Source organism: Limnobacter olei (genome assembly GCF_029087225.1).
Lineage (GTDB): Bacteria > Pseudomonadota > Gammaproteobacteria > Burkholderiales > Burkholderiaceae_B > Limnobacter > Limnobacter olei.
This window is the reverse complement of record NZ_JARFJD010000002.1, coordinates 57672-172639: the sequence shown is the minus strand read 5'-3', so window position 1 is coordinate 172639 and position 114968 is coordinate 57672. Positions and strand designations below refer to the sequence as shown.

Here is a 114968-nt window from a genome sequence, read left to right as displayed (position 1 = left end):
GCATCGTGGCGGACCCGTTTGGTGCATCCATGTGCCTGATTCTGGCAGGTCTGTTCATTGCCCCCAAAATTTATCGCTTGAATTTGCTCACCTTGGGCGACTATTACCGTGTGCGATACAACCGGGCAGTCGAGATTTTCTGCAGTGCGTGCATCGTGGTGTCCTATCTGGGTTGGGTTGCAGCGCAAATCAGTGCACTGGGTTTGATCTTCAACGTGCTCACCGATGGTGCGGTTTCCCAAGAATGGGGCATGGTGATTGGCGCCAGTGTGGTGCTGATCTACACGCTCTTCGGTGGCATGTTGTCAGTGGCGATCCTCGACTTCATCCAGATGGTGGTCATTGCGGCTGGCTTGGTTTACATCATGTGGATCGTCGCCGATTTGGCCGGTGGTGTGGGTACCGTGGTTGATCATGCCGAGGCCGCGGGCAAATTGCAGTTCTTCCCCGAAGAGTTCAGTTATGTGCTGTGGGTGCCGTTCGTCGGCGCATTCCTGACCATGGCTTTTGGCTCCATTCCCCAGCAGGATATTTTCCAGCGCATCAGCTCCGCCAAAGACGAGAAAACTGCGGTGCGGGGTGCTGTACTGGGTGGCTCCATGTACTTCTTCTTCGCATTTATTCCGGTGTTTTTGGCCTACGGTGCGATCATGATCGACCCCGCCACATTTGAAGCCATGGTGTCCGAGGATTCCCAAATGGTGTTGCCCAACCTGGTGTTGATGCACACGCCTGTCTTTGCTCAAATCGTATTTTTCGGTGCTCTGATCTCTGCGATCATGAGTACGTCCAGCGCGACTTTGCTGGCACCCTCCGTGTCGTTCGCAGAAAATATTGTCAAGAACATCTATCCCAAAATGGATGACAAAGAGCTGTTGCTGACCATGCGTATTTCGGTTTTCGTGTTCACCATCATCGTCGTGGCGTTCGCCATTAACAGTGAATCCTCAATTTTCGAGATGGTGGAAAGCGCCTATGAAATTACCCTGGCTGCTGCATTTGTGCCATTGGTGTTTGGTCTGTACTGGTCAAAGGCTACCTCGCAGGGTGCAGTGGCATCGATTGTGGTGGGTGTGAGCAGTTGGTTGATCGCCAAAAACTTCTTCCCCAGTGAAATTTGGCCGCCCCAGCTGTTGGGCATGGTGTTGGGTTTGTTCACGATGATCATTGCTTCACTGTTGCCACAATGGATCGAACACAGGCCAGCGCTGCGTGACGGTGTTGTGCACCCACATTAAGCTAAAATAGCCGGATTACCTTTGTTGAAAGTGATCCGGCTGTGAAATACCTCACCATTGAAGACACCATTGGCAACACCCCTCTGGTGCAGTTGCAACGCTTGCCTGGCAAGGCCAACGCCGATCGTGGCAACGTGATTCTCGGTAAATTAGAGGGCAATAACCCGGCTGGTTCTGTCAAGGATCGCCCCGCGATCTCCATGATCAAGCGTGCTGAAGCGCGCGGAACCATCAAACCGGGCGATACGCTGATTGAGGCCACTTCGGGCAACACTGGCATTGCCTTGGCCATGGCAGCCGCCATTCGCGGTTACCGCATGGTGCTGATCATGCCTGAGCACCTGAGCATTGAACGTCGGCAAACCATGCGTGCCTTTGGCGCCGAAATCATTTTGACCCCGCAGAAAGGGGGCATGGAGTACGCACGAGACCTGGCCGAGCAAATGCGTGATCAGGGCAAGGGCGTGATTCTTGACCAGTTCGCCAACGAAGACAACCCACTTGCCCACTTTGAAACCACTGGCCCTGAAATTTGGCGCGATACAGCTGGCCAAGTGACTCACTTTGTAAGCGCCATGGGCACCACCGGTTCGATTATGGGTGTTTCGCGTTACCTGAAAAGCCAAAACCCCAATATTCAAATTATTGGGGCTGAACCCAGCGAGGGTTCGCAAATTCCGGGCATTCGCAAATGGCCGAAAGAATACTTGCCCAAAATTTATAAACCCGCCGGTGTAGACCGAGTGGTTCAAGTCACCCAGCTTGAAGCTGAGGAAATGGCACGAAAAATGGCAGCCGAAGAAGGTATCTTCTGTGGCATTTCAGCGGCTGGTGCGGCGCATATTGCCCTGAAAATTGCGGAAGAAGTTGAAAACGCAACCATTGTTTTTATCGTATGCGACCGTGGTGATCGTTACCTGTCCACAGGGGTGTTTCCTGCCTGACAAAGCACTCAATTCAGCATGTCCCTTCTCAGTTTCAATGCCTCGCTGAGTTCAAGCACGGCGTTGGCATAGAAAGAACTGCGGTTGTAACGGGTCACCACGTAGAAGTTTTGCCCGCCTGCCACGAATGCAGGCTCGGCTTCACCTCGCACCAGTTCAATCAGTGCCAGTTTTTCCTCGGGCAATGTTTCACCATTTAATTTCACGCCTTTTTGTTGCATCACCGCTGGCGTAAAGGTGGGCACAATGTCCGGTGCCAGCAGTTCTTGCAAATTGTCGGCATGTTCAATATCCACCAGTACCCGGGTGGCTTTCCCGCTTTCCCAACCATGCACTTTCAGAAAATTGGCCACGCTGAAAATTGCATCGCGGCGGCTGTGAAACAAGTCGACCACGCCGTCGGCGTCACCGTCCACTGCGAAAGCGGTCCATGAACTTGGCATGAACTGACCCAAGCCAATTGCGCCAGCATACGAACCTTTGACCTCAAGCGCGTCCAGGTGGGTTTTGTTGCAAAGGGCGATGAATGCCTCAAGTTCGCTTAAAAAAAACTCCGAGCGGTCACGTTGACCCTCGGGGTAGGCGAAAGCCAGTGTCGCCAGGGAGTCAAGCACCCGGTAATTGCCGATGTGTTGTCCGTAAATTGTTTCCACGCCAATAATGGCCACGATGACTTCTTGCGGAATACCGTATTTGGCCTCGGCTTCTTTCAAGGTGCCCAGGTTGGCATCCCAAAATTCCACACCTTTGCGAATGCGGTAGGGTTCTACAAAACGGCTTCGGTAAGTATCCCAGTTACGAACACTCTTGGTTTTGGGTGGTTTTACTGCCTTGACCACTTGTGGTAACAGCTCAGCCTGTTTCAACAGTTCCAGCGTCGTTGTTGCAGGTATTCCTTCTTTGGCTTGCAGGCGCTCTGCCAAGGCCGCGGCATTTTTGTGCTCGGCGAAGTTGACCTTCTGGGCATCTTGGGCTTGCACGGCTTGAGTGCACAGGGCTGTGCTGATTAGAATGGAGGCAAAGCTTGTTAAGATTCGTTGAGCAGTCACAAAAGGAGTCAGCATGTCCGGTATCGGTGTAGTCAAAAGAAGTAGTGGTCGACCCGGCGCATGTTTGTTTGAATTGGCAGGTCTGTAGTTCACTATAACCCAGCATTCCCGTGCTGTTTGGGCCTAAGCCATGACCACAGCCTATATTTCCCACAATGATTGCGCCCTGCACAACCCTGGCTTGGGCCATCCCGAGAGTATGGCCCGTTTGCGGGTGATTCGAGAAAAACTTCAGGCCTCTGAGTTGTGGCCACGTTTGGTGCATTGCGAAGCGCCCGAGGTGCCTTGGTCGGCTGTGACAGCAGTGCATACTCCCGCCTACGTAGAAAGCATCAAAGCCCGCTTCCCCTTGAAGCGGAACATAGACATCGATGGAGACACCACCTTGTCTGAGTTTTCGCTGGATGCGGCACGTCGCGCAGCAGGAGCCTGCGTTCACGCAGTTGATCTGGTCATGGCTCATGCCGTGAACAATGCCTTTTGCGCCGTTCGCCCGCCCGGTCACCATGCTTGTGTGGACCGTGCCATGGGATTTTGCGTATTCAACAACGTGGCGATTGCTGCGCAGCATGCGATTGATGCCTATCGGCTTGAGCGAGTGCTCATCGTGGACTTTGATGTACACCACGGCAATGGCACCGAGCATGCATTTGCCAATAACCCCAAGGTGTTGATGTGCAGTACTTTTCAATCGCCTTTATACCCCTTCAGTGGGGGGCTGGACGGTGCGCAAAATATGGTCAATTGCCCCATTCAACCAGGCGGTGGTCGCGAGGAAATCAAGCACGCCATTCAAACCCATTGGGTGGATGCGATCGATCGTTTCAAGCCGCAATTGGTGTTGGTCTCGGCCGGTTTTGATGCACACGAAAGTGACCCGCTGGCTGACATGACCCTGAGCACGGAGGACTACGGATGGATTACCCAGTTCTTGAAACGAGTGGCTGAAGAATATTGCGATGGCAAACTGGTCAGTACGCTGGAAGGGGGTTACGAACTGGAGGCTTTGGCCGATTCTGTCTATGCCCATGTGGAGGCGCTTGCATCGTGATTTTTTCAACCCCCGCGCCGTATTCCGAAAATCGATTGAGTGAAATGTTGGCGCGCAACGCCGAGTGGGCGGGGCAAATCACTGCGCAAGACCCAGAGTATTTCAAGCGACTTTCCGCGGGGCAAAGCCCAGCCTTTACCGTGATCAGCTGTTGCGATAGCCGGGCAGACCCCAATACTTTGCTGCAAAGCAATCTGGGTGAATTGTTTGTATACAAGAATGTGGCCAATCAGGCTGGTTTGAACGATCTGAGTTTGCAAACCGCCATCCAGTTTTCCATCGACAGCTTGAAAGTGAAGCACCTGCTGGTGTTCGGGCATCACAACTGTGGTGGCGTTCGTATTGCCTTGGGTTTGCATGCAGGCGGTGCACCTGGCGATTGGCTGGAAGGTGTGCGTGAGCTGGCCCATGATCATCAGTTGTTCAACCCGGCCTCGCCTGAGCAAGCCAACCAGAATGTCGACAAACTGTGTGAGCTGAATGTGATTCAGCAGGTGCGCTTGGCGGCCTTGAGCCCAGCGGTGAATGCCGCTTGGGGCCGGGGCGAACCGGTGGCTGTGGGTGGCTTGGTGTACAGCCTGTCAACCGGGCGGGTCATTGATCTGGATTGCACGATTCGAAGCCGGGCCGAGATCGATGAGCGCTGCTTTTCAGCCATGAAAGCGATCTGTGCAAAATACAATTGAAAGTATTTATGCAGTAACCCTTAATATCAATTGATCGGTTTTTTCTTGTTCCGAAAAATTATAAGTCCAATCGCGAGAAGGATTAGCGTTACCGATCCAGCGCCTATCAGCAGAGAACTAACTCCTAGGCCACCTGCCGCTGCGCCTGCTGCGCCGAAAACTCCTTCAAGTTTTTTTAATTCTTGATCTTCTTTCTTTGCGTCGGCTAGCTGTAGCTTTGTTTTCTGGATCAAGGAATTTAGCTTTTGGATTTCGTCTTTGATTTCAGTAGTGTGAGAAATTGACTGATCAGTTAATAAGGGAATTAACGCTTCGGTGTTGTCAACTGTCTTCTCAATCGCGTCGAGATGTTGGGAGAGTTGTTCTCCTCGTAGCTTGGTTGTGAGCCATAGTTGCTCAAATTTCTTTTGTTCTAGTTTAAGTCGTTGTTCATATAGGCTGGCTTGCGCTTCAATCCGTGCAAGTGAAATATTTATCCAAAGACCTCCGCCAATCGTTCCGACTCCTATTATTGCGGTAAGAGTGGCAATTAGTAGTTTTGGATAATGATCGATCAGACGTGTTAATTGATCCAACATGTTGGAGTCCCATCTCGGCGTTTATTTTGGTTTTTCTTGATCATAGCAACCACTTCGCCGATGGTGCGATTTTTATTAACACGGAGTCGGTGGCGTGCCGCGCGCTCATCTGCTTATGTGGGGGTCGTAACGTCCAACATGTGGATTATTGCTGCGAAGTAAGCGGAAAAAGTGATGGCTGCAACCAGATTTATGCTGATTTTCACTGAATGCTTGAGGTTGAGAAACTCTTTTGTGATTAAGCAAATCACAATTACCCCGCCAAGCCAAGGTGTGAGTTCGCTATTTAACCCGCGCAGTGGCACAGATGCAATTAGTCGCGATATTCCTTGAGTCTGAATTGATAGGTTTTGAAATAGACCGTCAGATACAGGAAAGCCAAATCCAGTAGATTGAACAGTTATCGCGATCGCGAACAAAAGAAGGAGCAAATTAACCGCAGAGATTAAAACCAGTCTCATTTTAAGGCGCATTCCAGAGTAGCCGCCCCGTTGTGATGCACGAGTTTTCCTCGTACCTTGACGTCTGAAAGTTGAAGGCCTTTCGATTGCACATCAAAACGCGTTAAAAGTGTTTCTGCTTTTCCGCTTGCATCGAGAAGACTTATCCTAATGTCGGCCTTGCCAGCACCGAACATGGCACCGATGACCTCGATTTCTATTGTTTTTCCAAGCATTCGTTCAGCACCACATATCCACGGGTGCTGTTTGGCATCAACAAAGGTCCATTCCGTAGACATCATCGCAAAAATTGCACTGGCAGAGCTGCTCTTCAAATTCATGGTGTCTTGGATTTTAAAAATTTGGGTTGGACCGTTATCACCCGGTCGAATTGATATGAATCCAATTGTTGCCAAATTGAGGCCCGTGCCGAAGAGAGGCACCGAGAGTCCAACGGAGTTTCCCTTAATTTTAATGAACATGTTGGTTAAAGTAATGGGGGAAACCGATTGTCAGGTTCAAGTGGAACGGTGTCAAAAGTGATCACTCGAAGTAGGTATTTGCTGCTGTTATAGTTTTTTTGATCACTCGACAGAAGGCAGCCTAGAGTGTAGACTCTATGAAAAATCGAACGATCGTGCGTTTTTTCTGAAAACGCTTCGTATAATCCAAATTACATATTCTCCAATTTCAAAAAGGGATGGCTTGCATGAAGATCCTGGTACCCGTTAAACGTGTGGTCGATTACAACGTAAAAGTGCGCTGCAAAAGCGACGGCTCTGGCGTAGATATTGCCAACGTGAAGATGTCGATGAATCCCTTCGACGAAATCGCTGTTGAAGAAGCCACCCGCCTGAAAGAAGCTGGCGTGGCCACTGAAGTGATTGCTGTCAGCTGTGGCGTTGCCCAATGTGTTGAAACCCTGCGTACAGCCGCCGCCATTGGTGCTGATCGCGGTATTTTGGTTGAAACCGATGTTGAGCTGCAACCCTTGGCTGTCGCCAAAATCCTGAAAGCAATTGTTGAGAAAGAAGGCATTGACCTGGTCATTATGGGCAAGCAGGCCATTGACGACGATTGCAACCAGACTGGTCAGATGTTGGCTGCTTTGGGCGATATGCCACAGGGCACATTCGCTTCCAAGGTCGTTGTTGAAGGTGGCAAGGTCAATGTGACCCGTGAGGTTGATGGTGGTCTGGAAACAGTCAGCCTGAGTCTGCCCGCTGTGGTGACCACAGACCTGCGCCTGAATGAGCCACGTTATGTGACTTTGCCCAACATCATGAAGGCCAAGAAAAAACAGATCGACACCATCAAGCCCGCTGACCTGGGCGTGAATGTTGATCCACGCATCAAAACCCTGAAAGTGAGTGATCCACCCGTGCGTTCGGCCGGTATCACCGTGCCCGATGTGGCGACGTTGATCGACAAGTTGAAGAACGAAGCCAAAGTGATCTAAATCAGGGACAAAAGGAGCACAAATCATGTCAGTACTCGTCATTGCAGAACACGACAATCAAAGTATCAAGCCCGCCACATTGAACACCATTGCTGCGGCCCAGAAAATTGGTGGCGACATCCATGTGCTGGTTTCCGGCAAGGGTTGTGGCGCTGCCGCTGAGCAGGCTGCCAAGGCTGCCGGTGTGGCCAAGGTATTGCTTGCAGATTCTGATTCACTGGGTGACCAGTTGGCAGAGAACTTGGCCGCGCAAATTCTGGCCGTGGCTGGTAACTATGGTCACATCTTGGCACCTTCAACCAGCGTGGGTAAAAACGTGTTACCGCGCGTTGCTGCCAAGCTGGATGTTGCACAAATTTCCGACATCATCAGCGTTGAAAGTGCAGACACTTTCACGCGTCCAATTTACGCAGGCAACGTGATCGCCACGGTACAGTCTTCCGACTCCACCAAGGTAATCACTGTGCGCACCACCGCATTCGACCCGGTTGCAGCAGAAGGTGGCTCCGCCGCTATTGAAAACCTCAGCGCTGCTGCCGATTCTGGCAAGTCCACCTTCGTAAGCCGCGAAGTGGCCAAGAGCGACCGTCCTGAGTTGACCGCCGCCAGCACCATTATTTCCGGTGGTCGTGGCATGGGTTCGGCTGAAAATTTCAGCGTGCTGAATCCCTTGGCAGACAAACTGAATGCTGCAATTGGCGCTTCACGCGCAGCGGTGGATGCAGGTTATGCACCCAACGACTGGCAGGTTGGCCAAACCGGCAAAATCGTGGCGCCCCAGTTGTATATGGCTTTTGGTATTTCTGGTGCCATTCAGCACTTGGCTGGCATGAAAGACAGCAAGGTGATCGTGGCCGTGAACAAAGATCCCGAAGCACCAATTTTCGGCGTGGCCGATTATGGTTTGGTGGGCGATTTGTTCGACGTGGTGCCTCAACTGACCGAGAAGTTGTAATCAAGAAACTGTAAACAACACAAAACGCAAAGCTGTATCAGGAGACGACAATGAGTTACAACGCCCCAGTCAAAGACATGATGTTTGTCTTGAAAGAATTGGCCGGCTTGGATCAAGTATCCCAGTTGCCCGGTTGTGAAGATGCAACCGAGGAAACTGTAGATGCTGTTCTGAATGAGAATGCGAAGTTCACCAGCGAAGTGGTAGCCCCTCTGAATTGGTCGGGCGACGTGGAAGCCGCCAACTGGAAGGACGGCGTTGTAACCACAGCCAAAGGCTTCAAAGAAGCATTCAAAGCCTTTGGTGAGCAGGGCTGGCAAGGCCTTCAGCACCCCACCGAATTCGGCGGTCAAGGCTTGCCCAAGCTGGTGGCAACACCGTGCATGGAAATGGTCAACGGCTCCAACCTCAGCTTTGCGCTGTGCCCCTTGCTAACCGATGGCGCCATTGAAGCGCTGTTGGTGGCGGGTAGCCAGCAACTGAAAGAAACTTACATTCCCAAAATGATTTCCGGCGAATGGACCGGCACCATGAACCTGACCGAGCCACAAGCCGGTTCAGACCTGGCGCTGGTGCGTTCTAAGGCCGTGCCGCAAGGCGACGGCACTTACCGCATTTCTGGCCAGAAAATTTACATCACCTACGGTGAACATGACATGGCCAAGAACATCGTGCACCTGGTGCTGGCCCGCACCCCCGATGCGCCCGAAGGCGTGAAGGGCATCAGCCTGTTCGTAGTGCCCAAATTCATGGTCAATGATGATGGCTCCTTGGGCAAGCGCAACGATGTGTATTGCGCATCCATCGAACACAAGCTGGGCATCAAGGCTTCCCCAACTGCTGTGCTGCTGTATGGCGACAACAAGGGCGAAGTGGGTCAAGGTGCAATCGGCTATCTGGTCGGTGAAGAAAATAAGGGTTTGCAGTACATGTTTGTGATGATGAACGCCGCCCGTTTCCAGGTGGGTGTTCAGGGTATCGGTTTGGCCGAGCGTGCCTATCAAAAAGCCGTGCAGTACGCCAACGACCGTGTGCAATCCCGCCCTGTTGATGGTTCTTCAAACGAAGCGGTTGCCATTATTCACCACCCCGATGTGAAGCGCATGTTGATGAGTATGCGTAGTCAGGTTGAAGCTGCGCGCGCCATGGCTTGCGTGGCAGGTGCAGCTTACGACGCAGCGCACTACCACCCGGATGAAGCTGCACGCAAACAGAACATGGCTGTGTATGAATTCATGGTGCCGCTGGTGAAAGGCTGGTCTACTGAAATGAGCATCGATGTCACCTCCACGGGTGTACAGGTGCATGGCGGCATGGGCTTTATCGAAGAAACAGGCGCGGCGCAGTACTACCGCGATGCAAAAATCCTGACCATTTACGAAGGCACCACAGCCATTCAGGCCAACGACCTGGTGGGTCGCAAAACCTCACGCGATGGTGGTGCAATGGTTAAAACCTTGTGCGCCGAGATTGCACGTACTGTGGTTCAGCTCAATGAGTCAGGTTCTGCTCATGCCAAGGCAGTGGCAGCTCGCCTGGACGCAGCTCGCGCTTCGTTCCTGGATGCGGCACAGTTTGTAGTCGACAACATGAAGAGCAATCCAAACGCAGTGTTTGCAGGTTCCGTGCCTTACTTGAAATTGGCTGGCACCACTGTGGCTGGCTGGCAAATGGCGCGTGCGCTGTTGGCTGCAGAAGCGAAAATCAAGGCTGGTGAAACAGACAGTTTCTACAGCGACAAGATTTTGACTTCTCGTTTCTTCGCTGACCATGTATTGAACACAGTGCCCGGTTTGCGCGACAGCATTGTGAATGGTTACCAGGGTGTTACAGAAATGGCTGTTTCCAATTTCTGATTGACCCTGGTTGTTCTGTCATTGAGAAGCCCCTCACATCGAGGGGCTTTTTGTTTATGCTGAATGCATGAATTATTCTCACCTCGCTGACCTGGTGTTGCTGATCCACTTTGCCATCGTGCTGTTCGTGGTGGGTGGTTTGCTGCTGATCGTATTGGGCAATGTCTTGCGTTGGTCTTGGGTGAACCACTGGTGGTTCAGGGTCATGCACTTGCTGGCAATTTCAGTGGTTGTTCTTGAAAGCTGGCTGGGCATTGAATGCCCGCTCACCACGCTTGAAAACTGGTTGCGACTGCGGGCAGGGCAGGGTGTTTATCAGGGCAGCTTCATTCAACACTGGGTGCATAGCGTGATGTTCTACCAAGCCCCGGGCTGGGTGTTTGCCTTGGCCTACACCCTGTTTGCCCTCGCTGTCGTGGCGGCTTGGTGGCGCTGGCCGCCGCAGCGAATTTGCCGTTAATACTTTGTTTTTGGGTCATGCATTGCCTTGGCAATCGCTTGAATCACAACATCGTGGTGTGTGGTTTGTTGGGCAATTTCCGTTGTCTTGGCGGCCTTGGCTTTCTCGCATTCGGTCATCGATTGATTCGCCGGGCTGTTTGCCAAAGCAAGGGTGGATGCTGTGCTTAAGGCGATTGCAAAGCAAGTTTGTGCGAATGTTTTCATGGCGGTCTCCAGTGGTTGAAGATTCGGTACGACCTCGTACCGAATCCAGTTCCACTGTGCGACCTTTCGGATGACAAACTTCCCACTGCATGATTACAGTTGTGTCATTCTGGTCTTACCAACCCCCAATGCTGGCGCCGGCTGCATCAAATCCACCGATCGCGCCGTCGGAGAACCAACCTGAAAAGTCCAGTAAATCCGCAGTTTCAGTCACAAGTACTGTGGGTAGTTCAGTGGCTTGGGCCAGGCCAATGCCAGCCAAAACAAGCAGCAAAATTAATGTTGTCCTGAGTGCTTTGTTTGCGGTTTCAAACAGGTTCCAGTTCAGGTCCAGGCCAGTGAGGTTTTCGGGCCATTCGTTCATGATTCACACTCCTTTTGAGATGGTGTGAAGTCATGGTATTGATGTACATTATGCAAATAAACTACCGGTATCGAATTACACCATTGCGCCATGAGCAACAATTTCAATGAACTTCAAGCGGCTGAAACCTTCCTGATGGTGGTGAACACTGGCAGTTTTGCGGCTGCGGCCAAGCTGAAAGGCGAGAACCCGTCCAGTATCAGCCGGGCCATTGCGCAGCTCGAGGCCCATTTAAATATCCGTCTGTTGAACCGCACCACTCGGCAAGTCAAAATTACCGAGGCGGGCGAAATTTATAAACTGTATGCCCAGCGCATGCTGGAAAGTCAGCAAGAGGCGCGTGATGCGATTACACAACTGCAAAGCGGGCAGCCGCACGGCACAGTCCGCGTTAGCCTTCCGGTAATCGTGGGAGAAAAAATACTGGCACCCCGCTTGCCTGAATTTCATGCCAAATACCCCGATGTGCAATTGCAAGTGGATTTGTCCAATCGCAACGCCATGATTGTAGAGGAGGGGTTAGACATTGCATTGCGTGTGGGCATATTGCAGGACTCCACGCTACGAGCCCGAAAAATAGCCACCATCTGGCGAAAGTTGTACGCAGCGCCCTCCTATCTGGAAAAACATGGCATTCCTGAAAGTCCCGCGGATTTATTCCGTCATCAATGCATCGCTTTCTCTCAGCGAGGCGATCAAAAGGAATGGGAGTTTTGGCCTAAAAATGGCGCGCAGCCCAGCCAAAAACATCGGGTTGAATCCTGGTTAACCTGTTCCAGCCCCATGATGGTGGTGCGTGCCATTCAGGCTGGCTTGGGTTTGGGCCGCAGTGCCGATTGGATGTTGCAAGGTGCGCTGGCCCGTGGCGAATTGGTCGAGCTTTTGACGGACTGGTATTGCGACAATCCTGCAACAGGTGGCTTGCCCATGTATCTGGTTTTTCCGCCGGGGTTGAGCAGTCAGCTTTCCCTGAAAACACGGGTGGTTGCAGATTTTCTGGAAGAAATTGTGAAAAATGACATTAGAAAGCAGGGGTAAACGTCAGTTTGCTGACAGCGCAGTGATCAGCCTTCGGCTACAGTAGGCGAACAATAAAAAATATTCTTGGAGACACAATGTTAGGCAATACCTACATCACAATTGGCCTGCCCGTTTCGCTGTTCATCATCATGATCGGTATGGGGTTAAGCCTCACTGTGGAAGATTTTCGACGAATCAAAGAGCAACCCAAAGGGGTTGTCGTGGGTACGGTGCTGCAACTGGTTGGCGTGCCCCTGCTGGGTTTTGCAATCGGTGGCTTGTATGGCGGCGGTGTCATGGCGGCGGGCCTCGTGCTATCGGCCGTCATGCCAGGCGGTACAACATCCAACGTCTTGACTTACATGGCCAAAGCCAATTTGGCGTTGTCAATTACGCTAACTGTGCTGGCCAGCCTGCTGACTGTACTCACCATTCCTTTTTACATGTCGTACGCCCTTCCCATGTTCATCGGGGCAAACACTGAGCTGCAACTTCCGTTTTTGCAAACTCTCATCACCATGATGGTGATTGTGATTATCCCTGTTTGTATCGGCATGTTCATACGGGCCAAGAAGCCCGAGTTGTCCAAGAAATTTGAGCCAGCGATCAACAAGTTCGCGGTGTTTGTGCTGGTCGCCATCATTGTATTGATCGGGGTGAGTGAGTCCGACAACATGCCCACTTGGTTTGCCCAGGCCTGGATGCCAGTGGTTACCTTGAACCTGGCGGCAATTGCCTTGGGTTTGTTGGGTGGCAAACTCAGCGGTTTGAATGCGCAAGACAGCCTCACTGTCTCGATAGAAATGTGTGTCAAGAACTCGACGCTGGGCTTAACAATTGCCCTGTCTTTGTTGGGCAACGCCGAAATAGCTGTTCCAGTCGTGGTTTATGGTTTGTTGATGTATGTCACCGTCGCTTTGCTTTGCTGGTATGGCCGACGAATCGCAGGCAGATCAAACGTCTAAAATCCTTAAAGTGCTTCAAAGTTCGCCCAAGGCCACACTTCGGTGTGGCCGAACCCGGCTGTTCCGGGTATAATTCTCGGCTAGCTGAATGATTCTTAGGCAAAAAGCCTGCGCGGGTGTTATTTGTCCCCGGGTGTTTTGTCGCATCTATTGGAGTTTCCCTTGTCGAAATTAGTCGCAAGCGCCCACCCGCGCGCCTTGCTCGCGCTCGCAGACGGCACAGTATTCGAGGGCATTTCTTTTGGCGCCCCCACCACGCAAGTGGGTGAAGTGGTGTTCAATACATCGCTCACGGGTTATCAAGAAATCGCCACCGACCCATCCTACTGCCGCCAAATTGTCACCCTCACTTACCCTCACATCGGCAACGTTGGCACCAACCCTCAGGACGAAGAATCCGCCGGGTTGCATTTGTCCGGCCTAGTCATCAAAGATCTGCCTGAACTGGTGTCCAACTTCCGTTCAACAATGCCTTTGGCCGATTACCTGAAAAAGCATGGTGTTCCAGGCATTGCAGGCATAGATACCCGCAAACTGACTCGAATTCTTCGTGAAAAGGGTGCCCAGAATGGCTGCCTTCTGACCGAAGGCAGTGGCGAAACCTTTAGCTCTGAGCGCGCCATTGAACTGGCCAAAGGTTTCCCCGGTTTGGCAGGCATGGACCTGGCCAAGGTGGTTTCCTGCACCGAAGCCCATGAATGGGTTGAAGGCGAATGGGCCTTGGGTGTAGCCGCTGAAGAGCCCCATTTTCAAACAGGTGAGCGCCCACATCATGTGGTGGCATTCGACTATGGTGCCAAGCGCAATATTTTGCGCATGCTGGCCCAGCGCGGCTGCCGCGTAACTGTGGTTCCCGCGCAAACCCCCGTTGAAAAAGTACTGGCCATGAACCCCGATGGCGTGTTCTTGAGCAATGGCCCAGGCGACCCCGAGCCCTGCGACTACGCAATTTCTGCCATCAAGCATATTCTGGACAACACCAAACTGCCCGTGTTTGGCATTTGTTTGGGCCACCAGCTTATGGCTTTGGCCAGCGGTGCCAAAACCATGAAAATGAAGTTTGGCCACCATGGGGCAAACCACCCGGTACAAGACCTGAAAACCAAGCGTGTGGCCATTACCAGCCAAAACCATGGTTTTGCGGTGGATGCCGATTCATTGCCAGGCAATCTGCGTGTTACGCATGTGTCCTTGTTCGATGGGTCCATTCAGGGTCTAGAGCGCACTGACCGTGCAGCCTTCTGCTTCCAGGGCCACCCGGAAGCCAGTCCAGGTCCGCACGATTTGGCAGAACTGTTCGACCGTTTTATTTCAGACATCAAGGCAGCCAAGGCGTAATACGCCCATGTGCAAACCTGTTTGAACCGTATTGAAATTTTTAAAATTAAAGGGAAGTTATGCCAAAGCGTAACGATCTAAAAACAATCCTGATCATCGGCGCCGGCCCCATTGTGATTGGTCAGGCCTGCGAATTCGACTACTCAGGTGCTCAAGCCTGTAAAGCGCTTCGCGAAGAAGGCTATAAAGTAGTGCTGGTCAACAGCAACCCAGCCACTATCATGACCGACCCTGAAATGGCCGATGTTACTTACATCGAACCCATCACCTGGCAGGTTGTTGAACGAATCATCGAGAAAGAACGCCCTGATGCCGTGTTGCCCACCATGGGTGGTCAAACTGCGCTGAACTGCGCGCTTGATTTGGCCAAGCATGGCGTGCTGGCCAAGTACAACGTGGAATTGATTGGCGCGAAAGAAGAAGCGATTGAGAAAGCTGAAGACCGCTTGAAGTTCAAGAACGCCATGACCAGTATCGGGTTGGATTCTGCAAAGAGCGGTGTAGCGCACTCCATGGAAGAAGCGCTTGAGGTGCAAGCCAGCATCGCCAAGCAAGTTGGCAGCAACGGCTTCCCGGTGATCATTCGCCCCAGCTTCACCTTGGGTGGCACGGGTGGTGGCATCGCCTACAACGCTGAAGAATTTGAAACCATTTGCCGCCGTGGTCTGGAAGCATCGCCCACGAACGAACTGCTGATCGAAGAAAGCCTGATTGGCTGGAAAGAATACGAGATGGAAGTGGTGCGCGACAGCGCGGACAACTGCATTATCGTGTGTTCCATCGAAAACCTGGACCCTATGGGCGTGCACACCGGCGACAGCATTACCGTGGCGCCTGCACAAACCCTGACCGACCGCGAATACCAGTTGATGCGCAATGCTTCCATTGCCATTCTGCGTGAAATTGGCGTGGATACCGGTGGTTCTAATGTTCAGTTCTCGATCAACCCGGCCAATGGCCGCATGATCGTGATCGAAATGAACCCGCGTGTATCGCGTTCATCGGCTTTGGCATCCAAAGCCACTGGCTTCCCGATTGCCAAAGTGGCAGCCAAGCTGTCTGTGGGTTACACCCTTGATGAATTGAAAAACGACATCACTGGTGGCTTGACCCCCGCGTCGTTCGAACCCTCGATCGACTACGTGGTCACCAAGATTCCACGTTTTGCATTCGAAAAATTCCCCACGGCTGATGACCGCCTGACCACCCAGATGAAATCAGTGGGTGAAGTGATGGCCATGGGCCGCACCTTCCAGGAAAGTTTCCAGAAAGCTTTGCGTGGTCTGGAAGTGGGTGTAGATGGTTTGAACCAGAAAACAACCGATCGCGAAGTGATCGAACGTGAATTGGGTGAACCCGGCCCAGAGCGTATTTTTTACGTGGGCGACGCTTTTGCCCAAGGCTTCAGCCTGGAAGAAGTGCACCAACTGACCAAGATTGACCGTTGGTTCCTCATTCAGATTCAAGACATCGTTGACACTGAACTGGAACTGGAAACAAAAACGCTGGCGGATCTTTCCGAGCCAGTTTTGCGCTTGCTCAAGCGCAAGGGTTTCTCTGATCGCCGCCTGGCTTACCTGCTGGATGTATCAGAAGCTGAAATTCGCAAGCTGCGCCACCAGCACAACGTGCGCCCCGTATACAAGCGTGTGGACACGTGCGCGGCCGAATTCAAAACCGGTACCGCTTACATGTATTCCACCTACGAAGAGGAATGCGAAGCGGCGCCCACCGACAAGAAAAAAATCATGGTGTTGGGTGGTGGTCCAAACCGCATCGGTCAGGGTATTGAGTTTGACTACTGCTGTGTGCATGCTGCCATGGCGCTGCGTGAAGATGGCTATGAAACCATCATGGTCAACTGCAACCCTGAAACAGTATCAACCGATTACGACACATCCGATCGTCTGTATTTCGAGCCGCTGACTCTGGAAGACGTGCTGGAAATTGTGGCCATTGAAAAACCGGTCGGCGTGATTGTTCAGTACGGTGGTCAAACCCCACTGAAACTGGCGAAATCCCTGGAAGCCAACGGTGTGCCCATTATTGGCACCAGCCCTGAAAGCATCGACATCGCTGAAGACCGCGAGCGTTTCCAGAAATTGCTCACCAAGCTGAACCTGCGCCAGCCGCCCAACCGCACTGCACGCACAGAAGGCGAAGCGATTGCCCACGCTCAGGAGATCGGCTATCCGCTGGTGGTTCGCCCAAGTTATGTACTGGGTGGCCGCGCCATGGAAATCGTGCACGAGCAAAAAGACCTCGAGCGCTACATGCGCGAGGCCGTAAAAGTGAGCAACGACAGCCCTGTGCTGCTCGACCGCTTCCTGAACGATGCGATTGAGGTGGACGTAGATGCCCTGTGTGATGGCCAAACCGTGATGATCGGCGGCGTGATGGAGCACATTGAGCAAGCGGGCGTGCACAGTGGCGACTCTGCTTGCTGCTTGCCCCCGTACAGCCTGTCGGCCGACATGGTCAATGAATTGAAGCGTCAATCCGAACTCATGGCCAAGGCCCTGAACGTAATTGGCTTGATGAACGTGCAGTTCGCGATTCAAAACGACACCGTGTACGTACTGGAAGTGAACCCACGTGCCTCACGCACGGTGCCGTATGTATCCAAGGCAACAGGCAAGCAGTTGGCCAAGATTGCCGCACGATGCATGGCCGGCCAAACCTTCGCAGCCCAGGGCGTGACTGAAATCCCTGTGCCGAAATACTTCTCGGTGAAAGAAGCTGTGTTCCCGTTCGTGAAGTTCCCGGGCGTTGACACCATTCTTGGCCCTGAAATGAAGTCAACGGGTGAAGTCATGGGCGTTGGCCGCACTTTCGGCGAGGCGTTTGTGAAGTCGCAGCTGGCTGCTTCGGTCAAGTTGCCTGAAGGTGGCACCGCTTTCATCAGCGTGAAAACCGAAGACAAGAAGCACACTGTGAAACTGGCCAAGGGCCTGGTTGATCTGGGCTTCAAGATTATTGCAACGCGAGGCACGGCAGCGGCCATTGCTGAAGGTGGCATTGAATGTACCGTGGTGAACAAGGTGCTTGAAGGCCGCCCGAACATTGTCGACATGCTGAAAAACGGAGAAGTGCAGCTGGTGGTGAACACGGTTGAAGAGCGCCGAAGCGCGATTAACGACAGCCGTTACATTAGAACCACTTCACTGAGTTCTCGTGTTACGATCTTTACAACCATGGCAGGTGCACTGGCTTCAGTCGAGGGCATGAAACACCTCGGCGCAATGGACGTTTACAGCGTTCAAAGCCTGCATGCGGAACTCTCCGCTTAATCTGCCTGTCTGAACCTTTAAGCCGTCTCATAGCAATGTTTGCTATCAGGCGGCTTTCCATTTGCAGGAACAACTGAATTTATGGCCACTATCCCATTGACCGTCAAGGGTGCTGAAAAGCTGAAACAAGAATTGCATCGCCTGAAAACCATTGATCGCCCAGCGGTGATCAATGCCATTTCCGAGGCGCGCGCGCAGGGCGATTTGTCGGAGAATGCCGAATACGATGCAGCCAAGGAAAAGCAGGGTTTTATCGAAGGGCGTATTAAGGAAATTGAAGGCAAGATGAGCAATGCTCAGATCATCGACCCCACGAACGTAGATGCGGAAGGCCGCGTGGTGTTTGGCGCGACTGTGAAGCTGGAGGACATTGAAGCCGGCGCCACAGTTGAATACCAAATTGTGGGCGACGATGAGGCCGACATCAAAGCTGGCCTGATTTCCATTTCCAGCCCGATTGCCCGTGCCTTGATTGGCAAGTACGAAGGTGATGTGGCCCATGTTCAGGCACCAGGCGGTTTGCGCGAATATGAAGTGCTGGAAGTAAAATACATTTGATGGTTTTTGTTAAAGGGGTGCAATAACAATGACTTGGCGCGGTTTTCGGGGTGCGGAACTGGCGTTCTGGGCAATTTGGCTCGGAGCTTTGTGGTTCATGGCCATTCTGGTTGCGCCGGGCTTGTTCAAATGGTTGCCACGCCCTGAAGCGGGTTTGGTGGCAGGCCGATTGTTTTACATGTTGGCTTTGTATTCCCTGGTGAGCAGCGCTGTGTTGTTGACCTTGTCAAATTTTGCTGGCGAATTGCGCGCAAGTTTGCGACTCAACGGTTTGATGGCCGTTGTTTTGGGGGTCAGCGTGGTTGAGCTTGCCTGGCTTCAGCCCCATATGAATACCTTGCGTGAAGCCATGGCGGGATTGCAAGGAGACGAGCTTGCCGCCATGCGTAGCCAGTTCGGCAATATGCACGCCATTTCAAGCGTGCTGTATTCCGTCAAGATGATTGGTGCGCTGGTGTGGGGCTTGAACCGGTTTGGTGTCACAAAAGACAATAAGCCGGCCTTGATTCCAAAGGTTTAAGTTAGTCTTTGGAAACAAACTGACGCTTGGTTTGGCGTGGACCTTTGGGTTTTGGGCGGCTTTTTGCTTTGGCTTTTTCGGAGTCTTCTGCTTTGGGGCGGAACAACACCAGCAACTTGCCAATGTGTTGAACCAAGGCGGCGCCAGTTTCATCGCAAATGGCTTGCGCATATTTAAGGCGGGCTTCCCGGTCGTCGCCAGCCACGCGTACCTTGATCAGACCATGTGCATTCAGGTTCATGTCGATTTCTTTGACCACATTGGGTGTTAAGCCCTTGTCGCCAATCAAAACTACCGGATCCAATGCATGGGCCTGGGCTTTAAGCGCCTTTTTCTCGGCGGGTGTCAGGGTTACAGCTGCGGTGTCCGTCATATTAATTTTTCACTCGGTTGGGTAATCGGTGGCTAAAAAGAAGAAACTCAATAAAAACTGGTTGCATGACCACATCAACGACCCTTACGTGAAAATGGCCACGAATGCGGGTTATCGCGCCCGTGCCGCCTTCAAACTGAAGGAAATCGCCGAGCCGGAAGGGTTGTTGAAGCCAGGCATCAAGGTGGTCGACCTGGGCAGCGCGCCGGGAAGTTGGTCGCAGGTGCTTCGGGAAGCCTTGGTTGGGCCCGGGGGTGTCATCAATGGCCGTATTATCGCACTGGATCTGCTTCCAATGGAACCAATTGCGGGTGTTGAGTTCATTCAAGGGGATTTTCGCGACGAAGCCGTGCTTGAAGACCTGAACCAGCGCTTGGGTGGCGAAAAGCTGGATCTGGTGGTTTCCGACATGGCGCCTAATCTTTCTGGTGTTGCTGCTGCCGATTCAGCCCGAATTGAGCATGTGTGCGAGCTGGCCATTGATTTTGCATTGAATCACCTAAAGCCCAATGGGGCGCTGATCGTGAAGATTTTTCATGGGTCTTCTTACAGCAACATTGTGCACCAGATGAAGCAGGTGTTTAAAAGCGTGTCGCCGCGCAAACCCAAGGCCTCACGAGACCGTTCTCGTGAAACCTTTTTGCTTTGCAAGGGTCTTAAATAGGTATTTTGCAGCATCATGATCCAGGCGATTGCGATTGTTAATGCACACCATGAAATAGTGTGATGGCGTATTTCATTCGCTTGGGTTTAAAATGGACAACCTGCCCCCATTTCCCTAGGGTGGTGGCAGAGTCCTCGAGGAGAAGTGGCATTGAATAATTCGTTTTCCAAAGCAGCAGTCTGGTTGGTTGTAGCGCTGGTGCTCTTTACTGTGTTCAAACAGTTTGAAGGGCAACAAACACGCTCCAACGAAATGACCTATTCCGAGTTCATGCAGGATGCGCAAAATGGACGCATCAAGAGCGTGATCGTTGAAGGGCGTGTGGTTCGCGCCCTGACTACCGATGACCGTGAGCGAGTGGTTTATTCGCCTGGCGACATCTGGATGGTCGGTGACCTGCTGAAGTACGGTGTGCAGGTGCGCGCCAAGCCCGAAGAAGAGCCATCGCTGTTGATGAGCCTGTTCGTGAGCTGGTTCCCCATGTTGCTGCTGATTGGTGTGTGGATCTTCTTCATGCGTCAAATGCAGGGCGGTGGCAAGGGTGGTGCATTCAGCTTTGGTAAAAGCCGCGCCAAATTGCTCGATGAGAACACAAACCCTGTTACCTTTGCGGACGTTGCAGGTTGCGATGAAGCCAAAGAAGACGTCCATGAGCTGGTTGAATTTCTGAAAGACCCCACCAAGTTCCAGAAGCTGGGTGGCCGAATTCCCCGTGGCGTGTTGATGGTGGGTTCACCAGGTACTGGTAAAACCTTGTTGGCCAAAGCCATTGCAGGTGAAGCCAAGGTGCCTTTCTTTGCAATTTCTGGTTCCGATTTCGTTGAAATGTTCGTGGGTGTGGGCGCGGCTCGTGTTCGCGACATGTTCGAACAAGCCAAAAAGCAAGCCCCCTGCATTATTTTCATTGACGAAATTGATGCAGTGGGTCGTCAGCGTGGTGCAGGTTTGGGTGGCGGTAACGACGAACGCGAACAAACCCTGAACCAGATGCTGGTTGAAATGGACGGTTTTGACACCAATCAGGGCATCATCGTGATTGCTGCGACCAACCGCCCCGATGTACTCGACCCAGCCTTGCTGCGTCCAGGCCGTTTTGACCGCCAAGTGGTTGTCAGCCTGCCCGATATCCGTGGCCGTGAACAAATTCTGAAAGTGCACATGCGCAAAATTCCAATGTCGCCCGACGTGGATGCATCTGTACTGGCCCGTGGTTGCCCCGGTTTCTCGGGCGCTGATTTGGCCAACCTGGTGAACGAAGCTGCTTTGTTTGCCGCACGCCGAAATGGCCGTGTGGTTGAAATGAACGACTTTGAAAAAGCCAAAGACAAGATCATCATGGGTGCCGAGCGCCGCAGCATGGTGATGCCCGAAGAGGAGCGCCGCAACACGGCCTACCACGAGTCGGGCCATGCTGTGGTTGCCAAATTGATGACAAAAACCGACCCAGTGCACAAGGTGACGATCATTCCGCGTGGCCGTGCCTTGGGTGTGACCATGCAGTTGCCGGAAGGCGACCGTTACAGCATGGACAAGGAACGCATGCTGTGTACCATCGCCGTGTTGTTTGGTGGTCGTATTGCTGAAGAAATTTTCATGAACCAGATGACGACTGGTGCATCGAATGACTTTGAGCGCGCAACAGCAATTGCCCGTGACATGGTGACCCGTTACGGCATGACCGAGGCTCTTGGCCCCATGGTGTATGCCGAGAACGAAGGTGAAGTGTTCCTGGGCCGTTCAGTGACCAAGACCACGCACATGAGCGAGCAGACCATGCAAATGGTGGATGCTGAAATTCGCAAGATCATTGATTCCCAGTACAAAGTGGCTTGGGATATTCTGGATCAGAACCGTGACAAGGTTCACACCATGGCCAAGGCTTTGCTGGAGTGGGAAACCATTGATGCGGATCAGATCAATGACATCATGGACGGCAAGGACCCGCGCCCGCCTTCAACTGGTGGTAGCACACCTCCCACGGGTGGCAGCCCAAGCTCCAGTGGTGGCGGTGGCGAGAAGGTTACTCCTTCGCCTCAGCCTGCACCCGCTGCGATGAGTGTGAAAGCAGATTAAACCCTGCGGGGTTTGTTAAAACTTGAAAGCCGTTGGTTTCGCGACCAACGGCTTTTTTGTTGCTTGCTTCGGAGTTGGGTTATGGCGAGGCTTGGGTGCTACGTCACCAAGCCTTAAGCAAGTCTTTTGATTGTGGCGCGGCGTTGGTGTGGTCGAGACTTGGGTACTGTGCCACCTTGCCTAAGCAAGGCTTCTGATCCGGCTTGACGCTTCTTGCTTGGGGCATGCGAAACGCTTAAGCGTTTTCGCATCGGTTCCTAGCGGAACCGCCCCGCGCTACGAAGCCGCCGGGAAGCCTTGCAAAGCCGGCAAGGCGGCACAGCGCCCAAGCCTCGCCCGAACCAACGCCAGCAGCGCCAACGCCCGAGCTAGTAGGCCAGTAAGCCAGTACGCTAACTCCGTCGCCAGCGCGCTCAGGTGGCGATGCCCTCGCAACGCCGATCAAGAAAACCTGCCCTTGGTGTTGATTCACCGTCCGTTCGGCTAGGCCGAAAGCGCAGCCCGCCCGCTGTTTAGCGGGTGCGCTTAGGACGGCGAATCAATAACAAGGGGGTATTCAGGTTTTCCGGCGAGAGAGGGTATGCACCTGAGCAAGCTTGGGCAAACGGGTGCGCACCTGAGCGGGCCAGGCAAACGGATAAGCTGTGAGCGCAGCAGGCGAACTAACCTGCTGCTATGCCGTAAAATACCAGCACAGCAACTCGCAAGGCAGCACATGGTTCGCACTTGGAAAGCAGGTCGTTTCGAGCTTACCTACACGCACGGCAAGCCTTTGATTATGGGCATCGTGAATGTCACGCCTGACTCATTTTCGGACGGTGGCAAGCACCATAAAACCAGCCTGGCCATTGAGCATGCCCGCAAGCTGGTGGAGCAGGGTGCACAAATTCTGGACATTGGTGGCGAGTCCACCCGGCCGGGTGCTCTGGGTGTTGACGCAAACGAAGAATGGGCGCGCGTCGCAGACGTTCTGAAAGAGTTGATGAACTGGAATGTACCGTTGTCGATTGACACCATGAAAGCCGAGGTCATGTCGCATGCCGTACATTTGGGTGTGGACATTCTCAATGATGTAAATGGTTTTAGGGATGCGGGCGCGGAAGCTGTGCTTGCACAATCGAATGCAGGTGCGGTAGTGATGCACATGCAAGGTGAGCCGCGCACCATGCAGAATTCGCCCCAGTACAACCATGTGGTCAGCGAGGTTGAGGCATTTCTGAACCAACGCATGGTGGCGCTTGAGCAAAAGGGTGTGCAGGCAAACCGAATCCTGGTAGACCCTGGCTTTGGTTTTGGCAAAACACTGCAACACAACATTGATTTGCTGAGGGCAACGCCTTTGTTTTCTACTTTGGGGGCTGGGGTGTTGGTGGGTGTGTCGCGCAAGCGAATGATTGCCGAGCTTACAGGGCAAGCTGACCCTGCTTTGCGCACGGCCGGCTCGGTGGCAGCAGCCACCTACGCGGCGCAACACGGGGCGGCCGTGCTTCGAGTGCACGATGTGCGTGAAACTGTGGAGGCCTTGAAAGTGGCCTTCGCCTTGAATCAATGATGCAGGTGGCAAGCGTGCCCAGATTGCCCACGATTTTCGTGAGCATTGCGGCATACCGCGAGCCCCACCTTTATTTGACCATTCATCAACTGTTTGCCAAAGCCGCTCACCCACAGCGAATTCATGTCGGTTTGGTCGACCAATCCGAGCACTTAAACCCTGAGTGGTTGACGCAGTTTCCTGTGCGCAAAAATATCAATTATGTGGGCTTGTCGCCCGTGGATTCTCGCGGTGTTAGCTGGGCGCGGTCCATCGCTTTTTCGCTGTACAACGAACAGGATTATTTGCTGCAAATTGATTCTCACACTTTGTTCGATCAAGGCTGGGATGAGTTATTGATTCAACAACTGCTGCGGCTTCAAGCGATTCACCCCAAGCCGTTGATTAGCACCTACCCGCCAGGTTTCCGGTTTGATGGGCAGGGTAGGGCGGTGGCGGATGAACCTGCAAAATCTGACGAGATATTTTTCATCGAACGCGACCCTGGCAGTGTTTTGACTGCCGAGCGCGCTGTGTTGCAGTTCCGGGTGGTGCGAAAGCGGGCTGAGCAGCCTGACACGACCCACTTGCCGGGTTTTCATGTGGGGGCGTGTTTTTTGTTCACCACGGGCGATTTTACCCAGCAGGTGCCGTACGACCCCTATCTGTATTTTCGGGGAGAAGAACAAAGCCTTTCCTTGCGCGCGCATGCCAAGGGTTATCAGGTATTTCACCCTCGGCACAATCTGATTCCGCTGTATCACTTGTACAAAGAGGTGGGCAAAGTGGTTGAGGGGCAGCATTGGCACCCCGACATGGAGGCCAAGCGCCACACAGCGTTTGGTTGGTTGCAACAACGGTCCAACGAGCGTACCCATGCCTTGTTCACGCCAGGCGCTGATTTGGGGGTGTATGGGATAGACAACCCGGCGCACCTTGAAAGCTTTTGTAAATTAAGCGGGATTGATTACCTTGGGCGCACTGCAGTTCCCGTAAAATCAGATCAATAAACACCATTCACCTATTGCAGACATTCCATGAGCAGACAATATTTCGGTACCGATGGCATTCGCGGCACAGTGGGGCAAAGCCCCATGGTTCCCGACTTTGTGTTGCGTTTGGGGCAAGCCGCTGGCACGGTGCTGGCCAAGCATGAAGGTGATGGAAGGCGCCCACGGGTACTGATTGGCAAAGACACTCGCGTGAGTGGCTATTTGCTGGAAAGCTGCCTTGAAGCGGGCTTCACTTCGGTGGGCGTTGATGTGGTAATGGTGGGCCCCATGCCTACTGCAGGTGTGGCTTACCTGGCACGCGCCTTGAACATGTCGGCAGGTGTGGTGATTAGTGCCTCCCACAACCCTTACCAAGACAATGGCATCAAGTTTTTCTCGGGAGAGGGCACCAAATTGCCCGATGCCTGGGAGATGGAAATTGAAGCGCAACTGGCGTTGAATGCACCTTGTAAATCGTCTGAAGAATTGGGCAAGGCCAAGCGCTTGAACGATGCGGCGGGCCGTTACATTGAATTTTGTAAAGGTACATTTCCCCGCGACAAACACCTGCGCGGATTAAAAATTGTGGTGGATTGTGCCAACGGCGCTGCCTACCAAATTGCGCCAGCCGTGTTCCGTGAACTGGGTGCCGATGTGGTGGTGTTGGCTGATCAGCCCGATGGTTTGAACATTAACCGAGGTGTGGGCGCCACTTACCCCGACTTTGTAGCCAGGGCTGTGTTTGAACACAAGGCTGATTACGGCTTTGCACTGGACGGCGATGCAGACCGCTTGATTTGCGTGGACGGCAGCGGCCGAATTTACAACGGCGATGAGTTGTTGTTTGCTCTCGTGGCCGAGCGTTTGCACATGCAAGGCAAGGTGGACGGCGTGGTGGGTACCTTGATGAGTAACCTGGGGCTTGAGTTGGCCTTGAAGCAGCGCAATGTGGGCTTTGAGCGCGCCAAGGTGGGAGACCGCTACGTGTTTGAAAAACTCCAAGCCAACGGCTGGCAGTTGGGTGGCGAAAGTTCAGGCCACCTGCTGGTTCTTGATCGGCATTCTACGGGTGACGGCATTGTGAGTGCGCTGCAAGTACTGCGTGCAGTGCGCAACCTGGGCATGCCTTTGGCCGATATTTTGAAGCCAGTGGCCATGCTGCCACAGGTGCTTAAAAACGCTCGCTTGCCTGTGGGCTACGACTGGGCCAATGATGTGAAAGTGCAAGGCGTATGCGAGGCTGTGAAGGCTGAGCTGGGCAGCAATGGTCGTTTGTTGATTCGCCCTTCCGGCACCGAACCTGTGTTGCGCGTGATGGTGGAAACGGCAGACAAAGGGACTGCCAATCGTTTGGTCGACTCTATTCTTGCGGCTTTGCCCAAGGCTTGAGCGCCGTGCTTAAGGCTGCTTGTCGGGTAGACGAATCCAGCTTTGTACTTTCAGGTCTTTGACAGAGTGTTGCAAATAGCGACCTTGGCGAACTTCGTATCGACCATATTGAAAGGTAACGCCAGCGGCCTGCAATTGGTTGGCATACTCCAGCGCTGAATCCAGATTGTTCTCGTGCGGCAGGTTAAGCGGGGAGTAGTTTTTCGGGTAACCCTCCAGGTAGTATCCCTTCGCGGTTTGAATTGATACGCTCTCACCTTTTAGTCGGTTTAAGTTCAAGCGAAGGTGAGTGTCGCTGGCACCGCCGCCGGTTTCGCAAGCCACAATGTCGTAGCCCATCAAAATCAGCTTTGCGATCAGCCTGTGAATCGTCTCGCTGTCGGACAATTTATTCGATTCAAATATGATTTGATGCGGCCATTGTTCGGGTTTCGCGTCGCTGAAAAAGTCGTTCAGTATGACGGCATCATGGCCTTCGGTGTCCACCTTGAGCATGAACACCCCGTCAACTTCATACTGTTTAAAAACGGTTTGCAGGCGAAGGCACGGTACTGCCTGCGTCACCAAAACTTGTTCTTGGGCCAAGCCTGTTTTCTGGAGTTGTTTGGTCACTGTGGGGTGAGGTGCGCCGATTGAATTACAGCCGCGAAGCCAGTTGGGCAGTTTGTGTTTTGCGAGAGTTTGAGGTGGTATGAAATAGACATTCACCGAGCCTTCAATATTCGAGATAGCCGCGTTGATTTTTTTACAGCCCGGGCGATTCGGAAGCCGATCAAGGTAAAGTGAGATGGGATCAATCGACAGGCCGTGTGCAGCAGGGCCGGCAGCCTGAATCAGGGTGTTGAAGTCGGAGGTGCCAATTTCAATGAAGTCCAGGAACATAATGTTTTCAGTCAGGGTTCAATAAAAATCATGCAAATAAAAGGTGGTGATCGATATTTGCTGAGCCGGTTTTTCAGTGTAATGAAGCTGCAAAGGCTTGTGCACTTGTTCGTATTGACTGTTTTTTTCATCCTTGCAAGGGATGCGTGGGCCAAGCCTCACCCCAAAGCACTATACACACACACGGCGTCGGAAGGTGTGTTCAGAGTTTTTTACACGACTGAGGGAAAGCATGCTGTTCCCGCAGATGACGTGGACGGCAATGCAATTCCTGATCGAGTGGACGATATTCTTGTGCAGCTAAAGGCCGCGGATTGGTTTTATCAAACCCAGCTGGGTTTGGTTCCGCCGTTGAAGCATTCAAGGTACACCCAAAGCGACGGAATCGAAGTGCATGTTCAGTATTTCGATCAGGGCACAGGCCTAGCCTTTGATGAACCCACCAAGCCCAACTGGTACGAAGGCCAGTCCTCCACTGCCTTGACGCTGAAAATCAAGATTGGTTCGCAGGTAGACCCTCGTTTGAGCACCACACCTGCACATGAACTGTTTCATGTGTATCAATACGCGTATTCGCCCTTCAAAACCAAGTGGTTCACCGAGGGTATGGCCAGGTGGCTGGAGGAGCCCTTTTCCCGTCAAACCCAGTTTGCTGTGCCTCCCTCGCCATCCTCTTGTCGGGAGTTGACAGGCATGGCTTACAACGCAAATGGGTTTTTTGCCAAGCTTGCAGAGCGACAGTTCAAAGGCTTTGATCAGGCAGCAATTGCCGATGAATATCGGCAGTTTGTATATTCAGATGGCAGCCCGGTGATCAGAATTCAATCGGTTTACAAGTTTCGCCCTGTTAAAACATGGCTGGAACGTGCAGCTGAATTGGGAGCGAGTGAATCACGCAGGCTTGGCCTTGTTGCGGGCAAATGGCCTGAGCCCCTTCAACGCAGCGCCCAATTTGACTTAACGCTGTGTGAGGCCTTGACGAAACCTTGAAATCAACATAAAATTCCGCTTCTTTGTCGGGGCATAGCGCAGTCTGGTAGCGCATCTGGTTTGGGACCAGAGGGTCGAGGGTTCGAATCCTTCTGCCCCGACCACCGAATTTAAAGGATGTTCTATCCTTGTCCAGTGGGTGCTTTCTACCCATTCGCGTGTGCGAGTTACAATGCAAATTCTGCCCGTAGCTCAGTTGGATAGAGCATCGGCCTTCTAAGCCGAGGGTCGGGGGTTCGAACCCCTCCGGGCAGGCCAAGAATTTAGTACCGGTTTACGGTGGCGGTGTTAGCTCAGTTGGTAGAGCAATGGATTGTGATTCCATGGGTCGTGGGTTCGAGCCCCATACATCGCCCCAAAAATACAAAGGACTTAGCGTGAATAATCCGCTAGGTCCTTTTTGTTTTGTATTTCTGGTAAAAACATTTACCACAACGGAATCTTCCAATGGCACAGGAGATAGGCCAAATTTGGCTGTCTGCTCATGGACGATGTTCGGCCAACTGTTCATCGGAATTTCACTTGCAGTATGGTGATGCCAAAGGAGAGTGTATGGAATCGCTTTGTGAGAATAAGCCACTGCGCTTGCTGTTTGTGGGTGCAGGGGGCGTGGGTGCCTACTATGCTGCCCGCATGATTATGGGCGGAAATTCCGTGGTGTTGACGGCGCGCGGGGGTCACCTTGAAGCGATGCAAATCCATGGGTTGCAGGTTGAGCATGATCAGTTTTCATTCAAACAGCCTGTGTGTGCAGTCGATCAAGCCGCCTTACAATGCCAGTACCGATGCGAAGATTTTGATGTACTAGTACTGTGTTTGAAATCGCAGGACACGGCGAGTTGGCTCGATTCAAACTCAGTTTGGCTGGCCGCTGGCGCTACGCCAGTTTTGTCTTTGCAAAATGGTGTCGAGAATGAAGCAGTACTGAGCAAGGTATTGGGCGTTGACCGAGTAGTTGGTGGTTTGGCTGTAAGAATTGGCGCACATATTGTTTCGCCAGGGTGTGTCGAGGCACAAGGCTTATGTCAAATTGTGTTGGGTGCATGGCCAAATTCGGTTGTAAATGTAGGCTTGCAAAGCGTAGTTAAAAGGTTAGCGGATGCATTCAATGCATCGGGAATTCCCACCCGGGCCGCCGTCGACATTCGACATGAGTTGTGGAAAAAACTGTTGGTGAACAATGGTGTTAATCCTTTGTCGGCTTTGACTCGAAAGGACACGGGCTTTTTAACGAAACACCCACATTACAGGCAAGCGGTTTATGCGGCAATGCAAGAGGTTGCAGCGGTTTCAAGCGCTGACGATGTGGTGTTGAGCCAGTCAGATGTGGATGAGATGTTCAAGTTGATCTGTGAGTTCGATCCGATTAAAACTTCGATGTTGGTCGACCTTGAAAAGGGTCGGCCTTTGGAGTTGGATGCGATCAGTGGCAGTGTGCTTCGACGTGCTGAACGCTTGGGAATCGATACACCCGTAACAGCATTGATTCATTCGATGCTCAGCAGCTGATTACTTTCCGAACCTTTCTTTGGGCAGCTTTTGAACCGCGATCAAGGATCGGTTGATGTGCTCCGCCAGAATTTGCGTGGCCAGTTCGCTGTTGCGGTTCAAAGTGGCGTTCAAAATTTCCTCGTGCTCGGAATGCACATCGCGTGGAATGGGCTTCTCCGAAAGAATCAGCCTGCGATAACGTTCTGACTGCATGTAGAGCAGGTGCTGAAACTGCTTAAGCCAACGTGAAGGGCAGGCGGAAATGAGCGTGTCGTGAAACAAGCGGTTCTTGCGTTCCCACTCGCTGCGGGTTTCAACGGTTTCTTCGCCCAAGCGTGACTCTGCTCGGCTCAGCATGTGAAATGCACCCATCACCTCGGCTTCCCATTCATCATCGCCTAGGGCGATGGCTTGGCGCAGGGCCTCTGTTTCAATCATGACGCGAGTGCGGGTAATGTCCTGAAAATCCTCAGGAGACATCGGGGCGACTGTAAAGCCACGGTGCCCTTGTGCTACCACCAGTCCGTCATTCAGCAGCAACTGCAGCGCTTCACGCAAAGTGCCCGCACCCACCTCGTAGTCGTCTTTGAGGTGTTCCACCCGCAGCTTGGTACCCGGCTTGTGCACGCCTTCAATGATGTCGTTGCGCAACTTGCGGTAAGCAGTTTCGGCCAGGGTCAAGCTTTCGCCGTTGGTGACGCTGCCCGGCAATGAGACCACTTCATTCATACACACCCCAAAAAATTCTTTCTGTTTCGCCATTGTAGACGAGTTGCGGTGTTAATCAATATTGTCGAAGAAAAATAATTTTCTCGAGAAAATATATTGACGTCGAGAAAAATAAGTTTTATCGTTTGTTCATGGTTTAATCGATTGGCAAGGAAGAATGCAATGAAAGAAGTCTTGAACTTCATCAACGGGGAATTCGTGGCAACGGGAAACACATTTCCAAAGCACTCGCCCTTGAACAACGCGGTGATTGCGCAGGTGCATGAAGCTGGCCGCGCGCAGGTGAATGATGCTGTAGCCGCAGCCAAGGCAGCATTGAAAGGCCCATGGGGCAGGATGCCCGTGGCCGACCGTGTGCAAATGTTGTACGCCGTAGCCGATGAAATCAATCGCCGCTTCGATGACTTTTTGCAGGCTGAGGTTGCCGACACTGGTAAACCGATGAGCCTGGCCAGTCACATTGATATTCCCCGCGGGGCGGCCAATTTCAAGGTATTCGCCGACACCATCAAGAATGTGCCCACAGAATGCTTTGAGATGGCCACTCCGGATGAACGTGGTGCGTTGAACTATTCAATTCGTCGCCCGGTTGGTGTAGTAGGCGTGATTTGTCCCTGGAACCTCCCGTTGTTGTTGATGACCTGGAAAGTGGGCCCTGCGCTGGCCTGTGGCAACACCGTGGTGGTGAAGCCCTCCGAGGAAACGCCGCAAACTGCTGCACTGTTGGGCGAGGTGATGAACAAGGTGGGCGTACCACCAGGCGTGTACAACGTGGTTCATGGCTTTGGTCCGGATTCCGCAGGTGAGTTCGTGACTACCCACCCCGATGTGAATGCAATTACTTTCACTGGCGAAACACGCACCGGCGCAGCCATCATGAAAGCGGCTGCGCAGGGCGCGCGCCCAGTCAGCCTTGAAATGGGTGGCAAGAATGCCGCCATCGTGTTCGCGGATTGTGACTTTGATGCCGCCATTGAAGGCACCATGCGCTCGGTGTTTGCCAACAGCGGGCAGGTGTGTTTGGGCACCGAACGCGTATATGTGGAACGCCCGATTTTCGACAAATTTGTGGCCGCCATGAAGAAGGGCGCGGAAAGCCTGAAGCCTGGACTGCCAGAGCACAACGACACAGGCATTGGCCCAGTGATTTCTCAAGAACACCGCGAGAAAGTGCTGGGCTTTTACCGCAAGGCGGTAGAGCAGGGTGCAACTGTGGTTACAGGTGGTAATGCGTTTGAGATGCCCGGCGAGTTGAACAACGGCGCCTGGGTGCAACCCACCATCTGGACCGGGCTGGACGACGACGCAGCGGTGTGTGTGGAGGAAATTTTTGGGCCCTGCTGCCATATTGCCCCCTTTGATTCCGAGGAAGAAGTGGTGGCCCGTGCGAATAACAATGTGTATGGCCTATCCACTGCGGTGTGGACCCAGAACCTGGCCAAAGCGCACAGAGTAGCCGCATCGATTGAAGTGGGTTTGGCTTGGGTAAACAGTTGGTTTCTGCGAGATTTGCGCACACCGTTTGGTGGTGCCAAGCAATCGGGTATTGGCCGCGAAGGGGGTGTGCACTCGCTGGAGTTTTACACCGAGCTGAAAAACATTTGCGTGAAGCTGTAAGGAGTCCACGATGAACGCACCCGCTTCACCAGAAATTGGATTGAGCATTGAGGCCAACGGCCTTCAAACGAATTATCACGATCAAGGCCAGGGCACCAACCTGATGTTGATTCATGGTTCGGGCCCCGGTGTTTCGGCTTGGGCGAACTGGCGCTTGGTGATACCCGGTTTTGCAAAACAATTCCGTGTGGTGGCCCCAGACATGGTGGGCTTCGGTTTCACTGAGCGCCGCCAAGGCTACCAATACAACCTGGACAACTGGGTGGCCCATGCGGTAGGCGTGATGGACGCACTGAACATGGAACAAACCGATTTGATTGGTAACTCGTTTGGTGGCGCTGTAGCGCTGGCGCTGGCGATTCGCCACCCCAGTCGTGTTCGTAAGCTGGTGTTGATGGGTAGTGTAGGCGTGCCATTCCCGATTACTGAGGGACTGGATGCAGTGTGGGGTTACCAGCCGTCATTCGAGAATATGCGTCGCATTATGGATTACTTCGCATACGACCGTGGCCTTGTGAACGATGAACTGGCTCAGTTGCGTTTTCAGGCCAGCATTCGCCCCGGTTTTCAGGAAAGCTTCTCAGCCATGTTCCCGGCACCACGACAGCGGTGGGTTGATGCCATGGCCAGTCATGAAAGTGATATTCGCGCACTGAAGAAAAGCACTTTGATTGTGCATGGCCGGGATGATCAGGTCATTCCGTTGAGTACTTCGCTGTGCCTGCACGAAATGATTGTGGATTCGCAACTGCATGTTTATGGCAAGTGCGGGCACTGGACCCAGATTGAACACGCTGCGCGCTTTGAGCGCTTGGTGACCGACTTCCTGCAAGAGGCTTAAAGCAAATGAACGCTACTCAAATTCGCGACTTGGGCGATGAACTTTACAACGCATTGACCCAACGGCACACCATTGCTCCGCTGACCAGCCGTGGTTTCGATATCACGATTGAAGACGCCTATCACATTCAACAGAGGATGATTGCGCGACGCTTGGACAATGGCGAGCACGTGATTGGTAAAAAAATTGGCGTGACCAGTGCCGCCGTGATGAACATGCTGAATGTGCACCAACCCGACTTTGGCTACCTGCTCAATGGCATGGTGTACAACGAAGGCGAGGCCATCGAGGCGGCCAGCCTGATTCAACCGCGTGCTGAAGGTGAAATCGCATTCTTGATGAAACGCGATTTGATGGGCCCCGGAGTAACCGCCGCCGATGTGCTGGCGGCAACAGAAGGCGTGATGGCCTGTTTCGAAATCGTGGATTCACGCATCGCTGATTGGAAAATCAAGATTCAAGACACCGTGGCCGACAACGCCTCTTGCGGTGCGATTGTGTTGGGTGACCGGGTTGTAGATCCTCGTAAAGTGGACCTGTTTACTTGCGGAATGGTACTGCAAAAAAATGGCGACATCGTGGGCACTGGCGCTGGCGCTGCTGCACTTGGGCACCCAGTGAATGCGATTGTTTGGCTGACCAATACGCTGGGCCGATTAGGCATTGGCTTGAAGGCAGGTGAAATTATTCTGTCAGGTTCTCTGGCAGCACTCATTCCCGTGAAGGCAGGCGATTCGCTGCACATGTCGATTGGTGGCATTGGCAACTGCTCTGTTCGCTTCGCGTAAGTTACAACGCAAAACGCAAAAGGAATTCGATGATGAAAAAGATCAAATGCGCACTGATTGGTCCCGGCAATATTGGAACCGATCTCTTAATGAAGCTGAAACGCAGCAGTGTGCTGGAGCCTGTGTGGATGGTGGGGATTGACCCCGAATCCGACGGCTTGAAACGTGCGCGTGAAATGGGTATTAAAACAACCGCTGAGGGTGTGGATGGTTTGCTGCCGCATGTGGAAGCAGATGGTGTGCAAATCGCATTCGATGCCACCAGTGCTTATGTGCATGCCGAGAACAGTCGAAAGCTGAATGAACTGGGTGTGTTAATGATCGACCTCACGCCCGCAGCGGTTGGACCTTTTTGTGTACCCCCGGTTAATTTGAAGGAGCATGTAGGCAAGCGTGAAATGAACGTGAACATGGTGACTTGCGGTGGCCAGGCGACCATACCCATGGTGTATGCCGTATCGCGTGTTCAACCAGTCAGCTACGGCGAAATTGTGGCCACGGTGTCGTCGAAATCCGTAGGCCCAGGCACCCGCAAAAACATTGATGAATTTACCCGCACCACAGCAGCTGCTGTTGAAAAGGTGGGCGGTGCCAAAAAGGGTAAAGCCATCATCATCATCAACCCGGCTGAACCGCCCCTGATCATGCGTGACACCGTGCATTGCTTGGTGGAGGGCACACCTGATCAGGAAGCAATTACCAAGTCGGTTCACGACATGATCAAGGAAGTGCAGAAATACGTACCCGGCTACACGCTGGTGAACGGCCCTGTGTTTGACGGCAACCGCGTGTCGGTGTTCATGCAGGTGGAAGGCTTGGGTGACTACCTGCCGAAGTACGCCGGCAACCTGGACATCATGACCGCCGCCGCCGCCCGCACTGCTGAAATGTTTGCCGAAGAAATTCTCAGCGGCAAGCTGACCCTTGAACCCACCGTGAACGCGTAAGGAGAATCACCATGAGCTTGAAAGGAATTGAAATCAAAGTGCATGACATGACGCTTCGCGATGGCATGCACCCCAAGCGCCACTTGATGAGCCTGGAACAAATGCTGAGCATTTCCAAAGGGCTGGATGAAGCCGGCGTGCCACTGATTGAAGTGACCCATGGCGATGGCTTGGGAGGATCGTCTGTGAATTATGGTTTTCCTGCACACAGCGATGAAGAGTATTTGAGCGCTGTGATTCCCGCGATGAAGCAGGCCAAGGTGTCGGCTTTGTTGTTGCCGGGCATTGGCACGGTGGATCATTTGAAAATGGCGAAAGACCTTGGCGTGCACACCATTCGTGTGGCCACCCATTGCACTGAAGCTGATGTGAGCGAGCAGCACATTACCTATGCCCGCAAGCTGGACATGGACACAGTCGGTTTTCTGATGATGGCCCACATGGCCGGTGCGGACAAACTGATTGAGCAAGCGAAGTTGATGGAGGGTTACGGTGCCAACTGCATTTATGTGACCGACTCCGCTGGTTACATGCTCCCGGAGGACGTGTACGAGAAAATCAGCGCGGTGCGCCAGGCATTGAAGCCAGAGACCGAGATTGGTTTTCATGGCCACCACAACCTGTCCATGGGTGTATCCAATTCCATTGAAGCCATTCGCGCGGGTGCGCGACGAATCGATGCAGCCGCAGCGGGTTTGGGAGCTGGCGCTGGTAACACCCCAATGGAAGTGTTGGTGGCGGTGTGTGAACGCATGGGCATCAAAACCGGTGTGGATGTATTCAAGATTTCCGATGTGGCTGAAGACCTGGTGGTGCCCATCATGGATCACCCCATTCGTATTGATCGCGACTCCATGACTTTGGGATATGCCGGCGTGTATTCCAGTTTCCTCTTGTTTGCCAAGCGTGCCGAGAAAAAGTATGGCATCAGCGCCCGTGAAATTCTGGTGGAGCTGGGCCGACGCGGCATGGTGGGTGGTCAGGAAGACATGATTGAAGACACCGCCATCACCATGGCCCGCGCAAGGAGTGCAGCATGAAGCTTGACAAGAAAACTATTTCTGCACTGGCAGAGCACCTGGAAAGCGCAGAACTGAATGCGCATGATGTAGTGAAAATTACCGATGATCACCCCGATATGGATTGGGACGATGCCTATGCCATTCAGGACGAAATACGCGCTCGCAAAGAACGCCGTGGTGTTCGAATTGTGGGCTTGAAAGCTGGTTTGACCTCGCATTCCAAAATGAAGCAAATGGGTGTGAACACACCGGTGTTCGGTTTTCTGGCTGATTATTTCAGCGTGCCCGAAGGTTCGGCTGTGAAGGTAAAGGAGCTGATCCATCCCAAGGTGGAACCTGAAATTGCATTTGTGACCAAGACCGATTTGCGTGGCCCCGGTTGCAACATTGCAACCGTGCTGGCGGCCACCGATTTTGTAATGCCCGCCATTGAAGTGATTGACTCGCGTTACCGGGATTTCAAATTCGATTTGAAAAGCGTGATTGCCGACAACACCTCGGCGTCGCGTTTCGTGGTGGGCGGCACCATGAAGCCAGTTGATGGCATGGACCTGAAAACCACTGGCATTGTGCTGGAGAAAAACGGTGTACCGGTTGCTTTCGGTGCCGGTGCTGCTGTGGTGGGTCACCCGGCAGCAGCCATTGCCATGTTGGCCAATGAACTGGCCAAGCGCGATCAGTATGTGCCGGCAGGGTCGCTGATTTTGTCGGGCGGCATTACCGAGGCCGTAGCCGTGGAAGCTGGCGACAACGTCACCTTGCATGTGCAGGGTTTGGGCCAGGTCGGCCTGCGTTTTGAGTGAGGGCGCACACCATGCCATTTGCACAAATCAATTTGATTGAAGGACGCACGGAAGAGCAAAAACGTGCAGTGATTGAGAAGGTGACCCAGGCCTTGGTTGAGGCTGTGGGTGCACCGATTGAAGCGGTGCGGGTTCAGATTATTGAAGTACCCAGCACCAATTGGGGCATTGCAGGCGTGTCTGCAAAAGACCGGGGGCGATAAGCCAGTGAGATAAACCGTTCGCATTCCAGCTGCACATAAAAACCACAGCAGCTTTTCATTTGCCAAACAGAGAAGGCAGGAGACATTGTGAATATTCAGTATTCAGGGGCGCCTTTGCGCCTAAAAAAATCAACAATTAGCTTGGCACTGCTTGCAGTGGTCAGTGCTGCGCTGTTGAGCGCTTGTGCTGACAGCGCGGTTCAATCCGGCAGTAATTCAGCGCCACCCCCAAAAACTGTTGAACGTTTTGAGGTTATTCAAACCTTGAGCGCTTCCGGCACAACCGTGTTGGGTGGTACGCAAACCGGTGTTGTGACTGTGTCTACCGACGCTGGTAATACGTGGACCCGCAAGCAGGTATCGGACACCGCTTCGTTCATTGATTCCACTTTTTGTCCCGATGGCAGCGCTGCCATGCTCGATGTGTACAACACGGTATGGACTTCATCAGGCGATTTTAAAGACTGGCTGCCTACCAAATTCGAAAAGCCCTCCAGCCCGGTGGCAATTGAGTGCCACAGCAGTGGTTTGTGGGTGGTTGGTTCTGGTTCCAACCTGATCAACTCCACCGATCAGGGCAAAAGCTGGCGCGTGGTCAGCTTCGATGAAGATGCACAGTTCACGGCACTGGCTTTCACCAGCGATACGCACGGCATCGCTTTTGGTGAGTTCGGCATGCTGGCGTTTACCGTTGATGGGGGCCAAACCTGGCAGCGCGGCGAACCGATCGCCGGTGATTTCTACACCTACGACGCGTTGTTCTCTGATCCCTCCACAGGCTATGCAAGTGGCCTGGCAGGTCAGGTATTGAAAACCACGGATGGCGGGGTGACTTGGGCGCGCCTGGTGAACACCACGGAGGCTCCGTTGTATCGCCTTTTCATGCACGCAGGGTTTCCACATGGTGTGGGTGCCAATGGCACGCTGGCGAAGCTAGAAGGTGATCAATGGGTGAACGTAGCCTATGACCGCCCCGTGTTGTCCTTCCTTGGCGCTGCTGTGTCAGGTAATCAATCTATTGTTGTGGGCGGCCCAGGCGGCTTGCTTCGCACGGTTCAAAGTTCCAATTCAAGTCAGGCGGACCCATCATGATCAAGTCTTTCGCCGATCGTTTGATCGCTCAAATTATTCGCGCTGAAGAGTGGCTGTTTGCCAACCCCAAAATCGTACTGGGCATGATCATGCTGGTGACTTTGGGTTTTGCGGCTGCCATTCCGCAACTGAAGGTGTACTCCGATTTCTCGGACTTGTTACCCCAAAACCATCCCTACATCAAAACTTACAACCAACTGAAGGAAAACTTCGGTGGCGCCAACATGGTGGTGATGGCGGTGGAGGTGAAAGAGGGCACGATTTTCAATAACGACACTTTAAGGCTGATTGAGAAAGCCACACAAGGTGTGGACAACTTGCCGAGCGTGAACCACAACTTGGTGAGCAGCTTGACACATCGTTCTTCCCGAAAAATTTATCTGGATGAAACCGGCGCCTTTCTTTCCGATACCTTCTACGACAGCAACAATGGCGAGTTAAGTGATGCCCAACTGAAGCAATTGCAGAAAGATGTAACAGCTAACCCCACCATTTATGGTTTGTTGGTGTCGCCTGACATGAAGGCCGCCCTGATCAAAGCGCAGCTCAACGAAGGCGATATTGATTACGAGAAAACATTCAGTGCGCTGATGCAACTGCGCAGCGAGTTGACGGACGACAAACACAATTTATACACCACGGGTAACCCTGTGCTCACCGGTTGGGTTTACACCTATCTGGATCAATTGGTGGCCATTATGGCCTACACCTTGGCCTTGCTCACGCTGTTGCTGATTGTTTATTTCCGGCGCTTCTACGGCATTGCATTGCCTTTGTTGGGAATCGCTTTGTCATCGATTTGGGGTTTGGGTTTCATGGCCATGGTGGGTATCAACCTTGAGCCATTGTCTTTGCCGATTCCTTTTCTGATCGCTGCGCGTGCCACTTCGCACGGTGTGCAGTTGGTGGTGCGCTACTACGAAGAACTGGCCATTGTAAAGAACGGAAAAAAGGCTGCACGCAATGCGCTCGAGGCTCTGTTCCGCCCAGGCTCGCTGGCGATTACTGTGGATGCCTTGGGTATTGCCGTGCTGGTGCTGGGTGCTGCACCGTTCAATTACAAGCTTGGTATCGCAGCCGGCTTCTGGGGCTTCTCGGTCATTTTCACAGTGCACTTCATGGTGCCACTGGCGTTGACCATTCTTCCCCAGCCCAAAAATACCAAAAACGAAAACCAGGGTATTCGTGATGCGCTGGGTAGTATCACCAGCAAAACCGTGGCGCGTTTCAATGGTGCACTCACTGTGTTGATCGCCACCGTGGCATTTTCAGCAGCGGGTTTGTATTACGTGAAAGACGTGCAAATGGGTGAATCTGAACCAGGCTCGCCTATTCTGAACCGTGATCACGACTACAACCTGGGCACCAAAGCGATAAATGATTTGTTCCCAGGTTCGGAGGAATTGCATGTGCTGGCGCGCACGGCAGAGAAGGGTGGTATCAAGCGCCCTGAAGTGATGGCAGCGATTGAAAAGTTTCAGGCACACATGCTAAGCGACCCTGAGCTTGGTGGCACCAAAGCCATCCCCGGCGTGGTTCGAGTGGTGAACCGATTGTTGCACAACGATGATCCCCGTTGGGCGCAGTTGCCCGACAACGAAGCTGAGGTGGGCGGATTGATGTTCGCCTACCAGGTGTCAAGCCCGATTCCCGGTGCGCTGAAAGAGTTTGTTACGCCCGACGAAAACGAAGCCAATATGGTTTTTTACTACAAAGACCACAAGGCCAGCACCATCAACCGCATTGTTGCTTTGGCTGAGGAAGGAAAGCGCATTGCTGAAGCCGAGGTACCTGGGCTGACCATTGAACTGGGTGGCGGAATTATTGGCGTGACAGCCGCAGCCAACCAGGCTTTGCACACCGACCACATGATTATTATTCCTGCCGTAATGATCATGGCCTTCACGCTGGTCATGGTGTATTACCGCTCGGTTCATGCCGGCTGGTTAATGATTATGCCAATGCTGTTTGCCACGCTAATGACCTACGCCTACATGGGTGCATTTGGTATCGGCATCAGCGTGAATACAGTGCCTGTCATTGCGGTGGGTGTAGGTGTCGGTATCGACTATGCCGTGTATTTCATGGACCGTATTCGTGAAGAAATGCACGTTGTCAAAAACATCAAACAAGCCGTGATCAATGCCGTGGCCTCCACAGGTTATGCCGTCAGCTTCACTGCCGCCACGCTGATCGCGGGTGTGGTGTTGTGGATTTTCATGTCCGATCTCCGATTCCAGTCTGACGCCGCTGTGCTGCTGAGTTTCATGCTGATTGTGAATGCCATCGCCGCCATGTTGATTGTGCCGGCTTGGTGTGTCGTATTCAAACCGAGGTTTGTGATGGGTGAAGTGCGACAAGAGAAAGCACAAGCCGCTGATTTGAAACTGGCGAAAGCCGCCTGAAAAATTATCAAGCAGTACAACAGCAACAAAGGAGAAGGGGCAATATGAAAAAGATGAGACAAAAACCCGTCTTGCGTTCTGCGGTGTTGGCAGCAGCGGTACTCGGCGCATGGCCGTGTGTTGCAACTGCGGCAACGTTTGAAGGTGAGGATTATGAGGTGGACATGTTCTACGAAAACCACTCGGTGTATCGCGGTGAAGACAACACTGGCGAATCGGTGGGCATGGCCAAATTCAGAAATACACTTATTGCGGAAGGTGAAAAGACAGGCAAGAACGGATGGCGTTACAACGGCACGTTCCGTGGTACCTACGATGGTGTGTATGACCTGAATAAAGACCAGTTTGGCAAATCGGCGGGTGGCCCGATTCAGCTGCAAAGTTCGATCGGCCCTGGTGGCAGCGTGCCCCACGGAGGTGGTGTGCCTTTGTTCAATGGCGCAACGTATCCCAATAGCCCCAACGAAGGTTTCCGTGTGCTGGGCGATCGTTGGCATGGACAAAACGGTGGTGTGGCCTTTGGTGTGCCGGTGCGTCCATGCGACTACGATTCACGTGGTTGCGTCGACTTTGGTGGTTACGGTGATTTGACGTTGAACGAGTTGCGTCACCCGGAGTTCAACAGCCGCCTCGACTTCATTCGTGAAGCGTATGCAACCAATAGCTTTGCATTGAAAGATGGAACGGAGCTTTTTGTTCGCGTGGGTAAGCAGCAGGTTGTGTGGGGACGCACCGATTTGTTCCGTGTTCTTGACGTGATCAATCCAGTTGATTTTTCCCGCAACAATATTTACGACGAACTGGAAGATATTCGCATCCCCATGTGGATAGCGCAGGCGGAATGGCGCCTTGGGCCTTCGGAAACCATGCAGGATCGCAACTTGCAGGTGGTTTGGAATTTCGATAAGTTTCGCCCCAATAATCTGGGTCAGTGCGGTCAACCCAACGTTATTTTGGATGCGGGCTGCCTGTTTCGCGGTTTGAAAAACCTGTGGGACAACGGTGGTACTGTAGCCAACTTTTTGCCCGATGCTGGGGGTATGCAGACCATTGCTGCCAACTTTGGCCCTGGTCAAATTGGCATTCGAAATGTGCATTTGCCCGACTGGAAACTGGACAACACCCAACTGGGTATCAAGTACGAAGGCATCACTGCCAACGGCACAGGCTTTTCTCTGAATGCACTGACTTATCGTTCGCAGTTACCATCGTTGCGTGGCATTACCAGTGGCGGTGCGAACGTAGGAACCGGTGCGCCTCAAGGCCCCGACAACACGCACTTGATCGCATTTGATTTCGTGTATCCGCGTGTGAATCTGGTGGGTGGTTCACTCGACTTCCAGATTGAAGCTGCTGCAGCTGCTGTGCGCGTAGAGGCTGCATTCACCGAAGGTGAAGAGTTTGCGAACACATTGAAACCCCAGTTGTATTCAGAGAACAATGTCTTCCGCGCAGTGGTGGGCGTGGACCGCCCAACATTCATTGACTGGATCAACCCACGAATTGCCACACTCATTTCTGGTCAGCTGTTTGTTCAGCATATTTTTGACCATGAAGTAGAGCAACGCCCGCTTGGCATTGCAGGAATGCCTGATTGGGAAACCAACGCAATTGGCACTTTGCTGGTGAAAGGTTTCTTGCAGAACGGCCGTGTCAGCCCAACGCTGATCATGGCACACGACTTCAAGGCAGAAGCTACCGCAATTGCGCCATCGGTTGAATGGCTTTACAGCGATAACCTTAAATTTGTGTTCGGTGCCAACTTCAAAGTGGGTGAGAACAACAAGTACCAGTTTGATGATTGCCGTTCTTGTAACCCATACCCAGGCGTAACTGGTCCACCCGGATCGACATCTGGGTCAGCAGGTTTGGGTGGATTTGAACCACTTGGCCGATTCCGCGCAGGCCCGATTGGCGCGGCATTCAAAGAAGACGATCTGTTTGTGCAGATGCGTTACAACTTCTAATCAGACAGGAGACACAACATGAAACTGAGAACCCTCGCAATTTCCATCGCCGCAGTGGGCACCTTGGGTACAGCCCAGGCAGCCACCGAGGCTGATTTGCAAAATTCATTCAATCCGTACAAAAGTGGTGTGCCCTCTGTGCCTGGTTTGCAACCCGGCACAGTGGTAAACAAATCGAATGTGGAACAGTTTAAAGAGGCGCTCGACCCTGGCATGTACATGACCGTGAAGAATGGTTGGTACGACATCAGGGTTGGAAAAACAACCAGCTTTGATGTGGACAAATTTTATGTGGAAGCTAGCCGCAAGAATATGGGCAAAACGAAGTTAGGTTCCAAGAATGGCGACTTGACTGGATTCGCAGGTGGTCGCCCATTCCTTGAGGAGCCTGATATGAAAGACCCGCGTGCAGGCGAGAAGCTGGCGTGGAATTACAAATACGGTATCAATTGGGGCGATGGCGCAGCCATTTATCCTTTCTACTGGAAGTTTCGTAACCTTCAAACCGGTCAGCTTGAGCGCACCATCAAGTACAACTTTCACTTTCTGAATTTCAAGCATCGTGTTCAACACTCGCCGACACCTGAGGTAACACCGAATCCTTCAGACTTTTTTCGTGCAATTTATGTGAAAGTACTTGAGCCTCAGGATTTGAAAGACACACAGTTGTTGATTCAACGTTATGACGATGATCAGAAGCTGGACGAAGCTAACTTGTACCTGGGTTTTCAGCGCCGAGTTCGTCGCCTGGCCACTGGGCAAACCACAGATTCATTCCTGGGTTCCGATCTGATGATTGAGGACTTTGAGGGCTATAACGGTCGGGTTTCTGACATGAACTGGAGTTTCAAAGGCACAAAGAACATTCTGATGCCGTTTTACAATCACACCGAGATGAAGTTGACAGACGAGTTCAAGGAAGCCGATGGCTTCAAGTTCATCAACTTCACTGGGCAAGGCCAGTGTTTCCCGGATATCACCTGGCAGTTGCGCAAGGTGTATGTGCTGGAAGCAAAGCCTGTGAATCCTTCGCACCCCATCGGCAAGCGTGTAATGCATGTAGATGCGCAAACATTCGCAGTGTCAAGAACGCTGGTGTATGACCGCAAGAATGAGTTGTGGAAAAGCTGGACAATTGGCAAGAGCCATCCTGATTTCCACCACCCCATTAACAAAGGCACAGGTGTGGCGATTGACGACAGTTTCAGCATGGTTGACGTTCAAAGCCAGCACTGCACTACAGGCCAGTTCAAAGGCCTGGTTGATCCCAAGTTGACTCCACCAGAAATGATGCGCGTGCAGTTCATGCGCGGTGGCAATTGATCTGTTCATCCGCTAGTGTCCGGTAGCGTCTCGCCGGAACTGATCCTCCTCCAGGAGGCTTTAAGGCAAATTTCTGATTTTCAGGAATTTGCCTTTTTTTATCACTCCAGCGGAATGCCTTCCTTCTTCAGCCGGTAAGCCAGTTGCGGGCGTGTAATACCCAACACCCGTGCAGCTTGAGACAGGTTACCTTTGGCCTGTTTCAATGCGGTTTGCATCAGCCGGCGTTCCAAGGTGTCTAGTCCCACATTCTTGGTCAAAATTTCGTTGCACAAGTCATCAATAGGGCGCGTTTCAACTGGTGCCAATTCGCCTTGCGCATTAAGCTGCGATTTTTCTTTGCAAGGCTCGATGCGGTCATCAAACAAGTAGCAGGCCTCCACATATCCCCCGTCGGGTGCCAGCACCACAGCGCGTTCAATCAGGTTTTCCAGTTCGCGAATATTGCCGGGCCATTCATAGCTCATCATCTCTTGCATGGCTTTGTCGGTCAGCCCTTGCAGTTTCTTGTTGTAGCTTGCGCAGTACTTGGTCATGAAGCGGTTGATCAGCGGCGAGATATCGGCCTGTCGTTCACGCAGTGGCGGTATTTTGATGGGGAAGGTATTCAGTCTGTAATACAAATCGATTCGGAACTTGTTTTCGCGAATGGCCTGCTGAAGTTCCACGTTTGTTGCTGCCACAATGCGCACATTTACTTTTTGTACGCGCTCAGATCCTAACCTTTCGAACTCGCCAGTTTGCAATACGCGTAGCAATTTCACCTGGGTTGACAAGGGCAGGTCGCCTACTTCATCAAGAAACAAGGTGCCGTGGTCGGCGCGTTCGAAGCGGCCTGCGCGCGGCGTGTGTGCACCCGTGTAAGCGCCTTTTTCCACACCAAACAACTCTGCTTCAATCAATTCATGCGGAATGGCCGCGCAGTTTACTGCGAGAAACGGACCTTTAGCGCGCGGGCTGTTGTCGTGTAACCAGCGAGCAAACATTTCCTTACCCACCCCTGTTTCGCCCAACAGCAGCACGGTGATGCTGCCTTGTGCCGCGCGCTGCAGCAATTCGAACGCATTCATGAAGGCAGGCGATACGCCTACCAAGTCATCATTGCTGCGGCGGCGAACCAGGGCTGTATCCAGCTTTTCTGCGCCCATGTGGTATTCAATCAATTCTTCAGCAAAGGCCTGTGCTTTGAAATACTCTTCATATTCTGGGTCGTTCCAGGCCTCTGCGCTTTGACCAATGATCAGGCACTGGGAATCGCCCTGGCTCATGCATTCCATTTCACGGAACAGCACCAGCCTGCCCATGAAGGCGCTGGTGTAGCCCGATGCGTAGCCAATCATGGTCCAGCAGGCTGGTTCATCGCCTTGTCCATAGTCGGCCACGTGGGCTTCATCTTCCCAGGAATTTTTCCACACAAACTCTCCGTAGAAGTGCTTGGTGGGCAGATTGATTTCCATGCTGAGTTTTTCAACCTGCACCATGCCTTCCAGCGTGTGCAACTGCGGGCCCAGCATGAAAGCTTCTTCAACGGAGCTGCCAGCGCGTCGGTGTTTTAAGGCCACTTGGCCATCACGAATACCCGAGGCAAAGCCAAGTCGAACCAGCAGACCGCGTGCGCGTTTCAGGCCCAGGGTTTCAAACAGTTCCTTGCGCAGCGCGCCTAGTGCGCGGGCATGCATCAGTAGCATGCGTTGCTCGTCCAGCCAGATGTGGCCGGATGGCAGATTGAATCTCAACAGGGATTGCAGGTCGGTCACAGTATTCATGTCTCCAATGTGCCTTTGGCTTTTTTCTTTTGATTATGCCTTGTTTTTCAGTCAAACAATGTAAAAAAGCCCAAGCGGGTCGACTACCCCGTTTGGGCTTTTCAAGGCCGCAAGAACGGCCCACCGTAAGCAGTCTGTTCCTTAGGTGAATACGCCCAAAAAGTTCTCGTTGAGCTTTCTGTCGTGGTAGAAAATCGCCCGGCCAAGGTCGTCGCTTGTCCAGGTAATTATTGGCTTGTCCGGGTAGTGGATGTAACCTCCCGCAAACACCTCGTTGCGGTTGCCCGAGGGGTCGAAGAAGTAAATCGTCTCACCACGGGTAATACCATGGCGTGTGGGCCCAAGGTCGAGTGACACTTTCTTTTTGGAAATGATGTCGGCTGCGCGAAGTACCTCGCCCCAGTTGTCCAGAATAAACGAGGCATGGTGGAACGCCCCTTTCATGGGCTGTCGAATGAAGGCCACATCGTGCGGTTTTGTTGAGCAGCTTAAAAACACACTGATGCGAAAGTCGTGGTTGTCCTCAGCCACCACTTGTTCAGTGATGTCGAAGCCAAGCACTTCCGTGAAAAGTTTCACCACGCCATCCAGATCATCGCCGTACAGCAGGCAATGGTCAAAGCGGGAGGGGCCCATGCCCTTCAGATCATCTGGCCAGGGGTCGGGGTTCACCAGAGGAAGGCAGTTACCCACTTTGTTTTTCTCGGCCAGCAATTCCATCGTGTGGCCAGTGGTTGTAGTGAAGCGGAAGCGCTCACCAGTCTCCAGATGCTCGCCAGCAGGTATCCAGCAGCAGTCGGTGGCAAGGCCACTTTCTTTAACCTTTTTGGACAAGTCTTTCAGGGTTTGAATGCTATCCACACGCCAGCCCATATAGTCCATACCCGCTGCGTCGGCCTCACGCAGCACCACACTGTGGTGATCGTGTTCATCCCACGCTTTCAGGTACACGCGACCTTGTTTGTCGCGCCCGGTTTCCAGCAGGCCCAGCACATCGGTGTAATGCTTAACGGCTGGTTCCAAATCCAGCACCCGAAGCGCCACGTGGCTTGGCCTTAATACGCCTGTCATTGCCATGTTGATCTCCTTATCCCTATGGTTTTATAGCTATGAGTGCATGGGTTGCTTGGCGAAATGCTTTGCAATGCACTTTTCCATTTTTCCGATTGCCGACAGTTCAAGGTCGGTCAGCGGAAAACATCTGCAGGCCAGCACCACGCCCTGGGCTTGTTCTTCAGCAGTAACATGCTGTCGACTCATTTTCAGGGTGCGATATTCGCCCGATTCAATCCGGACACGGCATACGCCGCATCCACCTCCACGGCACCCCACCGGGATGCCTTTGCGGTTCAGTTGCTCCATGCCTTTTAGCAGGTTGTCTTCTGAGCTGCATGTGTACTCTTCCTTGGTGTTCTGAATGGCCACGCGGTGCATGTGTGCGGCCCTCCGTTACACGTGTTTGAACAGCGGGCTTTTCTTTGCCAATCCCTCTGCATCGGCCGAGGTCAGGAACCGCTCGGTGTAAATGTCTCGTTCAAATAATTGCCCTTGCATCAGCGTGGCGATGCACGCTTCAATCATGGGCGGTGGTCCGCACATGTAAGCCTTGTGGCCCCGAAAATCATTGTTGAAGTGCGCCTTCAATGCCTCGTGAACAAAACCTTTCGCACCAGTCCAACTTGCGCTCACCTCTGTATCCGAGAGGGCAGGAATGTAGGTGAAGTTGGCGTGTTTGGCTGCAAGCTCCGTGAAGTAGTTGTGGTAGTAAAGCTCAGCCTCATTGCGTGCCCCTTGCACCAAAGTCATGGGCAATGTGCAACCCTCATTGAACAATTCTTCAATCATGGCTTTGGGGCTCGACAGACCTGAACCACCAGCCAGAAAGATCATGGGCAGGTTTGCCGATTTACGTGTGAAAAAGCGACCCAGCGGGGCGGTGAATTCCAATGTGTCACCCACCTTCAGTCTGTCATGCAGCCAGGTGGTGGCCGCACCGCCTGGTACTTTTCGAATGTGCAATTCAACCAGGTTTGTGCCTGGGGCATTGCCGATTGAAAACGCACGTTCGCCCTGCACGCCCGGTACTTTCAGCATGACGTACTGCCCGGCTTGAAAGTGAACTGGCTCATCGACTTCAAGCCAGATACCGCGAATGGTGGGGGTGAGCATGTCAGCTTTGACCACACGCCCGGAGAAATCCTGAAGTCCGATGAATTGCGCATCCGGATCTTCATCCACCTCAGCTTCAATCACAGTGTCGCATTCAACGGTTGCGCAGCACGCCAGAATCTTTCGTTCATCGCGTTCAAAGTCCATCAGCGCAAACGGTGAGGCTTCACCATGTTCGAATTCACCTTCTACCACTTGTACCTTGCAAGTGGCGCACAGGCCATGACCACAGGCGTGGGGTAGCCAAACACCCGCACGAAGGCAGGCGTCCAGCACGGTTTGCCCTTCCTCGATATCGATTGTTTGACCAATCGGTTCGATGGTGAGTTGATAGCTCATGGCAGGCTCCGTTGGTTCAGGTGCTGGAACCGGCAATGCCGGTCAGCCCTGGCGTGGTGAAGCGCAGCACTGACTTGTGGGTCAGACCGTTTTCATCCAGCGATTTTCCCAAGTCAGGGGTGAAGTTTTCACGCCCGTGTTTCCACTGAACGGTACTCCAATCAATTTTTGCAAAGTCCGGGTGACTTCCATACAGCGACGGCAGTACCTCATTCACCAATGCCCCGAAGGGCATGGCGGGTGGCAGTGGCAAGGCCATGGGTGCGCAAAACATTAGGTGGTGTTCCCAGTTCACGAACAACAAGCGGTTGCCGTGAAAGTTCTCTTCAAGATCGCGTACCACGCCGGTGTAGCCCGGCTGCAATGAAACGAGTGCCATGTTGTTCTCCTCCTAGTTGTTGTCAGGCCGCCGGTGCGTCTTTGTGATCACGCCCTGTCCATTGCTCCCAGTTCATTTGGTCCTGACTGCCCATGTATTCACCGTTGTCCTGGCCGGGCACCAGGTTGTAGTACTTCAGTACATTGTCCAGTCCTTCGCCGCCGCAGTTACCCTGGAAAATCTGGTGCACAGGCAGCCAGCTTTGAACGTACTTCTCGGGCTCGTTATCGAAAATGTCTTTACAACCATCCGAGCAGAAGTGGTACTTCATGCCGTGGTAGGTTGTTTCCCGCAGGCAGGTGGTTGTGGGGTCATCGGGTTCCGTGAAAATTGTCGGCACCTGGCACAACTGGCACAGCATCGGCAGGCCAGGGTTGCTCCAGCGCTTACCTTCTTTCTGCAGGGCATCCCAGTGCTCAAAACGTGGGCGATAGTGCTTGTCGAAAGTGTCGGGGTACTTCTCGCTCAACCACTTCAGTTCGCTTTCTTCGGGTACCCAAGTGTGAAATGCAGCGGCATGGCTGAAGTTGTAGAAAGTAGCCCATACTTCATGGCTCAAACGGCTTTTCTCTTTGCTGGCTACTTCGTGGTACTTGGGCATGCGAATACCGTAGCGGCTCAAGTCTTCGAAAAGGGCGCCACCGTTTTTCTCGAAATAGGTTTCCCATGCTTCCTGCCAGCTCATCACGCGTTTGGGCAGCATGTAGTCCATCATCATCGACACCAAGGCCAGCAGGCGATAACCGCGCCAGAACCACTTGTCGATCCACTTTTGAACGATGTCTTTGTTGCCTGGGTCTTGTTCCAGCATGAACTTGACCACTTCAAGACCAAGAGTCATGTGGCGGGATTCATCTGATTGGGCGGAAAAGCCGAAAGTAACCGTGGCCATGTCGCCGTTGTAGGCAGCACCGCTCATGAATGGCATAAACAACAGGTTGGTCAGTACATACTCGAAGGAAAACGAGATGGCTGTAATGAATTCAAACGGGCCTGCAGACTGCGCATCTTCAAAATAGCTTTTGGGCACGCTGAGATACCAGACACGGTCGTGCATGTGGCGGAAGTCGTGCAAGCCATTGAAGAACTTGTTGTAGTGGCTGATGGTGTGTACCTGCGTTTGTGCATGGCGCAATTCATCAATTGCCTGCATCTGCGATGCGATTCGTGCACTAACTCCACGGAAAGAACGACCCACGTGGGCGTAACCACGGTGCGCTGCATATTCCAGTGGTGATACACCTGTGAGGAATAACTTCAATGTGTTGATGTAGCGAGCATCCGTCACATTGAACTGACCGTTGTTCTGTGCAAAGGCGTCAATGATGGCGTAGAGTTTCTTCTCTTTCTCGCCCTGGAATTTCCAGTACGCATCCATGGTCAGGCGGAAGGGGTCTTCCCACTTGTCCCAGTCATGGATCTTGATGCCTTCGAACTGGTCGTAAGGGAATACATCGTCCATGGCCTGGTAGGTGGTGTCCCAGCCAAGTCCGCGGGTCATCATGCCGTATTTCTCTTTCAGGCCAAGTTTTTTATTGCCTGTGTTTTTGGGTACTGCGCTCATGTCTCTACTCCTTCAAGTTGAAAGTTTTCTGAAGCTTGGTGGTTGTTATGCCGCCTGGCCCCAGTACAGTTCAAATTCATCCTCGGTTTCATTGATGCTGCCCGACAGGGAAATCAGGTTCAGGTGAATTTCCTGAAGATCCCAGTCACGCCCCATCAGGTCCGATACGCTTTGGCGCTTGACCACCAAACGGCCGGGCGACTCGATCTTGACCATCGCCGGGAACTCCTCGACCGTGGCTTGCGGGTTGTCTTCCCGAATGGCGGCTACGATATTGCGCGTGTCGTCGTTGGTTACAAATGCAATGAACACCGGCGTTTTCGTGCGTTCGGGGGTAGGCATGTTCATGCTGGGGCTCCAGGTGTTTTCAAACCGATCTTCTTGGCGCGCACCAGTAGCTCTTCCTTGATCTGCATGAAAATGCTGGCGGCCTCTTCTGCAAACAATGCGGTCATCAAAGGCTGCAAGGCGCGTGTGGTTTCAGTCATCCAGATGTCGAACCAGCGGCTCAGTATTTCCTTGTTCTCTGGTGATTCATCCACTGCGGTTTTGATGGTGGAGTCCACCCAACGCTGGGTTTCCACAAACCATTCCTGCATGAAGTTGGTACACATAGAGAAGGTTTGGCCGGCCATTGGGTTGAGGCGGGTCTCAAGATGCTTGTAAAACATCGGATAGACCAAGCCGTCCATCACAAAATTCTGGGCCAGAAAGACTTCAAACCAGTCTTTGGTGACAAACAGGTTTTCCATGCTTCGGCGCAATTCTTGCCATTCAGGGGTGTGCAGCCAGTGTTGTTTACCCACTTCCAGCGAGTCGCCAGTGTTGCCATCGAGTAGCAAACCCAGGCGGCTGACGTATTGCGCCAGGCCCAAGCGGTCCATGGTGTTGTACATGGTGGCTTGTGTAATTGCAGCGCCGTAACCGAAGCTGGTGCAGAAGCAGTTGTTCATGTTTGCGCCCCACTCGTAGTGGCGAAGCGGCAGCACGGCGAAGATCAGATGTTCTTTGTCTTTTTCCGAGAGGTTGAAAAACACACCACGCTTTTCTGCAAACTCAAACTGCTTTTCGGCTGCATCTTGTTGCTTGGCACGATTCATGGTGTACACGCCGTAGTAATACTGGCGTGGATCTTTGAAGCTGTACCAATCGGCCATTTTGATGGCTGTTCGGGCAGTGTCGTACAGTTCGTACTGTGGGTCCCAAATAGGGCGGTAGTGGAAGTTGGTGTCCGACTGCATGTCGAATGTGGCTTCCTGATAGCGCGATGCAGGTTTGTCTGCGCCTAGCCTACGGGCCACATGTGAGAACGTGTTGCGCAGTTGTTTGATGTTCGACGTTTTGATGTCGACTTGCATGATGTCTTCTCCTTTCCTCTATTTATTTGGCTTTTTATTCGCTGACACCGGCCTGGCCGAATTGCCATTTCAGTCTTTCGTAATCCAGCCAGGCACATTGTTCGGCGGTTAGCTCAACGGCCTTGTGCTGTTTGCAGAACTCTTGAAACTGCTCAAACTGCATGACCAGTTCCACGCAAAGTTCTGGATCGCCAATCGAAAACTCGAATTCGACAAAGCGATTGTTCAAGGTGCCCGTCACACGCACATAGCGCGGAATGGATGCCTCCAGAATTCCGTTCATCTCTGGTGGCGGGGTGTCGCTTTTTGATGTTTTGACTTCTTTGATCATTTGGAACCCTCTTGCTTGATTTCCCTAGTAGAGGGGGCAAGGGGTGTGCCAGGTGCTCTAAGTAATTGAAATTATTGGGTAGTAAAAAAATAGAGGGGGAATTCTAAGAAATTTACAGGTGTTGAAAAGATCAATTGCTGCGGTGCAAGTTGATCAAATGATGAAGTTGGACATGCAAATATTTACGCCCGGGCCGTTTATGTCGAGTCTTTTTGAGAATCGAGGTTTATCTGAATTGATTAACCTTTTTGGGGTTAGCTTAGACGCGAAGCAACCAGACTAGATTGGCCATAAGATCAGCAAACTTGGTCCAAAAGGCTGATGCCTGGTCCTCGTTTAGCTGTAGTTCTAGGCCCCATACATCGCCCCAAAATACGAAGGACTTAGCGTGAGTGATCCGCTAGGTCCTTTTTCATTTATGATTTTGTTTCGTGTAGTTTGCAGTACAGGCAGTCATCATGACGAAGCGAAATTCGATGAAGCAGGTCGTAAGCCCGGATCAATTGTCAAACCTGGATGAGTTGATCGTTGACAAACGTTATGACAAGCGCGCGAAAGCCAAGAAAGCGCGACGAAATCGTCACTACGAAAAACAGTTTTTGCGCAACGCAGTTACCTCAGGAATTCTTTCTGAGGACCCAGCCTGAGCAATAAGTGGCACGGTCAGTGTCAACATCGTGAGTTTGTGTCAGCTAGTCGACATTGGCAAATTCACGCCTGTTCTACACTTTCCGAAATACTCAGAAAGTGGAGACAGAGATGGGACGAGCGGCCTCTTGTTTGGTATTGCTTGGTGTGCTTCTTTCCTTGGCAGGTTGCTTGGGGGGCGGTGACGCCTCATCCACTTCAAGTACACGAGTCCAACCAGGGCAAACTGACTCGAGGTTCGATCAATTCAACATTGCCAATCAATGCTTTTCAGTCGCCACCGCCGATGGACGCTTTCTGCAGGTCGGTTCTGGCAGTTATAGCCTTGGCAACACACCTTCGCCCTTTTTTTTCAAACCCAGTCGCCTGGGGCAATACTTGTTGTTGGACAGCAATGCAAGTTTTCTCGGACTTTCTAATTCAAACCCTTTTAATCAAGCGCAGCTAATCCAGTTTCTCCGAACCGGCACCGATTTTTTGTCTGGTCTTGGTGATCTCGCGGAAGTGATTGAGCCTTTGAAGCCGGTCAGTGATGGCGTGCGTCAGGCTGGAGAGTCTTTGGGTGAGGCCATCGATCAGCAAAGTGCAGTATCAAGCAACGATACAACACCCTTTGCACAGGCTGAGCCTGGATTCTTAACTGTGTGGGAAATCATTCCTGCGTCACGACAAAATTCATTTCGGTTCAGGCAACTGGTCACCCAACAATTTCTGGCTGTTCAAAGTGGGGGGCTTGCCTTGGTCAGTGGCGAGGCAGAGGCTGACTCGTTTGTGTTGCAACCCGCTTCGGGGTGTGCCGTGTTTCCTGAGGCCGAGTTGAATGCCACTGGTACGCCGTTCAAGGGTACCACTTCGAATGGGGAAGTGGTGGGTTGGGTGGACACGCACATTCACATTGGTGGCAGTGAGGCGTTGGGGGGCAAGCTGGCACATGGTCGCCCGTTTCACCCTTTTGGGATTACCAAGGCCTTGAACAGTTGTGAAGCTGACCATGGCCCGCAAGGCACCTTGGGTGTGTTGGACAACCTGTTGGCCACCGGCAGCCCTGTCAACCAACACGCCACGGACGGTTGGCCCACTTTCAGTTATTGGCCCAACCCCAGGTCTCAAACCCATCACCAAACTTATTACATGTGGATGAAGCGCGCGTGGATGGGTGGGCAGCGCATTATGGTGAATCACTTTGTGGCCAATGAGGTAATTTGCCAAGTGTGGCCTTTGAAAGAACATGATTGCGATGAAATGGAAAGCGTGAAATTGCAAAGGCAATTGCTGCTGGATCTGGAGGAATATGTTGACGCCCAGGAAGGTGGTCCTGGAAAGGGATGGTTCAGGATTGTTTACGACAGCGCCACGGCGCGTGACGTGATCGCTGACGGTAAGCTTGCTGTGGTGATGGGTATTGAAAACGAAAAACTGTTCAACTGCGGCGAATTCATGGGCATGCCCGAGTGCACAGAGCAGCAGATTCTGGAGCGATTGGATGAGTTTTATGCGTTGGGTATTCGCAGCGTATTTCCTCTTCATATATTCGACAATGCGTTTGGTGGTACTGAAATTAGCCGCTTCACCAAGGATGCTGCGTTGATGCAGGTCTTCAATGCCGGCAATATTTGGGAAACTGGTCACCCATTTGCAAGCACCACCTGTGAAGACATAGACAGTGCTGAACCTTCGACAGTGGACAGCAAGGACTACGGTTTGTTTGAGTTGGCTTTGCTGCAATTGACCAATACCCCGCCCACTCCTGAAGATGTGCCGGGACGGGAGTGCCAGCGCAATGCGCGTGGTTTGACAAAACTGGGCGATTTTCTAATTGATGCCTTGGCAACAAAAGGCGTGATTGTTGAGACAGACCACATGGGCGCTCTGTCGCGCAAACGGGTATTGGCCATGATGAAGGAACGTGGCCTGCCGGTGGTGTCCGGACACTCGGGCACCATCAGCGCCGCGCGTGATAGCCAGCGCATCGTCGATTCAGGCGGACTTATTTCCAATTTGCCCGACAAACCTTCTCCCACGGCAGTGGACTACATTCAAAAATTGAGTGCTTTGTATCCAGCTGGCAAAGCACCTGCGAGCGGGTTTGGTTCAGATATCAATGGCATTCACCAGCAGGCAGATCCCCGTGCTGACGCAGCTGAAAAGCCCTTGGTGTATCCCTTCAAATCACCGATGGGTGATGTGGTGTTTGAGCGCCAGAGAACCGGCCAACGCGTGTATGACCTGAACACCGATGGTGTGGCCCACTATGGCTTGTACCCGGATTACATCGCGGACATGATGATGCAACCCGGCGGTAAACCTGCTGTGGCCACTTTGTTCCGGTCGGCTGAAGCGTATTTGCAGTTGTGGGAAAAGGTAGAAAAATTCAGCCGTAACCGTGACTAGTTTGGACTATGCTGCAACGGTGTAACTTTTGATCGTTGCTGGCGAACTCTGTTCTGAGCCGCAAGCCAAAACTTCGGTTTCACGAATCCAAACTTTAAAACTTCGCAGGTTTGCGCCAATGAATTCTCGACTTCAACACATGCCCGCCCAAAGCGAGCACTTTCTTCGCACACCCTGTTTGGCGGGTAGCGACATTGAATCCAAGCGCGGCGAGTTGTTGCAATACTTTCATGCGAGTTTTGATCGCTATGAGTCGCTTTTTGAATTGTTGAGCTGTGATGAGGCTTATTACAAAAAGCCGATCAGCTTGCGCCACCCACTGATTTTTTATTTTGGCCACACGGCCACTTTTTTTATTAATAAATTTTTGTTGGTGGGGCTGATCGATCAACGAATTGATCCGCGCCTGGAATCCATGTTCGCAGTAGGTGTGGATGAAATGAGTTGGGACGATCTGGACGATGCCCGCTATGAATGGCCCACTGTTGAGGAGGTGAGGGCCTACCGCAACAAAGCTAGGGAGGTGATTGACCAGGTGATTCGCCACACGCCGTTTACCCTGCCGATCGGCTGGAATGATCCATTTTGGGCGGTGGTAATGGGGATTGAGCATGAACACATTCACTTGGAAACCTCGTCGGTGCTGATGCGGCAACACGCCTTGCACTATGTGAAGCCACACCCTGCCTGGCAGCCATGTCAAAAAACCGGCGATGCACCGAGAAATGAACTGGTTGATATTCCCCCAGGCCGCGTGGTGTTGGGGCGTGCGTTGAGTGAGCCGATTTACGGCTGGGACAATGAATATGGCCGTCACCAAGCCGATGTGCCAGCGTTTCAAACTACTCAATATTTGGTCAGCAACAGTGAGTTTTTGGAATTTGTGAATGCGGGTGGTTACGCCAATTCACGCTATTGGGATGAAGAAGGCGCGAGTTGGAACGAGTTTGCCAAGGCCATGCACCCCACTTTCTGGGTGCGTGATACCGATGCGCAAGAATCTTGGAAACTTAGACTGCTTACCGAAGAAGTGCCCATGCCCTGGGACTGGCCTGTGGAAACGAACTACCACGAGTCGCGGGCGTTTTGCCGTTGGAAAGCTGAGCAAACAGGCCAGTCAGTGCGTTTGCCAACCGAGGATGAGTGGAACCGCATTTATGACCATGCACAGCTTGCAGATGTATCACCCCACGCGCGGGCCAACGCCAATTTGCACTTGGACTATTGGGCATCAAGCTGCCCGGTAAACCAATTTGCGCATGGAGACTTGTTCGATGTGGTGGGCAATGTGTGGCAGTGGTGTGAAACCCCCACTTATCCTTTTGACGGTTTCGATGTGCACCCGATTTACGATGATTTCACAAGCCCCACGTTTGACAATCGCCACAACATCATCAAGGGCGGCAGCTGGATTTCATGCGGCAATGAAAGTCGTCACGCTTCACGCTATGCCTTTCGGAAACACTTTTTCCAACACGCCGGTTTTCGTTATGTGGTGACCGACACCCCGGCCACCAACCCTTTGTCGACTTATGAAAGTGACGCGCTGGTTTCGCAGTACGCTGAATTCCATTACGGCGAAGCTTCGTTGGGGGTGCCCAATTTCGCAAAAACCATGGCTGACTTGGCGATTACGGCTCATCAGCAGTATGGCAACGGCGCCTTCGGCAAGGCGCTTGACCTGGGTTGCGCCACTGGCCGCTCAAGCTTTGAGTTGGCCCGCGTGTTTGACAAGGTACTTGGAATTGATTTCTCGACCCTGTTGATTCAGGTCGGCATTCGGCTTAAGGAGACAGGCACCATCCGTTACACCTTGCCAGACGAAGGCGAATTGCTGAGCTATTACGAGCGCAGGCTTGACACTCTTGACCTAGCTGACACCGCTGGGCGAGTGGAGTTTTGGCAAGGTGACGCTTGCAATTTGAAGGATATTTATACCGGCTTTGACCTCATATTGGCGGCCAATTTGATCGACAGGCTGTATGCGCCTCGCCGATTTCTGACTGAGGTGGCGAGTCGGGTAAATCCCGGCGGTCTGTTGGTATTGGCTTCGCCTTACACCTGGTTGGAGGAATACACCAAACGCGAGGAGTGGATTGGAGGCTTTAAGAAAGACGGTGAGTCTTACAGCACACTGGATGGCTTGAAGGAAATTTTGAACGGTGATTTCACGTTGGTAGACACACCGAGGGCCGTGCCATTTGTGATTCGAGAAACCCGCCGTAAGCACCAATACACACTGAGTGAGGTGACGGTTTGGAGGCGGGTGTAGTTGTTCAGTTCAGTGGTGCCTGTGAGAATGGACCACGGAAGAATTGATTCTTTGTGTTATGTTTTGATGGTTGAAACATGATCTCGCGTTCTACACATATGAAGAACAACAACAGCCACAGCATTGTCATCGGATACATTCTCTGGATTTTTGGTTTCATGGGCGCACACCGTTTTTATTACGGGCGGCCCATCTCCGGCATCATCTGGTTTTTCACACTTGGACTTTTTTTGATTGGCTGGATCGTAGACCTGTTCTTGATACCCAGCATCGACAAAAGCGCAGATCGACGCTTTTTGACTGGTCCAATCAACTACAACATTGCCTGGGTTTTGTTGACTTTCTTGGGTGTGTTCGGCATTCATCGGTTTTACCAACGCAAGTGGATTACCGGTCTGATCTACCTACTCACCGTAGGCCTGTTCGGCATCGGTGTTATTTACGATTGGTGTACGCTGAATGACCAAATCGATGAACTTCATCGAGATGGTGCATTGAGCCAATAGGGTTTATTTCACGGTGCCGAAACTTCGTCGGCGGTGGCGTTCAGATGCATTGAATATTCGAAGCGAAGCGGGGCGGTGTCGAATAACGATTCGTCAGTGACCTTGTCGAGGTCGAACCAAATGGTCATGTTGTGTCTCCGAGTTTTGTTTTATGATTCTGCTGAAAGCCGATTTGCTGAGGTGTCATCACGGTTTGATGGTCTTGATCAGGTCTTCAGAATCAACCCTGTTTTTTCCGATGTCGCTGGGGTAGATGTAGTAGGGCTGTTTGCGAGCTTGGCTGCCTTCTTCTGCGGCTTGCCATTCGTAATAGCCAGTGGAAGGGATCAGGCAACGGTATTTTTTAAAGCCGGTGCGAAATGACGGCTTTTCATACACGGTTTCACCGCGTGCATTGTTGAGTTTCGCGCTGATGGTTTTGTCTGCAGTCCAGTGGGGAATGAGTCCCCAAGTGTGAAGCAAAATGACCCGTTCGCCTTCGCGGTTGATCCGCACCACAGGTACTTGTGTGGTTGGGGCGATGTTATAACTATTTTGAAAAATGGATTCATCGGCTGTGTAACGTGCGTTGAAATATTCGGTCAAACGGGAAACTGGGCCTTCCAGAACATAGCGTCCGCACATAAATTTTTGCTCCTTGATGGTTGCGACGGCCAGTTGAGGTATATTGAAACGAATAAAAAGATACCAATTAAAACCATTCAATTATTGCCTGCACATCTCCGCCAATCAACTTTATATGGAGCAGGAAATGAGCGCAGACACCAGACCACCCTTACCCCCATTCGATCTTGAATCGGCAGCCAAAAAGGCCCGCGCTGCGGAGAATGCCTGGAACACCAGAGACCCTGTGGCAGTTTCCATGGCCTACACAGAGGATTCCAAATGGCGCAATCGCAGTGAAATATTTCAGGGCAGGGCGGCCATTGTTGATTTCCTGGCCCGAAAATGGGCGCATGAAAATGGATACAGATTAATCAAGGAAGTGTGGGCGTGTTCGGGCAATCGCATTGCGGTGAGATTCGCCTATGAATGGCATGACGCCGACGGGAAGTGGTTTCGAAGTTACGGAAATGAAAACTGGGAATTCGATTCAAGGGGTTTGATGCAGGCGCGCCACGCGAGTATCAACGACATTCCGATCAACGAATCGGATCGTTTGTTTCACTGGCCGCAAGGCCCGCGACCAGCCGACCATCCAGGGCTTAGTGACCTCGGGCTGTGAATTCATTGGTGTTCTGGGCGCTCGATGACGGATGACTGTTGAGCGTTTCAGCGACGATTCTCAACGTGTGTTCCAGACGCTCGTCACTTAAATTGCCACCCAAGGAAAGCCGCACCGCGTTGGGTGTGGCACCTTCCAGGCAAAACATGTCCGCGCTGGCAATCGCGATGCCGCGGTTCAGCAGGCGCCCACAAAACGCAGATTGATTCCACATCGAAGGCAGATTCAGCCACAGGTGAAAGCCCTCGGGGTTGGACTCGATTTTGAAGTCCCCCAATATACGTTTTGCAATCATTTGTCTTCGCTGACTCATGTGGCGAATGCTGTCCAGACACATTTGTGCTGTGCCATCGAGAATCCATTGTGTAGCAAGTGCTGAACACATTGGGCTAGCCATGATTTGTGTGGCGCGCAGTGAGGAGGCAATGCGTTTGGATTCGAGTTCGGTTGGGCACACCAGAAATGCAATCCGAAGGCCAGCACTGCAGGTTTTGGACAATCCGTTGACGTAGTACGTCAATTCTGGCGCAAGGCTGGCCAGGGATGTCGGCGGGTTGCGCATCAGTTTGCTGTAGGGGTCGTCTTCAATGATTTTTAGACCAAATCGTCGGGCAACCTCAACCAGTTCACGTCTGCGGGGTTCGCTGATTGTACGCGTGGTCGGGTTTTGAATTGTCGGGTTCAAATACAGCGCCCGAACTTTGTTGATTCTGCAGTGTGCCTCAAGGGCATCTGGAAGAATACCTTGGGCGTCGCCGGGGATACCCAATGTGCGCATGCCCAGCAAGCCTGCCATGGCCTTCACGCCAGGGTAGGTGATGGCTTCTGCACACAGTGTATTGCCTGCACCGACCAAGCCATTCATCAGGCCAGCCAGTGTGGCCTGAATGCCTGGTGTCACCAGAACCGTGCGCCCCTTGTGATGTGGGCTGACACCGTTTAACCAGACAGCAGCAGCCTGTTGATCGTCTTCAGTTCCCCCGAAATCCTGATACCGGGTTAGCCGATGAAAGTTTCCTTGCTCTGTCACATGCCGTGCACCGTGGCGCATGCGCGCAAGTAATTCGGGCTCTTGTGGTTCAGGAGCCATGTTCATGGTCATCTCGATCAGCGTGGGTTCTGCTTCAAGCTGGTTTAAGTTTCTTATCCGGACGTAGCTGCCTACGCCTGCCTTGGACGTGATCAGGCCGCGGTGCTGCGCTTCCTGATAGGCACGTGCAACCGTGGTGTAGTCCAGATTCAAGCCTTTGGCCAGTTCACGAATGGGTGGAAGCCGGTCGTCAAGCTTCAGCACGCCCCGTTGTATTTCGAGTTCAATCGCTTCGGCAATAGCCAGATAGGCAGGCTTGTTGCAACTGGAAAGCACCTTGTTCCAGTCTTCCAAAAGAGTTGATCTGCTTCGCATGTTCACTCGCTGTGCCTGTCGGTTTCAAAGGGGTGCAAGCAACTTGCGCGCCCGGTGCATTGCACTTTTCAGGTGCGATGTTTCTGACTTGTGCGGTCATGTCAGCTGTCAGGTTTGAGTATGAAACTGGCTGGAGAGTCGCATGAAATGGATTTGATTGCACATTGATTGGATTTGGAGAGCTTGAATTGGTACAGGCATTGCGACTCTGTGAGCGTGCGCCGGCACAGTGCAATTCACTTTCACGGTGCCCATTTGTTGATGACTCTGGAGATCATGAAATGCCTAAAGTAAATCACCCCGCTCATGTTGATGGCGATTATTTTGTCGATTATGAAGAAAAAGTATTTGAGGATGTGAAGGCCGAGCCAGGTCAAAAAGCGCTGGTGACTTTTCACACAGTGGCGTTTGAAGGTTCGATTGGTTTTGTGAATCTGTTGCAGGCTACACGATTGCAGCGCAAGGGTTTCGATACATCGGTTTTGCTGTATGGCCCCGGCGTCACTTTGGGTGTGCAGCGTGGATTCCCCACCTTGGGCAATGAGGCGTTTCCTGGTCATTTGAATTTCAACAATCAAATCAAGAAATTCATGGGTGAAGGCGGCAAAGTGTATGCGTGCCGTTTCGCGTTGCAGGCGCTGTATGGCCATGGAGAGCCTTCGCTGATTGAGGGAATACGACCCATCAATCCCCTGGATGTGATGGACCTGGTGCTGATTCACAAACGTGACAGTGCCGTGATTATTGACACCTGGACATTGTAAACGCGCAGTGGGGTCGCCCACCGGCGCCCCCACTTGATGGCAGTCGAAGTGGAGTATACGTGCATGACCCAGCCCAGAATAATTCGCGCAGCAGCGGCGCAGATCGCACCTGATCTTCAGGACCCTGCCCAAACCATCCAAAGGGTTTGTCAAACCATGGAGGAGGCAGCAGCCAAAGGCGTACAAATTATCGTGTTCCCGGAAACCTTTGTGCCTTACTACCCCTACTTTTCTTTTGTGTCGCCGCCTGTTCAGCAAGGCAAGGATCATCTGCGGCTTTACGACTATGCGGTGACGGTGCCCGGTGCAGAGACTGAGGCGATATCGGCTTTGGCTGCCCAGTACAACATGGTGGTTGTTTTGGGTGTGAATGAGCGGGACCATGGCTCGCTGTACAACGCGCAAATTATTTTTGACGGCAATGGCGAAATACGCTTGAAGCGCCGAAAAATTACACCAACCTACCACGAGCGAATGGTGTGGGGGCAGGGCGATGCATCGGGTTTGAAAGTGGTGAAGACGAGTGCAGGGCGTGTGGGTGCGCTGGCCTGTTGGGAGCACTACAACCCTTTGGCCAGGTATTGTTTGATGGCCCAGCACGAGGAAATTCACTGCGCCCAGTTTCCTGGTTCTTTGGTGGGGCAGGTATTCGCCGATCAAATGGAGGTGACGATTCGCCACCACGCGCTGGAGTCGGGCTGCTTTGTGATCAACAGCACTGCCTGGCTTTCCGAAGAACAGGTTCAAAGTATTTCGCAAGACAACACTTTGCAAAAAGGTCTGCGCGGTGGTTGCTTCACCGCGATTGTAAGCCCTGAAGGCAAGTTGCTGGGCGAGCCTCTAACCGAGGGTGAAGGATTGGTCGTGGCAGATCTTGACATGGCACTGATCACGAAGCGCAAGCGGATGATGGATTCAGTTGGTCACTATGCGCGGCCCGAGTTGTTGAGCTTGTTGGTTAGGGATGAGGCTTCAAGTCCCATGAGAAGAATTTCGGGAGTGCAGCATGCTGAGTACTGATCTTCAAACCTATGGCTTGAGGCTGGAGGACCCGTCTGTGGGGGTTCAAAGCCGGCGTGGTGGTGCTGGTCCTTCCGATCACAAAGCGGTTGTGGTGGATGGGCAAACCGTGATGATTCCTGTTCACACGCATACGGCATGGGACTCTCCTTTCATGGCCAGCAAGCCCGATGCCAACGGGAAAAGCGAACTTCGCAAAAACGGAATTCCAATTGCTGTGATTGATTTTCCAAAGCAACCGAAGTTCTATGGCCTGAAAACCGCAGAGGGCATTCCTTACGAGCAAATTGCCACACTGCACAGCAGTGATGTGTTGGCCACCACCGTGCTGCAAACCTGCATTCGCTATCAAAGCAGAAATAAAACATGCAAGTTTTGCTCGATTGGCCAATCCTTGGCGGCAGGCCGAACCATTGAGCGAAAAACCCCACCGCAACTGGCTGAAGTGGCGAAGGCTGCTGTCGAGCTGGACGGTGTGAAGCAAATGGTAATGACCACTGGCACACCAGCTACACCTGACCGGGGCGCAGCAATCATGGTTGAAAGTGTATTGGCGGTGAAAGCTGCGGTGGATTTGCCGATTCAAGTACAAATTGAACCACCAGACCGCTTTGAATGGTTTGACGAATTGAAGCGAAGCGGTGCCGACACTTTGGGCATGCACCTAGAAGTGATTTCAGATGCAGCGCGGCAAGCAATGATGCCAGGCAAGGCCACAGTGCCGGTGAGTTACTACATGCAGGCATTTGATGCAGCGGTAAAGGTGTTTGGTCGCGGGCAGGTGAGCACTTACATTATCGCTGGGCTGGGCGATTCACAGGTTGAAATTATCGACATGTGTCGCGAACTGATATTGCGCGGGGTTTATCCCTTTGTGGTTCCGTTTGTGCCAATTGGTGGCACTCCTTTGGAAAGCCACCCGGTTCCGAGTTCCCAATTCATGCGGGAGGTGCTTCAACCCGTTGGCCAGATGTTGCGGGAAGCCGACCTTTTGTCCAAAGACATGAAAGCCGGCTGCGGAAAATGTGGTGCGTGTTCAACGCTGAAAACTTTTGAAGCCTGAGCCTGTGAGTGAGGTGATGCCATGTTTATTACCGAAATGAATGTTGAGGAATTTGCGCACAGTGAGTGCCACATCAAATTGGCTGTAGATGACTGGGCGTTACGCGAGGCGCAGAAATTGCGCAACGATGTTTTTGTGGTTGAGCAAGGCATTTTCCAGACCAGTGACCATGATGTGTTTGACAGCAGCGCTTATACCCTGGTGGCCACCATCGGTTTGCTGGGTATTCCCGATGCTGTGGTGGGCACCGTACGAATTCATGAGCAGGCTCCGGGTGTGTGGGTGGGCTCGCGCCTTGCTGTGGATCAGGCTTATCGATCAGTCAAAGGCCTTGGCAAAGCGCTGATTGCCATCGCGGTGAGTAGTGCACGCGCGCAAGGGTGCACTGCCTTTTATGCGAATGTTCAACTGCCAAATGTGGGTTTGTTTCAGAGGTTGGGTTGGCAGGCTTTGGGTGAGGCAAGTGTGCACGGTGTGCAGCACATGTTCATGCAGGCCAACCTTGACATGTACCCGGTAGAGCACGACCCAGGCCGAGGATTTATTCACCTGCTCAAGCAATCATCAAGCAAAGTACCGATTGAGAGGCGCGTATGAGTTGGCTACAAACACTGGTACACAGCATTCAGGAAAGCAAGGGGCTTGCGCATAAAAAAGACATTGCGATTGCAATGGATGAATTGGCGAGCGCACAACCTTGCGATTCTTCATGCCGGGTGGGAGATGACTGTGCCGTGTTGAAGTCGGCGGATGGTTCTTTTCTTCTGTTTGCCATTGAAGGCTTCATGAACGAGTTTGTTCAGGAGGACCCCTGGTTTGCAGGCTATTGCGGCGTGATGGTGAATGTCAGTGACATCGCCGCAATGGGTGGGCGCGCCACGGCGGTTGTGGATGCAGTGTGGACTGCTGATTCATGGCAGCTGCAAAGAATTCTCCAAGGCATGGCGGCAGCATCGGCCCGATACAGGGTGCCCATTGTTGGCGGGCACACCAACGCCAGAAATAAACAAGCTCAACTGGCTGTGTCAATTATTGGTTCAGCAAACGCCGTGTTGAGCAGTTTTGATGCCAAGCCCGGCGATGTGTTGATGAGTGTGATTGATTTGAGAGGCAGTTACCACGGTGCTGGAAACAACTGGAATGCCAGTACAGACTCGCCAGCGGAACGCTTGCGGGCAGATCTGGACCTGTTGCCACAGGTGGCCGAAGGTGGTTTGGCGGTGGCCTGTAAAGACATCAGTATGGCGGGTGCTTTGGGCACCACATTGATGATGCTGGAATGTTCTGCATGCGGTGCTGAAATTTGGCCAGCTGCATTTCCACGCCCACAGGAAGTCTCTGTAGAACGCTGGATGCAAACCTTCCCCAGTTTTGGTTTTGTGTTCAGTGTGCCACCGACTTGTGTGGAGCGGATGAAGCAACTTTTTGGAAGCAGGGATTTGCGTTGCGAATCCGTGGGGCATGTGATTGAGGGCTCCATGGTTTGGGTAAATCATGAAAGCGAGCGGGAACTGTTGTGGGATTTTTCTGGTACACCACTGTTGGGTTGCAGCCAGTTGAATCACGCAACTGATGTGGTGGGAGAGGCGCATGCCTGTGGTTCGATTTGATGTGATGTGGCCAGATGCTACGGTGATGAAGTGCCAGTCGCCTTCCACGGTGATTCGAAATTTCTTGCATGAGGGGCAGCGTGTGTCCTTGCCCGAGTTTTTGAAAATTTCTGAACTGGGGTTGAGTGCGGCCAGCGAGCGTGTGCGGGAAAAATATGGGTTTGCCTGCTCGGCGGCCATTGATCAGCTGGAAATTATCCTCGCCAAGGCAACTGATTTTCAGGGTTGGGAAGCGGCTGTGGTGCAAGTCATCCGAATGGATTGAGGGAGAAGAATGTGAGTGCTGAACCAGGTAAATTGAAAGATCATTATTCCGTTGTTGTAATCGGCGGTGGCCAGGCTGGGCTCTCGATGAGTTATCACTTGACTCGCAAAGAGATTGATCATGTTGTTCTGGAAAGAAGCCAGATCGGGCACAGCTGGCGCAATCAGCGATGGGACAGCTTTTGTTTGGTAACCCCAAACTGGCAATGCAATTTACCTGGCTTTCCGTATGCTGGGCCTGAACCAAAAGGCTTCATGAAAAAAGCGGACATTGTTGCTTACCTTGAGGCATTTGCTGCGTCGTTTCAGCCACCTGTATTCGAAGGTGTCGCCGTGAAACAGCTGCGCAAGTTAAGCGATGGCTTGTTCGAAATTCAAAGCACGCACGGAACATTGACGGCGAAGCAGGTGGTAGTGGCTGTGGGTGGCTACCACAAGCCAAGAATTCCAAGGGTGTCAGAAAAAGTACCTGCGCATATCCGACAGATTCATTCTTCAGAATATCGGAATCCTGCTCAGTTTTCAGAGGGCAATATTCTGGTGATTGGCTCTGGCCAAAGTGGTTGTCAAATTGCAGAAGACTTTCATTTGGCAGGCCGACACGTGCACTTGTCAGTGGGCAGCGCTCCCCGTGTAGCGCGCCGCTACCGTGGTCGCGATGTTGTGGAATGGCTGGCCGACATGGGGCACTACGACATGCCCGTGGAGTTGCACCCCCAAAAGGAAGCGGTCCGAGGCAAGGCCAATCATTACGTGACAGGTCGCGATGGTGGCCGGGACATTGACCTGAGAGTGCGGGCGAAGGAAGGCATGCAACTTCATGGCCGTTTGATCAATTGTGTGGATGGTGTGATGCATTTTGCAGATGACCTCACGAAGAATTTGGACAACGCGGACCAGAGCAGCGAGAACATCAAGAACATGATTGATGGCTTCATTGCCGAGAATGGAATTTCGGCACCCAACGAGGCCCGATATGTTCCTGTGTGGACGCCTGAGGATGGAGGGTCATGTATTGATTTGATTGCTGAAAAAATCACTGGAATTGTTTGGTCTGTGGGTTTTGAAAGTTCGTTTGACTGGATCGATTTGCCGATCTTCAATGGCAAAGGTTACCCGAATCATTACCGGGGTGTTAGCCGCGAACCGGGTGTCTATTTTCTCGGTTTGCCGTGGTTGCACACCTGGGGCTCGGGGCGTTTCTCGGGTATTGCGCGTGACTCTGAGTTCCTGCTTGAGCAAATTGAACTGCAGCTTTATACCAAGCTTGAGGAGACAGCTTGAGTTCCCTGGAGTGCGTGCACCGTATTGTGTTTCTGGTTTGATTGCGCTCGTGAATTGCACCAAGTTGACGCCTCGCATTGAAGGAGATTACCCCTCTTTGTGGGGGAGATTGTTGTAACAACGCTGACACCTTGCGCGTAACTTTCCAAATGGCATACACCTTGCGTACTCGAAAGCATTGATCTGCTTCCAGCAAGGGCCTGATATGCAAACAATGTTTTTCAATCGCATGCGTTTTCTAACCCTGGGGGTGATTGTCGCATTGATGGTCTCGGCGTGCGGATCAGACGACGCTGCCAATTCAGCACGGACTGGGCCTCAGGAACAAAACGGGGACGATTCACCGCCGATTACGGTTCCTCAAGCAAGAAGCCCACTGGTGCTTCAAAGCGCCAGCGTCTTTCAAAACAATCCCAGCGCCAATTTGCAGGAGGTGGATTACCGCTTCGGCAGAATTACTGTGACCGATCCCAAGCGCAACGCGAGCTACGAAAGCGATGTACACGGCTACATCACGATCGATTCAAATGCCACAGGCATCATGCCCGTGGTGGTGTTGATGCACGGGAGGCATCAAACTTGTGAAACAGACATTGGACAACTTCCTGTTCTGATTGCTGACGACGACACATGCCCCAATGTCAATGGTGTTTTGGGCCCGGCCGACAGTTACAGGGGCTATCAGTATTTGGTAGAACATTTGGCCAGCCATGGCTATGCAGTCATTTCAATTGATGCGAACGACATCAATGACAACGACGGTTCACCCGCCAGTGGCGACGCAGGTGCAAATGCGCGAGCACAATTGATCCAGGCGCATCTGGACGCATTTCGGGATATTACTGAGACCGGTGCGCCAGCCACACCTCAAACTGCGGGTTCTAACCTGGGTTTTCTGAAAGGTAAGTTGGACATGAACCGCATTGGTACGATGGGACACTCACGCGGGGGTGACGGGGTGGCCAAGTATGTGACCTACAATCGCGAGCAAGCACGTCCGCACAAAGTAATTGCAACCTTTGGGCTTGCCCCCACAGATTACAACCTGGACGTAGTCGACAGTTCAGCGTACGCTACCTTGCTTCCCTACTGCGACGGTGATGTTGAAGACGTACAAGGCGCGTTTGTGTACGACGACTCGCGTTATTTCAAAGCGGACGATCAAGCTGCCAAGTTTCAGATTTTGACCATGGGTAGCAACCACAATTATTTCAATACCGTATGGACCAGCGACGATTGGACCATCACGAACCCTGGTGGAGATGACCCGTTTTGCGGCACCAATGCAGCGTCGAATCAACGCGATACGCCTGAAGAGCAGCGTGCCTTGGGGCAGTTCTTCATGGCCAGCTTTTTCCGGTATTTTGTGGGTGGGGAACAGGCATTTGCACACTATTGGAATGGAAGGGCCACTGTGCTGAACGAGGCTTGCCCGGATGGCGTTGGTCCTTGCGAGTTTCGCCACCATTTAAGTTTAACGCCCAAAGCAAGCGACCGTGTGTTGATCAATACATTCGGTACGCAGAGTGCGCTTACCGTCAATAGTCTGGGTGGTGTGGTCAGTCAGCAGGGTTTGACTACATTCGAAATTTGCGACCCGGATATTGAAGGGGTGGGGTGTCCATCGGCCACCACATTCTCGATTACACCCCAACTGGCCGTGGCATGGAATTCTCCAGCCAGAATACGGAATGTTTTTCCTGCGCAAGATGCGAGTCAGTTTGATTTAATCAGTCTGCGTGTGGCCGTGAGTACATTGAATTCCGATCAGAGTCAGGATCAAAATTTCACTTTGGTGTTGGAGGACAGTGACGGAAAAACTTTCAACTTGAAAGCAAGTGATTACACCAGTTCGCTTTACAACCCACCCGGTAATCCAGAGGGTGGAGGTTCAAGAAAAACCCTGCTGAATGCAGTGGATTTTCCTTTGAGCGTGGTGAGTGGAATTAACTTGCGAAGTTTGAGGGCAGTGGAAATTCGATTTGATCAAACTCCGGGCGGCGCCATGCAAATCGCGGATTTAATGCTTCAACGCACGGCGGCGACTCGTTAAGGTTTCTGCGGAAAACTTAAAGCGTTCCGGCGCTCACTGGTTTGTAACATTCCAGAAACCGGCTCGGTTGCTTTTTGGGTCGACCCGTTTTCATGTCGATACAAACCCATTGAGTGTGCCCTTGCATCACGGTGACGTGGTCGCTTTCGCGCACAAACTGGTACTGGCGAATCATATCGGCTTTGCCTTCGTTGTGGCTGATCCAGGTGGCAATCCAAAGGGTATCTCCGGCGAAGGTGGGGCGCTTATATTCCATATGGTGTTGGCGTGCCACGCAGCCATAGCCAAGCTCTACAAAGTCTTGAAATGTCAGGCCGAGTTGAGCTGAGTGCAAAGCTGCGATGGCTTGCATCCATGCCAGGTAAATGGTGTTGTTGGTGTGCTCGAATTCGTCGAGATGTTTAGGCTGCACCGTTAACTTGCCCACAAATTGCGGGGTGCTATTCCAAACGCTAAGCTCAGTGTCGGTGATTAGGATAGATTCGATGTCTCTGTCTTTGAATATGTTCGAGTTGCTCATTCCTGAATCGTCGAGTGACTGGTCTGTCCTTTTCTCACCTGGTCCACCAACTGGCGAATAACCCGGATCATTTGATCTGGATTCAATGGTTTGGTTAGGTAGTCGTTCATGCCCGCTTGCAACGACTTTTCGCGTTCGCTTAGCATGGCACCACCAGTGAGGCCTACTACTGGCAGGGTATCAAACTTTCCGGTTGCGCGCAGCTTGGCAACAGCTGTATTACCGTCCATGATGGGCATTTGAATATCCATCAGTACCACATCTACATGATTAGCCCGGTCTTGCAGCCAATCCAGTGCCTCTTGTCCGTTGGACGCGGTGAACACTGTGGCGCCGTGGTGTTGTAATAATTTGTATGCGATCTTCAGGTTCAGCAAATAGTCATCAACGACCAGTACTTTGATCCCTTCAAGCGACTCTGATTTAATTTGTCGGCTTTGAGCATACAAGTTCAAGTCCTCTTCGCTTGGTTTGCGGAACTGCACTTCAACAGTGAATCGTGTTCCTACACCGAGCTCACTTTCAACAGAGACAAGTCCGTCCATTTTTTCTGCCAGTTGCTTGACGATTGTCAATCCAAGGCCCGTTCCGCCAAATTGCCTTGTGGTGCTGCTGTCAGCCTGTGTGAAAGGTGAGAATAGTTTGGGAAGTACATCGGCAGCAATTCCGATGCCCGTGTCTTGCACGACAAGTTTTAATCGAATCGAGTTGGAGGCAGTGGGTTCAATGGCAAGTGCGTGCACAGTGATCGATCCCTTCTCAGTGAACTTGATTGCATTACCGATCAAGTTAATCAGGATTTGACGAACGCGGGTAATGTCGCCCATGACAATGTCTGGGCACTCAGCGGGCAGCGCTGCAATACTGAGTTTCAGCTTTTTGGCTGTGATCGAGGCTTGCATGATTTGCTCAACTTCTTTGAATAGATACTTTAACTGGATGGGTTTATTTTCCATTTCCAGTTCACCCGCTTCAATTTTCGCAAGATCCAGAACATTGTTCACAATGCCCAGCAGGCTGTTGCCTGCCATGTGAATATTCTGGATTAGTTCTTTTCGTTCGTCGGGCGGAGGGTCTTTCTCAAGCAGGTAGGCTAGCCCAATTACCGAATTCAAGGGTGTACGAATTTCATGACTCATATTGGCCAAGAATTCACCTTTCGCTCGATTGGCTTGGTCCGCTGTTTCTTTTGCTTGTCGAAGTTCATTTTCAATTTGTAGCCGTCGATTGATCTCGCGACTCAGCGAGCGGTTCCACATTAAAAACAACAGAAGAATCGCAGTGGCAGCTGCACCTGTTTTCCACAGCAATCCATAGTCCACATGCGATTTGAACTCGACCGATCCCCATTTCTGGCTGATTTGATTTCTTTGCGTCGGAGTAATGCTGGCCAAGCCTTTGTTGATGATGTTGCTTAACTCGGTCCAGTCTTTACGAACAGCGATAGCAATTTCCAGATCATCATACGGGGCTGGCGCAACCACCATCAAGTTGTCGATGTGTTGCTCACGCATCAAGTAGTTGGCCACGATCAAATTACCAATATATGCATCGGCGCGACCCGTTGACACGGCTTGCAGTGCATCCAGTACTTTGTCGACCCAAAGAATGTTGATGTTGGGGTGTTCAGATCTGATGCGGTCTGCAAGGGCCCCACCTCTGACCAAGGTTAGTGTTTTTCCTTGCATCGATTGCATGCTATTGATGTCAACATTTTCTCGACGTGTAATCACGACGAGGGGAATGGCAGCAACTGTACTGCTCACGTTTGTGGCTTGAGCAAGCTTTGAGTTTTTGTTGATGTTCAGAATCAGATCATACCTGGACCTTTCTTCGATGATGTCCAGAAGTGCTTGATCGCGATTAAGCGAGTCAGTGATGTATTCCACTTCGAGGCCAGTATTTTCAGCAATCAGGTTCAAGTAGTCCACCGTGATCCCGGCGGGCTCAGGCGTAGTCATACTGAACGGCGGAAAGTCTGTTAATTTGACTCTAATTTTCGGAGCATTTAACAGCCAGTTTTTTTCTTGTACGTCCAAGTTGATATTCAAAACCTTTTGGCTCGCCTGAGGATCGACAGAAAACCATCGTGCCTCCAGGGCGCGAAGCTCATCAGGTGCAATCAGGCTCAGTCCCTTATTGAGTAGTGCCATCAACTCTGGCCAATCCTTGCGAATGGCAATCACCACCTCGGCTTTGCTCTCTGGAATCACAGCAGCAATTTTGAATGTTGAGTCGTGATTTTGTTGGCGTTTGAAGTCGATGCCGGTGGTACCGATAATTGCATCGACCTCGCGTTTACCCAAGGCAGTGATTGAGCTTTCAACATTGTCAAATGGCACACCAGTGATGCCGGGATATTTTTTGATCAACATCTCCGACACGATCTCACCGCGAAGGTAGGCCAGTTTTTTACCCTTAAGGTCGTGTAGCGTATTCATGGCTGGGGACTGATCACTGCGCGCATACAGGTAAGAGTAGGTATAAAACAGTTCATCGCTTAAAGCGAAGTTTTTGCGCCATTGATCCAGTTTGCGTACTAGAGCCAGTCCTGCGCATTTCCGTTGGTTGGCATTGTCTACAGCTTCAGGCCAAGGGCTGATTTCAAACTTAAACTCAATACCCAGTTTCTCGCCCAGCAGTGCATAAAGCTCCGGAATATAGCCTGCAGGTTTGCCTTTCTTGTCCAGGAACAGGTTGGGAGGAAAATCATTCGAATAGCAGAGTTTCACGGTGGCGTGTTTGGCACGCCATTGCTCTTCTTCTGGTGAAAAAGGCGAGTCGGGCTGGCCTGCCCATACAGAGGAACACAGCAGCAAGAGCAATAATCTGAATGTATGTAGAAACATGTCTGGCCGAACCCGAAGCCGTGCGATTAGGTTGTGTTACTTATGCTGGCTTCGTAATTTAACTGTTCAAATAGAATAGGTGGGATGGCGTGGATGTGGTTGGTTGATAAGAGGGTGGATTCGCCTTTATTCAAGCGTTTAAATCGACTTTCCGAATCGCTTTCCTACAGTGCTGGTTGTTTGCATTGAGTCAATTTATGATGCATCAGGATCAATAATAAAATCAAGGAGACAAGCCAATGATTGAACAACACCGCAGTGCAATTGGCAATTTGACCCCCGAAGGTGGCTGGCACCAAGCTGAGCGTGTCCGTGTTAGCCCCTTGAAGCCAGCGGAAATGAGCCTGTTTGCACGCACAACTATTCACATTATTAATGCGGTGGGCAAGCTGGACGCGTCCAACCTCTTCATGATGCTGTTGCGCAATTTCAGGTTGTTCAAAGCGTGGCTGGGGTTTGCCGCACGCATGATGCCCTATGGTGAAATTGACCGCCGCGACACCGAGCTTGTCATTTTACGCGTGGGCTGGAATTGCAGATGCCGATACGAGTGGGGCCAGCATGTGGACATTGGTTTGCGCACGGCACTTTCGGAAGCGGACATTGTGCAGGTTACCCTGGGTGCCGATGCACCCAATTTTGAACCCCGCATCAAAGCCCTGATGAAAGCCTGTGACGAGTTCCATCACGAGCGCATGGTGTCGGCCAGCACCTGGGCAGAACTTGAGAAGCACTACAGTACCCGTAAGTTGCTGGAGGTGCTGATGCTGATTGGTCACTATGAAATGCTGGCCGGGGTATTGAACTCAACCGGTTTGCCGCTTGATCACAAGCTGGACAAGCTGCTGGAAAAGGTCTGAGTCAACTGCTTCACCAACTTCCCTGAATTTAACTCAGGCCGTTCACGCCACAATTTGGCCACCTGTTCGGCTCCGCCAGAAATGGTATGGGCCAACACAATCAATTCGTCGTTCACTGGTTTGCCTAGCTCTTTCGCCAGCAGTGCAGCAATCACTTGCACGGTGTTGAAGCGCAGACTCAAAATTTCTTGTGCAGCGGGCCCGCTTACAGCGTTGCCGCCGCCGTACAGCAATGCCCAGGCGGATGGGTAGTCCTCCAGAAACGAGAAATATGCTTCAAAGCCTCGGTGTAATTTTGTTTTTACACCCGCCTTGCCAGAAAACGCTTCCAGTATTCGGGCTTCCAGTGCGCCACGCGCTCTTTTCAGGCAAGCGGTGTAAATGCCGTCTTTGGACTGGAACAGGTTGTAGATCATTGGGCGTGTAACGCCCGCTGCTTCCGCGATGGCATCAATCGAGGTGGCCTGATAGCCCAGGCGGGAAAACTCCACCTCGGCCACATCCAGCAGTTGCTTTGCCCGCACTTCACGCGGCACACGCCCGTGTTGATGGCCTTCGATTGCTGTGGGCATTTCTTTCTCCAAGGTTGAATCCGGCAATGGACCACCTCAGTATAAGATGAACAAATGGACTTACAGTTATGTAAGTGTAAATAAAGTTTAAATAGCGAATCGGGAGACTAAGCCATGACTACTTTTTACAGATCAAGCCTGTTGATGTGCTTAATGATTGGTTTGTCAGCCTGTGGAGGGGAAGGTGCACCTAACACGCGCGTATCGGCCGCGCAGTTTAGCAAGGCCGATGTGGCTTTCGCGCCCGATGTGGAACCCGATGCCTTTTACCACGCCAGTGAGGAAGAATTGCAGCGTGCGCCGGGCAGCATTTTGGACTCAAGGCCGGTGCCATTCACCTTGAACGGGCAAGAATTGCCCAACGAAGCCTGGCAAATCAAGTTTGCAAGCAGAAATTCAGCTGGCGAACCCATTGTGGGCATGGCCACGGTGGTGAAACCAACTATCGCCAGTGCATCGCCAAAACTGGTCGCTTTTCAAATTGCCTACAACGGTTTGGGGGCGCGTTGTACACCGTCTCAAACCCTGTCGGGCAACAGCGATGCCGACAACGGGGTGATCAACTACGGCAGCTATGGTGTTGGTTTGAATGCATTGGGCTGGACCATGGTGTTTCCGGATTTCGAAGGGCCTCACCACACCTATGGTGCGGGTAAGTTGTCTGGGCAGGTTACGTTGGACGCAATTCGCGCTGCGCAGGCTTTTGAGCCACTCGGGCTTCAAGGCAATGCGCCCACCATGATGTGGGGTTATTCCGGTGGCGCCATTGCCACGTCATGGGCCTCAGCACTTCATCCAGTGTATGCCAATGAATTAAACCTGATTGGTGCGGTGTCCGGCGGCACGCCTGCAGACTTGCTGGGTGTGGCGCGTGGTGCTGAAGATCAATTCTTCTTTGGCCTTGTGTTCAGCGCTTTGGTGGGGATTAACCGGGAGTTTCCCCAGCTGTTTGAAGGCAAGCTGAATGCGGAAGGCTTGCGTGTGGCCAAGGCCATCAAGGACGGCTGCGGGGGCGTGCCGGCCGATGGCAGCGAAGGGGCCAGTGGAAACATCAGCAAGTATGTGAATGTGGATGATTTTTACAACCAGCCGCACATGTTGGAACTGGAAAAGTCAATTTCCTTGCCGCAAGCGGCAGGCAACCCGCGCATTCCAGTGTTTTTCTATCATGAAATTCTGGACGAGGTTATTCCAGTGGAAGGCGTGGACAAAGTAGTGGATGCCTGGTGCGCCAAAGGCACACCGGTTACTTACCTCAGGTCGCTGACCGGTGAACACCTAACTGGTTCGCGCTTTACACCCGAGGCTCTGGATTTCATCGAGAGCCGCTTTGCAGGCCGGGACTTTTTACTGGCGCCTACGGCGACACGGTGTAATTGAATCTCGTATCAGGGCTTAGGCACCGGATTATTTCTGCACGGTTGTGAATCCACCGTGCCACATTCGGTCAATTACTTTCACTGGCAGTTTCGGTAACGTAGCCACTCTGTTGGGGGTCAATTTGCAGGGCGTTGCGATAGGCGATGGCCCAGTCGGCATTCAACCCTGCACCCCAAGCGGCTTTCAGAAAAGCCGCACAGAGCCGACCAAAAAGTAGGGGGACATGTAGATAAAACGATCTCGCCAGATCGACAGTGATGAAATGTGCGCATGGCTCATCGTTGTGCCTTGGTTGGGTCAATATATGCTTGTTACATGTTTTTTTGTGAATGGATTGATTCACTCAAAATTAAAGCCCAAATCCTGCCCCAACGTCAAAGAGGGTGGCCGCACCCAGTGCTGCAAACATGGCAGCCGCTATTCGGTGCACCAGCTTCATTGGAATTTTTTCAGCCAGCTTGTCGCCAGCAAACACCGCAGGCACGTCGGCAATCAGCATGCCCAATGTAGTACCCGCAACTACCATAAGCACATCGTTGTAGTGTGCTGACATGGCCACGGTGGCGATTTGGGTTTTGTCGCCCATTTCCGCCAAAAAGAAGGTGATGAAGGTGGCACCGAACACACCCAGCTTGGTAGCCAGCTGAGTTTCTTCATCTTCGATTTTGTCAGGAATGAGTGTCCACACTGCCATGGCGATGAAGGACGCGCCAAGCACCCAACGCAGAACAGATGAATCCACATTGGCGGTGATCCAGCTACCCACCACGCCAGCCAGGCCGTGATTGATCAGTGTGGCCAAGGTAATGCCAATGATGATTGGAATTGGTTTTTTGAAACGTGTGGCCAACAGAAATGCAAGAAGCTGGGTTTTGTCCCCAATTTCAGCGAGTGCAATTACACCGGTGGATACGAGAAGTGCCGAAGACATGACATAAGTTCCTGGGCCTGGAAAAACCGAATGACCACGCAGCTTCTCCAGGCCAATCTGGAAGCCGTGTAGTCAAAGGTCTTGCCAAGTTCAAAAACCGCTTACGCCATAGCCTGTATAAGATATTAGGCCAAGTGTGTTGACGTAAGCCTTTCCAAGCGGAAAGAGGCTACTCCCCAATGAGTGTCGCAATGATAGGACTTGGTATTTAAAAAATCAAGTCAATCGAGATTGACCTCAAAGGGAAATTGACAAATCGTTCAAGGGGTGCAGCCCGAAAAATCTTGGTTTTAACAGGTCGTGAATTGTTGCTGCACTCACCTCACTTAACTTGCTTGGGTTCCATTTTGGTGATTTGTCTTTGTCCACCAGCAATGCACGTACACCTTCCGGAAAGTCTGGATGTACGCAGCAGCCCACGGAAGCCTGATACTCCAGCCGCAATACATCAGCCAAGTCTGCGCCCGCATGGCGTTTCATCAATTCATAAGATAATACAGCCGAAGTAGGGGAGCCGTTTGCATATGCGTGTGCTGCTTTGGCCAGCCAGGCCACCTCGCTATGTTGCAATGCGCGCAAGGACACGTCGATTTCAGCCAGATTGTCATGGTTCATTACGGCATCAATTTCTTTTGCGTGTGTATGTAACAAAGGCGTGGGTGCGTTCACTTCAAACTGTCTTAGCACGGTAGACAATTTTTCCCTGTCCGATTTCAGCTCACCCTGCCAGCTGGTGTTTTCAATGGCATGCAGTACATTTGAAAACTGCGCATGTTCTATCACCGCATCGGCCCATTTGCCCAGCAACGCATCAGCCGCATTGATGATTGCGCCGGTCAGGGCCAGAAACAAACCCGTGCGCTCGGGCATGCAATGCAAGAACCAGGTGCCTGCCACATCCGGGTACAAACCAATGTGAATTTCCGGCATGGCAATGCGTGCATTGGGGCTGACCACGCGATGCGATGCGCCTACCATCAAACCGACGCCACCACCCATCACAATGCCATGTGCCCAACACAAAATGGGTTTGGGGTAGGTGTGTATGCGGTAGTCCAAGCGATATTCACGTTCGAAAAACGCCTCGGCTTCAGGCGGTACTACGCCTGCCCCTACACGCTTGCTGGCGTGGTGCAAACTCACCACATCACCGCCTGCACAAAAGGCCTTGTCACCGGCTGCACTGAGTACCACACCTGCGATGGAATCGTCTTCAGCCCACGCTTTCAACTGCGGATCGAGCAGGTCGATCATTGGCAATGTGAGCGCATTCAAGGCTGCGGGGTTGTTAAGAACGGCGTGGCCAAAACTGTGGCCACTGGCGGTGATGAAAGTACTGAATATGACAGGTGCTGACATGATGTGATTGGAATGTAAGGTGTAAACCGACTGCAAACAATACACCGATTCCAAGTACAAATAAAAAAAGCCCGGCGCTTTCACACCGGGCCTTTTCAGCTACCAAGTCAAATTAATGGTGCAAATCAAAACGATCGGCATTCATCACTTTGTTCCAGGCGGCCACGAAGTCGTTCACAAACTTCTTCTCGGCATCTGAACCTGCATACACTTCGCACAGTGCACGCAGTTGCGAGTTGGAACCGAAGCACATGTCGGCCAGGGTACCTGTCCACTTCACTTCGCCTGTCTTGCGGTCACGCCCTTCCAGTACACCGTCGGCGCTGGTTGACTTGCTCCACTTGGTGCTCATGTCGAGCAGGTTGGTGAAGAAGTCAGTGGTTAATGCCTCGGGGCGCTTGGTGAACACGCCATGTTTGGCACCACCCACGTTGGCGTTCATGGCACGCAAGCCACCCACCAACACAGTCATTTCAGGAGCGGTCAAGCCCAGCAAGCTGGCCTTGTCGATCAAACGCTCTGCTGCTGTACCTTCCAGACCTTTGCGGGCGTAGTTACGGAAGCCATCTGCTGTTGGCTCTAGCACTGCGAAAGACTCCACATCGGTTTGATCCTGAGTGGCATCTGTACGGCCCAGGGCAACTGGCACCTTGATGTCATGACCGGCTTTCTTGGCCGCGGCTTCTACACCGGCAGCACCTGCAATCACAATCAGGTCGGCAATCGAAATTTTCTTGCCGTTGCCTGCGTCGTTAAACTGCTTCTGAATGCCTTCCAGTTGCTCCAGCACCTTGCTCAATTCGGCAGGGTTGTTGGCTTCCCAGTTTTTCTGGGGGGCCAAACGAATGCGTGCACCGTTGGCGCCACCGCGCTTGTCGCTGTTGCGGAATGTGGAAGCAGAAGCCCACGCTGTGCGAACCAGTTGAGGAATGCTCAAGCCGCTGGCCAGTACTTTGGCTTTTAGCGCAGCAACATCAGCCTCATCGGCATGCTTGTAATCTGCTGCAGGCACTGGGTCTTGCCAGATCAAATCCTCTTTTGGCACCAATGGGCCAATGTAACGGCTCTTTGGGCCCATGTCGCGGTGGGTCAGCTTGAACCAGGCACGTGCATACGCATCAGCGAACTCGTCTGGGTTGGCCAAGAAGTGACGAGAAATCTTCTCGTAATCCGGGTCCATGCGCAGCGCCAGGTCGGCAGTGGTCATCATGGGTGCGTGGCTCTTGTTGGGGTCGTGTGCGTCCACCACTGTGCCTGCACCTGCGCCGCCTTTTGGCTTCCACTGGTGTGCGCCAGCCGGGCTCTTTGTAAGCTCCCAGTCGTACTTGAACAATGTTTCCAGGTAACCCATGTCCCACTTGGTGGGGTTGGGTTTCCATGCGCCTTCGATACCGCTGGTGGTGGTGTCGCCTGCATTGCCCTTGCCATGTTTGTTGATCCAACCCAAACCCTGCTCTTCAATGGGAGCGCCTTCAGGTTCTGGGCCGACCAGTGCCGGGTTACCAGCACCGTGCGCCTTACCGAAGGTGTGACCACCTGCTACCAAAGCCACGGTCTCGTAGTCGTTCATCGCCATGCGACCAAAGGTGGTGCGAATGTCGTGTGCTGAAAGCTTGGGATCGGGATTGCCATTGGGGCCTTCAGGGTTGACATAGATCAAACCCATTTGTACGGCGGCCAAGGGGTTTTCCAGTTCGCGCTTACCGGTGTAACGCTTGTCGCCCAGCATTTCAGTTTCTGGGCCCCAGTACACTTCCTCTGGCTCATACACATCTTTACGGCCGAATGCGAAACCAAAGGTCTTGAAACCCATGGTATCCATACAGTAGGTACCCGCCAGTGTAATCAGGTCAGCCCATGACAATTGCTTGCCGTACTTCTGCTTGATGGGCCACAATAGGCGGCGCGCCTTGTCCAGGTTGCCGTTGTCGGGCCAGCTGTTCAATGGCGCAAAGCGCTGCATGCCGGTGCCAGCACCGCCACGGCCATCGGCGATACGGTAGGTACCAGCGGCGTGCCATGTCATACGAACAAAGAATGGGCCGTAATGGCCGTAGTCGGCGGGCCACCAGTCTTGAGAATTGGTGTAGAGCGCTTCGAGATCTTTCAGAAGGGCGGGTACATCGAGCTTCTTGACTTCTTCCACGTAGTCGAAGTCTTCGCCCATGGGGTCAGTCAATGGGGAATTCTGGTTCAACAATTTAATGTTCAGTGCGTTGGGCCACCAGCTTGCGTTAGTGGGTGTGCCGGCAATCGCTGTTTTGGGACCATCGCCCGTGAATGGGCACTTTGCATCATTTGACATACATCTCTCCTTTGTTGCCGTTAATTATTAACTGCTGAATTCAGTGTAGGGTGCTAAATCCTATCAATCAAGTTGTTTTTATAAATTTACCCTATAGGCAGGGGCAATTGATATTTTTGACCTTCAGCATGTCTTCAATATTAATACCGGAAAAAAAGTTGGTCACTCCTCATCGAAGGAGTCATACTTCTGGCAGAGAAAGTCGATCAGTGCACGCACTGCGGGCAGCATGCCGCGCCTCGATGGAAACACCACGTGAATGATTTCGCGACGCGGAGACCACTCTGGAAGCAATTTGACCAATCGCCCGTCGGCGACTTGTTCGGGCACCATCAGATTGGGCAATTGAACCACCCCAACCCCCGCCATCGCACTGGCCCGCAGGGCTGTCATGTCGGTCGTTACCAGTCGGGGAGAAAAAGGCACGATCACTCGCTCCCCACTGTGATGGGTCAGACACCACTCAAAGTTGTTTTGTACATTCCCCTGTGTTTGCCCCAATCCCAGGCTTGGCCAGTTTCTTAAATCGTTGGGGTGTTTTGGCATGCCTATTTGCTGAATCAACCGGGGTGCTGCCACCAGACACAGGCCTCGATCCGACAGCACCTTGAGCACCAAGTCGCTGCTTTCCAGCGGCAGTGGTCGCACACGTATGGCAAGGTCAACTCCCTCGGCCACCACATCCACCCGCCTGTTGCTCGCTTCCATGTGCACTGTCACTTGCGGATGTTTCACCAGAAATTCTGCCAGCATCTCGCCAATGTGAGCATGCAGCAATGCGATGGGACAAGTCATGCGGATCAGGCCACGCGGCTCGGAGTGATTTTGTTCAATCAATTCTTGTGCACTTTCGGCCTCAATCAACATGGCCTTGCAGTGCTGATAGTAGGTTTTTCCGATTTCTGTGATGTGCAACTTGCGGGTGGAGCGATACAGCAACTGTGTTCCCAGCCGTTTTTCGAGCTCGGCGATGCGGCGACTTATTTTTGATTTCGGAACCCCCAGGGCACGTGCCGCAGCTGAGAAACCCTGATGTTCAACTACTTTGGCGAAGTAATACAGGTCGTTCAGGTCCATGGATGCGTGCCTTATTGTTCTATAAGCAGAACGATTTGTTGAAAATTTGCCTGCTTATCAGTAATTAAGTGTTTGATTAGCATATTGCCATTAATCACTGTCAATATGAAAAGGAAGACAACATGAGCAAGCCATACATTCGTCTCGACAAAAACAATGCCGCGGTGCTGTTGGTTGATCACCAGGCCGGTTTGTTGTCGCTGGTGCGTGACATCGACCCCGATCGTTTCAAGAACAATGTGTTGGCCCTGGCCGATTTGGCGAAGTATTTCAAATTGCCCACCATTTTGACCACCAGTTTTGAAACTGGCCCGAACGGCCCTTTGGTGCCCGAGTTGAAAGATATTTTCCCCGATGCACCTTATATTGCCCGTCCTGGCCAAATCAATGCCTGGGACAATGACGAGTTTTTGGCCGCAGTCAAAGCCACCGGCAAAAAGCAATTGATTATTGCGGGTGTGGTAACCGAGGTGTGCGTTGCATTCCCAGCCTTGTCGGCCCTTGAAGAAGGATATGAGGTGTTTGTGGTGACCGATGCATCGGGTACATTCAACGAACTGACACGCCACTCTGCCTGGGAAAGAATGAGCAATGCAGGCGCGCAGTTGATGACCTGGTTCGGCGTGGCTTGTGAACTGCACCGCGACTGGCGCAATGACATTGAAGGATTGGGTGCCTTGTTCTCTAATCACATTCCAGACTATCGCAACCTGATTACCAGCTACACAGCACTGACGAAGTAAGCGCAAACCGTTATGATTTTGACATGAACAAAATCAAGCGAATTGAACTTCGAAGCGCCGACCTGGGCGAAGGCATGTTGGTGAAACGTGCTTTGCCCAGTCGCCACCAGCGCATGGTGGGGGCATGGTGTTTTCTGGACCATGCAGGGCCAGTGGAATTTGCCCCAGGCAAAGGCATGCACGTGGGCGCACACCCGCACACCGCATTACAAACTTTCACCTGGTTGATCGATGGTGAAGTGCTGCACAAAGACAGCCTGGGCAATGAGCTGATTATTCGACCCGGGCAGGTGAACCTGATGACCGCAGGGCGTGGCATTGTGCACACCGAAGATTCGGTGGTGAATGGTGACCGATTGCATGCTGCACAATTGTGGATTGCCTTGCCGCCCGAACTTGCTGATTGCGAGCCCGATTTTGCCCATTATCCGGAATTGCCTGTTTGGCATTCCGAGGGTGTTCAATACACCTTGCTGGCTGGTAGCTACGGCGGCGATACTGCGCCCACCGCGGTGCATTCGCCCATGCTTGGCATGGACTTGTTCAGCCTGCACGGCGGCCAGGCCACGCTGCATTTGAACCCGGAATTTGAGTACGGATTTTTGCCACTGACCGGGCAGGTGAGTGTGCAAGGCGAGACTTACACACCGGATGAGTTTGCCTACTTGGAACCAGGTTCAGAGAACCTTGAGATGACCCTGAGCACCGATACGCGCGTCTTGTTGCTGGGCGGTGTGCCGCTTGAAACACCCGTGCAAATGTGGTGGAATTTCGTGGGCCACAGCAAAGAGGCCATCGCCAAGGCCCAACTGGCTTGGGAGCGGGGCGAGCCCCGGTTTGGGGATGTGCGCGACCCCACCGATTCTTCGGGTGTTGCCAGGCGTTTATCTGCGCCCTCGTTACCCTGGTAACTTCCTGTTCTTGATTGCTAAGGGAATACCCCTGATTGGCAAGTCTTCATAAAATATAATCTCCGTTACATTTAATTCTATCCTATTGAATATAAACAAAATTTATACTTATATTCTGAGTTCAGAGTTCGATATATTGAAAAAATATCTTGAACTCCGAATTCAGAATATATATATTTAATTCACAATAAAAATGTAGCTTCTCGCGCAAAGCGAGTACCGCATGAATGAAACAGGAGACGAGGCACCGCGCCAGGCGATTACTACCATTTGAACAATCGCTTTGGTTACCGTGTGTCTGATTTGCTGGAGCCCTATGTTGGTGTTGATTACCAGATTACAGATGGTGTGGCTGGCGCACCTGACAGCAATGAAACTGCGCTGGCTGCCGGCATGATGTTCCACCTGTACGACCACGCATCAGTAGCCTTGCATTATCAGAAGGGTATTGATGGCGAATCGGTTACACAATCTGATAGTCTGAATCTGCGATTCGTTTACGTATTTTAATTGATTCACCCCTGTTGGAAAGATACCGGCTTTCTTCCTGGTCAGCCCACTGCACACAACCTCCAATTCGGATTGAATCAGGATGAGGTGTCTTTCCTTTTTTAACTTGAGGAGTACGCATGGACTTTTCCATTTCCCCAAAATTGCAGGCGCTTCGGGAGGAGGTTCGCCGATTCATTGCCGAGCAAGTGATTCCTCTGGAAAATGATCCGCGCCAAACTGCGCATGGCCCCTCGGAAAGCTTGCGCGAGGAATTGGTGGGCCTGGCCCGTAAAGCAGGTTTGCTGACCCCACATGCATCCAAAGAACTGGGTGGGCTGGGTTTAAGCCACATTGAAAAGGCGGTGGTGTTTGAAGAGGCGGGATATTCAACCCTAGGCCCCACAGCGATGAATATACATGCACCCGATGAAGGCAACATTCACTTGATGGAAGTGGTGGCCACGCACGAGCAAAAGGAACGTTGGCTCAAGCCTTTGGTGCAGGGAAAAATACGGTCATGCTTTGCAATGACCGAGCCTGCACCAGGTGCGGGTGCGGATCCTTCAATGCTAAAGACCACGGCAGTGAAAGACGGAGACCACTACGTCATTCATGGTGACAAATGGTTTATCACTGGGGCAGAAGGCGCGTCTTTTGCGATCATCATGGCGAAAATGGAAGACGGTTCAGCCACCATGTTTCTAAGCAACATGGATGCCCCCGGTATTGAGTATGTTCGCACCATGGATGCAATGGATGCCTGCTTCACAGGCGGTCACGGTGTGTTGAAGTTCAACAACCTGCGTGTGCCAGCCAGCGATGTGTTGGGTGAAATCGGAAAAGGCTTTCGTTACGCACAGATTCGTTTGGCCCCAGCCCGTTTGACCCACTGCATGCGTTGGTTGGGACAAGCCCGGCGAGCACATGAGATTGCGCTGGACTATGCGCGCCACAGACAGGCTTTTGGAGTGACCTTGGGTGCACACGAGGGTATCAGTTTCATGCTGGCTGACAATGAAATTGATCTGCAAACTGCTCGTTTGCACATTTGGCACACAGCATGGTTGCTGGACCAGGGCGAGCGTTGTAACTTTGAATCGAGCCGTGCAAAGGTGGCTTGTTCCGAGGCAGAGTGGCGTGTTGTAGACCGCAGTGTCCAAATTCTGGGCGGCCAGGGCGTAACTGGCGAAACCATTGTGAGCCGAATTTTCACCGATATGCGTGCGTTCAGGATTTACGATGGCCCCAGTGAGGTGCACCGATTCAGTATGGGTAAAAAGATTGTGGCTGGCCGCGAAGGATCCAAATGAAGAATTTGTTCAGCCTCAATAATAAAGTGGTGATGGTCACTGGGGCTTCCAGTGGCCTGGGGAAACATTTTGCTGTGACACTGGCCAATGCGGGTGCACATGTCGTGCTTACTGCCCGTAAGGCAGAAAGCCTCGCCGATCTTGTTTCTGAAATCAAGGCGCGGGGGCAGCGAGCCACGGCAGTTGCCTTGGATGTCAGCAAATCCGCATCGGTGAAACAGGCGATCGCCACTACTGTTGAACAGGTTGGTGTACCTGATGTGTTGGTAAACAATGCGGGGCAGTCGATTGCCAAGCCCATATTGGAGCAAACTGAAGAAGATTGGGATCAGATCATGGACACCAATTTGAAAGGTTGCTGGATGATGGCCACGGAACTGGCCCGCGCAATGGTTTCAGCCAACAAGCCAGGTTCCATCGTGAATGTGGCCTCCATACTGGGTGAACGGGTTGGCGGCGCAGTGGGGCCTTATGCCATTTCCAAGGCAGGTGTGGTGCAAGCCACCAAAGCGATGGCACTGGAACTGGCCCGTTACAAAATTCGTGTGAATGCTTTGTTGCCAGGTTATGTGGCGACCAATTTAAACCGAGAATTTCTGGCCAGTGAGCTGGGTGAAAAATTGCGTAACCGAATTCCGTCAAGGGAGTTTTGTTCGCTTGAAGACCTTGATGGACCCTTGCTGCTGCTGACCAGTGATGCTGGTGCTGGCATGACAGGGGCCTGCGTCGCGGTGGATCGTGGCCATTTGGTCAGCGGGTTGTAAATTATGGATAACAGCCAGAAGCGAGCTATTGAAAAATACGTTGCCAAGGTGTGTGGTGCTGAGACCGTTTGTATCGAGCAAATGAAGTTGTTGTCTGGTGGCGCTGTGCAGGAAAACTGGTTTCTGGATTTGCTTATCGAAGGTGGTGAGTACAGTGGCAAATTAGAGGCGGTGTTGCGCTGTGATTCACCCACTGCGGGTGTGGCAATCAGCCACGGGCGCGCCCAAGAGTTTGCTTTGCTCTCGACCGTATATGCTGCGGGTGTCACGGTGCCGCAACCGCTTTGGTTGTGTGAAGACTCGTCTGTTTTTGGTCGACCGTTTTTCATCATGCGTCGAATTCGCGGTACGGCGGCCGGCCATGTTTTGGTGAAGGCTGGTGGAGTCAAAAACCGCGCGGAACTTGCTGCGAGGTTGGGCCGGGAACTCGCCAAAATTCATTCCGTGCGCCCACCTCAAGAGGCGTTGAACTTTATGCCGACGCACTCGGGGTCTCCAGCGCTTTATAGCGTGCAGGCTTATCGCACATTTCTGGATCGCCACCACACACCTTACCCCGCGCTGGAATGGGGGCTTCGCTGGCTGGAGCGAAATGCACCTGGCAAAGGCTTGATAACCTTGGTTCACGGCGATTTTCGAACTGGTAACTACATGGTGGATGATTCCGGTTTAACCGGAGTTCTGGATTGGGAATTTGCTGGCTGGGGTGCACCGCTGGAGGACTTGGGTTGGTTTTGCGCCAAATGCTGGCGGTTCGGCCAAAATGACATGGAAGCCGGCGGCATTGGTGAGCGCGAGGATTTCTATGCGGGCTATGAGTCTGAATCAAAACGCACCATTGACCGCGATCAAATTCATTATTGGGAAGTCATGGCGCACATGAAATGGGCCATCATTGCAATTCAACAGGCTGAGCGACATTGTTCGGGCGAAGAAGATTCTTTGTTGCTTGCATTGACTGGGCACATTGTGCCCGAACTGGAGTGGGAGATATTGAACATGACGGAGCACAGCTAATGCTTGAACAACCCAGCGGTGTTGCCCTGTTGCAATGCGCACGCGATGTTCTGAAGAATAATGTGTTGCCCCTGCTCAGTGGGGATGCGAAGCGCGATGTGTTGATGGTGATGAACGCCATGTTTATAGCGCAGCGCCAGACTGAGCTGGGTTCGACACCTGAAGAGGCGGAGAAGAAGTCTTTGTCGACGTTGCTGGATGTGTTGGTGGTTGATTTAAAACAAGCCAATCGCGTGTTAGGTGCTCGAATTCGCGCAGGAAAAGTTGACCCTGGTACTGAGGAATACTTCACTGTGCTCGCTCATTTGCGCCAAACAGGGCGAACCCGTTTACAAGTCAGCAACCCCAAGGTGTTGAAGGCTGAATCTGCATGAGCACCTTGTTGTTGATGCGCCATGGTCAAGCGTCATTTGGTGCTGCAAAATACGACGCGCTGACTCGTCAAGGCGAAGCCCAGGCCCGTGCTACCGGAATGTGGATGCGCCAGCACGGCGTAAAGCCTTCCTCGTTGCTGCATGGCCCACGCAAACGGCAAAGCCATTCTGCGTTGTTGGTCCTGGATGGGGGAAAAATTGAATGTCCCGCTCGAGAGGTAAATGCGCTGGATGAGTTTGCAGAGGGAGAAGAAATATTTGCAGCAGCTGAACGGTTTTTCGGTCGACCGATGCGTGAATCCGAGACCAGGACCCGACGCGATGTGATGCAGGATTACGACGGGGCCTGTAAGGCATGGTCACTGGGCGAATTGCAAATCGAGGGCCGGCATTCAATTGACGAATTTCGACAGAATGTTCGCCAATGGTTTGAAGAACTGATTCATTCACCAACTGGTGCTGGTCAGCAGATTGTTGCAGTCACTTCGGCCGGAGTTATTGCTGCACTGGTTTGTGAAGTCATGGAACTGCCCAATTACAAATGGCACGATCTGTTGAGGGTTATACGAAATGCTTCTCTGACGGACGTGTTGTTTTCAAAGGGGCGCAGCAGTTTGCTGGCATTCAACGGAGTAGGGCACCTTCCAGATGCCCTGACTACGTCCATGTAAGTTCAAGCGCGCATTAATTTGCGTTTGCCCTTGACGGCATCTTCCTGTGCTGCTGAATTGGCCATGTTTTCCAGCAATCTTTCGATCATGAAGTCAGCGGCTTGGGTAATGTGTTCCCTGCCCATTCGTTCAGCCGTTTCACCGTCGCCTTCAACGATCGCTTCCAGCATGGCTTCGTGCTGGCTCCACACATTGCGTGGCTGTTCTTCACTTTTCAACACTTCTCCCATCACGCGTTGGGTATTCAGCCAATGCGATTCCATGGCCGGCGGGATCAATGGATTTTCAGCCAGGTGATAGATGTAATGATGGAAAGCCATGTCTGCGGCAATCATTTCCCTGAAGGAGTGATTGCTGACTGCTTTCAAACCGGCTTTAATCAATGTTAGCCCTTTCACTTTTGCATTCTTGCCACTCAGTTCGGCTGCCCTGCGGCAAGCCAAACCTTCAATGACGGCCCGCATGTCATACATATTTCGCACATAGTCGGGATCAAGGGGGGCAACCAGCAGGCCGCGGCCTGGCGCGTCGATCAACACGCCTTGACTTCTCAGCAGGGCCAGTGCCTGCTGAATGGGCTGACGTGATACACCCAGTTCTTTGGCCAGTTGTTCCTGAATGATTCGGGCTCCGGGCTGCAAGTTTCCACCCGAGATTTCACCCAGCAATACCTTGTAAACCTGTTCCACCAGCTTTGGCGTTGTTTCAATTGCCTTCATACAATGCATTCTCCCAAAACAACGATTGTTTTTTCTCAATTAAATCACACTTTCTTTGAATTCGGTGTGCAACGTAAATCGCGTTCTGCATTGTCCCACGCAGCAAGCGCCTGATAATCGGGCACCCAGGCAAGGCCGGATTTTGCATCGGATGACACGGCTTCAGGCGTGACCAAAACATCCAGAAGGGCAGGGCGGTTGGCCATGGCACGTTCAATGGCCGCATCCAGGTCTTCAGCGCGTTCTACGCGTTCAGCGTACAAACCAAAGGCCTTGGCCATGGCGGCATGGTCGGCAAATTGCAGGCGTGTGCCGCACACACGGCCATGAGTCTCTTGCTGATCACGCACTTCGATGGCCCAGGCCCCGTTGTTGGCAACAACGATCAAAACCGGTGCTTTGTGGCGCGCTGCGGTGTCCATTTCCATGGCGTTGAAACCGAACGATCCGTCACCTGTTGCGACGAGTACGGTGTGGTCTGTTTTGACAAGGCTGGCCGCCACGCCGAAGGGTGTGCCCACCCCGATGCAACCCAGTGAGCCCGGATCAAGATAAGTGGTAGCGGGAAGCCCAACACGCGCGAAACTCAAAAAGTCGCCGCCGTCTGCTACCACCACTGATTTCTCGGGCAAGGCTTTGCGCAGGGCATACAGCAGGCGGTTGGGGTGCATCAACCCATCTTGTCCAGCAGGGGCGTTGCGCATGCTGTCCAGCAACTTCGCCGAGCGCTCTTTGTGTTGTTGGTGCAATCCGCTGATCCAGCTTTGATCCGTGGATGCGACACGGTCCCCAGCACACGCCAGGATGGCCTCAATGGCCAGGGCGGGAGTGGAGAATACCTCCACTGCGCCTCGCCGGTTGTCGCGTAGTTCGCTTGGACAGTCCGCGATTCGGATAAATTCGGCATCACCAAAAACTGCAGGAGATCCATAGGCCAATTGAAAATCGAGTTTTCGGCCCACGGTCAGCACCACATCAGCCTGCCCCATGACGGCACCACGCATGGCGGCTACAACGCTGGGGTGGTCTTCTGAAACAAGACCCCGGCTTTCGCCGGTGTCCAGATATGCCGCATTCAAGCGGCTTAAAAGTTTGCTCAGCGCCGGGCCCGCACCTTGTGCCCCGCGACCGGTAATCACCAATGGGCGTTTTGCAGCCCAGAGTTTCACCATGGCCTGTTCGATGACATGCTGAGGGGCGTAAAAGTCCTGTCTCTTTTTCGGAGCAAGATGTTCCGGCAAGACCGTCGATTGCGGTACCTCACTGCGTAGCGTATTCACCGGAAAATCAAGATACACCGGCCCAGGTTCCCCATGGTGCCCCAGCGCACGCGACACCGCTTCATCGAGCTCCTGTAGCACCAGGTCGGGTTCACGCACTGTTTTCGCATAGCGGGTAATGGATCGAACAAGATCGGTGTGCACCATGTCCTGCAAGGCGCCACGGTTTTCCTGATAGGTGGGGGGGGTGCCGGAAAGTACCAGCACCGAGGCACGCGCCACATTGGCATTCGCAATGCCTGTCATCGCGTTGGTAACGCCAGGGCCTGCAGTGACCATGGCCACACCCAGTCCACCAGTCAACTGCGCCTCGGCATGGGCCATGTAGACGGCGGCGCGTTCGTCACGCACGTCAATGATTTGAATGCCTTCAGTGTCCAGCCGCATCCAGATGGGCATGATGTGCCCGCCGCATAGGGCGTACACCCTTTTAACACCCCGGGCTTTCAAGAAGCGGGCAATTAAGGCGGCTGAACTGTGATCTGAAATTTGCATTGTGCCCATGGGCTTGTCTCCTCGTTCTGGTGTCGGCGGTTTGATCTGTGCTTGCAAACCCTTGAATTTCGATTAAAATAATATCGCATTCTGAATTCGGAATATAGAATTTCGTGAATTATTTTTAAATTAGAACTCAATTGAGGAGACTTGGGACATGAGTCAACTGATGACAATCTCGGACGCAGTGCAAACCCATGCACGGCTTCATCCCCAAAGGATGGCAGCCCGCGACTCGCGTCGTTCGCTGTCCTACAAGGATCTGAATGAACGTGCAGGCAAACTGGCCTCGGCCCTGCGCGATTTGGGTCTGCAGCGAGGTGACCGTGTCGCCTTGTTGGCATACAACTGTGTGGAGTGGATGGAACTGTATGTGGGCCTTGCGCGTGCCGGCCTGGTGGCGGTGCCGCTGAATTTCAGGTTAAGTGGTCCGGAAATTGAATACATCTTGGCCGACTGCAGAACAAGTTGCATGATTGCTGGCGCTGATTTCACCTCCGTGGTGGATTCGGTGCGTGGTCAGCTGGCATTGCCAGAGGGTCGCTTCATTGCCTTGGGAGACTCGGTTCCAGCAGGTTGGGTCTCATATGAATCGGTTGTTGCCCGCGGGACCTGGCCCTGTGAGTTCGACGCAGTGGCAGCTGAGGACATGTGTGCCTTGATGTACACGTCGGGCACAACCGGACGGCCGAAAGGGGCAATACGCCAGCATGAGGGCAGCACCCTCATTGCGATGGCCACTGCCCTGGAAATGGGTTTTACGCGTGATGACATCGCTTTGCTGGTCATGCCGCTGTGCCATGCCAATTCCTTGTACTTTGCCACTACTTTTTTACATGTGGGTGGCGCCTGTATTATCGATGACAGCAAAAGTTTCAACCCCGAGAACCTTTTGCATATTCTTTCCAAGGACAAGGTGACATTCACTTCGCTCGTGCCCACGCACTACATCATGATTTTGTCTTTGCCAGAAGAGGTAAAAGCGAAATACGACATGAGCAGCGTGGGCAAGTTATTGATTTCTTCAGCCCCGGCCAGGAAAGACACGAAGCTGGCCATTCTGGATTATTTCAAGAACGGCAAACTGTACGAGCTCTACGGTTCAACAGAAGCGGGTTGGGTTACCTTGCTGCGTCCGGAAGAGCAAATTTCCAAGCTTGGCTCGGTAGGACGCGAATGGGCAGGCAGTGGCGCAATCCGTATTCTGGATGAACAGGGTGTCGAGGTGGTAGATGGCGAAGTCGGCGAACTGTTTTCCAGAACATCTTATGTGTTCAGTGGCTATTGGCAGAACGAGGCCAAAACCAAAGAGGCATTTCGAGGCGCATGGTGCTCGGTTGGTGACATGGCCCGTCGCGATTCTGATGGATACATCTGGTTGGTGGATCGCAAAAGCAACATGATTATCAGTGGTGGAGAAAACATTTATCCGTCAGAGGTAGAGGCTGCCGTGGGAGCACATCCGAGCGTGAAGGACGTTGCCGTGATTGGCGTGCCACATGACAAATGGGGCGAGACGGTTCAAGCTGTGGTGGTGCTGCACCAAGGCCAGCAATTGACGGATGTTGAATTGAAAACCTGGTGCAGGGAAAGGCTTGCGGGATTTAAATGCCCGACTTCAATCGTATTCATTCAAGACGATGAAATGCCCCGCACTGCAACTGGCAAGATTCTTCATCGTATACTGAGGCAAAAGTTGGTTAGTGCCACTGCTGCTGTGGCCTGATTCATACTCGGCAAGGCGACTCTGAGTCGCCTTTTTTCAATCTGAATTCTATTCACTCCAGATGCAACAAATCTTTCTGGTTACCCTGCCTTTTTTCGCGCTGATTCTGTGCGGTTATCTTGCGACTCGCGGCGGGTTGCTGCCCTTGGGTGCCATTCCGGGTTTGAATGCTTTTGTGTTGTATTTTGCATTGCCCAGTATGTTGTTTCAGTTCGCGTCCAATATGGATGTAGGCGAGTTGTTCGACCCGCACACCATCGTTGTGTACTTGGTGTGCGCCTTGCTCATGGTGTTCCTGACGGTTGCAACAACGCGGCGTGGCACTACCAACTGGAACAACGCCGCATTTGGTGCTTTGGTGGCGGCTTTCCCGAATTCTGGTTTCATGGGCATGCCAATTCTGGTGTCGCTGGTCGGAGCCGATGGGGTCGGGCCTGCTGTTGTGTCGATTTCAATCGACATGATTATTACTTCTTCACTGTGTATCGCATTGTCCCGTTTGGGGCAGCATGGCGATGGCGGTGCGATGGATGCTGCGAAGAAAGCAATGAGAGGTGTGCTGTTTAATCCCTTGCCTTGGGCGGTGGTGCTGGGCGCCATTTGCTCAGCCACAGCATTCCGGTTTTACGAGCCTGTGGACCAGATCATCAAGATGTTTGCCAATTCCTGTTCGCCGATTGCGCTGTTTACAATTGGTGCAATGTTGGCCCGGCCGCCAGCGATTGCGACGGCCAATGCTGCACCCCCAGGGCGTTTTAATCTGGGTGATATTCACCTGGTGGTTTTTTACAAATTGATTGTTCACCCCTTGCTGGTGCTGGGCGTTGGCTATGGCTACATGCAAATGGGTTTTGACTTGTCGGCTCAGGCGTTGACTGTGCTGGTACTTGTTGCGGCCTTGCCTAGCGCTAGCAGTATTACGGTGCTTGCTGAAAAGTTTGAAGCAGATTCCAGGCGAATTGCCCAGATTGTGCTGTTTTCGACGGTAATTGCATTTATTACTTTTTCAGCCGCGGTGAAGTGGATGCTCTGATCTACAAAAAACAAGGGGTGAGGGGACACCCCTTGTAAAACCAGAGTAACGGATTGCTGATTATCGATTCGCAATGTACATGGTGATTTCAAAGCCAAATCGCATGTCTACGAATGCCGGTGTTGTCCAAGTCATGAATGTCTCCTCGCAAATTGAATAGAAAGCCCTAAGGGCTTGCAACGTGAATTAATCACGATTCAATATTACATTCTGAATTCAGAACTCGCAATATTTTTATATTGCCCGACCCCTTCTTCCCGTGTTTCAGGCAATAAAGTCAGTGAAATTTAACTTTTGTTAATACAAATAATAATAATTATCATTATAATTGGCTGGTCGTCCATTCTTCGAAGTTTCTCATGACCTCCCCGAATCCCAAAGCCAGCTTGTTGGCTCTCGCAGTATTTTCAGCCCTGTCGTCCAATGCATTCGCCCAAACAACGGAATTGCCTGCAGTACAGGTCAATGCCAGTGCCGATGCATCCGCCGAGGGTTTGGCACCTGAATACGCGGGCGGACAGGTTGCGGCAGGCGGACGTGTCGGTTTGTTGGGCACGCAATCGAACATGGATACACCGTTCAACCTGACAAGCTATACCTCGAAGTTGATTCAAGACCAGCAAGCCGCCAGTGTCGGCGAGGTGTTGCTGAATGACCCGGCAGTGCGCGTCGCGCGTGGTTTCGGTAATTTTCAGCAAGTGTATTTGGTGCGCGGTTTGCCCATTTTTTCAGACGACATGTCGTACAACGGTTTGTATGGTTTGTTGCCACGCCAGTACATTGCTTCGGAATTGGTGGAGCGAGTCGAAGTATTGCGTGGTGCAAATGCATTTTTGAATGGTGCTGCGCCCGGTGGCAGCGGTTTGGGTGGCGCCATCAATGTGGTGCCCAAGCGTGCGCCGAATTACGACATCAATCAGGCTACAGTGGGTGTGCAGGATGGCGGAGAGGCTTACCTTGCAGGCGATTTCGCGCGCCGTTTCAATGAGGGCTCCACAGGTTTGCGCGCATCAGTTGCCAAGCGCGATGGGGATACCAATGTGGATGGCGAATCGCGTGAACTAACCCTGTTGGCTTTGGGTGCGGATTTTCGTCGAGATAAACTGAGAGTTTCAGCAGACTTGGGCTACCAAGAGCACAAGTTACAGGCCTCGCAGCCCAACATTACGATTGCGGCAGGGTTGGCTATTCCAGCCACGCCGCGCGCAGATCGCAGCATTGCGCAGCCTTGGACCTTTTCCAATGCGGAGGACGCATTTGGCACAGTGCGTGCTGAATATGATTTCAATGAAACTGTGACTGGCTGGTTGGCTGGTGGTTTGCGCGAAAGTAATGAGGCCGGGAATTTTTCCAACCCCACCGTGGTGGATGAACGGGGGAATACCAACGCCTTGCGTTTTGCCAATGTGCGTGAAGACTCCGTGCAAACTGCCGAGGCAGGTTTGCGCTTTAAGTTCAACGCTGCTGGGGTGAAGCATACGGTGAGTACCTCCGCCTCGGTGTTTGAACTCGAATCAAAAAATGCGTTTGATTTTTCCAGCTTTACCGGTTTTTCGAACAACATCTACAATCCAACACCAGTTCCCGAACCCGCACTAGGCGCATTCCCCAGTGGCAATTTCAATAATCCCTTGCTGACCGAGAAAACAGAAACTTCAAGCCTCGCTGTAGCAGACACCATGGCATTTTTGAATGAGCGATTGTTGCTGACCGTAGGTGCGCGTCACCAGCAAATTGAAGCCACTAGTTTTGATGGCAACACAGGGGCTCAGACTGCAAATTATGCAGAGAATGCCACTACCCCTGTGGCCGGTGTGGTGTTCAAGCTGAGCCCCCAGTACTCGGTCTACGCCAACTACATTGAAGGATTGGTGAGGGGTGACACTGCGCCTGCCACTACTGGCGCAGGTGCGCCTGTGGCCAATGCAGGAACTGTGTTCAAACCTTACATTACGGAGCAAGTTGAGCTGGGTGTGAAATATGACGGCGGTAGCATGGGCGGCTCTGTGTCGGTGTTTCAAAGTGAAAAACCCAACTACGGCATTGACAGTTCCAACACATTTTCACAAGTGGGCGACCAAACCAATGAAGGTCTGGAAATTATGGCGTTCGGCAAAGCCAGCAAAACAGTCACAGTACTGGGTGGTTTGAGTATTCTGAACACGGATGCCGACGGCCGCGATGCGATTGGTGCACCCTCTACACAGGCCAATTTAGGCCTTGAATGGAGCCCTGAACAAATGCAGGGGCTAGCGTTCGAGACCCGCGCAATTTACACCAGTAGTCAGTACGCCAATGCAAGCAATACGCAGGAACTACCTTCATGGACCCGTCTGGATTTTGGGGTGCGGTACGTGATGCCAGTGGGTAACCAGCAAGCATTGACCCTGCGTGCACGTTTGGACAACGTAACTGATCGAAATTACTGGGCTTCAGCGGGTGGCTTCCCAGGTTCGGGTTACTTGACGATTGGTAACCCGCGCACCTTGACCGTGTCGGCTTCGCTTGATTTTTAGAAGGCATGTTGCGGCGCATGATTGACCATGCGCCGCGAATGGTCGATGATGTGACCGCTCAGTTACATCTGTGTTGCAGTACTTTTTTCCCTCACTGGAACACCGCCATGCTCACCCGCTTTCTGCTTGCGTCACTGGCTTTTGTTGGAATTGTGATTTCCACGCCTGCATTTTCACAGGTCAAGGGACCGGAAATTCCGCCTAACCTCATCGGCAATGTGTCTCGTCAGCTCATGAAAGAAATGAAGCCACTGGACAAACCCCTGCACATCAAGATTTGCATTTTCGATATTTTGGGCAAGGCTGGTCCCGTGTTCAGCGTGGCACAAGACATTGCTTTGGAAGCACGCAAGTGGAATGTGTTTGCTGAGTTGATTCCTCACACCAACGAGACGGTGGCGGCAGAGTCTTTCCGAACAGGGCAGTGCGAAGCGGTGGGCATGACCACCTTGCGTGCGCGTTTGTTCAATCCCTTCATGGGCAGCTTTGATGCTGTGGGTGCGTTGCCATCGTACGATCATGTCAAAACAGCGTTGCAGGTGCTGATGGGCAACGATGCGCTATATGACCTGTCAATTCAAGGCAAATATCAGGTGGTGGGAATGGCTCCGCTGGGCGCAGCCTATGTGATGGTGAATGACAGGTCCATTGACTCGATTGAAAAAGCTGCGGGAAAAAAAGTTGCAGTGATGGACTGGGACAAAAGCCAGGCCAAGATGATTCAGCAGTTGGGCGCGCAGGCTGTGCCAAGTGACATTACAAACTTTGCACAAAAATTCAACAATGGTGTGGTTGATATTGTTGCGGCACCAGCCGTTGCCTTTGCACCGCTTGAGTTGTACCGAGGATTGGGCACCAAGGGTGGTGTTTACAAAATGCCGCTGTTGAACGTAACAGGTTCGGCCATTATCAACCGCACGCGCTTGGAGAAAGAAATTCCAGACCTCGATGAGCGTTTGAAAAAAATGCGCAAGTTTGGCTTGGGCTTTATTGATCAAGCGCTGGATGCTGTCAGGCTGATTGAGAAGCAGGTGCCTGCCAAATACTGGATGAACGTGACACCAGTGGATCAGGAAAAATACAATGTGATGATGCAGCAGGCGCGGGTTCAATTAACCCAAGAAGGCGTGTACGACAAACGCATGATGAGCCTGCTTAAAAAGGTGCGCTGCCACCACACACCCAGTGCTGCAGAGTGCAGCACGAGTGTGGAATGAACAATCTGCTGTAATCTTTGAGGTACGTGAATCACAGCACCCTGCCGTCACTGCAAGTGGCTCCGGTGGCTGTTACATCAAAAGCTTCGCTAACCCCTTCAAAAGCTTCTGGCGTTCCCGCCGGTACCGCAACCCCTCGGTGCTTGATTCGATATTTACCGGCTGGCGTGTTGGCCGGAATTTTCCATTCCGCCAAAGCGGTGGACACAAAGCCGGGCAGTGGAATCGGGCTTAGGTATGGTGTGGACTCGAAAGGTTGCCAACGGAAAATCAGTTCGGGCGAACGGTCGTGTGTGAAACTTTCCCACTCACCTTTCGCATTCATTCGCTCCACTTCTACAATTGCCAGCCCACGGGTTTTCATGTTGCGCGGGTGGGCACTTTGAAACTGTGCGGTCACCGTGTTACCGGCCGCTACCGTGGGTGTAGGTTGAGCCAACACATCACCAAATGCTGCCCCGGGGGCCTGGTCAAATGGCACGTAGGGTGGGCGGGGAATCGGGTTGCTGGTCACCGTGCGGGGCGGGCCGGCGGGCGGTTGATTTTGCTGGGCCAATGACATGGCCAGCCTGCGGCTTTCCTGTTGTACCGCGGCCAGTGTCCAAGGCCCAAACTGTGTGGAAGCACCTTCGTATTGCTGAATAGAATACTCTTCGCGCGTGGTCAGGTAATTCACAAAATCATTGCTCAAGCCGCTGATGATCACTTGGTCAATGCCTTGTGGCTCAAGCACTTCCAGCACGGTTTGGCGAATGCGCCGTCCGGCCATGGTGGTAATTTCCCAAGGCAAGCCCAGCACTGCCACATTGCCAATCGTGAACAACTGGAATGGCAGCACATTGTTGCTGAAGTTCAGGGGCGGGCCGAGTACAAACAGCACGGGTTTCTCAGCCTGGCAACTTAAGCTGGTGCCAGCGGGCACCGCATCAAATGGCAGGTCATTCAGGTTGCACAGCACGGCGGTGGCCAATACTTCCGGTGGTAGTTTGCCCGCGGCCAGAGCCGCCAGGTCGCGGGTGAGGCGGGCCGGGTCGGTGCGGCCATTGCAACTCGCACCTTCCACAGTGGGTCCGGGGCCGTCTTCAGCGCCAGCGCCAAATGACACGCCCATGGCAGCGGTGCAGGTTTTTTTCACGGCGCTGTTTAGTGATTCAGGATGGCGCAGTGAATTCAGCACCACGGGGTCTGTAATTTCCACTTCGTCCATCTTCACGTGAAATTGTGCAAAGTTCACTCCACCGCGCACCATCTGGTTAGCGTCACGGTACAAAGTGAGCGCGCGCGTCAGTTGCTTGCTGCCGTTGATTTCAACGGCTTTCAATTCGTCGGTGGAACCACCACGTTCCTCAAAAGGTTTGTCTTTGAAGAAAATATTGGGGCTGCTGTCACCTTCATCGGTTTGTGCAAATGCAGCCACAAAAGTGTCTTTCCCGGCCGGTGCCTCGTATTGTGTACCCATCAATTTTTCAAAGGCCAATGCAGCCCAACCTTTGTTGTCTGAGGAAATCAATGGATTGGTGTTCCCTGTGGTTGTAGGGTGCACACCAAACCAGTTGATTTGCCCAATGGGTGTGCCATTGGCACGGCGCAATTTCAGCAGTGCCATTTCCTTGTTCACATTCTGGCTTTCACCGCGCTGGTTCAAATACTGGTTGCGTTCCTCTTGAGGGTTTTGATCGTAGGCAATCGCAGAGCGATTCACATTGGCATTCAACAATTCACCATTGTTGACCAACAGGCGACCTGGCTCTGGGTTGGCTTGCAGGTTGGCATGTGCACGTCGAATGGCTTCCACAATGCCGTCAACGATGAAGTTGTAAACCTCCTCGTCATGCCCCAAACGGAACGCATTGAACGCGGTGAAGTGCGCATAGCCACCGGGCCCGGCGTGGGTGTGGGTGGCGTTCAGCATGATGTTCTGTTCGTTGTAGAACGGTGCCAGTTGGGCATCGGCTGCCACCTTGTTCAAAACCCCTTGGCGCACCGCATGGAAGATCATGCCGAGGTCGTTGACCACATACACCACGCGATTGCCGTTGCATGGTGAACCAATCACATATGCGCGTGAAAACTGGCGGGTGTGCAGTCCAAGGCTCGCTTGGGTGGGGCTTTCATAACCCATCATCACAGATCCCGCGGCGGGGCCTGTAATGTCGACAATACCCGTGCCCATGGTAAACGCGGTGTTGTTTTTGCAAGCGCCACTGTTCAAACCTGTGCTGGGTTGAACATTGCGGTTCGGCGTACTGGCTGGAGAAATTGAAGGGCTGTCTTGCCCCTCACCGATCAACAGGTTTGGATCGGTAAGCGCACATTGCAAACCCGCGGTATCAACAAACTGATTGTTGCCGGGGTTTTCACTGGGGTTGGTGCGATTGTCGGTTTGGACCAGATCGCTGCTTTCGCCAAGGCAGCCTGCCAAAGTGGCTGCGGCCAGCAAAACGGCAACAGCGCGAGTAGTGCGATGCAAATGAATGTTCATTGTGAATACTTGTTGTGTGTGTGTCTCCTTTGATTCTTACTGCTTCGTTGTTGGCACAGATTCAGGCCAGGGCTTCATGTGACGTACTGTGTCGTGTAACCGACACTAGTCACTTTTGAAGCCCTGAAGCGGGGGCGCTTAAAAAGTGTTGTTCACCAGTACTTCCTCCAGGCTGAGCTGGCCGGGCTTTGGCCAAGGTGCTTTGGTACCTTTTCCAATGGCCACCATGGGGCCCATCACATGATCAGCAGGCAAGTTGATCAACTTGGCCACCGCTTCAATGTCAAATCCGATCATCGGGCAGGAATCCAGGCCAATGCCTTTGGCAGCCAGCATCAGCGTTTGCATCGCCATGCCTATGGATCGTTGGGCTTCATCGCGTTGCAACCAATCGCGGCCATCGTGGAAAGGTCCCATCCAACCTACCAGTAGGTCGGCTACTTCTTTGGGTGCTTGTGTCCAGTAACGGGCGGGTTCTTTTTGCCAAGCCTTGGTGTCTGCAGTCATGATGACCAGCAAAGACGCATCCGTGATTTGAGCCTGATCATTGCCCAGTTTGCGCATTTCAGCGCGCAAGGCTTTATCGCGCACTACCACAAAACGCCAATGCTGAATGTTGAAACTGGTCGGTGCCTGAATGGCGGCCTCGAACAGTTTCTTTTCGTCGTTTTCAGAGACGATGTGCTCGGGATCGAATGCCTTGATGGCTCGGCGTTGATAAATTGCGTCAAATAATTCCATGTACTGCTCCTTGTGTACTGCTGGCGAACTGCATAAAAAAAGCCGGAACCCTGGAGGGGGAACCGGCCAATAGTGTACAGGCTAAAAGGGGAACGTCGTTTATTTGGCCAAACGACGCGCCTGTGACACTGCGTAGCTTCCTGCCCGTGCTGCAAGCAAAGGATCGTCCGATCCTTCAATGCCGGTAGGCAATACCAGCGGGTTGAAATTGATGCCATCGCAAGTTGATTTGTCAGTCACTGCCGTCACTTTCAAACGACCCGCCACCACCTTCTTGCGGTCATCGGGCCATGCCACTGTGGCATTGTCAGTGGGGTCACCAGGCTGCGCCAATTGCAACACCATGTCGAATTCCACTGGAATTTGTGCAACGCGACCTTTCAACTCGTCTTCCAGAAACACCTTCGCATAAGTAGCCAATTTGTCATCAGGAATGAACTCTTGGCCGGTTACGGGCACAAACATCCACTTTGCAAACTGGGTTTTTCCAGCGGCGTTGGTGAATTTGAATGCGTTGGTACTCCAATAATTCACAGCAGCATAGCTTGCGGGTACGCCGGTTTTGGCAACCCATTCCATTTGGGGTTTGAAGTCAGGGTACTTGGCTGCGGCGGCCGCGATTTTTGCGGGGTCCGGTTTTTTGGTGGCTGGGTCAGGTTTTCGTGCTTCCAGGAATGCATCGGGTGTCGCGGCGGTGAAGAAGGGGGCTGAAATGTTGGCCATTAGCCATTGTTCACCATTGGGCAGATCGAATTGGGCAGCCAAGCCACGCACGCCCTTGCCGTTTTCGGGTGCATTTGGATTGCCACCGCCCACCGAGAAGCGCAGGGTGACAGGTACTGGTTTACCAGAGAAAGCGGAGGCCTTGGAAATGGCGGAAGCAGCCTTGTTGCCAACGAATTCACCTGCTGCGCATACGCCTCGGGCACCCGATCGGCGGAAACCTGCGTGGGTGCCAAATACACCCTCAAGACCGTCTACCAGGTTCACCGCATTGGCCGGCTCGCTGGGGATTGGAGTTTGCGCTACCGCTGCCTGTGTACCAATTGCGGCCAGTGCCGCAACAACTGCCATACCGCTTGCTGTTCTCATTTCCTGCATCCTTCTTTTGATGGCCATCAATCTCGCAACCCACCCGGTTGGTCGGGTGGTCTAGGCTATAGATCGTCGATGCAGGTAAAAAGTTACAGCGTCACGAAAAAATAATGTAACGCTGACTTGCGGCAGGTGCGCAGTTCTAGGTGTTGGTAGGAAGCAGATTCTTGATTACCGACTCAGCCACACGCTGGTTCATGTAGCGGGGCACTGCGTAGGTGAACCGCGCCTCCGCAATCGCAGACTTGGCCACTGCTGGAATATCGGCCGCTTTCAGCGCTGACAATTGGGTCGGGATTCCGAATTTTGCATTCATCTCGCGAATACGGGCGATGAAGGCGCGGGCTAGGTGCACATCGTCTGCCCCTTTGTCGCCGATGCCACATGCGCGAGCCAGGATAGCCAGGCGGTCGGCGCAGTTGGGCAGGGAATAGTCCAGCACATGGGGCATTACAATCGCGTTGGCCAAGCCATGGGGCGTGTGGTACAAGGCACCAAATTTGTGAGCAATGCCATGCACGTAACCCACGCCAGCCTGTGTGAAAGCAATGCCAACCAGGTGCGAAGCCCTTGCCATTTTCTGGCGGGCTTCCAGGTTGCTGCCGTCTGCAACGGCAGTTTCCAGGTGCTTCATGATCAGCTGGGTTGCTTCCAGGGCCTTTTCATCGGTTTTTCGGGTGGCATTCCGTGATACAAAGGCTTCCACAGCGTGGGTCAAGGCGTCCATGCCCGTGGCCGAGGTGATGTGCGCAGGCAAGCCGGTCATCAGCGATCCATCCAACGCGGCGGCCGTGGGCAACAAGCGAATGTCCATGGCGGCTACTTTGCGTTTGTTTTCTGTGTCGCTGACCACGGCCGCAATGGTGACTTCTGCACCCGTACCAGCGGTAGTGGGTACGGCAAACAAGGGGATCATGCCCTTATGCACCCGCAGCAAGCCGGTCAGTTTCAACACGGGCTTGTTGTTCTTGGCGCGGGCACCAATCATTTTGGCGGCATCAATGGGGCTTCCTCCGCCCACTGCCAAAATGGCCTGGCAGCCGTTTTCCATCAGCATGCGATAACCGGCTTCAATTTGCTCCACAGTGGGGTTGGGTTCCACGCCGTCATACACCACGTACTTCACGCCCTGGGTTTCAAGCTCAGCCTTCATTTTTTCAAGTACGCCAAGCTTGACCAACACAGCATCGGTCACGATCAATACATTGCGGTGGCCCGCGTCGGCCATGTGCCGAACCAAGTCCAGTGAGGAACCGGTGCCTTCGAACATGCGGGGCCACTTGAAGGGCATCAGTGCAGTGACCACTTTGAAAATGGCCATATAAATGCGTAACGCGAGCACTTCGAGTGCATGCAACATGCGGGTGTCTCCTAACTTTTATTGTGGGGTTAACAGTTGTTACTATGATTGTACAAAGAGTAGGCAGTGTAGAGGCAGAGGAAATATTCCACTTTTCTTGACGATCGGGAAAATTTCACGAGCCCTTTCGGTCAAGCTTGCCGCACTGTCAACAACAACATTCAAGAGACATTGTTCATGAAGCACCGCAGTACACCCTTGATTGCCGCCTTGGCCACCCTCAGTATTACGCAACCCGCACTGGCACAAACCGAAAACCTGGACACCTTCGTGGTCTCGGCCACCCGCGAAGCACGCGACCCGTTTGAGGTGCCAGCCTCGGTCGACAAGATCAACCAGAACACCCTGGAGAAAGCGGCCAGCTTTCAAGTGAATTTGTCGGAAACACTGACCCGTGTGCCGGGTTTGGTCATCAACAACCGCAATAATTTTGCGCAAGACCTGCAAATTTCAATTCGGGGCTTTGGGGCGCGGGCCACCTCGGGGGTGCGAGGCGTGCGTTTGTTTTCCGATGGCATACCCGCCACCATGCCGGATGGTTCCGGCCAAATTTCCCACTTCAGTTTGAGCTCAACCGAGTCAATAGAAGTGCTGCGCGGGCCGTTTTCATCCCTGTATGGCAATTCCTCGGGCGGCGTGATCTTGCTGACCACCGAGAACCCGCGCGTGGGCACTGAGCTGGAGGTGAACCAGATATTTGGAACCGACAGCACCCGCAGAAGCGGTATCAAGCTGAACAAGGGCAATGAGGAAGTGGGCATTGTGATTGATGCATCCACTTTCCGAACCGATGGATACCGCGACCACAGCAAAGCACGTCGAGACAATTTCAACAGCAAAATGGTGTGGAATTTAAGCAGCGACACCAGGCTGAGTTGGGTGGTGAATTATGTGGACATTCCACTGGCGCAAGACCCGGCTGGCTTGACTGCTGCGCAACTGGCCAGCAACCGCCGGCAGGCTGGCACCAACACGGTGGCCAACAACACCAATAAAACAGTGGAGCAAAGCCAAACAGGCATTGTGTTGGAGCACAAGTTCAGCCCCGGCACCAATATCACTTTCAGCCCTTATTACGGGGACAGGAAGATTCGCCAGGTGTTGGCCAGCACTGCGGTGATCGATTTGAAAAACGAATACAGCGGCGCCGACCTGCGATTTGGGCACCAAACCAGCCTGCTTGGGAAACCCTTGTTTTTGAATGCGGGCTTGACCGTCGGTGAACTGGAGCAAGCCAGATTGGGCTTTTTTGGTGCCAGCACCACACCCAACCGGGATGAGGCCAACACGGCCAGCCAGTTCGATCAGTACCTGCAGGCGGAGTATTTTTTCACCGACAAGTTCAGTGTGCTGGGCGGGGTTCGAAATTCGTCCATTGAGATTGAGTCCAATGATCAATTCTTGAGCAACGGCGATGGCAGTGGCAGTAAAAAGTACGAAGAGGCCACCAGCAATTTGGGTTTCACCTACCGTTTGCAACCCAACATCAACACCTATATTTCTTATGGTGAAGGGTTCGAGACCCCCACCTTGCTGGAAACTGCTTTTTTGTCAGTCGCACCCCCCAGCCCGAATTTCAATTCCCAACTGGAGGCCGCAAAAAGTGAGCAGCTTGAGGTGGGTTTGAAGGCGAAGTTTGGTGACACCAAGGTCAACGCGGCGATCTACTCGGTGGATACTGAGAATGAAATTGTGGTGCTGGCCGCAAGTGGTGGGTCTACTTCCTTTCAAAATGCCGGTTCGACCAGTCGCGAAGGTGCGGAACTGGCCCTGCAACATGCTTTCAACAGGCAATGGCAAGCCAATGCGGCGGTGAATTACATTCGTGCCACCTACGACACCTCGGTTAACAGCATTCAGGCCGGCAACAGCCTGCCCAGCATTCCGAAAAAAACCTTCTTTGGTGAACTGGTCTACAAGCCTTCAAACCTGTATGAGGCAGCCACGGAATTGCGCTATGTCGATAAATTGTTTGCCAACGATGCGAACGATGCCTTCGCCCCTTCCTACTCGGTGGTGAACCTGCGCGCCAGCAAGGACTGGCCGTTGAATAGTGGCTGGCATGTGCGCACTTATGCCCGTGTGGACAACGTGTTCGACAAGGAATACGTAGGGTCGGTGATTGTGAACCAGGGGGCAGGGCAGTTTTTCGAGCCTGCCAGCGAACGCCAGTTTTTATTGGGCGTTACCGTGGGTTTGAAGTGGAAGTAAGCACTCATGTGACTGTCAGGTAACTTTAGAGCGCCCACACCACTTCCCGTGGCTTGGGCGCTGTTAGAATCTGACACACATAATTTTCACAATCAGGTTTGCCGCCATGTCCACTGCACTCAGCCTTCGTCGAATCAGCCGCATGTCCAGCAATGGCTGGGATCGTTTGTTCAAATCAGAATCCATGGTTCGCGCGGGTTTGCAGCCGTTTGAAATTGTTCATCAAAGCGGTATTCACAGCGTTCGCCATTACCTGCCCTTGACTGAAGAAAGCATCACCGTGGGTGATGACACGCTGCCAGTGAGCAAAAAGCGCAACGCAATTCCACTCGTTCTGATCGCACCCCTGGCCGTGAACATGTATGTGTACGATTTGCTGCCGGAGCGCAGTTTTGTTCGCTACCTGATGGCGCAGGGATTTGATGTGTACCTGATCGATTGGGGCAAGCCCACGCGCAAACAGGCTGGTTTAACTCTTGAGAATTACATCAAGGAATTTCTGCCCGCGTGCCTGAATGCCGTGCGTGAACACAGCGGTTCCAAAAAGCTGAATCTGCAGGGTTGGAGCATGGGTGGTGGCATGGCCTTGGCTTACACCGCTTTATTCAAAGACGAAAACATCAACAAAGTGGTCACCTATGGAACGCCCATTGATGGCCACGCCAACGGTGCCATCGGTCAGCAATACAAGCGCTTGGCACACTTGTTGAAGTCTGCTCGAATCAATTTCAGAAAGGTACCCGCCAAATTGCTCTACACGCCGGGCTGGGCCAACGTGATCGGTTTTAAATTGCTCGATCCAGTGGGTAGCCTGAAAGGTTACTGGAACCTGATTTCACAGTTGCATGACCGTGAGTTCGTGGCCCAGCATGCCAACCAGGCGGCATTTATTGACAGCCTGGAGGCCTACCCTGGTGGTGCATTGCGCGACTGGTTTGCGAGCATTTGGCTTGAAAATGAAACAGCGCACGGCCACTTCAAAGTGGGCAAGGCCGTGGCCAATTTCAAAGACATCACCTGCCCGGTGTTGGGCATTGCTGGCAAATCGGACAACCTGGCCAATGTGGCTTGCTGCAAGCCGATCACCAAGGTTGTTGGCTCGGAGAAGTCTGAATTCTTCATCGGCCCGGGCGGCCACATTGGCATCATGAGTGGCAAGGAATCGCCCAATACCATTTGGGCGAAGACCGTGAGCTGGTTGAATAGCTAACACTGTGCAGCCACCTCCGCTTTTGGTTATAGTGAACCCACTCAGCACCAAAAGCAGTAGGAGGTGGCATGCTGAAACTCAGACGAAAAATTCTTCAAGCCAGCGCGGGCCTTGTGTTCGCAGGCCCTATGTTGGGTCAACGCCAAGTGCTGGCGCAAACCCCCGAATGCAATCCCAACCCCACACCCCGTCAAATTGAAGGCCCTTATTACACGCCTCAAACTCCCCGGCGCAGCAATTTAATCGACGGTTTGCCCGGAGAAATTCTGGTGCTCGAGGGTAGGGTATTGTCCACCGCCTGCCAACCTGTTGCCGGTGCAATTGTGGATTTGTGGGGTTGCGATGCCCAAGGTGTTTACGACAACACAGGTTTCAAACTGCGCGGGAACCAAATCACGGATGCTCAAGGACGGTTTCGGTTTGAAACCCTGATGCCCGGTTCATATGGCAATTCCAGTTTTCAGCGCACACCGCATTTGCATGTGAAAGTGCAAGGCCCCGGCACACCATTGTTGACCACTCAACTTTATTTCTCGGATCAACCTTTGAACCAGCACGATAGTTTTTTCAATCCAGCCTTGCTGGTGAAGATTGAACAAAAGGTGCAACAACCCAAGCTGGCCTTGTTTGATTTTGTGGTGCCTGTGCAGGCGAAGGGATAGTTTGAATGGCAGTACCTACCAAAAGTTTGCTCACCTTAAGTACCCTGCTGCTGGCCGCCGGCTGCGCAACGCAAGCTGACGTAAATACAGCGCCCACTGTGTGGCTGATGGGGGAGGTTCACGACAATCCACTGGCTCATGAAGCACGGTTCAAGCTGATCTCGGACAAAGTGAAAGCGGGCTGGCGCCCAGTCATTGCCATGGAACAGTTTGATCGCGAACACCAAGGCCTGTTGCGCACTGCGCAAGATGAATGCAAAACCGCAGCCTGCATCACTTCCAAACCGTGGGCGGAAAAGTGGCAGTGGGAACTCTATGAGCCAATCATTCAGCTGGCGCTTGATTACCAATTGCCTTTGTTGGCGGCCAATGTGTCGCGCGAGGACGCAAACCGGATTGTGAAGGGGGGCTATGCCGCTGCACTGGACCCAGACACCATCGCACACTATGAATTGAATCAACCGCTGCCCACAACAATGGCTGAGCAGCATCGCCGAAACATTGTTGAAGGCCACTGCAACATGCTGCCACCTCATGTGGCAGAGAAAATGATTCCTGCACAGGTGGCTCGCGATGTCTGGATGGCCAAGACAATCGCGCAGCAAGCCGAACAGCGCGATGTGGTTTTGATTGCGGGCAATGGCCATGTTCAAAAAGATGTCGGCGTGCTGCAGTGGTTGCCCGTTACACTACAACGAACAACAACTGTGTATGGTTTCGTTGAGAATTCGCAAGCGGGTGGCTCTGAGCAATTCGATGTACTGGCGCAGGTGCCGGCGCATCCCCGTGAAGACCCTTGCGAGGCATTCACGGCCATGATGAAAAAATAAGCCACACGCTGGCAGGGGGCAAACAAGTGGGTAGTTCATTGCATTGGCGGTGCGCTGGCGCGCTCCTGCTCGGCGCAGCGGCGTTTTATGCGCAACCATTGAAAGCCAATGGGTTCGAAGATTTCGATGACGCTGAATTGATTGATCACATCGCCGGCAGTGTTGCACGTGGCTACGGACGCATATATGGCTATGGCGTCGATTTCAAATTGATCGGAAAAGAAACGCCGCACCAATCGCCCTTGCTGGTCCAGTACAACGCCCCACTGAAACGATGTACTTTTTTCATCAGTACCCGCGATAAAACTTGGCACAGCTTTGAGCAATACCTGGAATTTTTTGAAGGTTTGCCCAAGCAAGTGGTGTACGAGGCTTTCTTCGCGCATGAATCAGGCCATTGCGTTCAAATGCGGGAGCAAATTGATTTTGGACCTGTTCGGCGTCGTCACCGTGAGGAATTGTATGCCGATGTGTTTGCCCTGTCGCATGTAGAACGTTATTACCCCAAGCACCGCAAAGCATTTCAAGAGGCGCAGTTGAAAATGCGCCGTGCTGCGTTGGGCATTCAAAACGAATATGACTTTTACAAAGAATTGCTGAAGTTGCATTACAGTCCCGGCCTTCAATCGGCATTGAAAGTGAAAAATCCGCACGAAAGAGCGTACTCAATTGCCAAAGCGGTGGATCTGTTGTGATAGTTTGTTATTGTGATAAGTAATTAGGCTTAATCCCAAGGAAGCACAGGAGCAGTAAACATGGATCAAATGAAATTTGGCTTGGCACAGAAAATCAAGGAAACAACCGTTAGTCGCCGGGGCTTTTTGCTCACTTCGCTGGCAGGCGGTTTTGCAGTGGCCTCTGAGCCTTTGTTTGCCCAAGCGATCAAAACAGACACACAGGGCATTACTGCCGGTGAAGTGAAAGTACCTGTCAAAGATGGGCAAATTCCAGCGTATCGTGCAATGCCTGCCAAAGGTGGGAACTTCCCGGTCATTCTTGTGATTCAGGAAATTTTCGGAGTTCACGAATACATTCAGGACATTTGCAGGCGCTTGGCCAAGCAAGGCTACTACGCGATTGCCCCCGCAATGTTCAGCCGTGAAGCTGATGTTTCCAACATGAGTCTCGATGCAATCCTGAAAGAAGTAGTGCCTGTGGTGCCCGATGCTCAAGTGATGACCGACATCGATTCCACCGTGGCTTTTGCCAAGGCCAGTGGCAAAGCCAACACTGCCCGCTTGGGGATCGTGGGCTACTGCTGGGGTGGCCGTACTGTGTGGTTGTATGCCAACCACAACCCTGCTGTAAAAGCGGGTGTGTCTTACTACGGTTTGCTGGCCGGTTTGAAAGGCCCCAACAAGCCCGCAGACCCGGTGGATGTGGCGGCAAACCTGAAAGTGCCTGTGCTGGGCCTGTATGCAGGTGAGGACAGTTTTGTGCCCGATGAAGTGGTCGACAAAATGCGAAACGAGTTGGGCAAAGGCAACAGTGCTTCTGAAATCGTGGTGTTCCCTGCGGTAAACCATGGTTTTCATGCGGATTACCGACCCACTTATGACAGACGAGCGGCCACGTATGCCTGGAAACTGACTTTGGACTGGTTTAAAGAGCGTGGCGTGTAAACAAGGGTTCGGATGAGGGGGATTTGAGTCAAATTTGCTGAATTTATCCCGGATTGTCTTGGATTGACTTAGACAAAGATGACTCAATTCGCTCAAGCGTTTACACTTGAAGCACCCCAATCGTTTGGTTAAAACTCTAAAAACATGAAAACTGAGAATCCTTTAGCGCTAGACAATCAGCTTTGTTTCTCTTTGTATGCCACCTCCCTGGCAATCACCCAGGTTTACAAGCCGCTGCTGCAACCCTTGGGCCTCACTTTTCCACAGTATTTGGTCATGATGATCCTGTGGAAAGAAGATGGTGTCAGCTTGATCAACGTGGCGCGCCAACTAGGTCAACAGCCAGGCGCACTGACTCCAGTGATCAAACGCATGGCTGAACAAGGCCTGTTGACCCGCAACCGAAGCGCTGACGACGAAAGACAACTGCAAATTTATCTGACCGACGAAGGCAAAAAGATTCGAGAAAAGGCATTGGATGTTTATGCGTGTGTAGTTGAGCAATGTGGTATGACACCCATGGACATTCATCGACTGAAGTGTGAGTTGGATGCCTTGCGCGAACGCCTATTGAAAGCTTGATGGCTTGCCCGCAATTAATTATTGCGATAACATTTCTACTCATAGGCGTTTTTTATTGAAACGTTTTGTTAAATAGTTACCGCGATAACTATTTGCTGCTTCATCCACCCAATCACAGGAGAAAACAATGCAAGTCGTGTATTCAACCAAAGCCACATCCACCGGCGGCCGTGAAGGTGGCTCAGCCACCGACGACGGGCGCTTGAAAGTGCAACTGAGCACGCCCAAGGAGTTGGGTGGTGCCGGCGGCCCCGGTACCAATCCTGAGCAATTGTTTGCTGCCGGTTACTCGGCCTGTTTCATCGGTGCAATCAAATTTGTGGCCGGGCAGGACAAAATCAGCTTGCCTTCCGAGCCTGAAATTACCGCCACAGTCGGTATTGGTGGCAACCCGAAAGGTGTTGGTTTTGCAATCACTGTGGACATGAGCATCAAGCTGGACGGCATGGACAAAGCTGCAGCCAATGCGCTGGTGGAGAAGGCGCACCAGGTATGCCCGTACTCCAATGCAACCCGTAACAATGTGGATGTAAAGTTGACTGTGGTGTAAGCGCTCACAGGCTGTGAACCGTTTGAAAAGCGGTGGGCTTGAAAAGGCCCGCCGCTTTTGTTTTTTGTAGGGAAAATTGAATGCATAAGCACTACGCCAAACCCGCGTGGATCAACAATGCTGAGGGCGATGTACGCTGTTCAGGGTTTGAGTTGGAATTTGCCGGGCTTGACTTGCAAACCGCGGCCATTGCTGTCGCGAGGGCTGTAAAAGGCGAGGTGATCAAAGACACCCAGGCCGAGTGCAGGGTAAGGCATCCGCAGTTTGGTGATTTCAAGATTGAACTGGACTGGAGCTTTGCCAAAAACATGGCGCGCAAGCGGCTTGAAGAGCAGGGGGCAAGTGAAGATACCGTACTTGCACTGATGACCGATCTCGCTCGGCAAATTGTGCCACTCGAGGTGGTGTGCCCACCTATTCCAGTTGATCAACTCCAGGTGCTCGATGGTATGGTGAAGGCCCTGCAACAGGCCGGTGCCTTGGGTACTTCTGATTCACTGATTTACGCATTTGGCGTGCATATCAATACGGAATTGCCCGCCCTGGATTCGAAAACATTGGTGCCTTACTTGCAGGCCTATTGCGTGTCGCAGTACTGGTTGATGAAGGCACATGACGTGGACACACTGCGTCGCTTAACGCCTTACATCGACACCTATCCCAAAAAGTACATCCAGGAGGTGATGACCTACACGGCCGATACACCATTGGAACAAATCATTGACGATTATCTGGAATACAACCCGACCCGAAACCGGGGCATGGATTTGCTGCCTTTGTTCAAACAGATCGATGAAACGCGAGTGTTGGCTGCGGTGCAGGATGAACGTGTGAATGCTCGCCCAACATTTCATTACCGCTTGCCCAACTGCGAGATTGAAAAGCAGGGTTGGGGTTTGGCCGAGAGCTGGAATATTTGGTGTGTGGTGGAACACCTCGCCGCGGACCCGGTCACATTGAAGTCCATGTGCGAACAATGGACGGATTACAACGAGAACCTGATCAACTTGAAGGAAGAGCCTTGGCACCAGCAACTGGCGACCATTCACGAAAACCTATTGTCGGTGTGACCGGCAATGCCAAATGGTGGTCACCGTCGTGGTTCAGCATTCGGTTGGCAGTGTGGCTGGCCGGTGGTAAAGCCCGACGCATCAGCGTGAAGCACCCGTGGCCGATTTCGCAAATTGATGCCCTGATTGTGAGTGGTGGTGATGATATTCACCCCTCCCTGTATGGCGAGGAGGAAGCACCCAAAGCGCATTACGACCCCGATCGCGATGCCTTGGAGCAGGCGCACATCGCCTGGGCTTTAAAGCACCAGTTGCCCATGCTGGGCATTTGTCGGGGCACCCAGTTGATCAATGTCAGTTTGGGTGGCAGTTTGCACATCGACATTCGCGCAAAGCGAAAGTTAACCTCGAACAGGGGCACGGTGTTGCCACGCAAAACAGCGGCCTTGCGGGCCAGCAGTTGTTTGGCCTTGGTAACCCGGGCCAGCCGTTTGCCCATCAACAGCCTGCATCACCAGGCGGTAGACCAACTGGGCGCAGGTGTTCAAATTGTAGCCCGCGACCTCGACGGCTTTGTACAAGGCATCGAGCCCACCGGCCCTTGCCACTGGCTGGGCGTGCAGTGGCACCCAGAATATTTGTTGTACCGCCCGCAGCATCGGCGCCTGTTCAAATGGCTTGTGCAACAATGCAAGCAAGCTTCCCTCCGCGTGTAATCCATGTCGTATCTCTTGCTGTTTGCCTCTGCTTTTTTGGCGGCCACCATTTTGCCCTTTTATTCCGAAGTGGTTTTGTTTGCCATGATTCGCGCCGGTGAACCCGCTGGTTTGTTGCTGGCCGTGGCCGCAGTGGGCAATACCCTGGGTTCGGTGGTGAACTGGGTGCTGGGGCGTTACCTTTTGCACTTCCAGCACAAAAAATGGTTTTACTTTAAGCCTGAGCAAATCGAGAAAATGCAGGCCTGGTTTCAGCGCTACGGGGTTTGGAGTTTATTGTTGGCCTGGATGCCCGTTGGAGGTGACCCGTTGACGCTGGTCGCCGGTATTATGCGAGTGAACCTGTGGCTGTTTATTGTGCTCGTCGGTATTGGAAAAACATTGCGCTATGTGGCAGTGATTTATTTTTCTGAAATGTCGGTGGCCTGGTTTTAACCAGATTCAAACAAGAAGGAAATGGTGTTGTCATGAACCCGAGCGATTTGTCCAACCTGGATGCCAACTGTTTCAAGCAGCCTGATCGTGATCTGCTGGGCGACAGCTTGTTGCACCCGCCGCGGATTCTGATTTTATATGGCTCGCTGCGTGCGCGTTCATTCAGCCGTTTGGCAGCCGAGGAAGCTGGGCGCTTGCTAACCTTGATGGGGGCCGAGGTTCGGTTTTTTAACCCGGAAGGTTTGCCTTTGGTGGATGAGGCGAATGAGCAACACCCCAAAGTGCAAGAACTTCGTGAGTTGGCAGATTGGTCGGAGGGCCAGGTGTGGAGCTCGCCCGAGCGCCATGGTGCCATGACAGGCGTGATGAAAACGCAAATTGACTGGTTGCCCCTGACCGGTGGCGCCAAGCGGCCTACACAGGGCAAAACCCTGGCTGTGATGCAGGTGTGCGGTGGTTCGCAATCGTTTAATGTGGTGAACCAGTTACGCGTGTTGGGTCGATGGATGCGCATGATCACCATTCCGAACCAATCTTCGATTGCCAAAGCATTCATGGAGTTTGATGAGAACAACCGCATGAAGCCTTCGCCGTATTACAACCGCTTGGTGGATGTGATGGAAGAGCTCATGAAATTCACCTTGCTGACGCGCGGCCATGCGCAATATTTGGTGGACCGCTATTCCGAGCGTGTAGAGTCTGCAGAAGAATTGTCCAGACGTGTGAATCAGCGCAGCATTTAATTTTGAATAGGTAGGCGAAACACTGTGTTGAAAACATTGGCCTGTTTTGTTTTACTCATCAGCCTGGGCGCAGCCCATGCAGGCAGCGCTACAATTGCCGCTGCAGCCACTTTGCGCTACGCGCTGGACGAAATTTCCCCCCAATTTACCAAAGCCACTGGGCACAGCTTGAGGGTTGCGTATGGTTCTTCGGGCAACTTTTACAGCCAGATTAAACAGGGTGCGCCGTTTGATGTGTTTTTGTCTGCCGACATGGTTTTTCCCCAAAAGCTGGTGGATGAAAAACTGGCTGCATCGCCGGCATTGCCCTACGCCGAAGGACGTTTGGTGTTGCTGTTGCCGCGAGAAAGCCGCTTGAAACCCGATGGCACTTTGGCAGACTTGGCCGCCGCATTGAAGGATGGACGTTTGAGCAAATTGGCCATTGCTAACCCCACCGTGGCACCTTATGGCATGCGTGCACAAGAAGCGCTGATGCATGCTAACTTGTGGGCAACGGCAAAGCCACGCTTGGTTATGGGTGAAAACATTGGGCAAGCTACGCAGTTCGTGGCATCAGGTGCAGCACAGGCCGGGCTGGTGGCGTTGTCGCTAGCCCTTGCACCCGAGCTGGCTGAACGCACCCAATATGCCTTGCTGCCCCGTGAATGGCATCAATCTCTGGTGCAGGGCATGGTGCTGATTCGCCCAGATAACCCGGCTGCAAAGGCATTTTCGGATTTTATGAACACAGCACCTGCTCGCGCGGTGCTCAAGAAATACGGCTACGACGAGGTACCTGGGCGATGATGGATTGGTCTGCGTTTTCGCTGTCCATTCAATTGGCACTGGGTACCTTGTTGGTGTTGTTGCCGGTGGGTTTGCTGGCTGGACGCTGGTTGGCGCGCACTCCGTTCAAAGGGCGCACATGGATTGAGGCTGCCATTTTGCTGCCTCTGGTGCTGCCACCCACGGTGATGGGTTACTACCTGTTGGTGGCTGTGGGGGGTGGTTCGCCTGTGGGGCAGTGGCTTCAAAACACCTGGGGCATTTCGCTCACTTTCAATTTTGCTGGCCTGTTGCTCGCTTCCGTGTTGTTCAATATTCCTTTCATGCTGCAACCCATTCAGCGCGCATTCGAATCCATTCCCCACAACTTGAACGAGGCTGCACAGGTCAGCGGTTTAAGCACCTGGGCCATTTTCACCAAGGTGGAATTGCCTTTGGCCTGGCCCGGTATTTTGTCAGCCATGGTGCTGACCTTCGTACATACCTTGGGCGAGTTTGGTGTGGTGCTGATGATAGGCGGCAGCATTCCTGGCGAAACCCGAACCTTGGCCATTTCAATTTACGACAGCGTACAAAGTTTTGACTTGAATGCAGCCAACACCATGTCGCTGGCCCTGTTGATGTTCTCTCTGGTGGCGGTGGCCACTTCGCTGTTGTTGTCTGGCCGAAAAAGGCGCAAGCCATGAGCGGTACGACGAACAGGCCAAGTGAATTGCTGGTCGACATCAAGCAGCAAAAACCCATGCCGCTGCGCGCAAATTTTTCTTGCGAGGCCGGGCAATTGCTCGCCTTGGTGGGGCCATCGGGGGCGGGCAAATCGTCCATATTGCGTGTACTGGCGGGCTTGATGAAACCAGCGAGTGGTCGCATCGAAGTGGGTGGGCAGGTGTGGCTCGACACGCAGAGGGGTGTTTTCCAAACACCCCAGCAGCGTCGGGTAGGTTTGGTCTTTCAAAATTACGCCCTGATGCCTCACCTCAGCGCTGCTGCCAACGTGGCGCTGGCCTTGCAACACTTGCCCAAGGGTGAACAAATTATTGAAGCGGTGCAGTGGCTCAAGCGCGTGCGCCTGACTTCCGATGAAGCCATGCGCAAACCGGCCCAGTTGTCGGGCGGGCAACAGCAACGCGTCGCGCTGGCCCGCGCCCTGGCGCGTCAGCCCCAGTTGTTGTTGCTGGATGAGCCTTTTTCTGCGGTGGATCAAATGAACCGTGAAGGCCTTTACCGCTTGTTGGCGGAACTGCGGGCTGATCTGAATATTCCAATTGTGCTTGTAACACACGACCTGAATGAAGCCCGTATGCTGTGCGACAAACTGGTGGTGCTGGACCAAGGTCAGGTGCTACAGGAGGGCCCAGCCTTTGATGTGCACCGAAGACCCCGCAATTCCAGGGTGGCTGACCTGGTGGGCATTCAAAACCGGTTTCACGGAGCATGGCTTGGGCCTGGCCAGGAAGCCGGCGTGGGGCATTTGCAATGGACCCGTGCGCTGGATACCCAGCAGGCAACTCTTTCCAACAGCTATCAGCTTCGGGTGAAAGACAAAGGCAAGATTCCGCCTGGTTTCCCGGTGAACTGGGTGGTGCACGCCGACGGCCTGGCCTTGAAGCCGGCAGCATACAATTTGCAGCGAGAGGGTTTTGTGGTGTTGCCTGTGCATGTTCAAGCGCACCGTGACCTGGGTGAACTCAGCTTGATCGATTTGGCCTTGGATGTGGCGCCGTTCGAGACGCTGAAGATGGCTGTGTCGGGGGCGCAGCGTTTGGGCCTGAAAAAGGGCGAGCCCTGTGTGGTGGAAATGGATTTGGGATTAATCCACATCATGCCAAAAAAACACCGGCAGCAATAAATGGCAAGAGTGCTTAGGTAAAGTACGAGGTCAAGTTCGTAACTAAGTAAGTAACTGATTCACTTGGTGAATCTGAAAGTGTTGGCTTGAAGTATGAAGGTTTGGAGACAATTCAAACTTACAATACAAAATGAGCAAAACACTTCAGTCCGCGCTGGCGCTCAGCACGCTTGCGCTTCTTGCCGGTTGCCTGGGTGGCAATGATTCCAGCATTCTGGCTGGGGGCGATGGCCCCACGGTCACCAACCCCAACGAAGAGACGCCGGTCGAACTGGAGCCGGGGGATGGCATTCGCGTTTTGTCCAATCGTGCCGACTTGATCAGCGACGGCAATGCCCTGGTTGAAATTACCGCCGAAGACCCCGCCAATTTGCAGAATGTGAAAGTGATGCTGGGTTCCGTGGATGTGAGCGACCAGTTTGCGCTGCGCGAAAATGGCCGTTACATGGGTCGCATTCAGGGCTTGGCCTTGGGTGAAAACCGCATCATGGCAGTGTTGAAAAACACAGGCCGAATTGTGACCACCATCACCAACCACCCCAACGGTGGGCCGGTGTTCTCCGGGCCGCAAGTGCAACCGTGGACCTGCACCAACGAGGGCACCATGGATGCCCAGTGCAATCAGCCGGCCGTGTTCAGTTTTTCATATCTGCCTGCCAACAAGCTGCAACACGTACTCACCAATTCCAATTTCCAGGAACAGGAATTTGCACCCACCTTCTTGCCTTACGATCCTGAAAACCCGCCGCCTGCCAGTGAAATTGCGATGACCACAACCGACAACGGTGTGACTGTGCCTTTCATCATTCGCACCGAACGGGGTGTGCAAAACCGCGATCGTTATCAAATCCGCACACTGTTCAACCCGGCTGAAGACTGGCAACCCTGGAAACCCCAAGCGCAGTGGAATGGCAAAGTACTGATTCACCATGGTGGCAATGTGGGCGTAACTTATGGCCCAGGCAACCCGCCCAATGGCGACATTTCGGGTACAGCGCCAGACGGTGCGGAGTTTTTGCTGGGTGACAGCATTACAGTGGCTTTGGGGCGCGGCTTTATTGCCACCTCCACAGCCCTGGCCAATTTGGGTCACAACGTGAATCTGGTGACTGCCGCTGAATCGCTGATGATGGTGAAGGAACGGATTGTTGAGCAATATGGCGAAATCCGCTACACCATGGGCACGGGCTGCTCGGGTGGTGCGATTGCCCAGCAACACATTGCCAATGCCTACCCTGGTATTTATCAGGGCATCATCGTGCAGTGTTCATACCCCGATGTGTGGACCACAGCCACGCAGTTTGCTGATTACAACTTGTTGAATTCTTACTTTGGCAATCGCTACCAAGGTGTGAATGAAGCAGAAAATGCCAATCAGTTTCCCAACTTCAATCAAAACTTTTTGCCCTATGTGCAATGGAGCGCGGTCTACGGCCACTTGCCAATCAACCCAGTGTTGTCGGACAACGCA

General features: G+C 52.6%; 107 protein-coding genes, 3 tRNA genes, 1 pseudogene and 1 riboswitch (2 of these 112 cut by a window edge). Of the genes and pseudogenes, 78 read left to right on the top strand and 33 right to left on the bottom strand.

Translation table 11 applies throughout. The annotated features are described in order from the left end of the window. Both PY990_RS00925 and cysM read left to right on the top strand, forming a co-directional pair. Positions 1-1238: the 3' portion of a high affinity choline transporter 1 gene (locus PY990_RS00925; RefSeq protein WP_275270005.1), read on the top strand. It extends 208 nt beyond the left edge of the window; the window shows 1238 of its 1446 coding nt (coding positions 209-1446); its start codon lies beyond the left edge, outside the window; the stop codon is at positions 1236-1238. Between the two features lie 41 nt (positions 1239-1279). Then, positions 1280-2182, top strand: coding sequence for a cysteine synthase CysM (cysM, locus tag PY990_RS00920; protein WP_105028367.1), 903 nt, complete (start codon positions 1280-1282; stop codon positions 2180-2182). Positions 2183-2190: 8 nt separating this feature from the next. Here cysM and mltB read toward each other — a convergent pair whose 3' ends face one another. Then, positions 2191-3246 (bottom strand): lytic murein transglycosylase B, encoded by a 1056-nt coding sequence (mltB, locus tag PY990_RS00915; protein WP_275270004.1) that lies wholly within the window; start codon positions 3244-3246, stop codon positions 2191-2193. Positions 3247-3361: 115 nt separating this feature from the next. Between mltB and PY990_RS00910 the strand changes: the two genes are divergently transcribed. Together PY990_RS00910 and PY990_RS00905 are read left to right on the top strand one after the other, a co-directional pair. Then, entirely contained in the window at positions 3362-4282 is a 921-nt protein-coding gene (locus PY990_RS00910; protein WP_275270003.1) for a histone deacetylase family protein, read from the top strand. Continuing rightward, a complete protein-coding gene (locus tag PY990_RS00905) occupies positions 4279-4968 on the top strand; it encodes a carbonic anhydrase (protein ID WP_275270002.1) in 690 nt (229 codons plus the stop codon). Before PY990_RS00910 ends, PY990_RS00905 begins: the two co-directional genes overlap by 4 nt. 26 nt (positions 4969-4994) lie before the next feature. Here the strand turns inward: PY990_RS00905 and PY990_RS00900 are convergent, their stop codons facing one another. Both PY990_RS00900 and PY990_RS00895 read right to left on the bottom strand, forming a co-directional pair. Further along, positions 4995-5546, bottom strand: a complete 552-nt coding sequence (locus PY990_RS00900) for a hypothetical protein (RefSeq protein ID WP_275270001.1) — start codon at positions 5544-5546, stop codon at positions 4995-4997. Between the two features lie 457 nt (positions 5547-6003). Beyond that, the gene (locus PY990_RS00895) at positions 6004-6468 is read right to left on the bottom strand and encodes a hypothetical protein (RefSeq protein ID WP_275270000.1); all 465 of its coding nucleotides are present in this window, start codon (positions 6466-6468) and stop codon (positions 6004-6006) included. Positions 6469-6695: 227 nt separating this feature from the next. Between PY990_RS00895 and PY990_RS00890 the strand changes: the two genes are divergently transcribed. The 4 genes from PY990_RS00890 to PY990_RS00875 all read left to right on the top strand — a co-directional run bounded on the left by PY990_RS00890 (position 6696) and on the right by PY990_RS00875 (position 10716). Beyond that, the gene (locus tag PY990_RS00890) at positions 6696-7445 is read left to right on the top strand and encodes an electron transfer flavoprotein subunit beta/FixA family protein (protein WP_275269999.1); all 750 of its coding nucleotides are present in this window, start codon (positions 6696-6698) and stop codon (positions 7443-7445) included. 25 nt (positions 7446-7470) lie between these two features. Then, positions 7471-8400, top strand: coding sequence for an electron transfer flavoprotein subunit alpha/FixB family protein (locus PY990_RS00885; RefSeq protein ID WP_275269998.1), 930 nt, complete (start codon positions 7471-7473; stop codon positions 8398-8400). A 50-nt stretch (positions 8401-8450) separates the two neighbouring features. Further along, the gene (locus PY990_RS00880) at positions 8451-10256 is read left to right on the top strand and encodes an acyl-CoA dehydrogenase (RefSeq protein WP_275269997.1); all 1806 of its coding nucleotides are present in this window, start codon (positions 8451-8453) and stop codon (positions 10254-10256) included. A gap of 67 nt (positions 10257-10323) precedes the next feature. Next, entirely contained in the window at positions 10324-10716 is a 393-nt protein-coding gene (locus PY990_RS00875) for a DUF2784 domain-containing protein (protein WP_275269996.1), read from the top strand. On the opposite strand, the gene PY990_RS00870 is transcribed toward PY990_RS00875, so the two are convergent. Both PY990_RS00870 and PY990_RS00865 read right to left on the bottom strand, forming a co-directional pair. Continuing rightward, the gene (locus tag PY990_RS00870; protein ID WP_105028376.1) at positions 10713-10922 is read right to left on the bottom strand and encodes a hypothetical protein; all 210 of its coding nucleotides are present in this window, start codon (positions 10920-10922) and stop codon (positions 10713-10715) included. The two genes, PY990_RS00875 and PY990_RS00870, sit on opposite strands and share 4 nt — an antisense overlap. A 115-nt stretch (positions 10923-11037) precedes the next feature. Further along, the gene (locus PY990_RS00865; RefSeq protein ID WP_105028377.1) at positions 11038-11286 is read right to left on the bottom strand and encodes a hypothetical protein; all 249 of its coding nucleotides are present in this window, start codon (positions 11284-11286) and stop codon (positions 11038-11040) included. A 90-nt stretch (positions 11287-11376) separates the two neighbouring features. Between PY990_RS00865 and PY990_RS00860 the strand changes: the two genes are divergently transcribed. The 6 genes from PY990_RS00860 to PY990_RS00835 all read left to right on the top strand — a co-directional run bounded on the left by PY990_RS00860 (position 11377) and on the right by PY990_RS00835 (position 18977). Next, complete coding sequence (locus PY990_RS00860) at positions 11377-12324, top strand: LysR family transcriptional regulator (RefSeq protein ID WP_275269995.1); 948 nt, start codon at positions 11377-11379, stop codon at positions 12322-12324. 77 nt (positions 12325-12401) lie between these two features. Beyond that, entirely contained in the window at positions 12402-13271 is an 870-nt protein-coding gene (locus PY990_RS00855) for a bile acid:sodium symporter family protein (RefSeq protein WP_275269994.1), read from the top strand. Positions 13272-13433: 162 nt separating this feature from the next. Beyond that, positions 13434-14609, top strand: coding sequence for a glutamine-hydrolyzing carbamoyl-phosphate synthase small subunit (gene carA, locus PY990_RS00850; protein ID WP_275269993.1), 1176 nt, complete (start codon positions 13434-13436; stop codon positions 14607-14609). Between the two features lie 59 nt (positions 14610-14668). Continuing rightward, complete coding sequence (gene carB / locus PY990_RS00845; RefSeq protein ID WP_275269992.1) at positions 14669-17899, top strand: carbamoyl-phosphate synthase large subunit; 3231 nt, start codon at positions 14669-14671, stop codon at positions 17897-17899. An 81-nt stretch (positions 17900-17980) separates the two neighbouring features. Beyond that, the gene (greA, locus tag PY990_RS00840) at positions 17981-18457 is read left to right on the top strand and encodes a transcription elongation factor GreA (RefSeq protein WP_008250341.1); all 477 of its coding nucleotides are present in this window, start codon (positions 17981-17983) and stop codon (positions 18455-18457) included. A gap of 28 nt (positions 18458-18485) precedes the next feature. Further along, on the top strand, positions 18486-18977 hold the full coding sequence (locus PY990_RS00835) for a DUF4149 domain-containing protein (RefSeq protein ID WP_275269991.1): 492 nt from the start codon (positions 18486-18488) through the stop codon (positions 18975-18977). Position 18978: 1 nt separating this feature from the next. On the opposite strand, the gene yhbY is transcribed toward PY990_RS00835, so the two are convergent. Beyond that, positions 18979-19350, bottom strand: coding sequence for a ribosome assembly RNA-binding protein YhbY (gene yhbY / locus PY990_RS00830; protein WP_413789473.1), 372 nt, complete (start codon positions 19348-19350; stop codon positions 18979-18981). Positions 19351-19378: 28 nt separating this feature from the next. Here yhbY and PY990_RS00825 point away from each other — a divergent pair, with 28 nt between their 5' ends. The 5 genes from PY990_RS00825 (at position 19379) to glmM (ending at position 25999) form a co-directional block, all read left to right on the top strand. Beyond that, positions 19379-20014, top strand: a complete 636-nt coding sequence (locus PY990_RS00825) for an RlmE family RNA methyltransferase (protein WP_008250353.1) — start codon at positions 19379-19381, stop codon at positions 20012-20014. A 150-nt stretch (positions 20015-20164) separates the two neighbouring features. Beyond that, positions 20165-22087: an ATP-dependent zinc metalloprotease FtsH gene (ftsH, locus tag PY990_RS00820; RefSeq protein WP_275269990.1), complete on the top strand. Its 1923-nt coding sequence runs from the start codon at positions 20165-20167 to the stop codon at positions 22085-22087. A gap of 715 nt (positions 22088-22802) precedes the next feature. After that, positions 22803-23639 carry a dihydropteroate synthase gene (gene folP / locus PY990_RS00815; protein ID WP_275269989.1) on the top strand — a complete coding sequence of 279 codons (837 nt, stop codon included), beginning with the start codon at positions 22803-22805 and terminating at the stop codon, positions 23637-23639. Between the two features lie 14 nt (positions 23640-23653). Further along, positions 23654-24628 (top strand): GlcNAc-transferase family protein, encoded by a 975-nt coding sequence (locus PY990_RS00810; protein WP_275269988.1) that lies wholly within the window; start codon positions 23654-23656, stop codon positions 24626-24628. 27 nt (positions 24629-24655) lie between these two features. Continuing rightward, positions 24656-25999, top strand: coding sequence for a phosphoglucosamine mutase (glmM, locus tag PY990_RS00805; protein ID WP_275269987.1), 1344 nt, complete (start codon positions 24656-24658; stop codon positions 25997-25999). 9 nt (positions 26000-26008) lie between these two features. Here glmM and PY990_RS00800 read toward each other — a convergent pair whose 3' ends face one another. After that, positions 26009-26881 carry an FkbM family methyltransferase gene (locus PY990_RS00800; RefSeq protein WP_275269986.1) on the bottom strand — a complete coding sequence of 291 codons (873 nt, stop codon included), beginning with the start codon at positions 26879-26881 and terminating at the stop codon, positions 26009-26011. A 198-nt stretch (positions 26882-27079) separates the two neighbouring features. On the opposite strand from PY990_RS00800, the gene PY990_RS00795 reads away from it, so the two are divergent. The 5 genes from PY990_RS00795 to PY990_RS00775 all read left to right on the top strand — a co-directional run bounded on the left by PY990_RS00795 (position 27080) and on the right by PY990_RS00775 (position 29380). Beyond that, entirely contained in the window at positions 27080-27871 is a 792-nt protein-coding gene (locus tag PY990_RS00795; RefSeq protein ID WP_275269985.1) for a hypothetical protein, read from the top strand. Positions 27872-27898: 27 nt separating this feature from the next. Continuing rightward, positions 27899-27975: transfer RNA gene (locus tag PY990_RS00790), tRNA-Pro, on the top strand. A 77-nt stretch (positions 27976-28052) separates the two neighbouring features. Further along, positions 28053-28129, top strand: a tRNA-Arg gene (locus tag PY990_RS00785). A gap of 24 nt (positions 28130-28153) precedes the next feature. Then, a tRNA-His gene (locus PY990_RS00780) sits at positions 28154-28229 on the top strand. 194 nt (positions 28230-28423) lie between these two features. Further along, a complete protein-coding gene (locus PY990_RS00775; protein ID WP_275269984.1) occupies positions 28424-29380 on the top strand; it encodes a ketopantoate reductase family protein in 957 nt (318 codons plus the stop codon). Here PY990_RS00775 and PY990_RS00770 read toward each other — a convergent pair whose 3' ends face one another. Further along, complete coding sequence (locus PY990_RS00770) at positions 29381-30091, bottom strand: GntR family transcriptional regulator (protein WP_275269983.1); 711 nt, start codon at positions 30089-30091, stop codon at positions 29381-29383. A gap of 162 nt (positions 30092-30253) precedes the next feature. Here PY990_RS00770 and PY990_RS00765 point away from each other — a divergent pair, with 162 nt between their 5' ends. The 11 genes from PY990_RS00765 to PY990_RS00715 all read left to right on the top strand — a co-directional run bounded on the left by PY990_RS00765 (position 30254) and on the right by PY990_RS00715 (position 43099). Next, positions 30254-31708: a 2-hydroxymuconic semialdehyde dehydrogenase gene (locus tag PY990_RS00765; RefSeq protein ID WP_275269982.1), complete on the top strand. Its 1455-nt coding sequence runs from the start codon at positions 30254-30256 to the stop codon at positions 31706-31708. Between the two features lie 10 nt (positions 31709-31718). Further along, positions 31719-32549 carry an alpha/beta fold hydrolase gene (locus PY990_RS00760; protein WP_275269981.1) on the top strand — a complete coding sequence of 277 codons (831 nt, stop codon included), beginning with the start codon at positions 31719-31721 and terminating at the stop codon, positions 32547-32549. A gap of 5 nt (positions 32550-32554) precedes the next feature. Further along, positions 32555-33337: a 2-oxopent-4-enoate hydratase gene (dmpE, locus tag PY990_RS00755; RefSeq protein ID WP_105028395.1), complete on the top strand. Its 783-nt coding sequence runs from the start codon at positions 32555-32557 to the stop codon at positions 33335-33337. 29 nt (positions 33338-33366) lie between these two features. Continuing rightward, positions 33367-34284 (top strand): acetaldehyde dehydrogenase (acetylating), encoded by a 918-nt coding sequence (locus PY990_RS00750; RefSeq protein ID WP_275269980.1) that lies wholly within the window; start codon positions 33367-33369, stop codon positions 34282-34284. Positions 34285-34295: 11 nt separating this feature from the next. Next, a complete protein-coding gene (gene dmpG, locus PY990_RS00745; RefSeq protein ID WP_275269979.1) occupies positions 34296-35324 on the top strand; it encodes a 4-hydroxy-2-oxovalerate aldolase in 1029 nt (342 codons plus the stop codon). Next, a complete protein-coding gene (gene dmpH / locus PY990_RS00740) occupies positions 35321-36109 on the top strand; it encodes a 2-oxo-3-hexenedioate decarboxylase (protein ID WP_275269978.1) in 789 nt (262 codons plus the stop codon). Before dmpG ends, dmpH begins: the two co-directional genes overlap by 4 nt. Positions 36110-36120: 11 nt before the next feature. Beyond that, positions 36121-36312 carry a 2-hydroxymuconate tautomerase gene (locus tag PY990_RS00735; protein ID WP_105029444.1) on the top strand — a complete coding sequence of 64 codons (192 nt, stop codon included), beginning with the start codon at positions 36121-36123 and terminating at the stop codon, positions 36310-36312. 87 nt (positions 36313-36399) lie between these two features. Further along, positions 36400-37404: a WD40/YVTN/BNR-like repeat-containing protein gene (locus PY990_RS00730; RefSeq protein ID WP_275269977.1), complete on the top strand. Its 1005-nt coding sequence runs from the start codon at positions 36400-36402 to the stop codon at positions 37402-37404. Next, positions 37401-39809, top strand: coding sequence for an efflux RND transporter permease subunit (locus PY990_RS00725; RefSeq protein WP_275269976.1), 2409 nt, complete (start codon positions 37401-37403; stop codon positions 39807-39809). Before PY990_RS00730 ends, PY990_RS00725 begins: the two co-directional genes overlap by 4 nt. Positions 39810-39853: 44 nt before the next feature. Continuing rightward, positions 39854-41776, top strand: coding sequence for a DUF1302 family protein (locus tag PY990_RS00720; RefSeq protein WP_275269975.1), 1923 nt, complete (start codon positions 39854-39856; stop codon positions 41774-41776). 18 nt (positions 41777-41794) lie between these two features. Then, on the top strand, positions 41795-43099 hold the full coding sequence (locus tag PY990_RS00715; RefSeq protein WP_275269974.1) for a DUF1329 domain-containing protein: 1305 nt from the start codon (positions 41795-41797) through the stop codon (positions 43097-43099). 101 nt (positions 43100-43200) lie between these two features. On the opposite strand, the gene PY990_RS00710 is transcribed toward PY990_RS00715, so the two are convergent. The 9 genes from PY990_RS00710 to PY990_RS00670 all read right to left on the bottom strand — a co-directional run bounded on the left by PY990_RS00710 (position 43201) and on the right by PY990_RS00670 (position 51005). Beyond that, positions 43201-44865 (bottom strand): sigma-54-dependent Fis family transcriptional regulator, encoded by a 1665-nt coding sequence (locus PY990_RS00710; RefSeq protein WP_275269973.1) that lies wholly within the window; start codon positions 44863-44865, stop codon positions 43201-43203. A 141-nt stretch (positions 44866-45006) separates the two neighbouring features. Further along, entirely contained in the window at positions 45007-45942 is a 936-nt protein-coding gene (locus PY990_RS00705; protein WP_275269972.1) for a catechol 2,3-dioxygenase, read from the bottom strand. Positions 45943-45972: 30 nt separating this feature from the next. Continuing rightward, complete coding sequence (locus tag PY990_RS00700) at positions 45973-46299, bottom strand: 2Fe-2S iron-sulfur cluster-binding protein (RefSeq protein WP_275269971.1); 327 nt, start codon at positions 46297-46299, stop codon at positions 45973-45975. Between the two features lie 15 nt (positions 46300-46314). Next, the gene (locus PY990_RS00695; protein ID WP_275269970.1) at positions 46315-47373 is read right to left on the bottom strand and encodes an NADH:ubiquinone reductase (Na(+)-transporting) subunit F; all 1059 of its coding nucleotides are present in this window, start codon (positions 47371-47373) and stop codon (positions 46315-46317) included. 16 nt (positions 47374-47389) lie between these two features. Continuing rightward, a complete protein-coding gene (locus PY990_RS00690) occupies positions 47390-47752 on the bottom strand; it encodes a phenol hydroxylase subunit P4 (RefSeq protein ID WP_275269969.1) in 363 nt (120 codons plus the stop codon). Positions 47753-47774: 22 nt separating this feature from the next. Continuing rightward, a complete protein-coding gene (locus PY990_RS00685) occupies positions 47775-49316 on the bottom strand; it encodes an aromatic/alkene/methane monooxygenase hydroxylase/oxygenase subunit alpha (protein ID WP_275269968.1) in 1542 nt (513 codons plus the stop codon). A gap of 45 nt (positions 49317-49361) precedes the next feature. Beyond that, positions 49362-49664: an MmoB/DmpM family protein gene (locus PY990_RS00680; RefSeq protein ID WP_275269967.1), complete on the bottom strand. Its 303-nt coding sequence runs from the start codon at positions 49662-49664 to the stop codon at positions 49362-49364. Continuing rightward, the gene (locus PY990_RS00675) at positions 49661-50674 is read right to left on the bottom strand and encodes an aromatic/alkene monooxygenase hydroxylase subunit beta (protein WP_008250738.1); all 1014 of its coding nucleotides are present in this window, start codon (positions 50672-50674) and stop codon (positions 49661-49663) included. Before PY990_RS00675 ends, PY990_RS00680 begins: the two co-directional genes overlap by 4 nt. A 34-nt stretch (positions 50675-50708) precedes the next feature. Beyond that, complete coding sequence (locus tag PY990_RS00670) at positions 50709-51005, bottom strand: phenol hydroxylase subunit (protein WP_275269966.1); 297 nt, start codon at positions 51003-51005, stop codon at positions 50709-50711. A gap of 458 nt (positions 51006-51463) precedes the next feature. On the opposite strand from PY990_RS00670, the gene PY990_RS00665 reads away from it, so the two are divergent. From PY990_RS00665 to PY990_RS00650, 4 genes are all read left to right on the top strand, one after another. Beyond that, a complete protein-coding gene (locus PY990_RS00665; RefSeq protein ID WP_275269965.1) occupies positions 51464-51652 on the top strand; it encodes a hypothetical protein in 189 nt (62 codons plus the stop codon). 112 nt (positions 51653-51764) lie between these two features. Beyond that, on the top strand, positions 51765-54044 hold the full coding sequence (locus PY990_RS00660; protein ID WP_275269964.1) for an amidohydrolase family protein: 2280 nt from the start codon (positions 51765-51767) through the stop codon (positions 54042-54044). 118 nt (positions 54045-54162) lie between these two features. Next, on the top strand, positions 54163-56316 hold the full coding sequence (ovoA, locus tag PY990_RS00655; protein ID WP_275269963.1) for a 5-histidylcysteine sulfoxide synthase: 2154 nt from the start codon (positions 54163-54165) through the stop codon (positions 56314-56316). Between the two features lie 77 nt (positions 56317-56393). Further along, on the top strand, positions 56394-56822 hold the full coding sequence (locus PY990_RS00650) for an NINE protein (protein ID WP_275269962.1): 429 nt from the start codon (positions 56394-56396) through the stop codon (positions 56820-56822). 186 nt (positions 56823-57008) lie between these two features. Here PY990_RS00650 and PY990_RS00645 read toward each other — a convergent pair whose 3' ends face one another. Further along, positions 57009-57446 (bottom strand): SOS response-associated peptidase, encoded by a 438-nt coding sequence (locus tag PY990_RS00645; RefSeq protein WP_275269961.1) that lies wholly within the window; start codon positions 57444-57446, stop codon positions 57009-57011. 127 nt (positions 57447-57573) lie between these two features. On the opposite strand from PY990_RS00645, the gene PY990_RS00640 reads away from it, so the two are divergent. Next, entirely contained in the window at positions 57574-58047 is a 474-nt protein-coding gene (locus tag PY990_RS00640) for a nuclear transport factor 2 family protein (protein WP_275269960.1), read from the top strand. Here the strand turns inward: PY990_RS00640 and PY990_RS00635 are convergent. Further along, positions 58028-59452, bottom strand: a complete 1425-nt coding sequence (locus PY990_RS00635; protein WP_275269959.1) for an aminotransferase-like domain-containing protein — start codon at positions 59450-59452, stop codon at positions 58028-58030. The genes PY990_RS00640 and PY990_RS00635 overlap by 20 nt on opposite strands. Before the next feature lie 281 nt (positions 59453-59733). Between PY990_RS00635 and PY990_RS00630 the strand changes: the two genes are divergently transcribed. The 8 genes from PY990_RS00630 to PY990_RS00595 all read left to right on the top strand — a co-directional run bounded on the left by PY990_RS00630 (position 59734) and on the right by PY990_RS00595 (position 67510). Next, complete coding sequence (locus PY990_RS00630) at positions 59734-60216, top strand: MSMEG_0572/Sll0783 family nitrogen starvation response protein (RefSeq protein WP_275269958.1); 483 nt, start codon at positions 59734-59736, stop codon at positions 60214-60216. Between the two features lie 63 nt (positions 60217-60279). Beyond that, positions 60280-61236, top strand: a complete 957-nt coding sequence (locus tag PY990_RS00625) for a Nit6803 family nitrilase (RefSeq protein WP_275269957.1) — start codon at positions 60280-60282, stop codon at positions 61234-61236. Further along, positions 61223-62299, top strand: coding sequence for an MSMEG_0568 family radical SAM protein (locus PY990_RS00620; protein WP_275269956.1), 1077 nt, complete (start codon positions 61223-61225; stop codon positions 62297-62299). The genes PY990_RS00625 and PY990_RS00620 overlap by 14 nt, the downstream gene beginning before the upstream one ends. 21 nt (positions 62300-62320) lie before the next feature. Next, positions 62321-62896, top strand: coding sequence for an MSMEG_0567/Sll0786 family nitrogen starvation N-acetyltransferase (locus PY990_RS00615; protein WP_275269955.1), 576 nt, complete (start codon positions 62321-62323; stop codon positions 62894-62896). Then, positions 62893-63909, top strand: coding sequence for a sll0787 family AIR synthase-like protein (locus PY990_RS00610; RefSeq protein WP_275269954.1), 1017 nt, complete (start codon positions 62893-62895; stop codon positions 63907-63909). Before PY990_RS00615 ends, PY990_RS00610 begins: the two co-directional genes overlap by 4 nt. Next, on the top strand, positions 63890-64174 hold the full coding sequence (locus PY990_RS00605) for an MSMEG_0570 family nitrogen starvation response protein (RefSeq protein ID WP_275269953.1): 285 nt from the start codon (positions 63890-63892) through the stop codon (positions 64172-64174). The genes PY990_RS00610 and PY990_RS00605 overlap by 20 nt, the downstream gene beginning before the upstream one ends. Before the next feature lie 11 nt (positions 64175-64185). Continuing rightward, positions 64186-65457: an MSMEG_0569 family flavin-dependent oxidoreductase gene (locus tag PY990_RS00600; RefSeq protein ID WP_275269952.1), complete on the top strand. Its 1272-nt coding sequence runs from the start codon at positions 64186-64188 to the stop codon at positions 65455-65457. 205 nt (positions 65458-65662) lie between these two features. Next, complete coding sequence (locus PY990_RS00595) at positions 65663-67510, top strand: alpha/beta hydrolase (protein WP_275269951.1); 1848 nt, start codon at positions 65663-65665, stop codon at positions 67508-67510. A gap of 16 nt (positions 67511-67526) precedes the next feature. On the opposite strand, the gene PY990_RS00590 is transcribed toward PY990_RS00595, so the two are convergent. Then, entirely contained in the window at positions 67527-68030 is a 504-nt protein-coding gene (locus tag PY990_RS00590) for an acyl-CoA thioesterase (RefSeq protein ID WP_275269950.1), read from the bottom strand. Next, a complete protein-coding gene (locus PY990_RS00585) occupies positions 68027-70879 on the bottom strand; it encodes a transporter substrate-binding domain-containing protein (RefSeq protein ID WP_275269949.1) in 2853 nt (950 codons plus the stop codon). The genes PY990_RS00590 and PY990_RS00585 overlap by 4 nt, the downstream gene beginning before the upstream one ends. A 239-nt stretch (positions 70880-71118) precedes the next feature. Here PY990_RS00585 and PY990_RS00580 point away from each other — a divergent pair, with 239 nt between their 5' ends. Continuing rightward, positions 71119-71739 (top strand): carboxymuconolactone decarboxylase family protein, encoded by a 621-nt coding sequence (locus PY990_RS00580; RefSeq protein ID WP_275269948.1) that lies wholly within the window; start codon positions 71119-71121, stop codon positions 71737-71739. On the opposite strand, the gene PY990_RS00575 is transcribed toward PY990_RS00580, so the two are convergent. Continuing rightward, a complete protein-coding gene (locus PY990_RS00575) occupies positions 71706-72311 on the bottom strand; it encodes a TetR/AcrR family transcriptional regulator (protein WP_275269947.1) in 606 nt (201 codons plus the stop codon). The two genes, PY990_RS00580 and PY990_RS00575, sit on opposite strands and share 34 nt — an antisense overlap. A gap of 114 nt (positions 72312-72425) precedes the next feature. Between PY990_RS00575 and PY990_RS00570 the strand changes: the two genes are divergently transcribed. Further along, on the top strand, positions 72426-73691 hold the full coding sequence (locus tag PY990_RS00570; RefSeq protein WP_275269946.1) for a lipase family protein: 1266 nt from the start codon (positions 72426-72428) through the stop codon (positions 73689-73691). A 349-nt stretch (positions 73692-74040) separates the two neighbouring features. Here PY990_RS00570 and PY990_RS00565 read toward each other — a convergent pair whose 3' ends face one another. The 4 genes from PY990_RS00565 to PY990_RS00550 all read right to left on the bottom strand — a co-directional run bounded on the left by PY990_RS00565 (position 74041) and on the right by PY990_RS00550 (position 79363). Next, positions 74041-74622, bottom strand: coding sequence for a TMEM165/GDT1 family protein (locus PY990_RS00565; protein ID WP_275269945.1), 582 nt, complete (start codon positions 74620-74622; stop codon positions 74041-74043). Between the two features lie 5 nt (positions 74623-74627). After that, positions 74628-74812, bottom strand: a riboswitch (yybP-ykoY riboswitch). Between the two features lie 47 nt (positions 74813-74859). Further along, positions 74860-75981, bottom strand: a complete 1122-nt coding sequence (locus PY990_RS00560) for an enoyl-CoA hydratase/isomerase family protein (protein WP_275269944.1) — start codon at positions 75979-75981, stop codon at positions 74860-74862. Between the two features lie 112 nt (positions 75982-76093). Then, positions 76094-78286 carry a catalase/peroxidase HPI gene (katG, locus tag PY990_RS00555; RefSeq protein ID WP_275269943.1) on the bottom strand — a complete coding sequence of 731 codons (2193 nt, stop codon included), beginning with the start codon at positions 78284-78286 and terminating at the stop codon, positions 76094-76096. Positions 78287-78448: 162 nt separating this feature from the next. Continuing rightward, positions 78449-79363: a LysR family transcriptional regulator gene (locus tag PY990_RS00550; RefSeq protein WP_275269942.1), complete on the bottom strand. Its 915-nt coding sequence runs from the start codon at positions 79361-79363 to the stop codon at positions 78449-78451. Between the two features lie 122 nt (positions 79364-79485). Between PY990_RS00550 and ycaC the strand changes: the two genes are divergently transcribed. The 8 genes and pseudogenes from ycaC (at position 79486) to PY990_RS00510 (ending at position 85645) form a co-directional block, all read left to right on the top strand. Next, on the top strand, positions 79486-80106 hold the full coding sequence (ycaC, locus tag PY990_RS00545; protein ID WP_275269941.1) for an isochorismate family cysteine hydrolase YcaC: 621 nt from the start codon (positions 79486-79488) through the stop codon (positions 80104-80106). Positions 80107-80129: 23 nt separating this feature from the next. Then, a complete protein-coding gene (locus PY990_RS00540) occupies positions 80130-81017 on the top strand; it encodes a pirin family protein (RefSeq protein WP_275269940.1) in 888 nt (295 codons plus the stop codon). Positions 81018-81272: 255 nt separating this feature from the next. Then, positions 81273-81527, top strand: a pseudogene (locus PY990_RS00535) (hypothetical protein); the annotation flags it as partial. Positions 81528-81646: 119 nt separating this feature from the next. After that, positions 81647-82819: an acyl-CoA dehydrogenase family protein gene (locus tag PY990_RS00530; protein WP_275269938.1), complete on the top strand. Its 1173-nt coding sequence runs from the start codon at positions 81647-81649 to the stop codon at positions 82817-82819. Beyond that, positions 82816-83583 (top strand): SDR family NAD(P)-dependent oxidoreductase, encoded by a 768-nt coding sequence (locus PY990_RS00525; protein ID WP_275269937.1) that lies wholly within the window; start codon positions 82816-82818, stop codon positions 83581-83583. The genes PY990_RS00530 and PY990_RS00525 overlap by 4 nt, the downstream gene beginning before the upstream one ends. Before the next feature lie 3 nt (positions 83584-83586). Beyond that, complete coding sequence (locus PY990_RS00520; protein ID WP_275269936.1) at positions 83587-84600, top strand: phosphotransferase family protein; 1014 nt, start codon at positions 83587-83589, stop codon at positions 84598-84600. Then, entirely contained in the window at positions 84600-84974 is a 375-nt protein-coding gene (locus PY990_RS00515; protein WP_275269935.1) for a DUF6285 domain-containing protein, read from the top strand. The genes PY990_RS00520 and PY990_RS00515 overlap by 1 nt, the downstream gene beginning before the upstream one ends. Then, positions 84971-85645, top strand: coding sequence for a histidine phosphatase family protein (locus PY990_RS00510; RefSeq protein WP_275269934.1), 675 nt, complete (start codon positions 84971-84973; stop codon positions 85643-85645). Before PY990_RS00515 ends, PY990_RS00510 begins: the two co-directional genes overlap by 4 nt. Positions 85646-85647: 2 nt before the next feature. Here the strand turns inward: PY990_RS00510 and PY990_RS00505 are convergent, their stop codons facing one another. Next, positions 85648-86364 (bottom strand): GntR family transcriptional regulator, encoded by a 717-nt coding sequence (locus PY990_RS00505; protein ID WP_275269933.1) that lies wholly within the window; start codon positions 86362-86364, stop codon positions 85648-85650. Positions 86365-86408: 44 nt separating this feature from the next. Next, a complete protein-coding gene (locus tag PY990_RS00500) occupies positions 86409-88148 on the bottom strand; it encodes a thiamine pyrophosphate-binding protein (RefSeq protein ID WP_275269932.1) in 1740 nt (579 codons plus the stop codon). Between the two features lie 148 nt (positions 88149-88296). On the opposite strand from PY990_RS00500, the gene PY990_RS00495 reads away from it, so the two are divergent. Then, positions 88297-89865 carry a class I adenylate-forming enzyme family protein gene (locus tag PY990_RS00495; protein WP_275269931.1) on the top strand — a complete coding sequence of 523 codons (1569 nt, stop codon included), beginning with the start codon at positions 88297-88299 and terminating at the stop codon, positions 89863-89865. 61 nt (positions 89866-89926) lie between these two features. Beyond that, positions 89927-90898, top strand: coding sequence for an AEC family transporter (locus tag PY990_RS00490; RefSeq protein ID WP_275269930.1), 972 nt, complete (start codon positions 89927-89929; stop codon positions 90896-90898). Positions 90899-90958: 60 nt separating this feature from the next. Here PY990_RS00490 and pqqA read toward each other — a convergent pair whose 3' ends face one another. Next, entirely contained in the window at positions 90959-91033 is a 75-nt protein-coding gene (gene pqqA, locus PY990_RS00485) for a pyrroloquinoline quinone precursor peptide PqqA (protein ID WP_275270284.1), read from the bottom strand. Between the two features lie 224 nt (positions 91034-91257). On the opposite strand from pqqA, the gene PY990_RS00480 reads away from it, so the two are divergent. Together PY990_RS00480 and PY990_RS00475 are read left to right on the top strand one after the other, a co-directional pair. Continuing rightward, positions 91258-93414 carry a TonB-dependent receptor gene (locus PY990_RS00480; RefSeq protein ID WP_275269929.1) on the top strand — a complete coding sequence of 719 codons (2157 nt, stop codon included), beginning with the start codon at positions 91258-91260 and terminating at the stop codon, positions 93412-93414. Positions 93415-93521: 107 nt separating this feature from the next. Beyond that, positions 93522-94631: a putative solute-binding protein gene (locus PY990_RS00475; protein WP_275269928.1), complete on the top strand. Its 1110-nt coding sequence runs from the start codon at positions 93522-93524 to the stop codon at positions 94629-94631. A 31-nt stretch (positions 94632-94662) separates the two neighbouring features. Here PY990_RS00475 and PY990_RS00470 read toward each other — a convergent pair whose 3' ends face one another. The 4 genes from PY990_RS00470 to PY990_RS00455 all read right to left on the bottom strand — a co-directional run bounded on the left by PY990_RS00470 (position 94663) and on the right by PY990_RS00455 (position 100309). Continuing rightward, positions 94663-97113, bottom strand: coding sequence for a neutral/alkaline non-lysosomal ceramidase N-terminal domain-containing protein (locus tag PY990_RS00470; RefSeq protein ID WP_275269927.1), 2451 nt, complete (start codon positions 97111-97113; stop codon positions 94663-94665). 138 nt (positions 97114-97251) lie between these two features. Continuing rightward, a complete protein-coding gene (locus PY990_RS00465; RefSeq protein ID WP_275269926.1) occupies positions 97252-97854 on the bottom strand; it encodes a nitroreductase family protein in 603 nt (200 codons plus the stop codon). A gap of 99 nt (positions 97855-97953) precedes the next feature. Then, entirely contained in the window at positions 97954-98946 is a 993-nt protein-coding gene (locus tag PY990_RS00460; RefSeq protein ID WP_275269925.1) for a catalase family peroxidase, read from the bottom strand. Positions 98947-99091: 145 nt separating this feature from the next. Continuing rightward, positions 99092-100309: an iron-containing alcohol dehydrogenase gene (locus tag PY990_RS00455; RefSeq protein WP_275269924.1), complete on the bottom strand. Its 1218-nt coding sequence runs from the start codon at positions 100307-100309 to the stop codon at positions 99092-99094. 177 nt (positions 100310-100486) lie between these two features. On the opposite strand from PY990_RS00455, the gene PY990_RS00450 reads away from it, so the two are divergent. From PY990_RS00450 to PY990_RS00375, 16 genes are all read left to right on the top strand, one after another. After that, positions 100487-102520 carry a TonB-dependent receptor family protein gene (locus PY990_RS00450; RefSeq protein ID WP_275269923.1) on the top strand — a complete coding sequence of 678 codons (2034 nt, stop codon included), beginning with the start codon at positions 100487-100489 and terminating at the stop codon, positions 102518-102520. A 106-nt stretch (positions 102521-102626) separates the two neighbouring features. Next, the gene (locus PY990_RS00445) at positions 102627-103730 is read left to right on the top strand and encodes an alpha/beta fold hydrolase (RefSeq protein ID WP_275269922.1); all 1104 of its coding nucleotides are present in this window, start codon (positions 102627-102629) and stop codon (positions 103728-103730) included. Positions 103731-103798: 68 nt separating this feature from the next. Next, positions 103799-104392: a dioxygenase family protein gene (locus tag PY990_RS00440; protein WP_275269921.1), complete on the top strand. Its 594-nt coding sequence runs from the start codon at positions 103799-103801 to the stop codon at positions 104390-104392. A gap of 5 nt (positions 104393-104397) precedes the next feature. After that, positions 104398-105222: a ChaN family lipoprotein gene (locus PY990_RS00435; protein WP_275269920.1), complete on the top strand. Its 825-nt coding sequence runs from the start codon at positions 104398-104400 to the stop codon at positions 105220-105222. 26 nt (positions 105223-105248) lie between these two features. Beyond that, on the top strand, positions 105249-105917 hold the full coding sequence (locus PY990_RS00430) for a hypothetical protein (protein ID WP_275269919.1): 669 nt from the start codon (positions 105249-105251) through the stop codon (positions 105915-105917). A gap of 60 nt (positions 105918-105977) precedes the next feature. Further along, entirely contained in the window at positions 105978-106844 is an 867-nt protein-coding gene (locus PY990_RS00425) for a dienelactone hydrolase family protein (protein WP_275269918.1), read from the top strand. A 144-nt stretch (positions 106845-106988) separates the two neighbouring features. After that, positions 106989-107426: a MarR family winged helix-turn-helix transcriptional regulator gene (locus tag PY990_RS00420; protein WP_275269917.1), complete on the top strand. Its 438-nt coding sequence runs from the start codon at positions 106989-106991 to the stop codon at positions 107424-107426. Between the two features lie 127 nt (positions 107427-107553). Further along, positions 107554-107976, top strand: coding sequence for an organic hydroperoxide resistance protein (locus PY990_RS00415; protein WP_275269916.1), 423 nt, complete (start codon positions 107554-107556; stop codon positions 107974-107976). Between the two features lie 80 nt (positions 107977-108056). Then, the gene (locus PY990_RS00410) at positions 108057-109046 is read left to right on the top strand and encodes an amidoligase family protein (RefSeq protein WP_275269915.1); all 990 of its coding nucleotides are present in this window, start codon (positions 108057-108059) and stop codon (positions 109044-109046) included. Next, positions 108998-109702, top strand: a complete 705-nt coding sequence (locus PY990_RS00405; protein ID WP_275269914.1) for a gamma-glutamyl-gamma-aminobutyrate hydrolase family protein — start codon at positions 108998-109000, stop codon at positions 109700-109702. The genes PY990_RS00410 and PY990_RS00405 overlap by 49 nt, the downstream gene beginning before the upstream one ends. Before the next feature lie 3 nt (positions 109703-109705). Next, the gene (locus PY990_RS00400; RefSeq protein WP_105028453.1) at positions 109706-110137 is read left to right on the top strand and encodes a YqaA family protein; all 432 of its coding nucleotides are present in this window, start codon (positions 109706-109708) and stop codon (positions 110135-110137) included. Positions 110138-110169: 32 nt separating this feature from the next. Beyond that, on the top strand, positions 110170-110880 hold the full coding sequence (gene arsH / locus PY990_RS00395) for an arsenical resistance protein ArsH (RefSeq protein ID WP_275269913.1): 711 nt from the start codon (positions 110170-110172) through the stop codon (positions 110878-110880). A 24-nt stretch (positions 110881-110904) separates the two neighbouring features. Next, positions 110905-111669 (top strand): molybdate ABC transporter substrate-binding protein, encoded by a 765-nt coding sequence (modA, locus tag PY990_RS00390; RefSeq protein ID WP_275269912.1) that lies wholly within the window; start codon positions 110905-110907, stop codon positions 111667-111669. Then, the gene (modB, locus tag PY990_RS00385; RefSeq protein ID WP_343075060.1) at positions 111666-112334 is read left to right on the top strand and encodes a molybdate ABC transporter permease subunit; all 669 of its coding nucleotides are present in this window, start codon (positions 111666-111668) and stop codon (positions 112332-112334) included. Before modA ends, modB begins: the two co-directional genes overlap by 4 nt. Then, the gene (locus PY990_RS00380) at positions 112331-113497 is read left to right on the top strand and encodes an ABC transporter ATP-binding protein (protein ID WP_275269911.1); all 1167 of its coding nucleotides are present in this window, start codon (positions 112331-112333) and stop codon (positions 113495-113497) included. Before modB ends, PY990_RS00380 begins: the two co-directional genes overlap by 4 nt. A 130-nt stretch (positions 113498-113627) precedes the next feature. Continuing rightward, a protein-coding gene (locus tag PY990_RS00375) for a DUF6351 family protein (RefSeq protein ID WP_275269910.1) crosses the window boundary here: on the top strand, positions 113628-114968 show its 5' portion. The gene runs 1257 nt beyond the window's last position; 1341 of the gene's 2598 nt are visible here — the first part of the coding sequence; it begins with the start codon at positions 113628-113630; its stop codon lies beyond the right edge, outside the window.

Coding starts and splice junctions, on each gene's coding strand:
- mltB (WP_275270004.1), bottom strand. CDS start 3,246: ATGCTGACTCCTTTTGTGACTGCTCAACGAATCTTAACAAGCTTTGCC.
- PY990_RS00910 (WP_275270003.1), top strand. CDS start 3,362: ATGACCACAGCCTATATTTCCCACAATGATTGCGCCCTGCACAACCCT.
- PY990_RS00900 (WP_275270001.1), bottom strand. CDS start 5,546: ATGTTGGATCAATTAACACGTCTGATCGATCATTATCCAAAACTACTA.
- PY990_RS00895 (WP_275270000.1), bottom strand. CDS start 6,468: ATGTTCATTAAAATTAAGGGAAACTCCGTTGGACTCTCGGTGCCTCTC.
- PY990_RS00890 (WP_275269999.1), top strand. CDS start 6,696: ATGAAGATCCTGGTACCCGTTAAACGTGTGGTCGATTACAACGTAAAA.
- PY990_RS00885 (WP_275269998.1), top strand. CDS start 7,471: ATGTCAGTACTCGTCATTGCAGAACACGACAATCAAAGTATCAAGCCC.
- PY990_RS00880 (WP_275269997.1), top strand. CDS start 8,451: ATGAGTTACAACGCCCCAGTCAAAGACATGATGTTTGTCTTGAAAGAA.
- PY990_RS00875 (WP_275269996.1), top strand. CDS start 10,324: ATGAATTATTCTCACCTCGCTGACCTGGTGTTGCTGATCCACTTTGCC.
- PY990_RS00870 (WP_105028376.1), bottom strand. CDS start 10,922: ATGAAAACATTCGCACAAACTTGCTTTGCAATCGCCTTAAGCACAGCA.
- PY990_RS00865 (WP_105028377.1), bottom strand. CDS start 11,286: ATGAACGAATGGCCCGAAAACCTCACTGGCCTGGACCTGAACTGGAAC.
- PY990_RS00860 (WP_275269995.1), top strand. CDS start 11,377: ATGAGCAACAATTTCAATGAACTTCAAGCGGCTGAAACCTTCCTGATG.
- PY990_RS00855 (WP_275269994.1), top strand. CDS start 12,402: ATGTTAGGCAATACCTACATCACAATTGGCCTGCCCGTTTCGCTGTTC.
- carB (WP_275269992.1), top strand. CDS start 14,669: ATGCCAAAGCGTAACGATCTAAAAACAATCCTGATCATCGGCGCCGGC.
- greA (WP_008250341.1), top strand. CDS start 17,981: ATGGCCACTATCCCATTGACCGTCAAGGGTGCTGAAAAGCTGAAACAA.
- PY990_RS00835 (WP_275269991.1), top strand. CDS start 18,486: ATGACTTGGCGCGGTTTTCGGGGTGCGGAACTGGCGTTCTGGGCAATT.
- yhbY (WP_413789473.1), bottom strand. CDS start 19,350: ATGACGGACACCGCAGCTGTAACCCTGACACCCGCCGAGAAAAAGGCG.
- folP (WP_275269989.1), top strand. CDS start 22,803: ATGGTTCGCACTTGGAAAGCAGGTCGTTTCGAGCTTACCTACACGCAC.
- glmM (WP_275269987.1), top strand. CDS start 24,656: ATGAGCAGACAATATTTCGGTACCGATGGCATTCGCGGCACAGTGGGG.
- PY990_RS00800 (WP_275269986.1), bottom strand. CDS start 26,881: ATGTTCCTGGACTTCATTGAAATTGGCACCTCCGACTTCAACACCCTG.
- PY990_RS00775 (WP_275269984.1), top strand. CDS start 28,424: ATGGAATCGCTTTGTGAGAATAAGCCACTGCGCTTGCTGTTTGTGGGT.
- PY990_RS00770 (WP_275269983.1), bottom strand. CDS start 30,091: ATGAATGAAGTGGTCTCATTGCCGGGCAGCGTCACCAACGGCGAAAGC.
- PY990_RS00765 (WP_275269982.1), top strand. CDS start 30,254: ATGAAAGAAGTCTTGAACTTCATCAACGGGGAATTCGTGGCAACGGGA.
- PY990_RS00760 (WP_275269981.1), top strand. CDS start 31,719: ATGAACGCACCCGCTTCACCAGAAATTGGATTGAGCATTGAGGCCAAC.
- dmpE (WP_105028395.1), top strand. CDS start 32,555: ATGAACGCTACTCAAATTCGCGACTTGGGCGATGAACTTTACAACGCA.
- PY990_RS00750 (WP_275269980.1), top strand. CDS start 33,367: ATGATGAAAAAGATCAAATGCGCACTGATTGGTCCCGGCAATATTGGA.
- dmpG (WP_275269979.1), top strand. CDS start 34,296: ATGAGCTTGAAAGGAATTGAAATCAAAGTGCATGACATGACGCTTCGC.
- dmpH (WP_275269978.1), top strand. CDS start 35,321: ATGAAGCTTGACAAGAAAACTATTTCTGCACTGGCAGAGCACCTGGAA.
- PY990_RS00735 (WP_105029444.1), top strand. CDS start 36,121: ATGCCATTTGCACAAATCAATTTGATTGAAGGACGCACGGAAGAGCAA.
- PY990_RS00725 (WP_275269976.1), top strand. CDS start 37,401: ATGATCAAGTCTTTCGCCGATCGTTTGATCGCTCAAATTATTCGCGCT.
- PY990_RS00720 (WP_275269975.1), top strand. CDS start 39,854: ATGAAAAAGATGAGACAAAAACCCGTCTTGCGTTCTGCGGTGTTGGCA.
- PY990_RS00715 (WP_275269974.1), top strand. CDS start 41,795: ATGAAACTGAGAACCCTCGCAATTTCCATCGCCGCAGTGGGCACCTTG.
- PY990_RS00710 (WP_275269973.1), bottom strand. CDS start 44,865: ATGAATACTGTGACCGACCTGCAATCCCTGTTGAGATTCAATCTGCCA.
- PY990_RS00705 (WP_275269972.1), bottom strand. CDS start 45,942: ATGGCAATGACAGGCGTATTAAGGCCAAGCCACGTGGCGCTTCGGGTG.
- PY990_RS00700 (WP_275269971.1), bottom strand. CDS start 46,299: ATGCACCGCGTGGCCATTCAGAACACCAAGGAAGAGTACACATGCAGC.
- PY990_RS00695 (WP_275269970.1), bottom strand. CDS start 47,373: ATGAGCTATCAACTCACCATCGAACCGATTGGTCAAACAATCGATATC.
- PY990_RS00690 (WP_275269969.1), bottom strand. CDS start 47,752: ATGGCACTCGTTTCATTGCAGCCGGGCTACACCGGCGTGGTACGCGAT.
- PY990_RS00685 (WP_275269968.1), bottom strand. CDS start 49,316: ATGAGCGCAGTACCCAAAAACACAGGCAATAAAAAACTTGGCCTGAAA.
- PY990_RS00680 (WP_275269967.1), bottom strand. CDS start 49,664: ATGAACATGCCTACCCCCGAACGCACGAAAACGCCGGTGTTCATTGCA.
- PY990_RS00675 (WP_008250738.1), bottom strand. CDS start 50,674: ATGCAAGTCGACATCAAAACGTCGAACATCAAACAACTGCGCAACACG.
- PY990_RS00670 (WP_275269966.1), bottom strand. CDS start 51,005: ATGATCAAAGAAGTCAAAACATCAAAAAGCGACACCCCGCCACCAGAG.
- PY990_RS00665 (WP_275269965.1), top strand. CDS start 51,464: ATGACGAAGCGAAATTCGATGAAGCAGGTCGTAAGCCCGGATCAATTG.
- PY990_RS00660 (WP_275269964.1), top strand. CDS start 51,765: ATGGGACGAGCGGCCTCTTGTTTGGTATTGCTTGGTGTGCTTCTTTCC.
- ovoA (WP_275269963.1), top strand. CDS start 54,163: ATGAATTCTCGACTTCAACACATGCCCGCCCAAAGCGAGCACTTTCTT.
- PY990_RS00650 (WP_275269962.1), top strand. CDS start 56,394: ATGATCTCGCGTTCTACACATATGAAGAACAACAACAGCCACAGCATT.
- PY990_RS00645 (WP_275269961.1), bottom strand. CDS start 57,446: ATGTGCGGACGCTATGTTCTGGAAGGCCCAGTTTCCCGTTTGACCGAA.
- PY990_RS00640 (WP_275269960.1), top strand. CDS start 57,574: ATGAGCGCAGACACCAGACCACCCTTACCCCCATTCGATCTTGAATCG.
- PY990_RS00635 (WP_275269959.1), bottom strand. CDS start 59,452: ATGCGAAGCAGATCAACTCTTTTGGAAGACTGGAACAAGGTGCTTTCC.
- PY990_RS00630 (WP_275269958.1), top strand. CDS start 59,734: ATGCCTAAAGTAAATCACCCCGCTCATGTTGATGGCGATTATTTTGTC.
- PY990_RS00625 (WP_275269957.1), top strand. CDS start 60,280: ATGACCCAGCCCAGAATAATTCGCGCAGCAGCGGCGCAGATCGCACCT.
- PY990_RS00620 (WP_275269956.1), top strand. CDS start 61,223: ATGCTGAGTACTGATCTTCAAACCTATGGCTTGAGGCTGGAGGACCCG.
- PY990_RS00615 (WP_275269955.1), top strand. CDS start 62,321: ATGTTTATTACCGAAATGAATGTTGAGGAATTTGCGCACAGTGAGTGC.
- PY990_RS00610 (WP_275269954.1), top strand. CDS start 62,893: ATGAGTTGGCTACAAACACTGGTACACAGCATTCAGGAAAGCAAGGGG.
- PY990_RS00605 (WP_275269953.1), top strand. CDS start 63,890: ATGCCTGTGGTTCGATTTGATGTGATGTGGCCAGATGCTACGGTGATG.
- PY990_RS00595 (WP_275269951.1), top strand. CDS start 65,663: ATGCAAACAATGTTTTTCAATCGCATGCGTTTTCTAACCCTGGGGGTG.
- PY990_RS00590 (WP_275269950.1), bottom strand. CDS start 68,030: ATGAGCAACTCGAACATATTCAAAGACAGAGACATCGAATCTATCCTA.
- PY990_RS00585 (WP_275269949.1), bottom strand. CDS start 70,879: ATGTTTCTACATACATTCAGATTATTGCTCTTGCTGCTGTGTTCCTCT.
- PY990_RS00580 (WP_275269948.1), top strand. CDS start 71,119: ATGATTGAACAACACCGCAGTGCAATTGGCAATTTGACCCCCGAAGGT.
- PY990_RS00575 (WP_275269947.1), bottom strand. CDS start 72,311: ATGCCCACAGCAATCGAAGGCCATCAACACGGGCGTGTGCCGCGTGAA.
- PY990_RS00570 (WP_275269946.1), top strand. CDS start 72,426: ATGACTACTTTTTACAGATCAAGCCTGTTGATGTGCTTAATGATTGGT.
- PY990_RS00565 (WP_275269945.1), bottom strand. CDS start 74,622: ATGTCTTCGGCACTTCTCGTATCCACCGGTGTAATTGCACTCGCTGAA.
- PY990_RS00560 (WP_275269944.1), bottom strand. CDS start 75,981: ATGTCAGCACCTGTCATATTCAGTACTTTCATCACCGCCAGTGGCCAC.
- katG (WP_275269943.1), bottom strand. CDS start 78,286: ATGTCAAATGATGCAAAGTGCCCATTCACGGGCGATGGTCCCAAAACA.
- PY990_RS00550 (WP_275269942.1), bottom strand. CDS start 79,363: ATGGACCTGAACGACCTGTATTACTTCGCCAAAGTAGTTGAACATCAG.
- ycaC (WP_275269941.1), top strand. CDS start 79,486: ATGAGCAAGCCATACATTCGTCTCGACAAAAACAATGCCGCGGTGCTG.
- PY990_RS00540 (WP_275269940.1), top strand. CDS start 80,130: ATGAACAAAATCAAGCGAATTGAACTTCGAAGCGCCGACCTGGGCGAA.
- PY990_RS00530 (WP_275269938.1), top strand. CDS start 81,647: ATGGACTTTTCCATTTCCCCAAAATTGCAGGCGCTTCGGGAGGAGGTT.
- PY990_RS00525 (WP_275269937.1), top strand. CDS start 82,816: ATGAAGAATTTGTTCAGCCTCAATAATAAAGTGGTGATGGTCACTGGG.
- PY990_RS00520 (WP_275269936.1), top strand. CDS start 83,587: ATGGATAACAGCCAGAAGCGAGCTATTGAAAAATACGTTGCCAAGGTG.
- PY990_RS00515 (WP_275269935.1), top strand. CDS start 84,600: ATGCTTGAACAACCCAGCGGTGTTGCCCTGTTGCAATGCGCACGCGAT.
- PY990_RS00510 (WP_275269934.1), top strand. CDS start 84,971: ATGAGCACCTTGTTGTTGATGCGCCATGGTCAAGCGTCATTTGGTGCT.
- PY990_RS00505 (WP_275269933.1), bottom strand. CDS start 86,364: ATGAAGGCAATTGAAACAACGCCAAAGCTGGTGGAACAGGTTTACAAG.
- PY990_RS00500 (WP_275269932.1), bottom strand. CDS start 88,148: ATGGGCACAATGCAAATTTCAGATCACAGTTCAGCCGCCTTAATTGCC.
- PY990_RS00495 (WP_275269931.1), top strand. CDS start 88,297: ATGAGTCAACTGATGACAATCTCGGACGCAGTGCAAACCCATGCACGG.
- PY990_RS00490 (WP_275269930.1), top strand. CDS start 89,927: ATGCAACAAATCTTTCTGGTTACCCTGCCTTTTTTCGCGCTGATTCTG.
- PY990_RS00480 (WP_275269929.1), top strand. CDS start 91,258: ATGACCTCCCCGAATCCCAAAGCCAGCTTGTTGGCTCTCGCAGTATTT.
- PY990_RS00475 (WP_275269928.1), top strand. CDS start 93,522: ATGCTCACCCGCTTTCTGCTTGCGTCACTGGCTTTTGTTGGAATTGTG.
- PY990_RS00470 (WP_275269927.1), bottom strand. CDS start 97,113: ATGAACATTCATTTGCATCGCACTACTCGCGCTGTTGCCGTTTTGCTG.
- PY990_RS00465 (WP_275269926.1), bottom strand. CDS start 97,854: ATGGAATTATTTGACGCAATTTATCAACGCCGAGCCATCAAGGCATTC.
- PY990_RS00460 (WP_275269925.1), bottom strand. CDS start 98,946: ATGAGAACAGCAAGCGGTATGGCAGTTGTTGCGGCACTGGCCGCAATT.
- PY990_RS00455 (WP_275269924.1), bottom strand. CDS start 100,309: ATGTTGCATGCACTCGAAGTGCTCGCGTTACGCATTTATATGGCCATT.
- PY990_RS00450 (WP_275269923.1), top strand. CDS start 100,487: ATGAAGCACCGCAGTACACCCTTGATTGCCGCCTTGGCCACCCTCAGT.
- PY990_RS00445 (WP_275269922.1), top strand. CDS start 102,627: ATGTCCACTGCACTCAGCCTTCGTCGAATCAGCCGCATGTCCAGCAAT.
- PY990_RS00440 (WP_275269921.1), top strand. CDS start 103,799: ATGCTGAAACTCAGACGAAAAATTCTTCAAGCCAGCGCGGGCCTTGTG.
- PY990_RS00435 (WP_275269920.1), top strand. CDS start 104,398: ATGGCAGTACCTACCAAAAGTTTGCTCACCTTAAGTACCCTGCTGCTG.
- PY990_RS00425 (WP_275269918.1), top strand. CDS start 105,978: ATGGATCAAATGAAATTTGGCTTGGCACAGAAAATCAAGGAAACAACC.
- PY990_RS00420 (WP_275269917.1), top strand. CDS start 106,989: ATGAAAACTGAGAATCCTTTAGCGCTAGACAATCAGCTTTGTTTCTCT.
- PY990_RS00415 (WP_275269916.1), top strand. CDS start 107,554: ATGCAAGTCGTGTATTCAACCAAAGCCACATCCACCGGCGGCCGTGAA.
- PY990_RS00410 (WP_275269915.1), top strand. CDS start 108,057: ATGCATAAGCACTACGCCAAACCCGCGTGGATCAACAATGCTGAGGGC.
- PY990_RS00400 (WP_105028453.1), top strand. CDS start 109,706: ATGTCGTATCTCTTGCTGTTTGCCTCTGCTTTTTTGGCGGCCACCATT.
- arsH (WP_275269913.1), top strand. CDS start 110,170: ATGAACCCGAGCGATTTGTCCAACCTGGATGCCAACTGTTTCAAGCAG.
- modB (WP_343075060.1), top strand. CDS start 111,666: ATGATGGATTGGTCTGCGTTTTCGCTGTCCATTCAATTGGCACTGGGT.
- PY990_RS00380 (WP_275269911.1), top strand. CDS start 112,331: ATGAGCGGTACGACGAACAGGCCAAGTGAATTGCTGGTCGACATCAAG.